We start from the raw sequence: 82,868 nt of genomic DNA, 5'->3' as shown, positions 1-82,868 counted from the left end.
GGCGGCGCGGCGGCTGGCCGGGCGCCTTGCTCAGGCTGCCGGCGGCAATGGCGGCTTTGCCGCTTCTACTCCTCCGCTTGCCGGCGCGCTGCTGCTGCATGCCTTTCCCGATCGGATCGCGCTGCAGCGCGGCGGGCGAGGACGTTTCGTCATGGCCAATGGGCGCGGCGCGGAGCTGCCGGAAACCGAGCGGCTTGCCGGCGCGCAGATGCTTGTCATTGCCGACTTGACCGGACGTGCGGCGCAGGCGCGCATACTGGCGGCGGCGGAGATTTCCCGCGCCGATGTCGAAGAGCATTTGCCGGGCGAGATCCGCACCGAAGATCAAAGCTTTTTCGATAGAGCGAGCCGACAGGTGCGGGCGCGGCGGGCGACAAGGCTCGGCGCCATCATCTTCGAGGAAACGCCCCTGCCCCGCCCCTCCGGTGAACAGGCGGCGAAAGCGCTGACCGAAGGTATTCGCGAACTCGGCATTGACGTCCTGCCTTTCTCCAAGGAAGCGATGCAGCTGCGGGACAGGATCGGCTTCTTATACAGGACGATCGGCGAGCCCTGGCCCGACATGAGCGACGAGGCGCTGCTTGCCCGACTCGACGAATGGTTCACGCCGTTTCAAAGCGATGTGCGCGGCCTCTCCGATATTTCGGCCGGCGGACTCTCCAATGGACTGATGTCGCTGGTGCCGCACGAGCTGCAGCGCGATCTCTCCCGGATGGCGCCGACGCATTTCGAGGCGCCCACCGGTCAGCGCCATCCCATACAATATGACGGCGAAGAGCCGCTGCTCACCATCCGCGTGCAGGAGCTGTTCGGGCTGAAGCAGCATCCGGCCATCGGCGGCGGCAGATTGCCGCTGGTGCTGGAATTGACATCGCCCGCACATCGCCCGATCCAGACGACGCGCGACCTGCCGGGCTTCTGGGCCGGATCCTGGAAGGATGTCCGCGCCGACATGCGCGGCCGCTATCCCAGGCATCCCTGGCCGGAGGATCCGGCCGAGGCCTTGCCGACAACACGCGCCAAGCCACGGGGGACCTGACGATGGCACGCTTCTTCCGGGGACTGGAAAAACTCTCCGAAGCCGAAATGAAGGCACAGGAGGGCCATCATACCAGCCGGCGGCTGAGATTGCAGACGCTGGTGCGGCTGCGCTGGCTGGCAGTCGGCGGCCAGACGGTGACGGTCATGATCGTTGCTTTCTGGCTGAAATTTCCGATGCCGCTTCTCCCATGCTGCGTGCTGATCGCCTGCCTTGCCTGGATCAATTTCTTCCTGACGCTACGCTACCCGCCGACGCACCGGCTGGAACCGCCGGCGGCCTTCGCGCTGCTCAGCCTCGATCTGCTGCAGCTCTGCGGGCTGCTCTTAATCACCGGTGGGCTTTCCAACCCTTTCTCAGCCTTGGTCTGCGTGCCCGTCATCATTTCCTTTGCCTCGCAGCCGATCCGCTACAGCATGCCGCTCATCGGACTTGCGATGATCTGCATTACCGCTCTGGCATTCTCTCCCTTTCCCTTGCCTTGGTATGAAGGCGTTTCGGTCAGCGTGCATAGCGTCATGCAGCTGGGCGTGTGGTGCTCAATTGCCTCCACCATGGCGTTTGCCGCCTTCTATGCCTACCGTGTCTCTATGGAGGCCTCGCAGCTTGCGGATGCTCTTTCAGCGACGGAGCTGGTGCTGCAGCGGGAAAAGCACCTGTCGCAGCTGGATGGGCTGGCGGCAGCGGCCGCACACGAACTCGGCACGCCGCTTGCGACGATCAGCGTCGTCGCCAAAGAGATGGAGCGGGAACTCCGGGAAGACGATCGGTTCCGGGAGGATGTGGCACTGCTGCGCAGCCAGAGCGAGCGTTGCCGCGACATCCTGCGGCGGCTAACGACACTCTCTTCGGAGGATGAGGCGCATATGCGGCGGCTGACCCTGTCTTCGATGATGGAAGAGGTTATCGCGCCGCACCGCGAATTCGGAATCACCCTGGAATTCATCGAGAAGAGCCCGCGGGCGGGCGAACCTGTTCTGTCACGCAATGCCGGCATCATGTACGGCCTCGGCAACCTCATCGAAAATGCGGTCGACTATGCCCGCAAAACTGTGACCGTCACGGTGGAATACACCGCCGAAACTCTGACTATTATCATCGAGGACGATGGCGGCGGGTACTCGCCGGAAATACTGGCGCGGATCGGCGAACCCTATGTCACCTCCCGCCAGCGCGACGACACGGCAGGCGGGCTCGGGCTCGGGCTCTTCATCGCCAAGACCTTGCTGGAACGCTCTGGCGCTACACTTTCCTTTAGCAATCGCGATGCGGAGACGCCGGGAGCGCGCGTCCGCGTCGAATGGCCGCGCGTGTTAATCGACAGTAATTCGACAAAATGATTTTCGCGGCCTAAAACTGCCATCGTCAAAATTGGTTGAATATGCAGGCGGATGGTCGCCGGGATAGAAGATAAAATGACGGATAAGGAAAGCGTGGCCCCGCAAGCAGGGGCCAAGGATGCCGAGGCCCATATCGGCCCGGATGCTACATTGCTGATCGTCGACGACGACGGCCCCTTTCTGCGCCGGCTGGCGCGGGCAATGGAGACACGCGGCTTTGCAGTCGAGACGGCGGAATCCGTCGCGGAAGGCGTTGCCAAATCCAAGGCGACCCCGCCGAAATATGCCGTGGTCGACCTTCGCCTCGGCGACGGCAACGGACTCGACGTGATCGAAGCCATCCGCCAGCGTCGGGACGACACACATATTGTGGTGCTGACGGGCTATGGCAACATCGCGACGGCAGTGACCGCCGTCAAGCTCGGCGCTCTCGACTATCTCGCCAAGCCCGCCGATGCAGACGACGTCTATGCCGCGCTGACGCAGCGCCCCGGTGAAAAGGCCGAAGTGCCCGAAAACCCGATGTCTGCGGACCGCGTGCGCTGGGAGCATATCCAGCGCGTCTATGAAATGTGTGAGCGCAATGTCTCCGAGACGGCCCGACGCCTCAACATGCATCGCCGCACCTTGCAGCGCATCCTTGCCAAGCGGGCGCCGAAATAGAGCATACTTTGCCTCGGGAGAAGGACGCTGTAAGTGCGAGTTGCAAAAATCACTCGAAGCTAGAGCTCCTCGCCCCTCTCATCGGCGTCCCGAGCTATCGAAGGGCGGGCACTAACCAGGGTCGAGCCACCGGTCTCGACCCGTCCTTCGGACCCCTGAGGGGAGAAGGCAAAATCTTTACCCGTTGCCCACTCGGCCAGCATTAGGCGCTGGGCGGCAGCGCGGGAGAAGTTGAGCGTTACCGACTTGCGCGTCGCCGGCGGCAGGCGATGCTCCGGCGCCTCGCGGATCATATGGGCACCATAACCATCTGACAGAAACAGCCCGCAATCTTCCGGGAAGATATCCAGGGGCACGTCCTTGTGCGTCGCGAAGAACATCCGGTCGCAATGCTGCCGGTATTCGGGCCATTTGCGGTCGACGCGGAAATCCTCGATCGAGGTCTTGATCTCGATGATCCAGATCTCGCCCTTTTCCGAAAGGCTGATGAGATCGGCGCGGCGACCGCTGGCGAGCGGCAGCTCGGGTAGCACGGCGTGACGCATGTCGTGCAGTAATAGTTGCACGCCCTTGCGTACAAGCATGGCCCGTTCCGACTGCCGGCCATCTATTAACGGATTGTTATTGTAAACGTTCAAAATCGTCATGAATTGTCTCGGGGACAGGCCTGGCGTTGTTGCAAAAAAACCATGTCCTTCTAATTTGCGCGCCGGCGCTATTTTTGTAGGGCCAGAGCAGCTTGCAAAGCTAAGTTTAATGGAAAATAAACTTTAGACAAAGATGGTTGATAGCCATCCGTTTCCCGCCACGAAAATTCAAGAGACTTCCATGCGCATCCGTAATGCTATGACCGCACTCGGCCTTGTCGCAATGCTCGCATCGGCTGGCTATGCCACCACCGCCGCAGCAGCGCCGGCCGCTACCGCCAATTCGGCTACCGAGACCATCAAGACGTTCGATGGCGATTACGGTGTGACGACCGACAATGGCTTTCAGCTGCCGGCGATCCCGATCCAGAAGGTGAAGCCGCAGTTCCGCCGTCAGATCGTCGAATACAAGACGGATGAGGCCGAAGGCACGATCATCGTCAACACGCGCGAGCGTCACCTCTACTACATCCTCGGCAATGGCGAAGCGATGCGCTACGGCATCGGCGTCGGCAAGCAGGGCTTCTCCTGGTCCGGCACCGCCTATGTTGCCTGGAAGCAGGAATGGCCGAATTGGCATCCGCCGAAGGAAATGGCTGTTCGCCGTCCGGAAATCGCCAAGTACGTCGATGGCGGCATGAACCCGGGCCTGTCGAACCCGCTCGGCGCGCGCGCCATGTATCTCTACAATGAAAAGGGCCAGGACACGCTGTTCCGCCTGCACGGCACGCCGGAATGGGCTTCCATCGGCACCGCCGCCTCCTCCGGCTGCATCCGCCTGATCAATCAGGACGTGATCGATCTCTACAGCCGCGTTCTTCCGGGCCGCAGCACCAAGGTTGTCGTGATCCAGTAATCACTGGGAATTCGCATTGAAAAAGCCGCCGGATATCGTCCGGCGGCTTTTTTGTTTGCGTTTTTCAGCTGCCCTCCGGCAGGCCTATCCGGCCTGCTTTGCCTTCAGCTCGATGCGGCGGCGATGCAGGACCGGTTCGGTATAGCCGTTTGGCTGCTGGCGTCCCTTGAGGACGAGATCGAGCGCTGCCTGGAAGGCGACGGAGTCGTCGAAATTGCCGGCCATGGGAATATAATTGGGATCGTCGGCATTCTGCTGATCGACGACGGCGGCCATACGCTTCATCGTTTCGACAATCTGCGCTTCGCTGATGACCTTGTGGTGCAGCCAATTGGCCATATGCTGCGCCGAGATGCGCAGGGTAGCTCTGTCTTCCATCAAGCCGATATTGTTGATGTCAGGCACCTTGGAGCAGCCGACGCCCTGATCGACCCAGCGCACGACATAGCCGAGAATGCCCTGGCTGTTGTTGTCGATCTCGCGCTGGATTTCCTCCGGCGTCCAGTTCGGCCGCGAGGCGACCGGCACGGAGAGGATGTCTGACAGCTTGGCGCGGGCGCGGCTCTTCAGGCTCTTCTGGACATCGGCGACATTGACGCGGTGGTAATGGGTGGCGTGCAGCGTGGCGGCGGTCGGCGACGGCACCCAGGCGGTGTTGGCGCCGGCCTTGGGATGGGCGATCTTCTGCTCGAGCATGGCGGCCATCAGGTCCGGCATGGCCCACATGCCCTTGCCGATCTGGGCATGGCCGGAAAGGCCGCATTCAAGGCCGATATCGACGTTCCAGTTCTCGTAGGCGCCGATCCAGGCCGCCTGCTTCATATCGCCCTTGCGGATCATCGGGCCGGCTTCCATCGAGCTATGGATCTCGTCGCCGGTGCGATCGAGGAAGCCGGTATTGATGAAGACGACGCGTTCGCGGGCGGCGCGGATGGCTTCCTTGAGGTTGACCGTCGTGCGGCGCTCCTCGTCCATGATGCCCATCTTCATGGTGTTCCTGGGCATGCCGAGCAGGTCTTCGACGCGCGTAAAGATATCGACAGCGAAGGCGACCTCTTCGGGCCCGTGCATCTTCGGCTTGACGACATACATCGAGCCGGTGCGGGAATTCTTGCGGCGGCCGTTCGCGCCGATGTCGTAGAGCGCGATCAGACCGGTGATGGCGGCGTCCATGATGCCCTCCGGCACCTCGTTGCCATCGCGGTCGAGAATGGCTGGATTGGTCATCAGGTGGCCGACATTGCGGACCAGCATCAGAGAGCGGCAATGCAGGTCGAAGGTGCTGCCATCCGGCGCGGTATAAACGACATCGGGGTTCAGCCGGCGCGTGAAGGTCTTGCCGCCCTTGGCGACTTCCTCTGTCAGATCGCCCTTCATCAGGCCGAGCCAGTTGCGATAAACCTCCGCCTTGTCCTCTGCATCGACGGCTGCGATCGAATCCTCGCAGTCCATGATCGTCGTGATTGCCGATTCCAGGCGGACATCGGAAATGCCGGCCGGATCGGACTTGCCGATGGCCGTACCCGTGTCGATGACGATTTCGATATGGATGCCGTTCTGCTTCAGTAGGATATGGGTGGGGGCAGCGGCATCACCGAGATAGCCGGCGAAATGGCTGCCATCGGCCAGCTTCACGGCGCCGCCGTTGGTCGCGATCGCCAAAGCGCCATCTTTGACCGCAAGACCGGTGACATCCTTCCAGCTGGTACCGTCAAGCGGCACGGTGGAATCCAGGAAATCGCGAACCCAGGCGATGACCTTCTCGCCGCGCTTGGGATTGTAACCCCTGCCCTTTTCCGCGCCATCGGTCTCGGGAATGGCATCGGTGCCGTAGAGCGCGTCGTAAAGCGATCCCCAGCGGGCATTGGCCGCGTTCAGGGCATAGCGGGCATTCATGACGGGAACGACGAGTTGCGGGCCGGCGATCTCTGAGATTTCCGGGTCGACATTGGCGGTCGAGATCGTGAAGGCCGGGCCTTCGGGCACGATGTAGCCAATCTCGCGCAGGAAGGCTTCGTAGGCGGCGAGATCGACCGGGGCGCCGTTCTTGCGGTACCAATCGTCAAGTGCTGCCTGCATGCGGTCACGCTTGGCGAGAAGCTCACGGTTCCTTGGCGCGAGATCGTGGACGATCTTGGAAAAGCCGGCGAAGAAGGCCTCCGCATCCACGCCGGAACCGGGCAGCGCCTCCTTGACGAGGAAATCGTAGAGGACCTGTTCGATCTGAAGCCCGTGTTTTTCAATGCGGCTCATGCCATATACTCCTCAAGGCCGTGTTACGGCTCAATTTTTACATGTTGCCACTTTGCTCACGGTTTCACTTCTGTCAATTTGGCAATAGTTCGAAAGATTTATGCCACTCGGGAAATAATTAGTCCGTGGCAATGCGGGGACGGCCGCTGGCGGTGGCAATAAAGCGCGCTTCGATCAGCTTGCGGCTGCCTTCGACCTCCGGCGCATCTACCTGCTCGGCCACCGCAACCACCAGATCCACGGCACCATTCAGCCTTGCCTGCGCCATTGCCGCCTCGATGGCGCGCGAGCGGGCATCGGCGAAGCTCCGATCCTCATTGGTGAAGCGTAGACTTTCGCCGGCGCCGTTCAGCACATAGATGCCATCCTCCGGCATGGTGACGAAAACGGTGACGCTGGTGCGGACCTGGCCGACGACTGCACCGACGGCGTTGGCCACATCCGAATCGCCGGGAATGGCGCTCTCGGTCGCCAGCATCTTCGCGATCGCAGGATAATAGACCGGAGCGGAAGCCCCGAGGCCGACGAGCGGCCGATCGAGCGAAATGGCAAAGCGGGCGATCCCCGGCGCGCGGCGAAGGGCGCGGTCGATGGAGATGGATTTCGCGGGATCCAGATCGGCCACGCCATCTTCAGCAAGGCAGGCGGCGAGAATGACATCGGCCGACTGGCGGGTGAGGCGATCGACGATCTTCTGCGCCAATTCCTCGACAGATTCGGCGATGAGACGTCCCGAACCATCCTTCAGCCGCATCGCCAGAGCGAGCCCAAGGCGGGCAGCCTCTGCATTCCACTGGTTTTGCCCGCCGAGCACGTGCATGGCGTCGGAAGGCGTCAGGCCGCTCAGATGCACGAGGCCTCGCGCGACAAGCCGATCCAAAGTCGCCTTCTGCGACGTCATCGTCAGGAGCTTGTCGAGCGCCACGGGAACGGCGCCGATGCGATCAAACAGCGCCTGCTCTGGTCCGGTAAGGCCGCTTGCCAGATGATCCGGCACGCCGGTGCGCAGCGCAAAGCGGCCGGCGTTGCGGGCGAGATGCGTCGCCCGCAGCTGCTGCTCCAGGACATTCAAGACGGCATCGCCATGCATGTGAGCGGCGAGGCTCAGCGGCAACAAGCGGCGCGGACCGAGTTCGAAGGCGGCGACGAGGCCGCGGTCGTTGATCTTCACTTCGGAATCGCCGCCAAGGCCATAAGTGCGCATGGCAACGGCCTCCACCATGGTGCGATAGCCTCCGACCACGGCACCATCGGCATCCAGACGCGGCCTGCCATCCTCCATGACGGCGACATCGGTGGTGGTGCCGCCGATGTCGGAAACGACGGCATTGTCGAGGCCGGTGAGATAGCGCGCGCCGACGAGGCTTGCCGCCGGACCCGAGAGGATCGTCTCGATCGGGCGGAGCTTGGCTTCATCGGCCGAAATCAAGGCGCCATCGCCGCGCACCACCATCATCGGCGCGGCAATGCCGCGCGTCGCCAGAAACCCTTCGCAGGCGCCGACGAGGCGGTCGATCATCGAGACGAGGCGAGCATTGAGCAGCGTCGTCAGGGCGCGGCGCGGGCCACCCAATTTGGAAGAGAGTTCATGGCTGCAGGTGACCGGCAGATGCGAGATCTCGCGGATGCAATCGCGCACCCTGATTTCATGAGCCGGATTCCGCACGGCGAAATAGCCGGCGACGGCAAAGGACGACACCGACTTCGCCAAATCGGGTAACGCATCGCGCAGCGCCGTCAGATCGAGCGGGTTTTCGCTGCCGTGAACATTGTGGCCGCCGGGGAGGAACAGCACAGGATCGGAGCCCAACGCTTCCGCAAGGCCATTACGCTTGAGATCCTCGGGGCCGAAACCGATCATGACCAGGCCGGCGCGACCGCCCTGCCCTTCCACCAATGCGTTGGTGGCGAGTGTCGTCGACAGCGATACGAGGCCGATGGCCGAAACGGGAATATCGGCCTTGGCGATGACGGCATCGACGGCGCCGGCAATGCCGACGGCCAGATCATGCCGCGTCGTCAGCGATTTCGCCTTGGCGACCACGCCCTCGGTTTCATGGAAGAGAACGGCATCGGTGTAGGTTCCACCCGTATCAATGCCGAGCAGGAAGTGAGATGTCACGACAATATCCAGCCTTGAATGCACTGCGATATCGTTATTGCACCCTTCCGGGCCGGGCCGCTAGCTGGCAAGCGGCAAAAACAGTCCTATCGTCTCGTCACCCGCATCGGCAATCCGCCGCGCGGCTGCGTCGTGAGCTTCTGCACCGGCCAGGGATCGGTCTCATCAGTCAGGTCGAAGCGGAAGCGACGCATCATGACGGCAAGGGCGATGACGGCCTCCTGAAGCGCGAAAGTGGCGCCGATGCAGACGCGCGGACCGGCGCCGAAGGGCAGGTACTGGAAGCGGTTGATCTTCGCGCGGTTCTCCGGAAGAAAGCGCTCCGGCATGAAGGCGCGCGGCTTTTCCCAGTAGAGCTCGTGGCGATGCAGCGTCCAGGGCATGATGAGGACGGTGATTCCCTTCTCCATCGTCACGCGCTCGCCCTTGTCGCTCACCCATTCGTCATCCGCGATGGCGGCGCGATTGATCGACGGAGCCGGCGGATAGAGGCGCATCGCCTCCTCGAAGGCGGCGCGGACGTTCGGCATCAGGTCGAGCCAGGCGACCGGCTCGGCATCGGTTGCCAGCACACGATCGATTTCCTCTTCCATGGCCTCGCGAATATGCGGGCTATTGGCGACGCAATAGAGCGTCCAGGCAAGGGCACGGGCTGTTGTCTCGTGGCCTGCGCCGATGAAAGTGAGGATATTGTCCTCGATCTCCTCCATGGTCAGTCCATCCGGACCGGCCTTTTCGAGCAGCAGCGTCAGAAAATCGTCCGGCGCGCTGGCGCGATCCCGGCGCATCTTGTCCAGCCGCTGATCCATGGTGGTGCGGACGATTCCGCGGAACTTGTCGAGCACGCGCTGGCCGCCGATGCGGGTGATGCGCGGCACCCAGGCAGGGGCGCGCAAAAGATCCATCGGATCGACCCGGCCCATGCGATGCAGGAGCTCATTGACCTCATCGGCGAAATGCTCGCCTTCGGTGACGATCTCGCCGGAAAACAAGGTCTCTGCCAGGATGGCGAAGGTCAATTCGGTCATGTCGGTGGCAATATCGAACACGGCGCCCTCCGCGCCGATGTCCTCGTATTTCTGCAGATATTCCAGGCTCTGGCTCAGCATCTGGCCGGCGAAGCCCTGCGCGTGACGTGGCGTGAACACCGGTGCCACAGCCTTGCGCGAGCGCTTCCAGACCGGCCCTTCCGCCGTCAGCAGGCCATCGCGCAGGATCGGCCGGAGCACGAGCTGGCGGATATCGGCCATGCGATAATTGGCTGCATTATCGACCAGAACATGCTTGATCAGGCCGGGATCGTTGACGATGAGCGTCCGCTCGTTGAAGAACTTCGTCTTGATCCAGGGCAGCGTATAGGACGGCTCGCCCCAGAGTTCGAGCGGTTGCGCAGGATGGTTTTGATGATCGTCCATCGCGATGGCGGAATGGTACGCGGGATCGGCGCCGGCGGAGAGAAGGCTTCCGGAATCATATCCATGGATCAACTCTCCTCGAAATCCGGCGATTGCCGTAACAAACACAGCGGGAGCTGCGTACCCGTTCGATATGGGGAACGCCGCCTGCCAAATCCAGACGATAAAACGTCGCGCTGAGTGCTTACAAAAGCGACTTCAGATCGCTCAGCTTATCATTGATGAGCCAGCCATAGTAATTTTCTTCGGGCCAGACCGGCTGCGAGGAGCCGCGGTTCTTGGCAGCAAGGGCGGCGGCGCGCTTGCGGGAATTGCCGAGATTGTAGAGCGTCGCGGTGACGCCGGGATTGCCTGATATATCCATGCCGGCGATCGAGCGGTAGTCATCGATCGACTTGCGGATCGAGGCCGCGACGAAGGCAAGCGACAGGTCCGGGTCCATGATCGCCTTGTAGACGCCGCCGGCATCCTTCTCGCTGAGCTTCGGGATGCCCGAGGTGCGGCTGACGAGATCCGATAGCTCAAGGGCCGTCAGCGGATTGACCTGGCCGAGGCCGAAAGTCTGACCGGCATAGAAGGGCTGGAAGAAGACCGCGCTGAAACGATTGTCGGGATAGGATGTGCCGCCGACGGTCTTGCCGCGGAAGTCATCTTCCCAGACATCCTCACGGCAGGTCCAGAGGCTGTAGGAATCGCTCTTGCCCTTGCAGGCATCGAATTGCGGCCGCGCAACGAAATCGTCGACGTTTTCGCCATTATAGGCAAAGCGGAAGCTCTGGCCGGCATAGGAGGCAGCCTTGACGTAATAGGACTGCAGGCCATCATAAGCATCGACATTGTAGGTATGCTCGCCGACGAGCGCGCCGATGATGTGGATGGGCTCGATACCATAGGCCCGCGCTGTCGACTTGATCTTTGCCATTAGCTTCGTATCGGTCGCCAGTAATTCGCGGACTTTCTGATACTTGCGCTCAAAGCTCGAATTCGTGCCGCGGGTCCGCCGGACCGAAGCGCCGGGAACCGGCGGCTGCTCGGCATTGCGGTTGCCCGGGGGCACCGCGGTCGCCGCCTCCGCATAGGCTGGTATCCAGGAAAGGCTGACAATTGCCAGAAGAAGAGTGATCAGTATCCGTCGCAAGATGGCTGTCCTGTCGAAGTTTAAACCGATGTTTCCGTGCGGTTGCCTGACGGATAATCTTGGCCGAATAAAGCCACGCGACACAAAGAAACGGGCCCCTAACTAAAAAGTTAACGGCCCGCTGTCGAGTGTTTACTGTCTTAAATCGCTTCTGCCGGCCCGCTTACAGAATGAAGCGGGACAGATCGGTGTTGGTGGCGAGGTCACCGACATGCTCGCGGACATAGGCGGCATCGATGGTTATCGATACCCCGGCGCGATCCGAGGCGTTGTAGGAGATCTCGTCGAGCACCCGCTCCATGACCGTCTGCAGGCGGCGGGCGCCGATATTCTCGACGGTCGAATTCAGATGCACGGCGACATCGGCGAGAGCGTCGATCGCGTCATCCGTGAAGTCGAGCTTCAGGTCTTCCGTTTCCATCAGTGCCTTGTACTGGCGGATGAGGCTTGCCTGCGGCTCCGTCAGGATGCGGCGGAAGTCTTCCTTGGTTAGCGGGCGGAGCTCGACGCGGATCGGCAGGCGGCCCTGCAACTCCGGCAGAAGATCCGAAGGCTTCGAGACATGGAAGGCACCGGAGGCGATGAAGAGGATATGGTCGGTCTTGACCGGGCCATACTTCGTCGACACCGTCGTGCCTTCGACCAGCGGCAGCAGGTCGCGCTGCACGCCTTCGCGGGAGACGCCGGCACCCATGCCACCATCGCGGGCGGCGATCTTGTCGATCTCGTCGAGGAAGACGATGCCGTCATTTTCGGCGGATTGCACGGCTTCGCGCTGGATCGCCTCATTGTCGATCAGCTTGTCGGACTCGTCACGGATCAGCTCCTTGTAGGAATCCTTGACCGTCGTGCGCACCTTCTTCGTGCGGCCGCCCATGGCCTTGCCGAACATTTCGGAGAGGTTGAGTACGCCGATATTGGCGCCGGGCATGCCGGGGATCTCGAAGCCGCCGGGCATGCCGGAGCCGGTATCGGCCACCTCGATATCAATTTCCTTGTCGTCAAGCTGGCCGTCGCGCAGCTTCTTGCGGAAGCTGTCGCGCGTTGCCGGCGAGGCGGTGGCGCCAACCAGCGCATCGAGCACGCGCTCTTCGGCGCTCATATGCGCCTTGGCTTGCACCTCGGCGCGCTTCTTTTCGCGCACCAAACCGATGCCGACTTCGACGAGATCGCGGACGATCTGCTCGACATCGCGGCCGACATAGCCGACCTCGGTGAACTTGGTGGCTTCGACCTTGATGAAGGGGGCGCCCGCGAGCTTCGCAAGGCGGCGGGAGATTTCCGTCTTGCCGACGCCGGTGGGACCGATCATCAAAATGTTCTTGGGCATGACTTCGTCGCGCAGCTCAGGCTCAAGCTGTTGGCGACGCCAGCGGTTGCGCAGCGCAATCGCCACGGCGCGCTTGGCCTCATGTTGGCCGACAATATAGCGATCGAGCTCGGAAACGATCTCGCGGGGGGAAAAAGTGGTCATTTCGTATGTTCCCTATCAGGGCTAGAAACTATCAAGAGAGGAACTTATTGGGCTTCGGCATCGAGCGTTTCGACGACCACATTGTGGTTCGTGTAGACGCAAATGTCGGCGGCGATATCGAGGGCGCGGCGGGCGACGTCTTCAGCCGATTTGTCGCTATCCATCAGCGCACGGGCAGCAGCGAGGGCGAAATTGCCGCCGGAGCCGATTGCCATGGCGCCGTGTTCGGGCTCAAGCACATCGCCGTTGCCGGTGATGGCGAGCGTTATGTTCTTGTCGGCAACCAGCATCATGGCTTCGAGATTGCGCAGATATTTGTCGGTGCGCCAGTCCTTGGCGAGCTCGACGGCGGCGCGCATCAGTTGGCCGGGATATTGTTCGAGCTTCTTTTCAAGCCGTTCGAGCAGCGTGAAGGCATCGGCAGTCGCGCCGGCGAAACCGGCGATTACATCGCCCTTGCCGATGCGGCGAACCTTGCGCGCATTGCCCTTCATCACGGTCTGGCCAAGGCTGACCTGGCCATCGCCAGCCATCACGACCTTGCCGTCCTTGCGAATAGTCACGATTGTCGTCATTTAACACCTGTTTGCCCCCGTTTCGGCGGGCTTTCTGCCGGGCCGCGTATCGGCCCCGTCAGCACCTATGTAAGAGGGGTTTTGGCGATTGCAAATGGCAACCGCGCCCGAATAATGGCGGCAAGCCGGCTAAACGCGTAAGGCCCTTGCGTAACTTCTGGATATTTCCCGATACGCCTGATAAGGAACGGCCGTATTCCGATGGAGCAGCCCATGGCAGAGACCGCAGCGAGCCGCACGGCAAGCGTTTCCCGCAAGACCAACGAGACCTCGGTCTCCGTTTCCGTCAACATCGACGGCAGCGGCAAATCGACGATTTCGACGGGTGTCGGCTTCTTCGACCATATGCTGGAACAGCTGTCGCGACATTCGCTGATCGACATGGAGATCGACACCAAGGGCGACCTGCATGTCGACGATCATCATGCCGTCGAGGATACCGGCATCGCGATCGGCCAGGCGATTGCCAAGGCGCTGGGCGACCGGCGCGGCATCACGCGCTACGCTTCGATCGACCTCACCATGGACGAGACCATGACGAAGGCGGCCGTCGATCTCTCGGGCCGGCCCTTCCTCGTCTGGAACGTCTCGTTCAGCGCGCCGAAGATCGGCACCTTCGATACCGAACTGGTGCGCGAATTCTTCCAGGCGCTGGCGCAGAATGCCGGCATCACCTTGCATATCCTCAACCATTATGGCGCCAACAATCACCATATAGCCGAGACATGCTTCAAGGCCGTTGCGCGCGCATTGCGTACCGCAACCGAGATCGATCCGCGGCAGGCAGGCCGGGTGCCCTCGACGAAAGGCACGCTCGCCTGAGCCCCGAACTGGGGAATTGAGGAAATGGCAAGCTATCTGATTTTGACTCCGCCTGGAGCGACGAACCGATCCGAAGCATCGGATCGGTATCGCGACGAAACACGATTCATCCGCGACGGCTTTTCATGGACGGCTTTCCTGTTTCCGACGCTCTGGATGCTCTTCCACCGGCTTTGGCTGTACGCGATCGCCGTCGTTCTGCTGCAGGGTATTGCGCTGGAACTGATGCGTCAGCCGGGCTTTTTCGCCGCGGGGGCAACACTTTTGCTTGGCGTGCATGTTCTTGTCGCTCTGGAAGGCCCGCATGCGATCAGCGAGCGTCTCATCGGCCGCGGCTGGAAGGTTGAAAACCTCGTCTCTGCACCCGATCTGGCAACTGCAGAGCAAATCCACTTTTCCGAACTTGAGCAGCAGCCAAACCGGAATATCCGTTCCGAAAATTGGGATATCCCGGCCAAAAACACCAATACCAGCCGCCCAGGCCCGAGCTTCGGCCTTCCCGGCTATGACGGAGGACGCTGACCATGCGGGTCGCGATTATCGACTATGGTTCCGGCAATCTGCGCTCGGCCACCAAGGCTTTCGAGCGAGCTGCCCGCGAGGCAGGTATCGACGCCGAGATCGACCTGACCGATGATGCCGAGCGCGTTGCCACCGCGGATCGCATCGTGCTTCCCGGCGTCGGCGCCTATGCCGATTGCCGGCATGGCCTCGATGCCGTGCCCGGCATGGCAGAAGCCGTCGCCGACGTCGTGGAACACAAGGCCCGCCCCTTCCTTGGCATCTGCGTCGGCATGCAGCTGATGTCGTCGCGCGGGCTGGAAAAGACGATCACGAAAGGCTTCGGCTGGATCAAGGGTGACGTCAAGGAAATGACGCCGAGCGATCCCAACCTGAAAATCCCGCAGATCGGCTGGAATACGCTGGATCTCCGCCACCCGCATGCGCTGTTCGACGGCATACCCACAGGCCCCGACGGGCTGCACGCCTATTTCGTCCATTCCTATCATCTGGCAGCCGACCACGGCGACGACGTCATCGCGACCACAAGCTATGGCGGCGCGATGACCGCCTTCGTCGGTCGCGACAATATGGCCGGCTCGCAGTTCCATCCGGAAAAGAGCCAGAAGCTCGGCCTTGCCCTGATCGCCAATTTCCTGCGCTGGAAGCCGTAAGGCTCGCGCTTCAAGGACAGACATCATGATTCTTTTTCCTGCTATCGACCTAAAAGACGGCCAATGCGTGCGCCTCAAGCTCGGCGACATGGAGCAGGCGACCGTCTACAACCCCGATCCCGGTGCCCAGGCGAAAGCCTTTGAAGACCAGGGCTTCGAATGGCTACATGTCGTCGATCTCAACGGCGCCTTCGCTGGCGAGACCGTCAACGGCGCCGCCGTCGATGCCATTCTTAAGGCGACGAAGAACCCGGTGCAGCTCGGCGGCGGTATCCGCACGCTCGACCACATCGAAAACTGGCTGTCGCGCGGGCTTGCCCGCGTTATCCTCGGCACCGTGGCAGTGCGCGATCCAGCGCTTGTCGTCGAAGCCTGCCGGCGTTATCCGGGCCATATTGCTGTCGGCATCGATGCCAAGGGCGGCAAGGTGGCGGTTGAGGGCTGGGCCGAAGCCTCCGAACTCGGCGTCATCGAACTCGCCAGGAAATTCGAAGGTGTCGGCGTTGCCGCGATCATCTACACCGACATCGACCGCGACGGCATCTTGACCGGCATCAACTGGGCCTCGACGCTGGAACTGGCCGATGCCGTTTCCATCCCCGTCATCGCTTCCGGTGGGCTTGCCTCGCTCGACGATATCAAGCGCATGATCCAGCCGGACGCCCGCAAACTGGAAGGTGCGATTTCCGGCCGCGCGCTTTATGATGGCCGGATCGATCCGAAAGAAGCACTGGCGCTGATCAAGCAGGCCAAGGAGGCAGCGCAATGACCCTGAAAGCCCGCGTCATCCCCTGCCTCGACGTCAAGGACGGCCGCGTCGTCAAGGGCGTCAACTTCGTCAATCTTATCGATGCCGGCGATCCGGTCGAGGCTGCCAAGGCCTATGACGCCGCCGGTGCTGACGAGCTATGCTTCCTCGACATCACGGCCTCTTCCGACAATCGCGACACCATTTTCGATGTTGTCGCCCGCACCGCCGAGCAGTGCTTTATGCCCGTTACGGTCGGCGGCGGCGTGCGCACCATTGCCGATATCCGCAAGCTGCTGCTCTGCGGCGCCGACAAGGTTTCGATCAACTCGGCGGCGGTCAACAATCCCGATTTCGTGGCTGAAGCGGCCGACAAGTTCGGCAACCAGTGCATCGTGGTATCCATCGATGCCAAGCGGCGGCGGACCGAGGCGCTCGGCGGCGACAATCTGAGCGCCTGGGAAATCTACACCCACGGCGGCCGCATTGCGACCGGCATCGATGCCGTCGATTTTGCCCGCAAGATGGTCGAGCGCGGTGCCGGCGAGCTGCTTGTCACCTCCATGGACCGCGACGGCACCAAGGTCGGCTACGATCTGGAGCTGACACGGGCGATTGCCGATGCGGTGCGCGTGCCGGTTATCGCCTCAGGCGGCGTCGGCGATCTCGACGACCTCGTTGCCGGCGTCAAGGAAGGCCATGCGACGGCGGTGCTTGCCGCTTCGATCTTCCACTTCGGCACCTATTCGGTGGGCGAGGCAAAGCGCTATATGGCCGAGCGCGGCATTCCGATGCGGCTGGATTAGGAGACAGCGGACCAATGAGCGGATTTACCCTTTCCGACCTCGAACGAATCATCGAGGAACGCTCCAAGGCTTCGCCGGACGAATCCTGGACGGCGAAGCTTTTCGCCGCCGGCCAGCCGAAGGCAGCGAAGAAACTGGGCGAAGAAGCGATCGAAGCCGTGATGGCCGCGGTCACCAACGATCGCGACAACCTCGCCTACGAGGCGGCCGATCTGCTATATCATCTTTTAGTCGTATTGAAGATTGCCGGCATTCCGTTAGAGAATGTCATGGGTGAGCTCGAAAGGCGCACCGCCCAATCCGGCCTTCAGGAAAAGGCCAGCCGGTAAGAACGCGATGACAATAGCGACCAAGAGCGAGCCCGCGCCCGAGACACTCGATATTTTCGAGGCGAAGGCCTATTCGCCGTACTACTTCTTTTCCTCGGAAGAATGGGCGAAATTCCGGGCCGACACGCCGCTGACGCTGACATCAGACGAAGTGAAGCGACTGCGCTCCATGGGCGACCCGATCGATCTTGACGAAGTCAGGCGCATCTATCTGTCGCTGTCGCGGCTTTTGTCCTCGCATGTGGAATCCTCGCAGATCCTGTTCGAGCAGCGCAACCGCTTCCTCAGCCTCTCCGATATTGCTAAGACGCCCTTCGTCATCGGCATCGCCGGTTCGGTCGCCGTCGGCAAGTCCACGACAGCTCGTATCCTGAAAGAATTGCTGGGCCGCTGGCCGTCGAGCCCGAAGGTCGATCTGGTCACCACGGACGGCTTTCTCTATCCGAACGCCGAATTGCAGCGCCGCAACCTGATGCAGCGCAAGGGCTTTCCGGAAAGCTACGATACCGCAGCACTGCTGCGTTTCCTCTCGGCGATCAAGGCCGGCCAGCCGAATGTGCAGGCACCTTCTTATTCGCACCTCGTCTACGACGTGCTGCCGAATGAATTCAAGACGGTCGACCGCCCGGATATCCTGATCTTCGAGGGCATCAACGTGCTGCAATCGCGGCATCTGCCGGCCGATGGCAAGATCGTGCCGATGGTCTCCGATTTCTTCGATTTCTCGATCTATATCGATGCCGACGAGGAGCTCATCCACAACTGGTATGTCGCCCGCTTCATGCGACTGCGGGAGACCGCCTTCCGCGATCCCAACTCCTTCTTCCATCGCTATGCCTCGATCAGCGAGGAAGAGGCGCTGGCGATCGCCGAGGGGCTCTGGAAGAACATCAACCTGAAGAACCTGCGCCAGAATATCCTGCCGACGCGCCCGCGTGCCGATCTTATCCTGCAGAAGGGCAAGAATCATCTGATCGAGCAGGTGGCGCTCAGAAAGCTCTGAGGCTCAGGGCTGAACACGCCGTAACGTCAGATTGATACGTCCGCCATTCTTCAGCAATGTCGACGTTGCCGGATAGATGCGATCGACGCCGTGGAAGCACAGCCTGCCCTCGCCGCCGAGTACGACGATATCGCCGCTCGCGAGCTTGAAGGATAGCGTGCGATCGTTGCGGTTGAGACCTCCGACCCGAAAGAGGCAGGTATTGCCGAGCGAGACCGATAGCACGGGCGCCTTGAGATCCTGTTCGTCGCGATCCTGATGCAGGCCCATGCGGGCATCGTCGCCATAGAAATTGACGAGGCAGGCTTCCGGCGGCTTTTCATAGCCAGCTATATCGCGCCAGAGATCGAGCAATTGCGGCGGCATAGCTGGCCATGGGCGACCGGTGACCGGATGGGTCGGCTGATAGCGATAGCCGCGCTGCTTGTCCGTCACCCAGCCGAGCGAACCGCAATTGGTCATGCGCACGGACATCTCCTTGCCGGTACCCGGCATGACCGGTATGTAGAGCGGCGCCTCTGCCACAACGGCGCGGATCGTCTGGACGAGCGCTTCCTGGGTAGGGCGGTCGAGATATCCGGGGAGATGGCGAGTTCCGTTGGGGAGCAGCATTTTGGTTTCCTGCAATCGTGCTGATCAGGTGAGCATATCATTGCCGCGCTATTGTGCCTGGCCCTCACCCCCGCCCTCTCCCGCAAGCGGGACGAGGGGGTTTACCCTGCCCCAAGCCAGCCGCCGCAACTGAGAGTCTTGTTGTTTCGCTGTGTCGTCCCTTCTCCCCGCATGCGGGGAGAAGGCTAGGATGAGGGGCCAGGCAGACAGCGTCCACAAAACTGAACTCGCCCGACAAGCTACAATTTTACCCAGCCAAGCCAAAACTGCAGCCCGAAAACCAAATCTAGTCGCCGCCGACCTTGCCGCGCATCTTCTTGACCTCGGAGCGTCCGGATTTCTCCTTCAGCCGGCGCTCGATCGATCCCTTTGTCGGCTTGGTCTTTCGCCGCGGCGGCGGCGGCGGGGCGGCGGCTTCGAGGATCAGTTCCTTCAGCCGCTCGCGGGCGTCCTCGCGATTGCGGTCCTGGCTGCGGAAGCGGCTGGCCTCGATCATCAGAACGCCTTCCTTGGACACACGACGGCCGGCGAGCCGGATCGCATTCGCCTTGACGCGCTCGGTCAACGCGGGAGAATTCTGGAGATTGAAGAAAAGCTGGACCGCGGTCGCGACCTTGTTGACGTTTTGACCGCCAGGACCGCCCGCCAGAACGAATTGTTCCGTCAGTTCCCAGCCGGCAATGGTGATCCGGTCGTTAATGTAAAGCGCGTCGCTGGCCATGATTTTCTCCGCGCCTGTCTATCCCACATTGCATTGCGGTTGAAAACCACTGCCAGACAAAATGAAACCCGGCGAACTAGTCGCCGGGTTTCACGTGAGTCATTCCCGTTCTGGATGTTTATTCGGCTGCGACGCGGATTCCCGGTGCCGCATCGCGGACGTTGCCGTCCACATGATCCTCGAACTTGGCGAAGTTGGTGACGAACATCTGCACCAGCTTCTTAGCCTGCGCATCATAGGCTTCGCCATCGGCCCAGGTGGAGCGCGGGTCTAGAATGGCCGTATCGACACCTTCGACGGCCACCGGAACCGCAAAGCCGAAATTCGCATCGATGCGGAATTCGACATTATCGAGATCGCCCTTGAGAGCGGCGGCCAACAGCGCGCGCGTCGCCTTGATCGGCATACGGCGTCCCGTGCCGTAAGCGCCGCCGGTCCAGCCGGTGTTAACCAGCCAGCAACGAGCGCCGTGGCGGGCGATCAGCTCCTTGAGGAGATTGCCGTATTCGGCCGGATGGCGCGGCATGAAGGGAGCGCCGAAGCAGGTCGAGAAGGTCGCTTCCGGCTCGACGACGCCCTTTTCCGTGCCGGCGACCTTGGCGGTGTAGCCGGACAGGAAGTGGTACATCGCCTGATCCGGTGTCAGCTTGGCAATCGGCGGCATGACGCCGAAAGCGTCCGCCGTCAGCATGATGATCGTCTCAGGATGACCGGTGATACCGGATTCCGAGGCATTCGGGATGAAATGCAGCGGGTAGGCGCTGCGGGTGTTTTCCGTCAGCGAGCCATCGTCGAGATCCGGGCGGCCATGCTCGTCGAGCACGACGTTTTCCAAGACGGTGCCGAAACGGCGCGTCGTGGCATAGATTTCCGGCTCGGCTTCTGCCGAAAGGCGGATGGTCTTGGCATAGCAGCCGCCTTCGAAGTTGAAGATGCCGTTTTCACCCCAGCCGTGCTCGTCGTCCCCAATCAGCGTACGGGTGGGATCAGCCGACAGCGTTGTCTTGCCAGTGCCCGACAGGCCGAAGAAGATCGCGGCATCGCCTTCAGGGCCGACATTGGCCGAGCAATGCATAGGCATGACGCCGCGCTCGGGCAGCATGTAGTTCAGCGCCGTGAATACCGATTTCTTCATCTCGCCGGCATAGGAGGTGCCGCCGATCAGGACGATGCCATTGACGAAATCGCAGGCGATCACCGTTTCGGTGCGGCAACCATGGCGCTCCGGATCTGCACGGAAGCTTGGCAGGTCGATGATCGTCAGCTGCGGTACGAAGCTTTCGAGCTTAGAGCGATCGGGGCGGATCAGCAGGTTGCGGATGAACAGCGAATGCCAGGCGAATTCGGTGATGACGCGCGTCGGCAGAGCATATTCGACATCGGCGCCGCCGATCAGATCCTGCACGAAAAGGTCCTTGCCGCGGGCATGCGCCAGCATGTCCTCGTGCAGCAGCGCGAAATGCTCCGGCGACATCGGCTTGTTGTTGTCCCACCAGATCTGGTCTTCGGTGGTGGCGTTGCGCACCACGAACTTGTCCTTCGGCGAACGGCCGGTGTGCTGTCCGGTCAAGGCCCTGAGCGCGCCGTGGGCGGTCAGATCGGCTTCGCAACGGCGAATCGCCTCTTCGTAAAGATGAGCCTCCATGAGGTTGTAACGCACACTGGCGGCGGCTCCCAGGCCGATCGATCCCAGTTCAGTCGCGGGATTGCGGACGCCGAATTGCTCCATCACTTTTTCCTCTACAAGGGGCTTGGCCGTTAGAATTATCTAAAGCGTAGAGGGGTCTTTTTAAAAGCACAAGAGCCTGCCGTGAGAAATATTTAATGATATCAGTTATTTAATCGATTTAAATAAATTTCCATAATTTTAAATCGTTTGAATAACAGGCAAAGAGACGTTACGTCACACAACCCTTGCGCAAGGGTTTTTCTCCGCAACAATCCTCCCCTTTATCTTTGCCACAATTTGTTCCACCTTTATCCCCATAAGCGCGCTAGGTTACCGCCGACCGAGCTGGCAGACCGCCTGGGCTGGATTCCAAATCCGGGAGACGCGCACTGATGACGGAGACGAACACCATGTTGACAATCGCGCTCGTTGACGACGACCGCAATATCCTGACTTCCGTTTCGATTGCCTTGGAAGCAGAGGGATATAAGGTAGAGACCTACACGGACGGAGCCTCGGCGCTGGACGGCCTGCTTGCCCGGCCGCCGCAACTGGCGATCTTCGATATCAAGATGCCCCGCATGGATGGCATGGAACTTCTGCGCCGCCTGCGGCAGAAATCCGATATACCAGTGATTTTCCTGACCTCGAAGGACGAGGAAATCGACGAACTCTTCGGCCTGAAGATGGGCGCCGACGATTTCATCACCAAGCCGTTCTCGCAGCGTCTGCTGGTCGAACGCGTCAAGGCCGTTCTCCGCCGTGCCTCCGCTCGCGAAGCCGCAAATGCTGCCGGCGGCGCAGCCGCCGCCAAGCCGGGTGCTGCACAGCAGGCCCGCTCGCTGGAACGCGGACAGCTCGTCATGGACCAGGAACGCCATACCTGCACCTGGAAGGGCGAGCCGGTGACGCTCACCGTCACCGAATTCCTCATCCTGCATTCGCTTGCCCAGCGCCCCGGCGTGGTCAAGAGCCGCGATGCCCTGATGGATGCGGCCTATGACGAGCAGGTCTATGTCGACGACCGCACGATCGACAGCCACATCAAGCGGCTGCGCAAGAAATTCAAGATGGTCGACCTCGATTTTGATATGATCGAGACGCTGTATGGCGTCGGCTATCGCTTCCGTGAAGCTGCATAAGAGTTAACTGGACCATACGGCGGACGATGGAATAAGAGCAGGCGGACGGGGTCGCGAATCCCGTTCTTCGAAAGGGCCGTAGGCTTGGCACAGCTGGTGCAGGACAGGGATATAGACGACTCGGAAAGCCCGAGCGGCGCTCGGATCGCGCGCCGGCGCTGGACTCATCCCTTCGTGCTGATCCGCCGCATCTTCGGCAATGCAGTCTTTTCGAGCCTGACGCGGCGCATCCTGTTCTTCAATCTGGCCGCCCTCGTCGTTCTGGTCGGCGGTATCCTGTACCTCAACCAGTTCCGCGAAGGCCTGATCGATGCCCGCGTCGAGAGCCTCTTGACACAGGGCGAGATCATCGCCGGTGCCGTCTCGGCCTCGGCATCGGTCGATACCAACTCCATCACCATCGATCCGCAGAAACTGCTGGAGCTGCAGGCCGGCCAGAGCATCACGCCCGTTCCGAACGATGAGGATCTCGAATTCCCGATCGATCCGGAAAAGGTGGCGCCGGTGCTGACGCGGCTGATCTCGCCGACACGCACCCGCGCCCGCATCTTCGATGCCGATGCCAACTTGCTGCTCGACAGCCGCCATCTTTATTCGCGCGGTCAAGTGCTGCGCTACGACCTGCCCCCCGTCGACGACGAGAAGCAGAGCTGGTCCGACTGGTTCAGCGGCCTGCTCAACAAGATGCTGCAGCCGGGTAACCTGCCTGTCTACAAGGAAGCGCCCGGCGGCGACGGTTCGATCTATCCGGAAGTCATGAATGCGCTGACCGGCGTGCGCGGCGCTGTGGTTCGCACCACGGAGAAGGGCGAGCTGATCGTTTCGGTCGCCGTGCCGATCCAGCGCTTCCGCGCCGTTCTCGGTGTCTTGCTGCTTTCGACCCAGGCCGGCGACATCGACAAGATCGTTCATGCCGAGCGTCTCGCGATCATGCGCGTCTTTGGCGTCGCGACGCTGGTCAACGTCGTGCTCTCGCTGCTTTTATCCTCCACCATCGCCAATCCGCTGCGCCGGCTTTCGGCTGCGGCCATCCGCGTGCGCCGCGGTGGGGCGAAGGAACGCGAGGAAATCCCTGACTTTTCCGCCCGCCAGGACGAGATCGGCAACCTGTCGATCGCATTGCGCGACATGACATCGGCACTCTATGATCGCATCGATGCCATCGAGAGTTTTGCAGCCGACGTCAGCCACGAGCTGAAAAACCCGTTGACGTCGCTGCGCAGCGCTGTCGAAACGCTGCCGCTTGCCAAGAGCGATGATTCGAAGAAGCGGCTGATGGACGTGATCCAGCACGACGTTCGCCGCCTCGACCGCCTGATCAGCGATATCTCCGATGCATCGCGCCTTGACGCCGAACTTGCGCGCCCGGATGCGAAGTCGCTCGATCTGGAAGTACTGCTGCGCGACATGATCGATATTTCCAGACAAGTCGGACACAGCAAGAAGGCCGTCGAAATCGAATATGTCGTCGACCGCAAGCCGGGCAACAAGACGAATTTCTCCGTCGAGGGTCACGACCTGCGCATCGGTCAGATCGTCACCAATCTCATCGAAAACGCACGATCCTTCGTCCCGGCGGAAACCGGCAAGATCACCGTGCGGCTGACGCGGACGCGGACGCGTTGCGTCATCTATATCGAAGATAATGGTCCCGGCATTCAGGCCGAAAATATCGACCGCATCTTCGAACGCTTCTATACCGACCGGCCCGAATCCGAAGGTTTCGGGCAGAATTCCGGCCTCGGCCTTTCGATCAGCCGGCAGATCGCCGAAGCGCATGGCGGCTCGCTGCGCGCCGAGAATATCGTCGACAGCGATGGCTCGACGCTGCTCGGGGCACGGTTCATCCTGTCGCTTCCCGCCCAGACGCAGGCGTGAGCGCTCGCATGACCGGCGAAGCGACCAATATCCACGCCACGGCGATCGTCATCGGCAGGACCGGGCTCCTGTTTCTCGGTCCTTCGGGCAGCGGCAAATCCGCCCTCGCCTTTTCGTGCCTTGCCGCTGCCAAACCGCTCGGACTGACGGCGAGCCTTGTTGCCGACGACCGGGTGCTGATCAGCGAGCAAAGTGGCTCCGTGATTGCGAAATGCCCGCCCTCGATCGAAGGGCTCATGGAAATCCGCTATACCGGCATCGTCCGGATGCCTTACATTTCCGAAGGCGAAATGCACTTCGCCGTCCGCCCCGTCGATCCGGCCACGGCGGAAAGGATGCCGCCGGAAGACGAGCAGGTCGATATAACCCGCTCCATCCGGTTGCCCGTGATCCGCCTGGCCGCAACCTCCGCGAATCCGCTGGCCGTAATAATAGCGAAAATCGGCGCGAGTTTCCGCTAATCGGCCATTTAGGCCCGAACAGGCATGCAAATCCTATATTTTAAGCTTGCACTTCGCCTTTTCATCGCCAAGATGTCCCCCCACCGGTGGACGACATTGCTGCATTGCGATATTGGCCACCTGTTTGCGTATGCCATGGGAGCAGTAATATCATGATTGGACTTGTGCTTGTCACTCATGGCAAGCTGGCTGAAGAGTTTCGGCATGCCGTCGAGCATGTCGTTGGTCCGCAGAAGTTCATAGAGACGGTATGCATCGGTCCCGAAGACGACATGGACAAGCGGCGGCAGGACATTCTGCAGGCCGTTGCCGGCGCCGATGACGGGCACGGCGTCATCATCCTCACCGACATGTTCGGCGGCACTCCTTCCAATCTCGCAATCTCCGTCATGAATAGCGGTCATACCGAGGTCATCGCCGGCGTCAATTTGCCGATGCTGATCAAGCTCGCGGGCGTACGCGGCGACAACAACATGGAAAGAGCTCTGGTGGAGGCCTCAGAGGCCGGGCGCAAATATATCAACGTGGCCAGCCGTGTGCTCAGTGGCAAATAACGAGGCAAACACCGCTCCCATGACCGAGCTTTCCCGGGAACTCCTGATCATCAACAAGCGGGGCCTGCACGCCCGTGCCTCCGCAAAATTCGTCCAGACTGTCGAAGCCTACGACGCCGTGATCACCGTTTCAAAAGACGGCACTACGGTCGGCGGAACTTCGATCATGGGCCTGATGATGCTGGCAGCCAGCCCGGGCTGCAGCGTGCTTGTCGCGGCAAGCGGCAACCAGGCAGCCGAAGCGCTCGAGGCACTCGACCAACTGGTCGCCAACAAGTTCGGCGAGGAAATGTAGGCTTTTCCGCCTGCTATCGCGGATATAAAGACATAAAGACTTCTTTATATCATTATTGATTTCCACCCTGAAGCCTGCTACACGGCATCATCCACACGCTGTCAGCGTGCAATTCTTGTTGCATTCGGCCGAGGCGTCTGCCCGCGGCGCGACTGCATCGTTCAGGCTGGAGACCTTCATGAGCACTGAAAAGGACTACATCGTCGCGGATATCGGCCTTGCCGACTTCGGCCGCAAGGAAATCACGATCGCCGAAACCGAGATGCCGGGCCTGATGGCCTGCCGCGCCGAATTCGGCGAAGCGCAGCCGCTGAAGGGCGCCCGCATCACCGGCTCCCTGCACATGACGATTCAAACAGCCGTTCTCATCGAGACGCTGGTGGCGCTCGGCGCTCAGGTGCGCTGGGCTTCCTGCAACATCTTCTCGACGCAGGACCATGCCGCCGCCGCAATCGCCGCATCCGGCGTTCCGGTCTTCGCCGTCAAGGGCGAGAGCCTCGAAGATTATTGGATCTATACCGACAAGATCTTCCAGTGGGCCGATGGCGGTCTTTCCAACATGATCCTCGACGATGGCGGCGATGCCACCATGTACATCCTGCTCGGCGCCCGCGCCGAAGCCGGTGAGGACGTGCTCTCCAACCCGCATTCGGAAGAAGAAGAAATCCTCTTCGCGCAGATCAAGAAGCGCCTTCAGGCAACGCCTGGCTGGTTCACCAAGCAGCGCGATGCCATCAAGGGTGTGACCGAAGAAACCACGACGGGCGTCAACCGCCTCTACCAGCTCAGCCAAAAGGGCCTTCTGCCCTTCCCGGCCATCAACGTCAACGACAGCGTGACCAAGTCGAAGTTCGACAACAAGTACGGCTGCAAGGAATCGCTGGTCGACGGTATCCGCCGTGCCACCGACGTCATGATGGCCGGCAAGGTCGCCGTCGTCTGCGGCTATGGCGATGTCGGCAAGGGTTCTGCCGCTTCGCTCTCCGGGGCCGGTGCTCGCGTCAAGGTCACGGAAGTCGACCCGATCTGCGCACTGCAGGCTGCCATGGACGGCTATGAAGTCGTTCAGCTCGAGGACGTCGTTTCCTCGGCCGACATCTTCATCACCACGACCGGCAACAAGGACGTCATCCGCATCGACCACATGCGTGCGATGAAGGACATGGCGATCGTCGGCAACATCGGCCACTTCGACAACGAAATCCAGGTTGCCGCCCTGCGGAACCAGAAATGGACGAACATCAAGCCGCAGGTCGACATGATCGAATTCTCCAAGGGCAACCGCATCATCCTGCTCTCGGAAGGCCGTCTCCTGAATCTCGGCAACGCCACCGGTCACCCGTCCTTCGTGATGTCGGCTTCCTTCACCAACCAGACGCTGGCGCAGATCGAGCTCTTCACCAAGCCCGGCCAGTACAAGAACGAAGTCTACGTCCTGCCGAAGCACCTCGACGAGAAGGTTGCCCGCCTGCATCTTGCCAAGCTCGGCGTGAAGCTGACGGAGCTTTCGGAAGAGCAGGCATCGTATATCGGCGTCACGCCGAAGGGCCCGTTCAAGTCCGACCACTACAGATACTGATTATTAAAACAGTATCCACAACATCTTGTGGCCCTGGCATTGACAAATGCCGGGGCTTATTTTTTAGCCAGCTCCCTTCCCCCAGATTCTCCTAGGCAGTATTGTTTTTACACTTGATTCGTGACGAACCGGGCGTGCCCGGAGCCATGAAAATGGGATGTCTTGTCAGGATGCGGCACAGTAGAGCCGGATGATTTTAGGTCTGCTCGACCTAAAATCTGAATCCGCTCCACAATCAGATGAGTAGAGCATGATGTCATCCGAAAACCGCTTACACTTTTCGGCATCATGCTCTGAAGGACGGAGACAGACCTCTTATGTTTGAAGGGGAAGACAACCTGCATCAGCCAGCGTTACGCCGAGCGGCGACGCTGTTGCTGCAGGGCGGTGCACATCGGCTCCCGGCGGGGGCGAAGCAGGTCAAGGGCCGGCTCGCTCGCCTGAGCCGATTGTTGAAGCTCAGCGTTTTCGGCGGCCTGTTGACCGGTTTGACCGGACCCGTTCTTGCGCAGGGCAATGACGCTGCTCAGACGAGCATGCGCCTCTTCACCTCGTCGGAAATGGCCGTCTTCTCCGTTATCATCGGCGTGATTTCCGCCGCACTTCTCTCGACCATGTGGATGGTTCGGCAGCGCGGCAATATGGAAAGCGAAAGCCGCGAGATTCGCACGGCCCTTTCAGATGCCAATCAGCGTATTTCCCAGTATCAGGCTTTGATTGCCGACAAGAACCGCCGGATCGTCATCTGGGATGGCCAGAATGCCCGGCCGGAACTGCTCGGCCAGCTGCCGGTCGAGACGGGCGCGCCGCAGGACAATGAATTCCTCGCCTTCGGGCGCTGGCTGAAATCATGGTCGGCTGGTGAGCTCGACAAGGCAATCGACAAGCTGCGCGGCAGCGGTCAGAGCTTCGATATGGTGGTCGAAACCAATCGCGACGAAATCCTGGAAGCGCAGGGCCGCATTTCCGGCGGGCGAGCTTTCGTCCGCTTCATCGCTCTCAACAATCTGCGTGCCGAACTCGCCGAGCTGAAGATCGAGCGCGATCGGCTGATGACCTCGATCTCCGCATTTCAGAATCTGCTCGATGCCATCGACCTGCCGGTCTGGCAGCGTGATGCGGAAGGCAAGCTCACCTGGGTCAATCAGGCTTATGGCGAGGCCGTGGAAGCGGTTTCGACCGATGAAGCGGTGCGCGAGGGGCGGGAATTCCTGACGACCGTGGCTCGCGAACGCATTCGCGCGGCCGCCACGCCGGAGTCGCCATTCCACGACAAGATTTCGACCGTCGTACACGGCAATCGAACCTTCTTCGACGTTATCGACGTCAAATCGCCAAACGGCTCGGCCGGCATTGCGATCGATGTTTCCGAAGCAGAAGCGGTTCGCGCCGAGCTGGCCCGTACGCTGAAGAGCCACGCCGAGACCCTCGACCATCTGGCGACACCGGTTGCTATTTTCGATGGCGACAGGCGGCTGCAATTCTACAATCAGGCTTTCGTCCAGCTGTGGGAACTCGATATTGCTTTCCTCGAGAAACGACCCGACAATGGCGAGCTCCTGGACAGGCTGCGCGGCGCCAAGAAGCTGCCGGAACAGCTGAACTGGAAGACCTGGAAGGACGACGTCCTTTCGGTCTATCGTGCGCTCGATACGCAAACGGATCTCTGGCATCTGCCAAACGGCCAGATTCTCAAGGTTTTCGCGACCGCGCATCCGCAGGGTGGCGCCACATGGGTCTTCGAGAACCTGACCGAGCAGGTCGATCTCGAGACACGCTACAACACGCTGGTCAAGGTCCAGGGCGAAACCATCGATCACCTCTCGGAAGGCGTCGCCGTTTTCGGCCCCGATGGTCGCATTCGGCTCTCGAACCCCGCCTTTCGCATTCTCTGGAACATTACCGAGGCACAGGCCAAGCCCGGCACGCATATCCAGGCTCTGGCGGAGGCATGCTCGCCTTCCTACGACCGGCCGGATGGCTGGAAACGGTTTGCCGAACAGATCACCAGTTTCGACGACGAGCGGCCCTCATCGCAGGGCACATTGGAACTTTACTCCAATCTCGTGCTCGACTATGCCGTCATTCCGCTGCCGAATGCGCAGACCATGCTGACCTTCGTCAACAAGACCGACAGCGTTCGCGCCGAGCGCGCCCTAACCGAAAAGAATGAAGCGCTGCTCAAGGCCGACGAGCTAAAGAACGATTTCGTCCAGCACGTCTCCTACGAGCTGCGTTCGCCGCTGACCAACATCATCGGCTTCACCGACCTCCTGAAGACGCCGGGCATCGGCTCGCTGAACGATCGGCAAGCGGAATATATCGACCATATCTCGACCTCCTCTTCGGTGCTGCTGACACTGGTCAACGACATTCTCGACCTTGCGACGGTCGATGCCGGCATCATGCGCCTGAATTATTCCGAAATCGTGCTCAACGATCTGCTCGACGAAGTGTCGATGCAGATCGCAGATCGGCTTCAGGAAAGCGGCGTGATGCTTGAGATCACCGTGCCGGCGCATCTCGGCTCTATTGTCGCCGACCAGCAGCGACTGAAGCAGATCCTACTCAAACTTCTGACCAATGCCGCCAATTTCGCGCCAGAGGGATCGACGATCTCGCTGAAATGCGGCCGCGAAGGCACCGATTTCGTCTTCTCTGTCTCGGACAAAGGTCCAGGCATCCCGGAGGATTTGATCAACACGGTTTTCAACCGCTTCGCCTCCGGCGCCAAGGGTGGCAAGCGCAGCGGCGCCGGCCTCGGCCTTTCCATCGTCGAAAGCTTCGTCAGTCTGCATGAGGGCGAGGTTTCGATCGAAAGCCAGGCAGGCAAGGGAACGACGGTCACCTGCCGAATTCCTTCGGCCGAACTGCCCCACTCCGTCGCAGCAGAATGACAGCCTCAGAGAGCAGCATTTCCCTCTTCCTCGCAGATGACGCAGCCACGGCTCAGCTCGGCGAGGATCTGGCACTGGCCCTGAAGGTCGGCGATTGTCTGGCGCTGTCAGGCGATCTCGGCGCGGGGAAATCATCGCTCGCCCGCGCGCTGCTGCGCGCCATGGCCGACGATGCCGAACTGGACGTTCCGAGCCCGACCTTTACTCTCGTGCAATCCTACGAGCTGCGCGTCCCGGTCTCGCATTTCGATCTCTATCGTCTCGGCGACCCCAGCGAATTGATGGAGCTCGGCTTCGACGAAGCCTTGCAGACCGGCATCTGCCTTGTCGAGTGGCCCGAAATGGCCGAGGGCGAGCTGCCGAAGGAACGCATCGATCTCAAACTGACGCATGAGGGCGAAGGACGGCGCGCCGTCCTCACGGCACCGGACAAGCAGATGGCACGCATCGAGCGCGTGCTTGCTATCCGCGCGTTTCTCGATTCGCACGGCTATCGCGGCGCCGCCAGACGTTTCCTCACGGGCGATGCCTCGCTGCGGGCTTACGAGTCTCTTTTTCCTGCCGACGGCAGCGGCCGCGTGATCCTGATGGATTGGCCACGGCTGCCGGAAGGGCCCCCGGTGCTGGACGGCAAGCCCTATCCCAAGGTCGCGCACCTCGCCTGGGATACCTACCCCTTTGTGGCGATCGCCAATATTCTCAGCGAAAACGGCTTTGCCGTCCCCCAAATTTTCGCCGCCGACTACGATCTCGGCATTCTTCTGATCGAGGATCTCGGCACCGACGGCGTGCTCGATGCGGAGGGCAAGCCGATCGCCGAGCGTTATCGGGCTAGCGTCGCCTGCCTTGCGCATCTGCACAGCCTTTCCATTCCTCGCGACATTCCGGTCACGCCGGATCACATCCATCACATTCCGGATTTCGACCGGACTGCGATGAAGATGGAAGCGCGGCTGCTGCTCGACTGGCATCTGCCCTGGAAGCGCGGCACGCCGGCAAGCGACGAGGAACGGGCCGACTATCTGGCGATCTGGGACAGACTGATCGATCAGCTCGACGACGCGGAAAAGAACCTGCTGCTGCGCGACATGCATTCGCCGAACATCATCTGGCGGGCGCATGAACAGGGTATCAAGCGCGTCGGCATCATCGATTTCCAGGATGCGATGATCGGGCCGACCTCGTACGATGTCGCCTCGCTCGTGCAGGATGCGCGGGTGACGATCGAGCGCGATCTGCATGATCAGCTGATGGCTGACTATCTCGCACTTCGTCACGCCCAGGGCGGCTTCGACGAGGCGAAATTCCTGAAGAGCTGGGCGATCATGTCGGCACAGCGCAATTGCAAGCTTGCCGGCCTTTGGGTGCGGCTCTTACAGCGTGACGGCAAGCCAGGATATTTGAAGCATATGCCGCGCACGCTCGCCTATCTCGCCATCGCCTTCGAGCACGAAGCGCTCGCGCCTCTCAAGGAATGGTGCGAGAAGGCCGGGATTGGCCGGGCATAACGGCCAGAGACCGGCGACGGCTTTCCGGCCTTGTGCTAAGGAAAACTGATAGCGAATCGAAAGTTCGAGACCAGATGACCATCAAGCAAGCCATGGTATTGGCGGCGGGGCTCGGAACCCGCATGCGGCCGATCACCGACACTATCCCGAAGCCGCTGGTGAAGATCGCCGGCAAGGCGATGATCGACTATACACTGGATGCGTTGGTGCAGGCAGGTGTGGAGCGGGCCGTCGTCAACGTCCATCATCATGCCGACCAGATGGAAGCGCATCTGAGCGCCTATCGCGGCCTTGAAATCCTGATCTCCGACGAGCGGGACGCGCTGATGAACAATGGCGGCGGCCTCGTTAAGGGCTTGAAACTTCTGAGCCGCGCTCCGGTGTTCGTCATGAATGCCGATCTGTTCTGGATCGGCGAGAAGCCCGACCATCCGAGCAATCTCGATCATTTAGCCGGATTCTTCGACGAACGGCGTATGGACATGGCCATGCTCTGCGTCGAGCTAGAGCGGACCACGGGCCACAACGGCAAGAATGACTTCAGCATGGCTGACGATGGTCGGCTCACACGCTATCGCGACAACCCATATAACGGTGTCGTCTATGCCGGTGCCTTCGCCATGAAGCCATCCTTCCTCGATGATGCGCCTGATGATGCCTTCAACATCAATATCTACTTCGACAAGGCCATCGAGCGCGGCCGGCTCTATGGCACGATGCTCGACGGCCACTGGCTGACTGTCGGCACGCCGGAGGCGGTCGGGGAAGCGGAGGAAACGATCCGGAATTTCCGGGCGTTTGCGTGAGCCTATGGCAGGCGGACACCGGCAGCGCATTCTGACTATTCCGGCAGGCCTGCCCTTCCTGAAAACGCTTGCGACAGCGCTCCGCGATGGCCGGCTGACCGAGCATTTCCGTCACGATCCGGCGGACCCGCTGTCACTCGCCAAGGTCAGCATCTTTCTGCCGACGCGGCGCGCGGCGCGCGTGCTGCGCTCGGAATTCGTCGATCTGCTCGGCGGCCGCTCCGCCATTCTGCCCGTCATCCGCCCGCTCGGCGAAACCGACGATGATAGCGGCTATTTCGAAGAAACCCTGCCGGAAACGGCCGATCTGGCGCAGCCGCTTGCCAATACGGCGCGGCTCTTGGAACTGGCACGGCTGATCCTTGCCTGGCGCAACAAGCTGCCGCAGATCGTGCGCGATATTCACTCCGATTCGCCGCTGGTGGCGCCGGCAAGTCCGGCTGATGCCATTTGGCTCGCACGTAATCTCGCCGAACTCATCGATTCGCTGGAGACCGAGGACAGGGAATGGAGCGAGCTTGCCACTCTCAGCGCGGAGGATCATGCGCTCTGGTGGCAGCTGACGGCCGAATTCCTGGCGATCGCCAGCGACTTCTGGCCGGCGCGTCTTGAAGAACTCGGAAAGTCCTCGCCCGCCCGCAACCGCAATGCCATCCTGCGCGCCGAGGCGCAGCGCATCTCCAACATGCGGCATCCCGGGCCGGTTATCATAGCAGGCTCGACGGGCTCAGTGCCGGCAACAGCGGAATTGATTGCAGCGGTCGCTGCCTTGCCGCAAGGCGTGATCGTGCTGCCCGGACTCGATCTTGCGATGCCGGAAGAGGATTGGCAGCTTGTGGCGCCAGAGACATCCATCGGCGAAAGAGCTGATCCGACCACGCGCAGCCATCCGCAATATGGTCTCTCGCTGCTGCTGAAACGGTTGCAGGTCACGCGGCGCGATGTCGAACCCATCGCGGATGCAGCTGAAACCATGCAGATGCGGGCGCAGATCCTATCGCGCGCGCTGGCGCCGGCCAAGGCGACGAGCGGCTGGGGAAGCTGGCGCAACACACTCGCTCCCGATGCGATCTTGGGCGCATTTGCCGACGTCGCCCTCATCGAAGCCGCCAACGAACGCGAGGAGGCGACCGCGATCGCCATCGCCTTACGGCTGGCGCTGGAGAAACCGGGGCGCAACGGTGGTGAAAGCCAGGCGGCTTTGATTACCCCCGACCGCAATCTCGCCCGACGGGTAACAGCCGAGCTTGCCCGCTTCGGCATCACCGCGGACGATTCCGCCGGTACGCCGCTGAACGCCACGCCTCAGGGCACGTTGCTGCAATTGCTGCTGGAAGCATCGCTTCGCCCTGGCGATCCCGTCGCCGTCGTCGCGCTGCTGAAACATCCTCTTGCCTTGTTCGGCCTGCCTGCGGAGACGCACCAGCCAGGCGTCGATGCGCTGGAGATCCTGGCGCTCAGGGGCGGCGTCGACACCATCGACATCGGCAGTCTGGAGGCCCTGCTGGACGACCGCATGGCGGAACAAGCCAATGACCGTTACGCCCCGCAATGGCGCAAAGCGCTGCCGCGTGAGGCGATCGAGCATGCACGCGCGCTTGCCCAGCGAGTGGCTGCGGCATGCGAACCGCTGGTATCGGCGCTTTCCCTACCCGCATCAGAGGGTCTCCTCACACTTTCGGATTGGGCGGAGCGTACCGGCCGCGCCCTGGAAGCCGCGGCCGTCGACGAGCGCGGCAGCCTCGCAGGCCTCTGGTCCGGCGAGGCGGGGGACACCCTTGCCGGCCTCCTTCGCGATGTCATCGAAACCGATGGCCAGCTGGAGGCCGACGGTGTGCAGTGGATCGATATCATGGCCGCGCTCTGCGTGGGGCAGGCGGTAAAGCCCCGCGCACTCAGCCATCCCCGCCTCTTCATCTTCGGTACGCTGGAAGCGCGCCTGCAGAGCGTCGACACGCTGATCCTCGGCGGGTTGAACGAAGGGTCCTGGCCGGGGCAGACGGCCAACAACCCCTTCATTTCCCGCAGCATGAAGACCGAGATCGGCCTGGAACCACCGGAGCGCCGTATCGGCCAGCTCGCGCATGACTTCGAAATGGCGAACGGCACGCGCGACCTCATCTATTCCCGCGCCCTGCGTCAGGGATCAACGCCGACGGTCGCGTCGCGCTGGCTGCAGCGGCTGATCGCGCTCGTCGGCAAGGAGCTGGAAGACGCGATGAAGGCCCGTGGCGACCAGTATCGCCATTGGGCCGCGATGATCGACGAGGGCGAAAATCAGGCCCCGGCGCTGCGCCCGGCACCAAAGCCGCCTGCAGAGCTGCAGCCGAAGAGCTATTCCTTCAGCGAGGTGGGGCGGCTGCGCCGCGATCCGTACTCGATCTATGCCCGGCGCGTGCTGCGACTCGATCCGGTCGATCCGTTCAACCGCGATCCCGGCCCGGCCGAACGCGGCACGCTCTACCACAAGATCATCGACCGCTTCGTCCGAGAAGGGCATGTGGCCGGCACGCCCGATGCGGCGCTGGCCATGGATCGGATCATCGCGGAGCTTTTCGATGCCGAAAGGCTGCCTGTTCATATCGACAGCGTCTGGCGGCCGCGGTTCCGCGAAGTGGCGCGCGCCTTCCTTGCCTGGGAAGCTGAACGGCGGCCGACGGTTCGCAAAACGGCGACGGAAGTGCCCGCCGGCGTCGAGATCGAGCCGATCGGCATTCGGCTCACGGGCGTTGCCGACCGCATCGACATCAAGAGTGACAAGGGTGCCGACCTCATCGACTACAAGACCGGCTACAATCCCTCTCCGCCACAGGCGCGCGCGCTGCTCGATCCACAGCTGGCATTGGAAGCCTATGCGCTGAAGGCCGGCGCGTTCCGCAACATCGGCGCACTAACCCCCGAAAACCTGCTTTATGTCCGGCTGCGGCCCGGCGATCGCTTCAAGGTCGACCAGGTCAACAACGAGCATTCCAGCCGCGGCGGCAAGACGGAAACGAAGTCGGCTATGGATCTGGCGCAAGAGTCGATGGACCAGCTCGTCAAATTCGTCTCGCTGCTGCAATCCGGCGAGAAGGGCTTTTCCTCACGGCTGATTCCGGCCCAGCAGTTCGAATATGGCGGCGACTACGATCACCTCGCCCGTGTCTCGGAATGGTCGACGGCCGAGACCGAGCAGGAAGGCGGCGGCGATGAGTGATTTTTCCGCCGACGATATCGCCATCCTGCCCGAAAGCGACGATCCCGGCGTCTGGATCAGCTGGACGACCATTCAGCAGTCGATCGCGTCGGATCCCGAACGCTCGGCCTGGGTTTCGGCCAATGCCGGCTCCGGCAAGACGCACGTACTGACGCAACGCGTCATCCGCCTGCTTCTCGCAGGCGCACGCCCTTCGGCCATCCTCTGCCTCACCTATACCAAGGCGGCAGCGTCCGAAATGTCGAACCGTGTCTTCGATCGGCTTGCCGCCTGGGCGACGATGCCGGACGAGGAGCTGAAGAAACGCATCGCCGATATCGAAGGCAAGGAGCCCGATCTCTTCAAGCTCGCCGAGGCACGCCGTCTCTTTGCCAAGGCGCTGGAAACGCCCGGCGGATTGAAGATCCAGACCATCCATGCCTTCTGCGAAGCCTTGCTGCACCAATTCCCGCTCGAGGCCAATGTTGCCGGCCATTTCTCCGTTCTCGATGATCGAGCCGCCGAAGTTCTGCTCGACGATGCACGCCGCGCGTTGCTGACGGCAACGACGCCGCATGGTGATGCCGAACTGGCGCGAGCTTTCGACTATGTGCTCGATCTCGGCGATGAATCCGGCCTTGAGACCCTACTGGGTGATATCGTCGCCAATCGCAATGCTATCCGCCGCTTCACCGAAGCGGCCGAGCGCAAAGGCGGCATCGAGGCCGCATTGCTCGCCCGGCTTGGCCTTTCGCCCGGCGAGACGGAAAGGAGCATTGCCGAACAATATTGGCCGCTGCCGGGCCTCTCAGGCGCGACGCTGGAGCTTTATCTGACGCTTGCCGACGAGAAGGGCGGCGCCAAGGCGCAGGAAATGGCCTACGCACTGCGCCTTGCCAAGCGCGAGGCAGATCCGATCGCGCGCGCCGAAATCCTCGAAAAGGCCATGCTAACCGCGAAGGGCGAACCGAAGTCGGACAGCCAATTCTTCGTCAAGGCGATGCTTGCGGATGCGCCGGCACTCGCGGATGCCGTCGCTGAAGCACGCGCCCATGTCGTTGCCTGCCGTGACCGGCTGAAGCTCATGCGGATGTATCGCGCCACCCATGCGGCCCTCATTCTCGCCGATCGCTTGAACCGCGACTACGAGGAGCTGAAGAAGCGCCGCAGCCAGCTCGATTTCGAAGACCTCATCACCCGCACGGCCGATCTCTTGACCAAGAAGGATGTCGGCCCCTGGATTCACTACAAGCTGGATCAGGGCATCGACCACATTCTCGTGGACGAGGCGCAGGATACGAGCCCGATCCAATGGAGCGTCATCCAATCGCTGGCCGAGGATTTCTTCTCCGGGAACAGCGCCCGGCCGACGCAGCGCACGATCTTTGCCGTCGGCGACGAGAAGCAATCGATCTATTCGTTCCAGGGCGCGCGTCCCGAACGCTTTTCCGAGGAAAGCGATCGCACGCGGCGGCGCGTGGCGGCGAGCGGCCTGCAATTCTCGTCGATTCGCCTGCCGCTGTCCTTCCGCTCGACTGCTGATGTGCTCGGCGCCGTCGACCATGTCTTCACCAGCCCGGAGAATGCCCGAGGACTCAGCGCCCTCAACGAGCCGGTGGTGCATCGCTCCAGCCGCATCGGCCATCCCGGCGCCGTCGATCTTTGGGAGATGATTGCACCGGAGCCGGCCGCCAAGGAAGAAGACTGGACGGCACCTTTCGATTCGACACCGGAAAGCGCGCCGGCCGCCATCCTGGCGCGACGGATGGCGCATACGATCGGCAATCTTGTCGGTCGGGAAACGATCATCGAGAAGGGTAAAGCCCGTTTCATCGAGGCTGGCGACATTCTCGTGCTGGTGCGCAAGCGCGACAGCTTCGTCAATGCTCTGACCCGCGCCCTGAAGCGGCGCGGCAATATTCCTGTTGCCGGCGCCGATCGTCTGGTGTTGACGAGCCATATCGCCATTCAGGATCTTCTCGCGCTCGGCCGCTTCCTGTTGCTGCCGGAAGACGATCTTTCGCTCTGTGCGCTACTGAAGAGCCCATTGTTTGATTTAAGCGAAGAGGATGTCTTTGCCGTTGCCGCCTATCGCGACGACGAGGAAAGCGTCTGGAGCCACCTGCAGAGATTTGCCGCGGACGGCCATGACCGCTTCAGCCAGGCGGTCGAGCGGCTGCGAACCTTCCTTGCTCTGTCGAAGAACCTTCCCGTTCATGATTTCTATGCGCGCGTGCTCGGCAGCTTTGGCGGCCGGCGGAAATTTCTGGCGCGGCTTGGCACAGAGGTCAGCGATATCCTCGACGAATTCCTGACCTTTACGCTCGATCACGAGACAAGCGGCCTGCCCGGCCTGCAATCCTTCATCTCGACGCTGGAACTGGAAGCGCCGACGGTCAAGCGCGAGCAGGACAAGGGCCGCAACGAAGTCCGGATCATGACGGTGCACGCCTCGAAGGGGTTGGAAGCGCCGATCGTCTTTCTCGTCGATGGCGGCGGTAAGGCCTTCACCCATACACATCTGCCGAAGATGCGGCTGATCGAAACCGGCAGCGACGAAATCCCGCTGCCGGTCTGGGTGCCGGTCTCGGCACTTGCCAATTCGCTCACGCAGGCCGACACCGCGCGGCTGCAGGCGCTGGCGGAGGAGGAATATCGCCGGCTGCTCTATGTCGGTATGACGCGCGCCGCCGACCGCCTGATCATCTGCGGTTATCGCGGCATCCGCGAGAATGCCGATACCTGGCATGCGATGATTTCAGCTGCCCTGCGCGGCGATGACCTGCACTGCACACAAAAGACCTTCACCGGCCCGGATGGCGACTGGGAGGGGTTAAGCTGGCGCGTCGCCCAGGTTCAGCTCGAATTCGAGGCCGCGAGAGAGCATGAAAGGCGTTCGGAACGGGCGGATTTGCCTGCAGGTCTGAGCCGACCATTGCCGCCGCAGAAAAGCTTGCCGCGGCCGCTGAGCCCCTCCGGCGTCGGCACCGTCATCGATGAGGAGGCCGACGATCTGCTGGTGACTTCGGCGCTTTTCGGCGAGAAAGCCAAATCCGACCGCGCCTTGCAGAAGGGTCGCTTCATCCACCGTATGCTGCAGACCTTGCCTGAAATCGCGCCCGAAGAGCGGGCCGATGCCGCCCGGCGCTACGCCGAGCGGGCCGCGCGGTTCTGGCCGCAGGCCGAGCAAGAGGCGCTGGTGAAGTCCGTCATGGCGCTGCTGTCGCATCCGGATCTGCAAGGCACCTTCAGCACCCATGCACAGGCCGAAGTGTCGATCATGGGCACGCTGAAGCTCGCCAACCAGTCCTATGCCGTCTCCGGCCGCATCGACCGGCTGGCTGACCTAGACGATCGTGTCGTCATTCTCGACTATAAGACGAATCGCGTGCCGCCCGGCGAGGAAAGCAGCATTCCCTTCGCGCACAAAGCCCAGCTTGCCATCTATCGGGAAATTCTTTCGTCGCTCTATCCGGGGAAACGCATCGACTGCATGCTGGTCTATACCGAAAATGCCTCGATCTACACGCTGTCAGACAGGGCGCTTGCATTGGCGCTTGCGGAGCTCGAGACAAAGTGAAATACCAGATATTGAAATATGGGCACCGCACCATCACATATCTAGCAACCCGCAAATCCTGGTAAGGAGCAGCCTATGGCTACCGTTAAAGTCGATACCTCCAACTTCGCCACCGAAGTGCTGCAGTCTGCAGAGCCTGTCGTCGTTGATTTCTGGGCCGAATGGTGCGGTCCGTGCAAGATGATCGCCCCGGCTCTGGAAGAGCTTGCCGTGCAGTTCGAAGGCAAGGTCAAGGTTGCCAAGCTCAACATCGACGAAAATCCGGAACTGGCCGCCCAGTTCGGCGTTCGCTCGATCCCGACGCTCGCCATGTTCAAGGCCGGCGAAGTCGCTGACATCAAGGTCGGCGCCGCTCCCAAGACGGCCCTGCAGAACTGGATCTCCAGCGCAGCCTGATCGGTATCGACTGTAAAACAAGAGCCCCGCTTCGGCGGGGTTTTTTGTTGGTTCGGAGAGAGCGGGTCATCCTTGCCCTTCGAGGCTTCGCACCTCAGGGTGAGGATGGAGCAGGCTCGTCTCCATGGCAACGCAGAGGCAACGAAGAAATGAGCCCGTAGCGGCTGGGCGCGAAGGTCAGCCCTCATGCTGAGGAGGCCCAGGCCGTCTCGAAGCACGAGAGCGGGTGGTTGACCACCCGACCAGAATCACCGCGGCGGCGTGCCGTTGTCGGCAAGGACATCGCCGACCAGGTAGAGCGAACCGCCGATCAGGATGCGTGGGGGAGGCGAATTTGGCACGGCCGCACCCTTGATCGCATCCAGCGCCTCAACGACGCTGGACATGGGTTCGGCGATAAGGCCGGCATCATAGGCTGCATTCGCCAGGATAACTGGATCGATCATGGCTTCGCTGCCTCGGATCGGCACGCAATAAACCTTTTCGGCCAGGCCGACAAAGGCTTTGAAATAGCCGATCGGATCCTTGGTATTGATCATGCCGATGATCAGAAACAGAGGCCGCGGCTGGCGCTCCTCGAAATTCGCCATGGCCTCGGCGATGACTTCGCCGGCGCCGGGATTGTGGCCGCCATCGACCCAGATCTCGGAGCGCTCCGGGACATGCGCAACCAGCTCACCTTCCGTCAGTCGCTGCAGGCGGCCCGGCCATTCGACCGAGGTCATCGCCTTTTCCATCATCGCTTCGGTCACGACGAAGCCAGCGGCCTTGACGGCGCGGATGGCGGCGGCGGCATTGCCGTGTTGGTGACGGCCCGGCAGGCGCGGCAGCGGCAGGTCGGCAAGGCCGAACTCGTCCTGGTAGACCAGCTTGCCGTATTCCTCATGGGCGGAAAAATCCTGACCGAAAACGGCGGTCGGACAACGAAGCCGCTCGGCCGTTGAGATCAGCACGTCGAGTGCTGCATCATAGTCCTGATGGCCGATGACGACAGGGTGGCCCGGCTTCATGATGCCGGCCTTTTCGGCAGCGATCAGTTCGACGCGGTCGCCGAGGTAGGGCTGGTGATCGAGCGAAATCGGCATGATGACCGACACGGCAGGATCGGAAATAACATTCGTGGCGTCGAAACGGCCGCCAAGACCAACCTCGATGACGGCAACATCTGCCGGATGTTCGGCAAAGAGGAGAAAGGTCGCTGCCGTCAGGATTTCGAAGACGGTGATTTTTTGCCCACCATTGGCCTTGGCGATGCGTTTCAGCGCATCGGCAAACACGGCATCGTCGACGAGCTTGCCGCGGCCGCCCTTGACGCCGATGCGATAGCGTTCATGCCAATTGACGAGATGCGGCGAGGTGTGGACGTGCACGCTATAGCCGCCGGCTTCGAGCAGCGCGCGGCAGAAGGCCGTGACGGAGCCCTTGCCGTTGGTGCCGGCGACATGGATCACCGGCGGCAATTTCTGATGAGGGTTGCCGAGGGCGTCGAGCAGCCGGGTTATTCTCTCGAGAGAAAGATCGAAGCCCTTGGGGTGCAACCCCATGAGCTTCTCGATCTCGCGTGCTGCCTCGCTCATTGCGGACTGATCCATAGACGTCATCCCGCACCTCCGCCCGTCGGCAATCGATGATGTCAGGCGCTCGCTGCTATCGCTAGTGCTGCGCCATTCTTGTTCTTGACCGATACGTCGTTTGCCGGCGCCTTGGTCAGGATCTTCAGAAGCGTCGCCAGGGTGTCAGGAATGTCGTGACGCTTGACCACCATATCCACCATGCCGTGCTCCAGCAGGTATTCCGAAGTCTGGAAGCCTTCGGGAAGCTTTTCGCGCAGCGTCTGCTCGATCACGCGTTTGCCGGCAAAGCCGATTTCGGCGCCGGGTTCGGCGAGATGAATGTCGCCCAGCATCGCGTAGGAGGCCGTGACGCCGCCGGTCGTCGGATTGGTCAGAACCACGACGTAGGGCTGGCCTGCTTCCTTCAGCATGTCAACGGCAACCGTCGTGCGCGGCAGCTGCATCAGCGACAGAATGCCTTCCTGCATGCGGGCGCCGCCCGAAGCCGGGAACATCACGACAGGGCATTTTTCGGCGATCGCACGCTCGAAAGCCTTCACGATAGCTTCGCCGGCCGCCATGCCGAGCGAGCCGCCGATGAAGTTGAACTCATGAACGATGGCGACGAGCTTCAGGCCGCGAACTTTGCCGACGCCGGAGAGGATCGTATCCTCCTGCTCGGTCTTCAAGCGGCTGTCCTTCAGGCGGTCGGTATATTTCTTCGAATCCCGGAACTTCAGCGGATCCTGCGCGACCTTCGGCTGCGGCAGGGCTTCGTATTCGCCGTTGTCGAAGAGATCAGCAAGGCGAGCCTTGGCCGGCATCTTCATATGGAAGCCGGATGCGGGGATGACCCACTTGTTGTCTTCCAGATCCTTGTGGAAGACCATCTCTCCCGTTTCCGGGCACTTGATCCAGAGATTCTCCGGAACCTCGCGACGGCCCAGCATGGAATTGATCCGCGGGCGGACGTAGTTCGTGATCCAGTTCAATTCGAAACTCCTAATCGACCGAATTAATCGATATCCTAGTCGTCACCAAATGCCCATAGGGCTTTTTCCATCAATCCGTAGGGGATTGATGGGAGGCCTATATGGGAACACTATTCGGCGGCAACAAGGCGGGCGGAACGCGTTCCTGTCGACAGGCCGCGCACCAGGGTGGCAACAGCCTGGATGGTGTCTGCTGTTGCCTTGCCGTCCTTGGTCAGGCTGGTGGCGATCTGGTTGACGATCGCGGTGCCTACAACGACGCCATCGGCGGAGGCGCCGATCAGCTTGGCATGTTCGGCCGTCTTGACGCCAAAGCCGACGCAGACCGGCAGCTCGGTGTGCTGCTTGATGCGCTCGACGGCACCCGAGACCAGCGACGGATCGGGCAATGCCGAACCGGTGATGCCGTTCATCGAGACGTAGTAGACGAAGCCGGTCGTGTTCTTCAGAACCGTCGGCAGGCGCTTGTCATCGGTGGTCGGCGTTGCCAGGCGAATGAAGTTGATGCCCTTGCGGATCGCCGGGATGCAAAGCTCGTCGTCCATTTCCGGCGGCAGATCGACGACGATCAGGCCGTCGATGCCGGCGGCCAGAGCATCGTCGAGGAACTTTTCGACGCCGTAGATATAAATCGGATTGTAATAGCCCATCATGACGATCGGCGTATCGGCATCGACTTTACGGAAGTCCGCAGCGAGCTGCAGCGTCTTCTTCAGCGTCTGGCCGGCCTTCAGGGCGCGCTGGCCGGCAAGCTGTATCGCCGGGCCGTCGGCCATGGGATCGGAAAAGGGCATGCCGAGCTCGATGACGTCGGCGCCGGCTTCCGGCAGCGCCTTCATGAGCCGAGCGAGGTCTCGTAATCGGGATCGCCGCCCATGAAATAGGTGACGAGTGCCGGGCGGCCTTCAGCCTTCAAAGCGGCGAAGCGTTTGTCCATACGTGCGGTCATGGCGTCTAACTCACATTCCCAGAATCTTGCCGACGGTAAAGATATCCTTGTCACCGCGGCCGGAGAGGTTCATCAGGATGATCTCGTCCTTGCCCATCTTCGGGGCACGCTTGATGACTTCGGCGAGCGCATGGCTCGGCTCCAGCGCCGGGATGATGCCCTCAAGGCGCGTCAGCGTCTGGAAGGCTTCGAGCGCCTCGTGGTCCATGATCGGCACATATTCGGCGCGGCCGATATCGTTCAGCCAGGAATGCTCCGGGCCGATGCCGGGATAGTCGAGGCCGGCCGAGATGGAATGACCTTCCTTGATCTGGCCATCGCCGTCCTGCAGCAGGTAGGTGCGATTGCCGTGCAGCACGCCGGGCGAACCCGCGGTGATCGAGGCACAATGCTCGTCACCCTGCAGACCCTTGCCGCCGGCTTCGACGCCGACGATCTTGACACCCTCGTCATCGAGGAAGGGATGGAAGATGCCGATGGCATTCGAGCCGCCACCGACGGCCGCAATGACGAGATCCGGCAAGCGGCCTTCGGCCTCCAGAATCTGCGCGCGGGCTTCGGTGCCGATCACGGCCTGGAAATCGCGGACCATTTCCGGATAGGGATGCGGGCCGGCGGCCGTGCCGATCAGGTAATAGGTGTCTTCGACATTGGTGACCCAATCACGAAGAGCTTCGTTCATGGCGTCCTTGAGCGTGCCGCTGCCGGCTGTCACTGGGATGACCTCGGCGCCTAGTAGCTTCATGCGGAAGACGTTCGGCGCCTGGCGTTCGACATCGGTCGCGCCCATGTAGACGACGCAAGGCAGGCCGAAACGGGCGGCTACGGTCGCGGATGCGACACCGTGCTGGCCGGCGCCGGTTTCGGCGATGATGCGGGTCTTGCCCATGCGCTTGGCGAGCAGGATCTGGCCGATGCAGTTGTTGATCTTGTGCGAGCCGGTATGGTTCAGCTCTTCGCGCTTGAAGTAGATCTTCGCGCCACCAAGCTCAGCCGTCAGGCGCTCGGCAAAGTAAAGCGGGCTCGGACGGCCGATATAATGCGTGCCGAGAGATTTCAGCTCCGCCTGAAAGGCCGGATCATCCTTCGCCTTCGCCCATTCCTCCTGCAGGTCCAGGATCAGCGGCATGAGCGTTTCGGCAACGAAACGACCGCCGTAAATGCCGAAACGACCGTCCTCATCGGGGCCGGAGCGGAAGGAATTGGGTTTAGGCGTCTGGTTCACTTTCTACTCCCTGCTGCCGGTTCCGGCAGGCATGCTTCTGCAAAAGCGTCGAAAAACTGGTCGATCTTGCCGAGATCCTTCACGCCGGGCGCACTTTCTAGCGCGGAGGAAAGATCGATGCCACTGGCCTTGGTGGAGGCCAGCGCCTCTGCGACATTGTCCTTGTTGACACCGCCGGACAGCATGTAATCCACCCGATCGTCGAGCCAGCTCATCAGGCTCCAATCGAAGGATACGCCGTTTCCGCCCGGCAGCACAGAGCCGGCCGGCGGCTTGGCATCGAAGAGGAAGCGGTCGGCAATGCCGATATAGGATTCCACCCGCCTCAGATCGTCGGCATCGCGCACCGACATGGCCTTCATGACCGGCACGTTATGGACCGCCTTGATGGTCAGTACGCGTTCCGGGCTCTCATTGCCATGGAGCTGCAGCATATCGGGCTTCACAAGCGCCATGATCTCATCGAGATCGTCATTGGTGGGATCGACCGTGACGGCAACGACCTTCGCCTTGCCGCGCGCGCGCTCCGCCAGCTGGCCGGCGAGATCGGGCTCGATATAGCGCGGGCTTTTTTCAAAGAAGATGAAGCCGATATGGGTGACGCCGCGCTCGAGAGCACGATCCACCGCTTCCGGCGTCTTCAGACCGCAAATTTTGACATCGGGGTTCATGGCAGCGGAGTGACACGAAATTTCGAAAGAGTCGAGCCTAAAGGCGAGGGTCAAGGGTGGTTTTTCGGCCCGTGACCCACGCGATGACCTCTTGAAACAACAGTTTGCGGTTACTTTACGGCGATTACGACCTTGCCTTTGGCGCGACCGGTGTCGACATATGCCAGCGCCTCATTCGTGCTCTGGAACGGGAAGACCCGATCGACGACCGTTCTTATGGCTCCTGCCTCTATCAAAGAGGTGATCTTGCGGAGCTGTCCGCCGTTCGCGGTCATGAAGAGGAACGAATAGCTGACGCCACGACGTTTTGATTTTCTCCGAATGCCGAAGCTCAACAGCCCCATGAGCAGCTGAAACAACCATCCGGAACCATTCTGCCTGGCAAACGCCGCGTCCGGCGGACCGGAAATCGAGATGAGCTTCCCACCCGGCTTCAGGACACGAAGCGATTTCTCCAGCGTATCCTTGCCAAGGCTGTTCAGCACGATGTCATAGCCCTGCAATACCTTTTCGAAATCATCTTTTTTGTAGTCGACGACGACGTCGGCTCCGAGGCTTTTGACGAGATCGACATTGGCTGTGCTCGTCGTCGTCGCAACATGCGCTCCAAGGTATTTGGCGAGCTGGATGGCGACCGTTCCCACGCCACCCGAGCCCGCGTGAATGAGTACATTTTGCCCCTTCCTCAGTTTTGCCTGCTCGACGAGCGCCTGCCAGGCGGTCAACGCAACGAGCGGCATCGACGCCGCCTCTTCCATCGTCAGGTTCTGCGGCTTGAGCGCCACGTCAGCCTCGTTCATCGCGATGAACTCCGCGAACGTGCCGATGCGATCGTGGCCCGGACGCGCATAAACTTCGTCACCCGGCTTGAAGCCACGGACACTGGGGCCGACCCGGACGACGACGCCCGCGACATCGTTGCCGAGGATGAGCGGAAGGCGATAAGGCAGGATGAGCTTGAACTCACCATCTCTGATTTTGGCATCGAGAGGATTCACGCTGGCGGCATGTATCTCCACCATCACATCGTTCTCTCGCAACTCCGGCACCGGGCTTTCACCGGACCGAAGAGCGCCGCCTTTCGCATAGCGATCGATCAGAAATGCTTTCATGGGACTGACTTCCGTTTCCAGGGTAGCAAATAGCCGGGCATCGAAGATGCAGCATCGGCAATGGAGGTTATCAGGCGGGAAGCCCGTTGAACTTGCGCAGGTTTTTGTCGACGAACGCTTCCGGGAAAAAGCGGCGTATGAAGCGAACCTGCTTTGCCATCCTGCCTGCGGTATAGCGTCTCCTGGGTGATGCGGCGTTGGCGGCCTTGACCACCATGTCGGCGACCACCTCCGGCGCATCGCCTCTCTCGACGATCTCACGCATCAGCTTTTCCGCATCGGCGCGAGCTTTATCGTACGCAGAGAGCGGTCGATCCGGCCGCGTGATGTTCTCTTCGAAGGCAGTGCGGGTAACGCCGGGTTCGACGAGGACGACGCGTATGCCTTGGGTACGGACTTCATGGTCGAGGGATTCGGAATATCCCTCTAGGGCATGTTTGGTCGATGCATAGAGTGCATTGTAGGGCGCAGGAATCAGCCCGAGGATGGAGCTGATATTGATGATCCTGCCTTTTCTCTGCCGTCTCATTACAGGCAGGATCGCGTTCGTCACGCGCAGTACGCCGAAAACATTGACATCGAAAAGCGCCCTCGCCTGTGCCACGGAGGATTCCTCGGCGCCGCCAAGCAATCCAATTCCCGCATTATTGACGAGCAGATCGATCCTTCCGGCGCGGACCATTATATCATCGACTGCCGCCTGCACGGATTTATCGTCCGTGACATCACAGACCAGCATCGAAACGCCGTCGGGAGCATCGGCCAACGGTTTCCGGCTGGTTCCAAATACTTTGTATCCCTCGCGCCGTAGCGCCTGCGCGGTCACTCGCCCTATACCGGAAGAGGCGCCCGTGACCAGCGCGACGCCGCGTTCTGTCTTACTCATCGGTCTTCGCTTTCATTTTCACGTGGAACATCGATGAACATTCTGTTACTATCAAATCAGTAGTAAGTCACTATCAAAAAGATATCGACATGAAGAATCTTTCGAACCAGCCATGTCTGATCGCCCGCAGCCTCGCATTGGTGGGCGATGCGTGGAGCATGTTAATCTTGCGGGATGCCCATGCAGGGCTCACCCGCTTTGACGAGTTTCGCAAGAGTCTCGGCATTGCGCCGACGATGCTGACCGCTCGGCTATCCGCCCTCACAGAAGATGGCCTGCTGGAGAAACGCCGCTACTCCGAGCGGCCTCCGCGTGATGAATATGTGCTGACGGCGGCTGGTCAGGATTTTCTGCCGGTCCTATTTGCGATCGGGGCATGGGGGCGCAAGCATCGCCCAAGCGACGGCGTGACCCGTTTCTTTGACGCTGAAACTGGAACAGAGATCGATGCCGTCACGATCGACCGTGCGACGGGGGCTCCCATCGGAACGCGCCGGATCCGCATTGCCGTGCCGGAATGAAATGTCCCGGGCGCGAGGAGCAGAGGTCTTGCTCGTGTAACATGCCGCTATCGGCTCACAGCGGAGTTTGAGCGCCTTCGATCGACCCAAACAGCATGTTCAATCAAAATCGATCGCGTGCAGCTGGCTGCCATGGCGCTTCAACCAGGCCTTGGCCTCGTCCATGTCGGGGCAAAGCTTACGGCAGAGCGCCCAGAAGCGCGGGCCGTGGTTCATTTCCTTGAGATGCGCGACTTCATGGGCGGCGAGGTAATCGATAACGAGCGGCGGCGCCATGACGATGCGCCATGAGAAGCTCAGGTTCCCTTGCGAGGAACAGGAACCCCAGCGGCTGCGAGTATCCTTCATAGCGATTGACGTGACGGTGGCGCGGATGGATTTGGCGTGGACAGCGACAAGCTTTTCCAGATCGGCGCGCGCCTCCTTCTTGAGGAAAGTGGCGATGCGGCGGCCGGCATGTTCCGGCAGGCCGCTGACGCGCAGCACTGGAACGCCTTCAATCACGATCGCTTCGGTGAGGCCGCGCAGAGTTCCGGTATGCTCGATTCGATGGCGGACACCGCGCAGCAGGATTTCGCTGCCACTGCGCAGGCTGCCATCGGCCGCGAATTTCGCGAGCTTCGTCAGTAGCCAACCCTGATGCCGGTCGAGGAAGGCATTGACCTCGCGTGCCGCCAACCCACGTGGAATGGTCATCTTCAGCGACCGCCCGCCGGGCTCGATCCTGAGCGTGATGCGGGTCGCGCGCTCGTGCTGGCGGATCGTCAGCGGCATCAGCCGGCCGGCGACCTCGAGGGTGCGCGTTTCCGGCGCGGGCGGCTTGGCCGGCTGTTTGCGGGATCTGGAGAGCAGCGGAAACATGAGGCAGTTTTATATGATTCGCCAAAGCGCGTCGCAATCTTTCAGATTTGCTCCTTGCGCTTTGGTCCTCGATTTTCGCATATCGTTATCGCAAAACCGCTGCGCACTTTTGCGCGACTTGCTTTGCGGATTCTGGCAAAGAAAAACCGGCATCGGATGATGCCGGTTTTGACCTCGTGACGGAACTTCCGTCACGGCGTCTGGAATTCGGTCGGCGAGCCGCCATTGTCATTGCGCTTGACGCTGTTGCGCTCGCGCATGAAACGGTCGAACTCTTCCTGGTCCTTGGCACGGCGCAGTTCGCGGGCATAGGAGTCGAATTCGGCGCGCATCTCATCCAGCTTGCGGCGTTCCTGCTCGAGGCGCTCAAGCTCTGCCCGGCGCCAGTCGTCGAAGGCGACGTTGCCGGTCGAGGAGAAAGAGTGGCGATGACGATTGCGATGACGTCCGCAGCCAGCAAACATGCCGTCAGTCCTTTCGTTCACATCCCGTTTGAATTCCCGCAAACGTTCTCCGAAGAGAATATAGGCGAGCATGGCGAAGCCCAGCGGCCAGAAGACCACGAAGCCAAGCACCATCAGGGCAATAGTAGCCGGAGTCCAATCCGGGCGAAGCAATGCAGATTGATTCATTGTCAGGTATCCTCGCACGGCGCATCGCCCCTCGACCGATACCGGTCAACGGTCAGGCTTCTGCGCGGTTTTTAAAGCTCTACCTGCATCTCAGCGCGTTCCAAGGACGCGCGGCGCGGTAAACGGCCCGATCATCTCTGCGGTACCGCTGCAATCGAGATGGTAACCTCTTCGTGAGGCTTCAATGGGATCGCCAGGCGGAATCGGACAAGTACTTGAATCAACCCGGATAATTCAACAAAAGCTAATAGTTTGCACGGCAGGAACCACTCAGCCGTTTAACAATGCTCCGAACTGCTCCATCTATCTGATTTTATTTACTTTCAGGCGGACTTTCCGCCCTTGATGACGCGCTTGACGACCGACCGACCGGTACGGGCGTGCTCGCGGGTGAAGGCGAGGATGCGCGGCGCGATCTCGCGGCGGAAGCGCGAGCCGTTGAAGACGCCGTAATGGCCGACATCCGGCTGCAGATAGTGCATGCGCATATGGTCGGGGATATTGGTACAGATGGTCTGTGCCGCATGCGTCTGGCCGACGCCGGAAATATCGTCGTTTTCACCTTCGACGGTCAGAAGCGCGACGTTGCTGATGGCGGAGGGATCGACGCGCTCGCCGCGATGCATGAGCTCGCCCTTGGGTAGCGCGTGTTTGATGAAGACCTGATCGACCGTCTGCAGATAGAACTCCGCCGTCAGATCCATGACGGCCAGATATTCGTCATAGAAATCGCGGTGCTTCTCGGCCGGCTCGCCGTCATTCTTGACGAGGTGCACGAAGAAGTCCTTGTGAGCGATCATGTGCCGATCGAGGTTCATCGACATGAAACCGGAAAGCTGCAGGAAGCCGGGATAAACGGGCCGCATGAAACCCGGCTGCGGCCAGGGCACGTTCATGACGACATTGTCGGCAAACCATTCCAGCGGCTTCTCCTTGGCGAGCTGGTTGACGGCAGTCGGATTGATGCGGGTATCGATCGGGCCACCCATCAGCGTCATGGATGAGGGCGCCAAGCGATCGCCCGCCGCTTCCATAACGGCTGCTGCGGCCAGAACCGGCACCGAGGGCTGGCAGACAGCGACGACATGCGTATCCGGGCCGAGGTGGTGCAACATCTCGATGACGTAATCGATATAATCCTCCAGATCGAAGGTGCCCTCTGTCATCGGCACCATACGCGCATCGATCCAGTCGGTGATGTAGACGTCAGCACCCGGCAGCAGGGCTTCCACGGTGCCGCGCAGCAGCGTCGCATAGTGGCCGGACATCGGCGCGACGATCAGAATGCGGGGATCGGCGCCATGGCCGGCGGGCAGGCTGCGCTCGAAATGGATGAGATTGCAGAAGGGCTTCTTCCAGACGATTTTTTCGTGCACGGAGACGCGTTTGCCCTCAATCTCGGTTTCAGGCAGGCCGAATTCCGGCTTGCCATAGCGCCGGGTCGTGCGCTCGAAAACCTCGAGGCTCGCCGTCAAGGTGCGGCCGAATACGGTATGAGAGAGGGGATTAAGGGGATTGGCGTAGGCTAGGCGCATCATGTCCGCCGCGGCGCGAAAAGGGGCGAGAGCGGCATGATTGAGTTCATAAAACTGATAAAACATGGGGGCTTTACCTTTCGTGATGCGAGGCATCCGGCCGCGCAAATCACCTAAATCATTGAAGCGCACGCGTCTTGCGTGTCGCTGCCTTCACTGCGGCGCTCCTCCGGTCGCGCGGTGCAGCCGGATAATGACGGCTCCTCGGGCGCGATCCTCATCCTTCCTATGATCCAACCTAGCAGTTTTTGCTGCAGGGCAACATAACTACAATTGGTTCTTATCTATAAAAAACGCCGGAGAATCGCTTCCCCGGCATCAAGAATGATCTCGAAAGGTTAAAGTTCCTGAGCCTTGCACGCCTTACGCGTCGGCCAGGAAGGTCTGGCGCTGCGTGCCCAAGCCTTCCATGCCGAGCTCGACGACATCGCCCGGCTTCAAATACTGCGGCGGCTTCATGCCCATGCCGACGCCGGGAGGCGTGCCGGTGGAGATGACATCGCCCGGGTGCAGCGACATGAACTGGCTGAGATAGGAGACGAGGTAGGCAACACCATAGACCATGGTCCTGGTCGAGCCATTCTGCATCATCTTGCCGTTGACCTTGAGCCACATGCCGAGATTCTGCGGATCGGCAATCTCGTCCTTGGTGACGAGCCAGGGGCCGATCGGGCCGAAGGTGTCGCAGGACTTGCCCTTGGTCCACTGTCCCGAACGCTCGGTCTGGAAGGCGCGCTCGGAGACATCGTGGGAAACGCAGTAACCGGCGACATAATCAAGCGCATCGGCTTCGCTGACATATTTCGCCTTCTTGCCGATGACGACGCCGAGCTCGACTTCCCAGTCGGTCTTTTCAGAACCGCGCGGGATCAGCACAGTGTCGTTCGGGCCGACGATAGCAGAGCTTGCCTTCATGAAGATGATCGGCTCCGGCGGTACGGTGGCGCCGGTTTCGGCAGCATGGTCGGAGAAGTTCAGGCCGATGCAGATGAACTTGCCGGTGCCCGCGACGCAGGCGCCGAGGCGGCCTTCCGGCAACTCGGGCAGGCTCTTCGGATCGAGGGCCGCAATCTTTGCCAGACCTGCCGGCGAAATCGCCTCGCCGCCGATATCGGCGACATGGGCGGAGAGATCGCGGATCTTGCCGTCGCTATCCAGAAGCGCCGGCTTTTCCTTGCCGACTTCGCCAACACGCAACAGTTTCATGGATTTTCCTTCCCTGCATTTTCAAAGACGAGATCGATGACGTCATATATGAACGAGTTATTCACCAGTGTCATCAATCGATTTCCGAAAGCCTAGCATGGCTCGGCCCTCCGCGCTGGAAAAACAGCTTTTCTAGTTCGGGGATAATGACCTGGCGATTTCGACGATGACGTCAAAGGCCGTATTGATGTCTTCGGCCGTCGCCTCGAACTGACCGGCCTGGAAGCGGATGACCAGCCGGCCGCCGACGCGGGTCTGCGTCAGATAGATGCGGCCGTCATTGTTGATGGCATTGAGCAGTCGCTGCGTATGCTGTTCCTGATCGACCCCCGCAGGCGCCTTATGATCGAAGGAGAACAGCGACAGGAACGGCTCGGTGACAACTTCGAAATCCGGCTCTGCGGCTAGGCGCATCGCCAGATTCTGCGACCAGGATACATGGTTGCGGATCATCGTCCGCAATCCTTCCAGGCCGTGATAGCGCAACAAAAACCAGAGTTTCAGCGCACGGAAGCGGCGGCCGAGCGGCACGGACCATTCCGAGTAATTAATGATGCCATCGTGGCCGTGCGTGCGCAGATATTCGGGCTGGATCGCCAGCGTGCGGACCAGCGTCTCCGGCTCACGAACGAACTGGACGGAGCAATCAAATTGCGCGCCGAGCCATTTATGCGGGTTGAAGACGACGGAATCGGCCTGTTCGACGCCTTGCCACAGAGTGCGGAATTCCGGGCAGATCATCGCCGAGCCCGCCCAGGCGGCATCGACATGGACATAGAGCCCATGCGCATGGGCGACCTCAACGACGGCGGCGATATCGTCGCAGGCACCGACGCTGGTGCCGCCGACGCAGGCAATGACCCCGGCCGGCAGTAGCCCGGCCGCGCGATCACGCTCGATCGCCTCGGCAAGCGCCTTCGGATCCATGGCCTTGTTGGGACCGCCGGTGGGAATCCGCACCAGATTATCCTCGCCGACACCTGATATCCAGATGGCCCGGTCGATGGAGGTATGGACCTGATCTGTCGAATAGATGCGCACTGCCTTATTGGCCGCAAGCCCGCTTTTGTTGCCCTGCCAGTCCAGCGCGCTTTCGCGCATGACCAGCACAGCCGCAAGGGTCGCGGTCGAGGCGGAATCCTGAATGACGCCAGTGAAGCTTTCCGGCAGGCCGAGGGCCTGGCGCAGCCAGTCAACGACCTTCGTTTCAAGTTCGGTCGCGGAAGGCGATGTCTGCCAGAGCATACATTGCGCGGCGATGGCGCTGACCAGATATTCGGCAACCACCGAGACGGGGGCCGCATTGGCAGGAAAATAGGCGAAAAAGCGCGGATGCTGCCAATGCGTCATGCCGGGCACCAGGATATCCTCAAAATCCTTGAAGATATCCTCCATGGCTTCGCCCGTTTCCGGTGGAGAATCGGCGATATGAGCCGCAATCTCCCCCGGCGCCATCTTCGCCCGGACCGGCCTGTCGCGAAGCGACGCACGATAATCCGCGCCCCAATTGGCTGCTTTCTCCGACCACTGTCGGAACTCCTCCCAATCCATGACGCTCCTCCTGCTCCATCGGACGGGCGGACCTTAGACCGGTTTGACCACTCGGTCGAGTATCAGAACAGCTCGTCCAGCGCGGGCCCTAGCGGTACGATGCCGGTGGGATTGAGCGTCGAAATCGAGTAGTAGCCGCGCTTGATATGATCGAAGTCAACGGTTTCGGCAACACCTGGCCAATCGAACATCCGGCGGCAGAAAGACTGGAGGTTGGCATAGTCCGACAACCGGCGGAGATTGCATTTGAACAGGCCGTGATAGGCGACGTCGAAACGGACGAGGGTGACGAAGAGCCTGATATCGCTTTCCGTCGGATTGGCGGCAAAGAGGAAATCCCTGCCCTCCAGCTCGGTTTCGATCTGATCGAGGCAATCGAAGACCTCGTTGAAGGCTTCTTCATAGGCGATCTGCGTCGTGGCGAAGCCCGCGCGATAGACGCCATTGTTGAGAGCGGGATAGATCCGGGCATTGAAACTGTCGATTTCATCCCGCTTACCGGCCGGATAGAGATCGATGTCATTGCGGGCAAGATCGCCAAAGCCGTCATTCAGCATGCGCAGAATATCGGAGGATTCGTTGTTGACGATCGTGCCCTTCTGCTTGTCCCATAGGACCGGTACGGTGGCGCGGCCAGTAAACGTCGGATCAGCCTTGGTATAGATCTCATGCATGTAGCTGGCGCCGTTTATCGGATCGTTCGTCGCACCGGGATAATCGCCAAACTGCCAGCCCTGCTTGGACAACACGGGTTCGACGATGGAAACGGAAATGACCTCTTCCAGACCCTTCAGCTTGCGGCCAATCAGGGTACGTGAAGCCCAGGGGCAGATCAGAGCGACGTAAAGATGATAGCGGCCGGCCTCTGCTTTGAAACCGCCGTCACCCGTCGGTCCTGCACGACCATCGGGCGTGACCCAGTTGCGGAAGCTCGAAATCTGGCGAACGAAACCGCCCTTCTCATCCTTGGCCTGGACCGGCTGCCAATCCTCAGTCCATTTTCCATTTACCAGCAAGGCTCTGTCTCCGCTCGCACGCGTTCCTATAGGGGCGGAGCATAGCGGAACAAAATTTCAACGGAATAACGCAAACTTGAAACAGACTGTCTACCTGGCGAATGTAGATACCTCTATGTATCAAATGACGCGTTTGCGATCAGGTTTATCGGAGAAATCCCATGGCGACATCCGTTTCCAACGTCAGGACCGACCATGCCAGCCGCTATCTCCAGCAGCTCTGCAAGCATTGGAGCCATCGCTTCAGCGTGGAATTTGATGCGGCTGCCGGCAGGGTGCCGTTCGGCGCGGAAAACTTCCTCGATCTGGCGGCCGAACCCGGCAACCTCGTCATGACGCTGACGGTCGAGAAGCCCGAAGACCTCGAGCGCATGCAGAACGTCGTTGCCGACCACCTCAAGCGCTTCGCCTTCCGCGAGGAGCTCGACGTGAACTGGACTGCCCGAGTTTAAGTTCTCATCCTCTATTTATGACCAGCCAACGGCCAGTTTCGATCGCCTGCGGCAAATGCTCTCTAAGGAAGAAGCCCTCATGACATCAAGCAACAGCCGCGAATCCCAATATCCGATCGACAAGCTCTTTCTCGACCGCTGGTCGCCGCGCGCCTTTTCCAACGAGACCCTGCCGGAAGCCGACCTGCTGACCATTCTGGAAGCGGCGCATTGGGCACCCTCCGCCTCGAACCTGCAGCCCTGGCGTTTCCTCTATGCGCTGCGCGGCTCGGAACATTGGGACCGGTTTTTGAGCGTCCTGATCGACTTCAATCAGGGCTGGGTGAAATCCGCTGGTGCGCTGCTTTTCGTCATTTCCCGCACTCACAGCGGCGAGCTTGGCTCCGCCGACCAGAAGCCCAGCTACAGCCACTCTTTCGATGCGGGCGCGGCTTGGGGCTTCCTGGCCATCCAGGCACATTTAGCCGGCTATGAAGCTCATGGCATGACGGGCTTCCACGTCGAAAAGGCGTATGAGGTTCTCGGCATTCCGGATGGCTTCCGCGTCGAGGCTGCCGTTGCGATCGGCAAGATCGGCGACAAGAATCAACTTCCGGAAAAGCTGCGCGAGCGCGAAGTGCCGAGCCAGCGCAATCCGCTTTCAGGACTGGCCTTCAACGGCACCTTCATCGCCAAGTAATCGATAAAAAAGAAAGGCCCGCCGAAACTATCCGGCGGGCCTTTTGTCTTTTCGTCAAACAATCAGATGTCGAGATTGGCGACGTTCAGCGCATTGTCCTGAATAAACTCGCGCCGCGGCTCGACCTCATCGCCCATGAGCCGGGCAAAGAGGCCATCTGCATCGGTCGCATCCGTGACCCTCACCTGCAGCAGCGAGCGGACGTTCGGGTCGAGCGTCGTTTCCCAGAGCTGCTCGGCATTCATCTCGCCGAGACCTTTATAACGCTGCAGCGTCAGCCCCTTGCGGCCGCCGGCAAAGATCGTGTCCAGCAGCTGGCGAGGGCCGGAAATCTCCGTCTCTCCATCGCGGCGAACGAGCTTTGGCGGTGTGATATAGACTTCCTTCAACCGCGCGCCGAGCTGATCGATAAGGCGGGCATCCTGCGAACCGATCAGCGCCATGTCGAGGAAGACGACTTCCTTGACGCCGCGTACGGTGCGCTCAAAGCGCAGGCCGCCCTCGCTCGTCACGGCGCCAGTCCAGCCGCGCTCGGTTTCCTCGGCGATGACATCTAGCCGCTTGGCAACGTCATTGGCGAGCGCCTCCGCACGCGCGGGATCGCTGACCATTTCGGCATTGAGAGCGCCTGCAATTGCCGCCTGCTCGACGACGGAGCGATTATAGCGGGAATGCAGATTGTCGATCAGCGTGCGCAGACGAAGCGCGTCATAGATCGCCTCGCGCAGATCCTGACCGGTACGGACTTCGCCGTTGCCGAGGCGCAGGCTCGCATCGTCCGTGCCCTGGCCGATCAGATATTCTTCCAGCGCCTTCTCGTCCTTGACATATTGCACCGACTTGCCGCGCGTCACCTTATAGAGCGGCGGCTGGGCGATATAGAGATGGCCGCGCTCGATGAGATCGGGCATCTGCCGGAAGAAGAACGTCAGCAGCAGGGTACGGATATGCGCGCCATCGACGTCTGCGTCCGTCATGATGATGATCTTGTGATAGCGGAGCTTTTCGGCGTTGAATTCGTCCTTGCCGATGCCGGTGCCGAGTGCAGTGATCAGCGTGCCGATTTCCTGGCTCGACAGCATCTTGTCGAAGCGAGCGCGCTCGACGTTCAGGATCTTGCCACGCAGCGGCAGGATGGCCTGGTTTTCGCGCGAACGGCCCTGCTTGGCCGAACCGCCCGCCGAGTCGCCCTCGACGAGGAAGACTTCAGACTTGGCGGGATCACGCTCCGAGCAGTCGGCAAGCTTGCCGGGGAGCGAGGCGATATCAAGCGCGCCCTTGCGGCGGGTCAGCTCGCGCGCCTTGCGGGCCGCTTCACGGGCGGCAGCGGCTTCGACGACCTTGCCAACCAGAACCTTGGCTTCGGACGGATGTTCCTCGAGCCAGGTGCTGAGAGCTTCGTTGACCAGGCTCTCGACGACGGGGCGAACTTCGGAGGAAACCAGCTTGTCCTTGGTCTGCGAGGAGAATTTCGGATCGGGAACCTTGACCGACAGCACGGCGGTCAGGCCTTCGCGGCAGTCGTCGCCGGTCAGCGTCACCTTTTCCTTTTTGGTAATGCCCGAGCTGTCCGCATAGGAGGTGATCTGGCGCGTCAGGGCAGCGCGGAAGCCGGCCATGTGCGTGCCGCCGTCGCGCTGCGGAATGTTGTTGGTGAAGCAGAGTACGTTTTCGTGGTAGCTATCGTTCCACCACATCGCAACTTCGACGGTGATTCCGTCCTTCTCGCTGCGGATCGAAACCGGCTTTTGGACCAGCGGCTTCTTGGCGCGATCGAGATAGGAGACGAAGGCTTCCAGGCCGCCGTCGTAAAGCAACTCTTCCTGCCTGACGTCGGAATGACGCTTGTCGGTCAGAAGGATGCGGACGCCGGAATTCAGAAAGGCGAGTTCGCGCAGACGATGCTCGAGCGTGCCGTAGTCGAACTCAATCATGGTGAAGGTTTCGGAGCTCGGCATGAAGCTGACTTCGGTGCCGGTCTCGTCGCCCGCATCACCCGTTTCCTTCAGCGGTGCATCCGCCACGCCATGGGTGAAGCTCATTTCATGGATCTTGCCCTGGCGGCGGATCTTCAGCTTCAACCAGACAGACAGCGCGTTGACGACCGAAACGCCGACGCCATGTAGACCGCCGGAAACCTTATAGGAATTCTGGTCGAACTTACCGCCGGCATGAAGCTGGGTCATGATGACCTCAGCCGCCGAAACACCTTCGCCGCTGTGAATATCCGTCGGGATACCGCGGCCGTTATCGGTGACCGTGACCGAACCGTCGGGATTGAGCGTCACCGTTACGATATCGGCATGGCCGGCCAAGGCCTCGTCGATCGCGTTATCGACGACCTCATAGACCATATGATGCAGGCCCGAGCCGTCATCCGTGTCGCCGATATACATGCCGGGACGCTTGCGCACCGCATCGAGGCCCTTCAGGACCTTGATGGAATCTGCGCCATACTCGGCGTTGCCACCATTATCGGTTACGGACGTGTCGGTCATATATTGAAGTCTTTCCAGTGTTTAGAGAACGCTGCCGATCCGTAGAGTATGATGCCGAAAAGTGTGAGCGGTTTTCGGACGACATCATGCTCTACTTCTTTGAGTTTAGAGCGGATTCAGATTTCAGGTCGTTTCGACCTGAAATCTTCCGACTCTAACGAATCAGCGGTTTTTCCTAGCCTGTATATAGGATGTTTCACCCTGAAGTTCCAAACGGAAGGCCCCGAAATCAGGTATAAAACAGGGGATTAAGGCGGTTTTCAGCCGGTTTTTCCGGCATTTTCCAGAACCTTCGAGAGTTCGCGGATCGTTGCCGCGTCAAGGCTGCGGATCTTGCCTGCCAAGTGATTGACAAAGGCCGTATATTCCGGCGAAAGCCCGGAGGTATCGACGACAACGCGGGGGTCGGAAAACCGCGCCAGTAGGAACAATTCCTCGGCCTCGTCCCAGATGATGTTGAAATAACCGGCGATGCGCTGCAGGAGATCGAAGGTCGGCAGGCCGCGCTTTCCGTGTTCTAAGGCGGATAAATAAGCCGGAGTCACGTTCAGCGCAGCCGCCATCTGCTTCTGCGAGACGCCTTTGCGCAGCCGCAGCTTGCGTACCGCTTCGCCGAACGGGGTCAAAGCTTCTCCCCCTTCAGGCGCGACAGGCGGATATAAAGCGCACCCTCGCCGCCGTGATGCTGCGCCGCCGTCTCGTAAGAGGAAATCAGAAAGCGAAATTCGGGCTTGGAAAACCAGAGCGGTACGGCACGCTTCAGCGCTCCTTCGCTGCCCATGGAGCTGCCCTTGCCTGTTATGACGAGCACATGGCGAAGGCCGCGGCTATGGGCGCGCAGCAGGAAATCCAGAAGCATGCAATGGGCCTCGCTCTGGATAAGGCCGTGAAGATCGATCCTGGCCTCAAGTGCCAGATGTCCCCTGGCGATCTTGCGCTTGACGGGGCGTTCGAGCGGATGATGGCGGCCGGCCGGCTGCTTTACAGGCGCGGGAGCTTCCTGCGTTTCGGCCGAGAGAGGCACTGGCTTCGTCCTTGCGGCGCGGGCGCTTTCTTCGATTTCGGCTTCCGCCTGCAGCGCCGCCTCGAAAGCCTTGATGTCAGCTATCCGGCCTGGCATAGGGCGCGTGCTCTTGGCGACCTTACCCCAGAGGATTCGGTCTTCCGTGCTGAGCTTTCGTTCCTTGTTCTGCCGTTCCGGGGCCATCAACCAAACCTCTGCGCCGCCGCCTTCGGAATGAGTATATAAAAATCGGCGTCGTTGCGCACGGTCCCGGCAAGCTCCCCGGCATCATAGCCGGAGCCGGTAAAGATATCGCCACGCGCCGGCCCGACAATCGCCGAGCCTGTGTCGAGCGCCAGCATGAGGCGCGCGAATGGCTTGCCGGCGTCGAGATGCGTCAAGCTTTCAGACCGGATGAAGAAGGGGAAACCGAAGGTGTGGATGAGCCTGTCGACCGCAAGGGAACGGCCGGGTACCAGCGGCACTTTTGCCGCTGCAATCGGCCCGAGAGCGGGATCGCTGACATCGGCTTCGCGGAAGAAGATATAGGATCGATTGTGCCAGAGGACTTCATCGACCTGCTCGGGGTGTGCGTAAAGCCAGTCACGGATCGTCTGCATGGAGATCGTCGCGCGATCCAGCAGGCCGCGCTCGATGAGCAGGCGACCGACCGCCGAAAAGGGATGACCGGCCTTGGCGGCATAGGTGATGCGGCCGAGACGCCCGTCCGGATAGCGCAGACGTGCCGCACCCTGCACATGCACGAAGAAGATATCGACCTTGGATTTCGCCCAGGCGATCTCCAGGCCCTTGCCTTCGAGATAGCCGCGATCGATTTCGCCGCGGTCGGGATAGCCGGAAATTAACCCGCCTCGCAGCCGTCCAAACATGTAGGATGGATCGAGCTCGGCAGGGCGATTGCTGTCATCCAGATCGATGAGATCGTCCGGGCGGCGATAAAAGGGATAGCGGTAGATCTCGTTCGGCTCGGCGGAGACTTCGATTTCCGGCTCGTAGAAGGCTGTCACAAAGCCGGCCGCGCCGCTATCACGGCGAATGAAAAAGGGCTGACAGTGTTGCTCGAAGAAAGCCCGGGCTTCGGCCGCATTGCGCGGCTCCTGCCCGTCTGTCGCATCGAGGAGCGTCATGAGATCATCGGCCGTCAGTCCCACTACACCCGTGCGATAGGGCTTCACATCGCGGATATGGGTACGACAGTCTTTCATCGCGCGAAAAAGGCTGGAAGGATCGTCCTCCTCCCAGCCCTTCAGATCGGCGAAGGTTGCCGGCTCCAGCCTGAAATCCTGCGATAGGCTCGTCATTGTTCCGATTCGGTCGCCACAAGTTTCCAGTTCGGATCGCGCGAACGCGTGTCGCGGGCGAAGGTCCAGAGATCGCTGACCTCGGCCACGGCTTCTGCATCGCCATCGATCAAAGTGCCGGCCTTGTCGTAGGTGGCCGAGATCATCTGGCTGACGATGCGCATGGTGATGAGGACATCCGTTCCCTTCACCTCGGCGGTGACGATATCGGCCTTGTCGATACCGACAAAGGTGGACTTCACCTTTTCGCCCCTGGCTTCGCGTTCGGCGATGGCGGCATCGAAGCCCTCGTAGACCTCGCGCGACAGCAGGCCTTTCAGCGACTTGCGATCACCCTCGGCAAAGGCCATGACGATCATCTCATAGGCCATGCGGGCACCGTTGACGAATTCCTTGGGATTGAAGGAAGGATCGGCCTTGCTCACGTCGCGCAGCGAATCATTGAGCGGCGTGCCGGCCGGGGTAAAGGCATCGATGGCAGCAAAACGATCTTCCTCTTCGGTCCCATCGCGCCGCGGCAAGGTCACCACCTTGCCGGCATCCGGTGCCGTTGGGCCATTGGCCGGATCTGCGGAACCATAGAGATCGCGCGGCGGCTTCTCATTCCCCGTGCGGCGGCCGAGAACGCTGCGCAGCTGAAAGAAGATCAGCACCGCTGCCACCAGGAAAAAGATCGTCACAAAATCGTTTGCACCCATCTCGTATCGGAACCACCGTTAAAATTAAAAGATCAATCCCCATATAGTCCGCATCGATCTATCATTCAAATAGCGGACCGGTTTCTTTATTATACGCGCGAAACCAACGCTTACGCGAAGAAACCCCGCTCTCAGGACCACCGTAACATGCGCCTATCACTTCTTCCTATCTTCGTCTTTCTGATGCCTCTGGCTGAAATTGCCGGATTCATCGTGGTTGGAAAGATGATCGGCGTCTGGGCGACACTGGGGCTTGTCATCCTCAGCGTGCTGCTCGGTGCTGCTCTTTTGAGAATCCAGGGCATCGGCATTCTCCAGCGCATTTCGGCCGAAAGCCGCAATGGCGGCGATCCCGGCCGCGAGATGGTGCATGGCGCCATGATCGTGGTTGCAGCCTTCTTCCTGATGCTGCCCGGCTTCATCTCCGATATCATCGGCCTGTTGCTCTTCATCCCGGCCGTACGCGATCTCGCCTGGCAGGTTTTGCGCAAGCGCATCGTCGTTCTCGGCAATTCGCGGGCGTTCCACCGCGGGCAAGGCCCGGGCGCCGGACCGCAGAGCCGGCCTAACAAACCCGGAAACGTCGTCGATCTCGATGAAGGCGATTTCCATCGAGAGCCAAACCGCAACTCGCCCTGGTCGGACCAAAAGCGGCTGGAAGACTAGAGAACGGCCTCCGGAGTGCCGGAGCCATAAGGGTTGTAAGCCCCTTTTCTAAATGCTAGATGGCGACACCCATCGAGACGTGAGAGGACACCCCCATGGCCAACGAGACCAACGGCAACGGTGCTGCCAGCCCGAGCCTCAGCATCCTTGCTCAGTACACCAAGGATCTTTCCTTCGAAAATCCGGGTGCCCCGCGCTCGCTTCAGGCCCGGGAAAATGCTCCCGACATCAATATCAATGTGAACGTCAACGCCAACCCGCTGTCGGATTCCGATTTCGACGTCGTGCTGACGCTGAGCGCCGAAGCCAAGGATGGCGAGCGCGTGCTCTTCCACACCGAGCTGGTTTATGGCGGCGTCTTCCGCGTCACCGGTTTCCCGCAGGAACACATGCTGCCGCTGCTCTTCATCGAATGCCCGCGCCTGCTGTTCCCCTTCGCACGCCAGATCATCGCCGACGTCACGCGCAACGGCGGCTTCCCGCCGCTGATGATCGATCCGATCGATTTCGCTCAGATGTTCACGCAGCGCATGGCCGAAGAACAGGCCCGCGCCCAGGTTTCGGCCGTTCCGAACTGAGCCTCGATTTTTCCTGTTCTGGAAACGAAAATGCCCGGATCGCACGTCCGGGCATTTTCTTTTGATTCTTGAAAAAACGCCCTATTCGGAAGCAGGGTATTTCGACCAGATTCCCTTCGTACCGAGCTTGGCGACCAGCGCCGCATGAGCCGCAAGCTCCTCCTCGGTCAGCCGGCCCGGCAGCGGAGCGGGCCGCGCCAAGATATCGACGACGATTTCTCCCGCGACATCGTTCTGGCGCGAGCGTGCCGACGAACCGGTGACACTGCCAAGCCCGAGCGCCGTCTGCCGGCCGCCGATCATCTCGATATAGACTTCAGCCAGCAGTTCGGAGTCGAGCAACGCGCCATGTTTCGTGCGGTGCGAGTTGTCGATGCCGTAGCGACGGCAAAGAGCATCGAGCGAATTCGGACCCATCGGATGTTTGCGCCGGGCCATGGCCAGCGTATCGATCACCATGTCGGGCAGGATCGGCGGTCGGCCTAGCCTTGCGAATTCGGCGTTGACGAAGCCCATGTCGAAGGTGGCGTTGTGTGCGATCCATTTGGCATCGCCGAAGAAGTTGAGGATCTTGTCGGCGACCTCTTCGAAGGGCGGCTTGTCCTTCAGCGATTCATCGGTGATGCCGTGCACCGCGAGCGCATCCGGATGCACCTTGCGATCACCAGGATTGATATAGAGGTGCAGCGTGTTTCCTGTCGGGAAATGGTTGATGAGCTCGATACCGCCAATTTCGATGATCCGGTCGGCCCTGTTGTCGAGGCCCGTGGTTTCCGTATCGAAAATGATCTCGCGCATATCGAAACTCCGCTTTCCTATGTCTTGCTCTGCTGCTTGCGCCGCAGATCAGCAATAATCTCTCTGACCTGCTCGCCGGCCGCCTCGATACTTCCGCCGGTATCGATGACGTAATCGGCGCGCGCCCGCTTTTCCGCGTCCGGCGTCTGGCGGGAGAGAATCATATTGAATTTTTCCTCCGTCATGCCCGGTCGGGCAAGAACCCTCTCCCGCTGAATCTGTGGATCGCAGCTGACGACAACAACCTTATCCACTCGTTTGTCGGCGCCAGTTTCGAAGAGCAGCGGGATATCCAGCACCACCAGATCGGCGCCGGCCTCGCTTTGACGTTCCAAAAACTGACGCTCGCGTTCGCGCACCAGCGGATGAACGATGGCCTCGAGACGCTTGAAACCGGAGGGATCGCCGGCAAGCTTTCGGCTGAGCTCCTGCCGATCGACCTTACCGTCGCTGGTCGTTCCCGGAAAGGAAGCCTCGACTAGCGGCACGGCTTCGCCACTATAGAGATCATGCACGACCGCATCGGAATCGTTCACCGGTATTCCGGCTTCGGCGAAAAGTTTTGCCGAGGTCGATTTTCCCATGCCGATCGATCCGGTGAGCCCGATCTTGATCATATTAGTGCTTTTCCATATCGGCGATGATCAATGCCCTCAAGGTTTCATCGACCGCCGGACGTTTTCCGAACCATTTTTCGAAGCCCGGCACGGCCTGATGCAGCAGCATGCCGAGGCCATCGACGATGGCGAAGCCCTGTTCCTGGGCCTGGGCGAGAAGCGGTGTCTTCAACGGTACATAGACAATGTCGGTGACGACGGCGCCTTCTGCAAGAGAGGAAAAATCGATACGGGGCGATGCTTCGCCGTCCATGCCGAGCGATGTCGTATTGATAAAGAGACCGGCACCCTGCATCACCTCACGGAGTGCGGCCATCGGATGGGCATGAACCCGTTCGCCGAAGCGGTCCGCCAATTCCTGCGCCCGCTCGACCGTGCGGTTGACCACATGAATTTCCTTGAAGCCGCGGTCGCGCACCGCCTGGATCACGGCGCGGCTGGCACCCCCCGCCCCGAGGATGACGGCACGATCGCTACGATCCCAGCCAGGGTGACGCTCATCCAGATTTGCTGTGAAGCCGCGGCTATCGGTGTTCGTTGCGTGCAGCTCGCCGCCTTCGAGCCATAGGGTGTTGGAGGCGCCCAATTCTTCCGAAAGTTCGTCAGGCCGATCAGCGAGTTTGAACGCCGCTTCCTTATGGGGGATGGTGACGTTGCCGCCCACGAAGCCGGTGGTGCCGTCCTTCAAGGATTTAATGAAGGCTTCGAAAGCTTCTACTCGAACTTCGTGGGCACGATAGCTGCCGGCCAGACCGAGCTGTTTCAGCCAGTATCCATGGATGAGCGGCGAGCGCGAATGCTTGACCGGATAACCCGTTACAAAAGCGTTTATGCTTTGTGTTTCACGTGAATCATCCATCGATCGTCCCCAACTCTCGCAGTTTTTCCAGAAGCGGCAGCATCGGCAATCCAAGGATGGTGAAATAGTCGCCGTCGATTTTGGAGAAGAGCTGGATGCCTTCGCCTTCCAGCTGATAGGCGCCGACGCTCGACAAGGCCTTATCGCCGACGCGGCCCAGGTGGCGGTGAATGAAATCGGCCGATAATTCCCGCATGGTCAGATCGGCGTGAGACACATGCTCCCATATAATGTCGCCGTTGCGTGCCAACGCGATGGCGCTGTTCAGCCGATGCGTCTTTCCGGACAAGGTCCGCAGATGATTTTCCGCATCGGCTATCGACTTTGGCTTGTGGAAGACCTGGGCACCCAACGACATGGTCTGATCGGAACCGATGACAAGCGAGGCGGGAAAGCGATCGCTCACCTCTTTTGCCTTCGCCTTTGCCAGCACGAGCGCGACCGCATCCGGGCTGGCGCCACCTAGCTCCAGCGGTGCTTCGATCGCGCGCTCATCGATATCGGCAGCGATCGCCTGAAAATGTAATCCAGCGTTTTCCATCAGCATCCGCCGGAATGGACTGGAGGATGCAAGGATAAGGGGCGAGGTCATGACGGCTGCCTCCGAGATAGTCATGGGAGCGCTTAGCGCAGCTTGGGGCGCAGGGCAACAATGGCGGCGGCCGTCTCTTCGATGGAACGGCGTGTGACATCGATAATCGGCCAGTTGTGCCTGGCGCAGAGCGAGCGGGCATATTTCAGCTCTTCGGAGATCGCGGCCCGATCGGTGTAGTCGCCTCGATCGAAGCCGGGCGTCGTGCCGAGGATGCGGTTTTCGCGAACCTGCGAGATACGGTCGGTCGTCGCAACAAGCCCGACGATCAACGGCTTCGTCGCCCTGGAAAGGCTTTCCGGCAACGGCACGCCATGGACGATCGGAATGTTTGCTGTCTTGATGCCGCGGTTGGCCAGATAGATGCTCGTCGGCGTTTTCGAGGTGCGGCTGATACCGATGATGACGACGTCGGCGTCGTCATAATCATCGGGCATCTGGCCGTCATCATGATCCATGGTGAAGTTCAGCGCTTCGATGCGGGCGAAATAATCCGCATTCATCACATGCTGCGCGCCGACGCGGCGGCGCGACGCCGTGCCGAGATAAGTCTGAAAAACATTCATGACCGGCTCGAGAACATTGACTGATGGTACGCCCATCTCCCTGCAGCGCTCGGCGATGAAATCGGCAAGTTCTCGATCGACGATCGTATAGAGGACGATACCCGGGCTGTGGTCGATCGCCTCCAAGACAGGCAGAAGCTGCTTGCGGTTTCTGATTAGCGGATAGACGTGCTCGATCGGCTGGCTGGCATGGAATTGCACGGAGGCGGCGCGGCCGGCCGAGATGAGAGTCTCGCCCGTTGAGTCAGAAATCAGGTGCAGATGAAAGAAGCTCGTTCGGTTTTCCACGCTACTTTCCGTCACCTGTTGATATCTCGGGAGAAAAGAGAGGTACGAGAAGGGGGCTATCTAGGGCAAGTGGAAAACGGCCAAGTTTTCCACATTTGGAATTTTCGAGAGATGGCTTTCGCGGCGGCTGTGGGCAATGTGGACAAGATTAGCAACACCTCGCTCATCCCCGACTTGTCCCCAGACCGGGACGAGCCAAATTTCTCTTCAACCCCCTCAAAAGATTGAAAAATCGCCTTTCTTTTCCACATATCAGCTTGTGATCCCGAAATCTCTCCCGATTCCATGCTCGAGGCGCGACAAATTGGACAGGCAAGGGACGAACTTTAATCCTTGCTACTCACCGACTCTAAGAAATAGAAACCTTTTAATATATGTTTGGTTTTATATAGGACGACGTCTGTGACCGATGAACGCCGGAAGATCCTGCGGGTGCTGAGCGGCGAAACGCTCACCCCTCCTCCCCTCTGGCTGATGAGACAGGCAGGTCGCTATCTACCCGAATATCGTGAAACGCGTGCGAAAGCCGGAAGTTTCCTCGATCTCTGTTATACGCCCGACTACGCTGTCGAAGTGACGCTGCAGCCGATCCGGCGTTATGGCTTCGATGCTGCCATTCTCTTCTCCGATATTCTCGTCATCCCCGATGCGCTGAAGCGGAATGTTCGCTTCACCGAGGGACATGGGCCGGAAATGGATCCAATCGACGAGACGGGTATCCTGGCTTTGAAACCAGAGGGCATTCTGGCGTATCTAGAGCCGGTCATGGAGACGGTGCGACGGCTGCGGCGGGACTTGCCCCAGGAAACCACGCTTCTTGGCTTCTGTGGAGCTCCCTGGACCGTTGCGACCTATATGATCGCCGGACACGGCACCCCGGATCAGGCTCCTGCCCGGCTGTTTGCCTATCGCTATCCTAAGGCCTTCGAACATCTGCTGATGCTGCTTGCCGAGATCTCGGCCGATTACCTCGTGGCGCAGATCGATGCCGGTGCGGATGCCGTGCAGATTTTCGATTCCTGGGCGGGCGTGCTTGGTGAGAAGGAATTCGAGGCTTTCGCCATCAAGCCCGTTGCGAAGATGATCGCGTCGATCAAGACGCGGCGGCCGCGGGCTCGGGTAATCGCCTTCGCCAAGGGAGCGGGCTATCTGCTGAAAACCTATCGGCAGAAGACCGGCGCTGATGCGATCGGGCTTGATTGGTCGGTACCGCTTGCTTTCGCGCGGGAGCTTCAGAAGGACGGCCCGGTGCAGGGCAATCTCGATCCCATGCGTGTCGTTGCCGGCGGCAAGGCGCTGGACGACGGGATCGACGATATCCTGCAGCAGCTCGGGAATGGCCCACTGATCTTCAATCTCGGGCACGGCATCACGCCCCAGGCCGATCCGGCGAACGTGGCGACGCTGGTCGAACGCGTGCGGGGATGGAGGAGCTGATGACGGTGGAAAAGCAGACGGATTCCGCGGCGGGCCAGAAGGCCGGACGGCGGGCCTATTTCATGATCCTGATCTTTGCGGCGCTGGCGATCGGGCTTTTCGCCTGGCATCCGGCCGATCTTTATCTCTGGATCAAGGCGCTGCACATCATCGCCGTGATCTCGTGGATGGCCGGCATGTTCTATCTGCCGCGGCTTTTCGTCTATCACACCGATGCCGAACCCGGCTCCCAGCAATCCGAGACGTTCAAGGTGATGGAACAGCGGCTGCTCCGCTACATCATCAACCCGGCGATGATCCTGACCTGGATTTTCGGGCTTTATCTTGCCTGGTCGGTGTATGATTTTCAGGGCGGCTGGCTGCATGCCAAGATCGGGCTTGTCTTGGTTCTCTCGGGCGTTCACGGCCATTTCAGCAGTGCGGTGCGCGCCTTCGCCCGCGACGAGAACAAGCATTCGGCGCGCTACTGGCGTGTCATGAACGAGGCGCCGACGCTTTTGATGATCGCAATCGTCATTCTCGTGGTCGTCAAGCCGTTTGCGTGAAGCGGGGCTGTATTAGGGGCGGCGTTAAATTTCTTTCATTTTGCCTGCCCCCCTTGCGGTTCAGAAAGTGAGTCGCTATTTTCCCGCCATCTTCTCTTCGTGGCATGTATCCATTCTGTCGCCCGCGAGCGCCCCTATCGCGGTTCTGAATACGAGCAACATTGCCTTTCCCCTCCTAAAAAAATGAGTAATTCCCTTCATGGCTGAAATGAAGCTTCAGGAACTGAAAAATAAATCCCCGACCGATCTCCTGGCCTTTGCCGAATCGCTCGAGGTCGAAAACGCCAGCACGATGCGCAAACAGGAACTGATGTTTGCAATTCTGAAGGAATTGGCGAGCCAAGACGTAGAAATCATCGGCGAGGGCGTCGTCGAAGTTCTGCAGGACGGCTTCGGTTTCTTGCGTTCCGCGAATGCAAACTATCTTCCCGGTCCGGACGATATCTATATCTCCCCCTCCCAGATCCGCCGCTTCTCCTTGAAGACCGGCGACACGGTCGAGGGACCGATCCGCGGACCGAAGGAAGGCGAACGTTATTTCGCGCTCCTTAAAGTCAACACCATCAATTTCGACGATCCGGAAAAGATCCGTCACAAGGTTCACTTCGATAATCTGACGCCGCTCTATCCCAATGAGCGCTTCCGCATGGAACTCGACGTACCCACGTCGAAGGATCTTTCGCCCCGCGTGATCGATCTTGTTGCACCGCTCGGCAAGGGCCAGCGCGGCCTGATCGTCGCTCCGCCGCGCACGGGTAAGACCGTCTTGCTGCAGAACATCGCCCATTCGATCACCGCCAATCATCCGGATTGCTACCTGATCGTTCTGCTGATCGACGAGCGTCCGGAAGAAGTGACTGATATGCAGCGCTCCGTCCGCGGCGAAGTCATCTCGTCGACCTTCGACGAGCCGGCCGTGCGCCACGTTCAGGTCGCCGAAATGGTCATCGAAAAGGCCAAGCGCCTCGTCGAGCACGGCCGCGACGTCGTCATCCTGCTCGATTCCATCACCCGCCTCGGCCGCGCCTACAACACCGTCGTTCCCTCCTCCGGCAAGGTCTTGACGGGTGGTGTTGACGCCAACGCCCTGCAGCGCCCGAAGCGCTTCTTCGGTGCCGCGCGTAATATCGAAGAAGGTGGTTCGCTGACGATCATCGCGACGGCCCTGATCGATACCGGCAGCCGCATGGATGAAGTGATCTTTGAAGAGTTCAAGGGTACCGGTAACTCGGAAATTGTTCTTGACCGTAAGGTCGCCGACAAGCGCATCTTCCCGGCGATGGATATCCTCAAGTCCGGTACGCGCAAGGAAGACCTTCTCGTTCCGCGTCAGGATCTGCAAAAGATCTTCGTTCTTCGCCGTATCCTCGCGCCCATGGGAACGACCGATGCGATCGAATTCCTTATCGACAAGCTCAAGCAGACGAAGAACAACCCGGATTTCTTCGATTCGATGAACACCTAACCTGCTACGGGATTGCTCCTGTCGAAGGATTATCGGCGTTGAATAGTGCTATGATCGGGCTGCGTTATGCGGCCCGATTTTGTTTTTGATGTATCGAATGTCGAAGTCAGAAATTCTTCGGCAATCGATTCGGATGCGGTTCGATCTGATGTTGGCGACAAGTGAGACAATCTATGCACTATCCAGCGGCGGCTTGCCCGCTGGAGTTGCTGTGGTGCGTATCAGCGGAAATGGAGCCTTTCGCGCGGCCAGGTCGCTTGGTGGCGCGTTGCCGATGCCACGACAAGCGGCTCTTAAAACGATTCGGACTCGTAACGGTCTAATTATCGACCGAGCTCTTGTCCTGACTTTTCCCGGTCCTGCCTCCTTCACGGGTGAGGATTGCGTGGAAATTCACGTTCATGGCGGCAAGGCGGTGGTGAACGCGCTCCTCGACGAGCTCTCGCGCTTCGAAAACTTTCGCCTAGCGGAACATGGGGAGTTCTCCCGACGAGCGCTGGAAAATGGAAAGATGGATTTGGTCGAGGTAGAAGGCCTTGCCGATCTTATCAGCGCCGAAACCGAGATGCAGCGGCGGCTCGCAATGGAGCATGCCGCCGGCGGGCTATCGGACCTCTATAACAGCTGGGCGGATCGTTTAACGCGCGCGCGTGCTCTGATCGAAGCGGAGCTGGACTTTGCCGATGAGGATGATGTCCCCGGCTCCGTATCGGATATGGTCTGGGCGGATATGAAGCAATTGCACCGCGAACTGTCTGATCATCTTGCAGGCGCCGATCTGGGCGAGATCATTCGCGACGGGCTAAAGGTGGTGATCGCGGGCCCACCCAATGCCGGCAAATCCAGCCTGATGAACGCGCTAGCGAAGCGCGAAGTGGCGATTGTCACAGACATTGCCGGGACCACCCGTGACGTGCTGCACGTCGATCTGAACATCGAGGGATATGCAGTCAAGCTCTACGATACGGCGGGGCTTCGGGAGACTAACGAGATCGTCGAGCGTGAAGGCATTCGCCGTGCGTTACGCACAGTGGCAGACGCAGATCTGGTTTTATCTCTGGCCGAAATCGGCGAGGAACCGCAACGCACCTTTCCAGGCTTTGCCGGCAAGGTGCTGACTGTCGGAACAAAATCTGATATTCACCCCGGCATTCACAATGGCTATGATATACTGATTTCGGCTGTGGACGTCGCCGGATTGAATGAGTTGCATGACCTTCTTCGGCGGGATTTGCAGGCGCGTTCGGGAATGCTGTCCCTAGCTCTTCCTAGCCGTTTGCGTCATCGCACATTGCTGACCGATAGCCTTGGTGCAGTCGCGGCAGCGCTCGCGTCCGAAGATCGAGGTCTGGATATCAGAGCGGAATACTTGCGGCAGGCGGCCACGAGCTTGGGACGAATAACCGGACGCGTCGATGTTGAAGATCTACTGGATGTGATCTTCTCAGAATTCTGCATCGGCAAATGATTCACGTGAAACAGAGAGCGGCATACCCTCGCTGAACGTTTCACGTGAAACCTTCTTGACTCCTGAAATTGGTGTGCCAAACAAACGGCACGACCGAGGGCTTGATGATGTTCGATAAAGCGTATGATGTGATTGTTGTGGGCGGTGGCCATGCCGGGAGCGAAGCTGCCGCTGCATCGGCGCGCTTGGGCGCGCGCACGGCGCTCGTGACGCATAGGCGCGAGACGATCGGTGTCATGTCCTGCAATCCCGCGATTGGCGGACTTGGCAAGGGTCACCTGGTTCGCGAAATTGACGCTCTTGACGGCTTGATGGGCCGCGTCGCGGATGCGGCGGGCATTCAATTTCGCATGCTCAATCGCAAGAAAGGCCCGGCGGTGCGCGGCCCCCGCACCCAGGCGGATCGGAAGCTGTATCGTCTGGCCATGCAGGCAGAGATCGCCGCCATCGACAATCTCGATGTTATAGAGGGTGACGCTTTCGATCTTGCCTTCGAGCACGGCCATGTGTCCGGCGTGATCTTGAAGGACGGGCGTCATATTCCCTGTGGTGCCGTCGTCCTGACAACAGGGACTTTTCTTCGCGGCCTTATTCACATCGGCGTTAAAAAAATACCGGCGGGCCGCGTCGGAGAAGAACCCTCTATGGGACTCTCGAATACGTTGCTCCGGCACGGACTGGCATTGGGTCGGTTGAAGACCGGGACACCTGCCCGGCTTGATGGTGCAACGATCGATTGGGACTCGGTCGGGCGTCAGGGTGCGGATGAAGATCCGACGCCCTTTTCCTTCATGACGGATGCTATCGTGAATCCGCAGATCGAATGCGGTGTTACCCGCACGACGCCGGAAACGCATAGAATTATTGCTGAAAACCTGAAGCGGTCGGCGATGTATTCAGGGCAGATTGAAGGTGTCGGGCCACGCTATTGTCCTTCCATAGAGGACAAGATCGTCAAGTTCGGTGAGCGCGACGGCCACCAGATCTTTCTGGAGCCAGAAGGTTTGGACGACAGCACAGTCTACCCAAACGGCATATCGACGTCCCTGCCGGAGGAGGTTCAAGAGAAGTTCATCAGGACCATTCCGGGTCTGGAACGAGTTCGCATTCTTCAACATGCTTACGCAATCGAATACGACCATGTCGATCCGCGCGAATTAAAACTGTCCCTGGAAGTGGAAAAGATTCCCGGTCTTTTTCTGGCGGGCCAGATCAATGGCACAACGGGATATGAAGAAGCTGGTGCTCAAGGGCTCGTTGCGGGACTGAATGCTGCGTGTCTAGCGGCGGGCGGCAAATCAATCGAGTTCAGTCGGACGGAATCCTATATTGGGGTGATGATTGACGATTTGACCTCACGCGGCGTCGCGGAACCTTATCGCATGTTTACATCGCGGGCGGAGTATCGTCTATCGCTGCGGGCAGACAACGCAGACGTTCGTCTGACGCCGACGGGTATTGCTGCAGGTTGCGTCGGTTCTGATCGGGCCATGCGCTTCGAGCAGTATATAAAGACTCTTGACCAGGCCCGCGATCGCTTGAAGAGCTTGACGGTGACGCCGAATGAGGCGGAACGCGTCGGAATGCATCTTAACAAGGATGGCCAACGTCGCTCGGCTTATGAGCTTCTTTCGCATCCCGGCCAGTCTATTGAAAGTCTCTCGCGCATTTGGCCGGAACTGCATTCAATGCAGCGAAAGATTGGCGAGGCGATAGAAATCGAGGCGGCCTACGCCGTTTATATGGATCGCCAGACCGCCGATATCGTTCAGGCTCGGAGAGAGGAAGAGCGTGCAATACCAACGGAATTCGACTTCTCCGTTATTTCGGGATTATCCAACGAGCTGAAGCAGAAGCTCACGGTCGCCCGCCCCAAGAATATCGCACAAGCATCACGCCTTGACGGAATGACGCCGGCTGCAATCTCTTTGCTGTTGGCTTATCTAAGGAAGTTGAGTACAGCCGAAGAGCAGAAACTCGTTTCCTGACAATACAAGGTTAGAGAGTCCATAGTATGGAATTGAACGGCGTACGTGTTTCACGTGAAACACAGGAGCGGCTGCAGCATTTTGCGCAACTCTTTCAAAAATGGGCAAAGACCATCAATCTTGTCGCACCGTCCACGATCGATGATCTCTGGCGTCGCCATATTTCCGATAGTGCGCAGATTTTCCAATTGCATCCCGTAACCGATCATTGGGTTGATTTGGGAAGCGGTGGCGGATTTCCGGGCGTGATAACTGCGATCCTGCTTGCAGAAAAAGGCGCAGGTCATGTCGATCTGGTCGAGAGCAATCAGAAGAAGGCTGCTTTTCTGCGCGTCTGCCTGCGTGAATGTGAAGCCCGCGGCGCGGTTCATGCCATTCGTATCGAAGAGGCACCCGCAGCCATCCAGAACTGCGATATGATCTCCGCTCGCGCCCTTGCGGAGCTTGAGACGTTGCTGGACTACGCAGAGCCTTGGCTCAGGCGCAATGAAAATCTCCGCCTTCTGCTGCACAAAGGCCGGGATTACGAGCGGGAGCTTCAGAAAGCCCGTGGTCGTTGGCAATTCGATCTGGTAAAACATCAGAGTGTCGTTGAGCGAGATTCGGTTATTTTGGAATTCAGCCACCTTCGACGCCTGATTTAACCATAATTGGATATGCGGCAGATGATCGGCGAGCGAAACCGGATTATTACCATCGCAAATCAAAAGGGCGGCGTCGGTAAGACGACGACTGCAATCAACCTCGCGACGGCCCTTGCCGCCATTGGCGAGCGTGTCCTGATCGTCGATCTTGATCCGCAGGGCAATGCCAGCACGGGTTTGGGTATTGAACGGCGCGATCGCAAATTGTCTTCCTATGATCTGCTCGTCGGTAGCCACGGTATCATGGACACGGTGCAGGAAACGGCCGTACCGAATCTCTTTATTGTGCCGTCGACGATGGATCTGCTCGGGATTGAGATGGAGATTGCGCAGCAATCTGATCGCGTCTTCAAGCTGCGCCGTGCGTTGAATACGCCGGATGCCCTCTCCTTTTCCTATATTCTCGTTGATTGCCCGCCCTCGTTCAATCTCCTGACGATGAACGCGATGGCTGCGGCACATTCCGTTCTGGTGCCGTTACAATGCGAATTTTTCGCCCTGGAAGGCCTTAGTCAATTGCTGGAGACGGTCGATCAGGTTCGGCGGACGGTCAATCCATCCCTGGACATCCAGGGGATCGTGCTAACCATGTTCGATTCCCGCAATAATCTAGCGCAGCAAGTGGTGAGCGACGTACGGACCCATCTGGGCGAGAAGGTCTACCACACGTTGATTCCACGCAACGTGCGCGTGTCCGAGGCGCCTTCCTATGGCAAGCCAGCCATTCTTTATGATCTTAAGTGCGCAGGCAGTCAGGCCTATCTCCAGCTGGCTTCCGAAGTCATTCAAAGAGAGCGGCAGCGGAAAGCTGCCGCCTGATATCTAGTATTTGTTTCAGGGTGAGTATCGGCAATGAATGATGATCTTTCGAAGCGGCGCCTTGGGCGCGGACTGGCGGCTCTCATCGGGGAGATGGATCAGCCGACGCCCGTAGATGCAAGCCGCCCGGCAGTTAATCCCGATCGCTTGGTCCCGATCGAATTCATCAGCCGCAACCCGCGCAATCCTCGCCGCTATTTCGACGAGACCGAGTTGCATGATCTTGCCAGCTCCATTCGCCAACATGGCATCGTACAGCCGGTCGTAGTTCGCACCACCTCGGTTGATCGCTATGAGATCATTGCCGGTGAACGGCGCTGGCGGGCGGCGCAGCTTGCCGGTCTGATCGAAATTCCAGTGATCGTTCGCGATGTCGATGACAAGACAGCGCTTGAGATCGCCATTGTCGAGAATGTGCAGCGAGCTGATCTCAATCCCCTGGAAGAGGCGCTGGGTTACGAGCAGCTGATTGCCGAACACGGCTATACGCAAAACGATCTCGGCGAAATCATCGGCAAGAGCCGCAGCCATGTCGCCAACTCTCTGCGTTTGTTGAAGCTCCCCGACCCGGTGCGTGATATGCTTGCCGCGGGTTCGCTTTCCGCCGGCCACGCCCGCGCCCTGGTTTCAACCTCCGATCCGACAGGGCTTGCGAGAACAGTTGTTTCAAAGGGCATGTCGGTTCGCGACGCCGAGCGTCTCGCGCAGAACGACATTAAGGCTCAGAATGACCCCCGCCCCGCCGGCGCGCGCAGGGATGAAAAGGATTCCGATACGCTGGCGCTCGAGCGCACACTGTCGGACACGCTCGGGCTGGATGTCTCGATCAATCACCGCGGCAATGGCGGGCAGGTGAAGATCAGCTATAAGACGCTAGAGCAGCTCGAGGAAATCTGCCGGCTGCTGGAGCGCCGGTAACATAAAGAAAATGCAATAAGAACAATATATTAGCGGAGATCTCTGGCTTTTTCCGAGCTTTTCGCGCGTTTGATTCCCGTGAAACATCAGCCCTTGCGGGCTGATTGGAGAGTGGTCGCAAGCAGCGTTTGCGTTGCGATCGTATCTTCGAGGCTGGCGCGCTGACGTGTCTGCAGAATGGCCATTTGCAGCCTGTTCATCTCGCGGGCAATGGCGGGAGCGTTCCAGCTTTTCAGCGCCTGCTCGATCACGGGCTTTCGTCTGAAATGGAGATGGCGCCCATGCGTCTGCATGACCTGAGCGGGTGCGAGGCGCTTTTCATCCATCTCGGCCCGCATCGTGTCAAGCATCTGAAACTGCCTCAGACAGCCTTGCAGTACGAGAAACATCGGCGTTTTGGACGAGGCGATTTTCTGCATGGCATGCAGAAAGGCGCCGGAATCCCCTTTTAGAATAGCATCAACGGCATCGTCGGTGGAAATGGCGCTGGCATCGCCAATAATTTCAATCACGTGCTCTTCTTCGATCGTCCCCTCCCGCGGCAGTAAAGCGCGAGCTTGCGCACTTCGTTGCGCGAGGCGATGCGGTCGCCACCGAGAAGTTCGAGCAGCGCCTGGCGGGCAGCAGATGAGATGCGCAGGCCTTCATTTGCCAATTCGGTGTCGATCAGATTGTTGAGGGCTCTTGCGTCATCGGCATAGCAGGGAATGGTCGCGACAGCTCGAGCCGGCTCTGCCACCTTGCGCAATCCCGATCCCTTCTTGAGATCGCCAGCCTCGACGATGACAAAACTGGCATCGGGCGGATTGTCCGCGATGATCTGCAGCGCATCGACCAGCGCCTTCTCATTGGCGGCGCCGCGAATCCAGACGAGCTTTTCGCCGCCGAACAGGCCGATCGCGTTGACTTCGTCAAGCAGGCGGCCAGCGTCATTCTGCAGGTCGCCGACGTCAAGCTTTATGAGGGAAAATGCGTCTTTGAGATCGACGCCCGTCTTGCCGGCAATCTGCGCGGCGCGTTCGGAAACGAGACCGCGATCCGGACCATAGATCACGAAGATCCGGTAATTGCGCGCGGCATTTTGCAGGAATCCGTCAAATTCATGAGACTTGATTTCTGCCATGCCGCGCTCTCTATCAGCGGCTGAGCGCAGCGCCGATGTCGGCTGCTACCATCTCGGCGACTTCGCGGGCGGCACGGTCTTCCGAATCACGGATTGCGCGCTGCTTGGCAAATTCCTGCGTCGGGAAGTCGACCAGCGAAGTTACCGCACGGCTACCGGACTTGATGACCTTGCCGGTGCTGATCTCCTTCAATGTGAAGGAGGCGGTCACAGTCGTGCGGCCTGCGGCCGACGTACTCGAAGACGGCAGATAAAGCACGCCGCCGGTGCCGGAGCTGACGCTCAGGTCGACACTGTATTTCGGCGTCTTGGTCTCCCCTGCACCGCGCCCGGCGATGAAGATCAGCTGGTTGCGCACCTGGAGGCCCACGCGCGTGTTGACATCAGAGAAGGAAACTTCCGACAGCTTCTGCGTAACGCCCGTGCTGACGGCATAGAGCGGCCGAACCTGACATGCAGACAAGAGGCCGGCAACGGCCACCAGAGAGGCAACGCCGGCCATGCGGGCGAATTTGAAAAGTCTATCAGACGACAATGTTTACGATCCTCTGTGGAACGACGATGATCTTCTTTGGCGCCTGACCATTCAATGCGCTTGTAACGGCGTCCAGGGCGAGCACGGCCTGTTGCACGGCATTCTGATCTGCATCGCGCGCGATTGTCAATTCGGCGCGCTTCTTGCCGTTGATCTGAACGGGATAAACGATCTCGTTCTCGATCACGAGCGCCTCGTCATAAACGGGCCATGGGCTGGTTGCGACCATGTTGACGTTGCCAAGCGCAGCGGAGCATTCCTCGGCCAGATGCGGCGTGATTGGCGCGACCAGCGCAATCAGAATTTCCACGGCTTCGCGAACGGCAGAGCGATAGGCGCTATCGGCCTGACCGGCTGCGACCTTGCCGAGCGGTGCCGCCAGCGCATTGACGAATTCATAAATGCGCGCCACGGCCTTGTTGAAGGCGAGCTTGTCGTAATCGCCCTGAACCGCCTTCAACGTGCGGTGGGCGATCTGCGAAATCGCCAGGGCTTCGCCTTCCTTAGCCGGCGCAGGTTCGACCGCCTTCAGGACATCGGCGGCTTCGGAGACCAGGCGCCACATGCGCTGGGTGAAACGATGTGCGCCTTCGACGCCGGCTTCCGACCAGATGACATCGCGATCGGGCGGCGAATCGGAGAGCACGAAGAAGCGTGCCGTATCAGCGCCATAGGAGGCGATGATATCGTCGGGGTCGACGACGTTCTTCTTCGATTTCGACATCTTCTCGATCGAACCGATGGCGATGTCTTCACCTGATGACAGCAGTGTGGCGCGGCGCTGGCCGTCGACTTCCTCGATCCTGATATCGGCCGGCGACACCCATTCGCGCGTCAGGCCGCTGCCGCGGCTATAGGTTTCGTGCACGACCATGCCTTGCGTGAACAAGCCCTTGAAAGGCTCCTTCACGTCAAGATGGCCGGTTTCGCGCATGGCGCGGGTAAAGAAGCGCGAATAGAGCAGGTGCAGGATCGCGTGTTCGATACCGCCGATATACTGGTCGACAGGCAGCCAGTGATTGGCGGCCTTCGGATCCGTCGGCTGATTTTCCCAGGGAGCGGTGAAGCGGGCGTAATACCAGCTCGAATCGACGAAAGTATCCATCGTATCGGTTTCACGGCGGGCATCCTTGCCGCATTGCGGGCAGGCGACATGCCGCCAGCTGGCGTGCCGGTCGAGCGGATTGCCCGGCTGGTCGAAAGTCACGTCGTCGGGCAGCTTGACCGGCAGATCCTTCTTCGGCACCGGCAGCACGCCGCAGTCATCGCAATGGATGACCGGGATCGGGCAGCCCCAGTAACGCTGACGGGAGATGCCCCAATCGCGCAGGCGGAAATTCACCTTGCGCTCAGCCTGTGGCGTGTTGCCGAGGCTCGTCTCAGAGAGCTTCGTCGCCACCGTCTGGAAGGCTTCCTCGGTGCTCATGCCGTCAAGGAAGCGCGAATTGATCATCACGCCATCGCCGTCATAGGCGACGTCGCCGACGGCAAAGCTCGCTGCATCGCCATCAACGGGCATGACGACGGGAACGACCGGCAGGCCGTACTTGCGGGCGAAATCCAGGTCGCGCTGGTCGCCGGATGGGCAGCCGAAGATTGCGCCCGTGCCATAATCCATCAGCACGAAATTGGCGATGTAGACCGGCAGCTCCCAGGATGCGTCAAAGGGATGGTGGACGCGGATGCCCGTGTCCATGCCCTTCTTCTCGGCGGTTTCGAGTGCTGCCAGCGAGGTGCCGGCGCGGCGGCATTCCTCACAGAAAGCCTCGATGGCCGGATCCTTGGCAGCCGCTTCCTTGGCGAGCGGATGGTCGGCCGAGATCGCCAGGAAGGAGGCGCCGAACAGCGTATCGGGACGGGTGGTGTAAACGGTGATCTCGCGATCGCTGTTGGGAGCTGTTTCGGCCACGATTTCCCAGCGAACCGTCAGGCCCTCGGAGCGGCCGATCCAGTTCTTCTGCATCAGCCGCACTTTTTCCGGCCAATGGTCGAGCGTATCCAGAGCATCCAGCAGTTCCTGGCTGAACTCTGTGATCTTGAAAAACCACTGCGTCAGCTCGCGCTGCTCGACCAGAGCGCCCGAGCGCCAGCCGCGGCCGTCGATGACCTGCTCATTGGCGAGAACGGTATTGTCAACCGGGTCCCAGTTGACCTTGGACTTCTTGCGGTAGACCAGGCCCTTCTCCATCATGTCGATGAAGAGCATCTGCTGACGGTGATAATAATCGACGTCGCAGGTCGCGAACTCGCGGCTCCAGTCGAGCGACAGCCCCATGGCCTTCAGCTGGGTGCGCATGGAGGCGATGTTCTGGTAGGTCCATTCCTTCGGATGCACTTTATTGTCGCGTGCGGCGTTTTCCGCCGGCATGCCGAAGGCGTCCCAGCCCATCGGATGCAGCACGTTATAGCCGCGGGCGCGCTTGTAGCGGGCAACGACATCGCCCATGGCGTAGTTACGCACATGGCCCATATGGATGCGGCCCGACGGATAGGGAAACATCTCTAGGACGTAATATTTCTCACGCGGATCGGCATTGTCTGTCACGAAGACCTTCTCTTCGTTCCATTTTTCCTGCCAGCGGGGCTCGGCATCGCGCGGATTATAACGTTCGCTAGTCATCTGTTCTTGTATTCCGGAAAATCATGGGGAGTAAGGCGTGACCTTCACCACGAAACCACCCAAGCGTCAAGTTTAGCAGCCGCAGCAAGTGCCTTATCTTGCAATGCAAAGCCGGATTCGGTCGCATTCGCCCTTGGCAAAGCCTGCGAGCCTCATTACTGCAAAGTTTGAGAAGCAAGCCAAATATCGAGGCGAGAAGATGGAACTTCAAGAGCGCTTGGACGAAGTCCGTTCCCATATCGCGGCTGCCGAGCGTCAGGCCGGCCGAGCTGCCGGCTCTGTGCAGCTCGTTGCCGTTTCCAAGACCTTCGATGCCGATCAGATCCGCCCGGCGATTTCGGCCGGCCAGCGGGTGTTTGGCGAAAACCGCGTGCAGGAGAGCCAGGGGAAGTGGCCGGAGCTGAAGACCGAAACGCCCGGGATTGAACTGCATCTAATCGGGCCGCTGCAATCGAACAAGGCCGCAGACGCCGTGGCGCTGTTCGACGTGATCGAAACCATTGACCGGGAAAAGATCGCGCGGGCCATTGCCGATGAAATCAAGCGACAGGGCAAGGCCATTCGGCTCTACGTGCAGGTCAATACCGGGTTAGAGCCGCAAAAGGCGGGTATCGCGCCCGACGATACGGCCAGTTTCGTCGATCTCTGCCGTAAGGAGCTCGGGCTTTCCATAGACGGCCTGATGTGCATCCCGCCCGCCGACGAAAATCCGGGGCCGCATTTTGCCCTGCTTGCAAAGCTCGCCAAGCAGGCCGGCGTCGAAAAGCTCTCGATGGGCATGTCGAGCGATTATGAAATCGCGGTTGCCTTCGGCGCGACCAGTGTTCGCGTCGGCTCGGCGATTTTCGGCGCGCGATAGGTTAAAAAAGCTCTGGCCGTTACTTTTTCCTGCGTTGTGCAGGATGGACGAGGTGGCGTAGCTGCACCATCGCCATCGGTGTCGATAGGCTTGCGGAATCGACAGCCAGCGTCAGCTCGTTGCTGCCGCGCTTGACGGCTCGTGCCAGCACCTCGAAGACGCTGGCCGTCGTCAGCTGCAATGCCCGCTCCTCATCCATCCCCGAAAGCAGGCGCGACAGGAAGACGGCAGACAGGAGATCGCCGAGCCCATTCGGTGCGCCTTCGACGCTGCGATGCTCGGCAAGCAGTGCGTTTCGGCCGCTGAGATAGAGGTTCCCGATACCACCGGCCATCATCGGAACGGCGGACGTCACCAGCATGCGCGACGGTCCAAGCGCGAGCGCCGCCTCCATGATGGCGTTGTTATCCTCGAGCGGCGCTCCCGCCAGCCAGGCAAGCTCATAGCGGTTCGGCGTTGCGAGTGACGCCAGCGGGATCAGGTGGTCGCGGATCGCTTCCGCCGTCGCCTGCGGCACATAGAGCCCGCCGGCATCGCCGATGACGGGATCACAGGCATAGAGAATATCCGGGTTTTTCTCCCGCAGAGCCGTCACCAGCCGGGCGACGGCATACGCCTGGGCGGCGTTGCCGAAGTAGCCCGATAGGACGGCCTTGACCTCGGAAAGCCAGGGTGCGGCGATAAGATCGTCAATCGCATGGTCGAAATCGGCTTCGTTGAAGGTTAGCCGCGTCGAGCGGCCATGGCCAGGGTGCCATGGCAGAACGATGGTCGGCAGCGCCCAGACCGGATGGCCGAGTGTTTCCAGAGCAAAGACTGCAGCGCGATTGCCAACGGACCCTCGAACGACATGACTGGAAATGACGATAACGGCGCCGGCCGACACTTGCGACATGATTGTGCTTTCAGTTCAGGGCTTCAAACTGCAACGGCGCAAGTTGATGATCCCTTTCGCGGCACTCTGTCAACCGCCCTTCACAGAGTCATGAAAACCTCTGTTGACGGGTCGATTCCGCCAATTTCTCGCCGATGAAGCCTGTTTTTCATCAACATCGCCGTTTTCGGCAAGTTTTTTGAAAAAACCGACCAAAATCAGTCCGAAACGAATCAAATTCGCATTCTTTTTGCCAGTTTTTTCGCTAGACCTTCTGCTACTGTCGTCCAAATTCGAAAATCGGGAGGAATTTCATGGCGCCCAAGACCAATCCGAAACGGGAAAAACAGATCGAGGCGGCACGCAAGATTGCGGCGGCGACAGGCGAGGCACATCTCGATCCCGAAATCCTGTTTGGCCGGGCGAGCAATGACGACATCGAGCTTTACAGCCCGGAGATGCTGGCACTTGCCGCGGCGCATGCGGCCAAGGAACTCGAAGCCTGGAGCGCCACGTCCCCCCGCGTCAGCATCGAGCAGGTCGGCGGTATCGAACCCGATGGCGTTGCCGTCTCGATCCTTTCGATCACCGACCACAATATGCCCTTCCTTTATGAATCGATCATGGGCGAAGTGACCAGCAGCTATCGCGATCTCTATATGGCGGTTCATCCGATCCTGGTCATCGAGAAGGGTAAGGAGCCGAGCCTTTATTCCGCCGATCGCCCGAGCGATCCGGCCCATCGGGTCAGCCATATCCAGCTTCATCTCTCGCCCCTGACGACAGCGCAGTCGACCGATCTGACCAAGCGGATCCAGACCGTGCTCGATCAGACGCATCTTGCCGTTTCCGACTGGAAGCCGATGCTGTCGCGCCTCGATACCGTGATATCGGAACTATCAACCTATGAGGCTGCCGGCCGCCGCAAGAATGACCGCGATGAAGCGCTTGCCTTCCTTGCCTGGCTACGCGACGGCAATTTCACCTTTCTCGGCATGCGCGAATATGTCTATTCCGGCAAGGGCGCCAACGCCAAGGTCGAGCGGGATCGCGGTACCGGCCTTGGCATTCTCTCCAATCCGGATGTTCGCGTTCTCCGGCAGGGCAAGGACGCCGTCACCACGACGCCGGAAATCCTCGCCTTCCTCGACGGCCCGGATTTCCTGATCGTCACCAAGGCCAACGTCAAGTCGATCGTCCACCGCCGTGCCTATATGGATTATGTCGGCGTCAAGCGTTTCGATGCTGATGGCAATGTCACTGGCGAGCTGCGCATCGTCGGCCTCTTCACATCGACGGCGTATACGAGCGCTGCCACCGAAGTGCCGTTGCTGCGCTCGAAGGTGCAGAAGGTCAAGGATCACTTCGGCTTCGATCCCACAAGCCACTCGGGTCGCACGCTCGAAAACACGCTGGAATCCTATCCCCGCGACGATCTCTTCCAGATCGACACCTTGTTGCTGGCAAGCTTCGCCGAGCAGATCAACGACCTGACCGATCGGCCGCGCGTACGCGTTTTGCCGCGCATCGATCATTTCGACCGCTTCGTCTCCGTCATCGTCTATGTCC

At 60.2% G+C, this 82,868-nt stretch carries 72 protein-coding genes and 3 pseudogenes (2 of these 75 running past the window's edge); 38 read left to right on the top strand and 37 right to left on the bottom strand.

Going from position 1 to position 82,868, the window contains the following annotated elements:
- The 3 genes from hrpB to ACK83U_RS16750 all read left to right on the top strand — a co-directional run.
- On the top strand, positions 1-1,039 hold the 3' end of the coding sequence (gene hrpB, locus ACK83U_RS16760; RefSeq protein WP_112607026.1) for an ATP-dependent helicase HrpB. Its footprint begins 1,427 nt before the window's first position; the window shows 1,039 of its 2,466 coding nt (coding positions 1,428-2,466); the start codon falls outside the window, past its left edge; the stop codon is at positions 1,037-1,039.
- Between the two features lie 47 nt (positions 1,040-1,086).
- Positions 1,087-2,379: an ActS/PrrB/RegB family redox-sensitive histidine kinase gene (locus ACK83U_RS16755; RefSeq protein ID WP_412474862.1), complete on the top strand. Its 1,293-nt coding sequence runs from the start codon at positions 1,087-1,089 to the stop codon at positions 2,377-2,379.
- A 75-nt stretch (positions 2,380-2,454) separates the two neighbouring features.
- Positions 2,455-3,042, top strand: coding sequence for an ActR/PrrA/RegA family redox response regulator transcription factor (locus ACK83U_RS16750; RefSeq protein ID WP_015338224.1), 588 nt, complete (start codon positions 2,455-2,457; stop codon positions 3,040-3,042).
- Between the two features lie 59 nt (positions 3,043-3,101).
- Here ACK83U_RS16750 and ACK83U_RS16745 read toward each other — a convergent pair whose 3' ends face one another.
- Complete coding sequence (locus ACK83U_RS16745) at positions 3,102-3,689, bottom strand: MmcB family DNA repair protein (RefSeq protein ID WP_412474681.1); 588 nt, start codon at positions 3,687-3,689, stop codon at positions 3,102-3,104.
- A gap of 181 nt (positions 3,690-3,870) precedes the next feature.
- Between ACK83U_RS16745 and ACK83U_RS16740 the strand changes: the two genes are divergently transcribed.
- Positions 3,871-4,545 carry a L,D-transpeptidase gene (locus tag ACK83U_RS16740; protein ID WP_112338657.1) on the top strand — a complete coding sequence of 225 codons (675 nt, stop codon included), beginning with the start codon at positions 3,871-3,873 and terminating at the stop codon, positions 4,543-4,545.
- A gap of 84 nt (positions 4,546-4,629) precedes the next feature.
- Here the strand turns inward: ACK83U_RS16740 and ACK83U_RS16735 are convergent, their stop codons facing one another.
- The 6 genes and pseudogenes from ACK83U_RS16735 to hslV all read right to left on the bottom strand — a co-directional run bounded on the left by ACK83U_RS16735 (position 4,630) and on the right by hslV (position 13,522).
- Positions 4,630-6,798: a malate synthase G gene (locus tag ACK83U_RS16735; protein ID WP_112607022.1), complete on the bottom strand. Its 2,169-nt coding sequence runs from the start codon at positions 6,796-6,798 to the stop codon at positions 4,630-4,632.
- Between the two features lie 118 nt (positions 6,799-6,916).
- Entirely contained in the window at positions 6,917-8,920 is a 2,004-nt protein-coding gene (locus tag ACK83U_RS16730) for a hydantoinase/oxoprolinase family protein (RefSeq protein WP_112607068.1), read from the bottom strand.
- A gap of 86 nt (positions 8,921-9,006) precedes the next feature.
- Positions 9,007-10,400, bottom strand: a pseudogene (locus tag ACK83U_RS16725) (cytochrome P450).
- Positions 10,401-10,519: 119 nt separating this feature from the next.
- Positions 10,520-11,473 (bottom strand): DUF1402 family protein, encoded by a 954-nt coding sequence (locus ACK83U_RS16720; protein ID WP_112607018.1) that lies wholly within the window; start codon positions 11,471-11,473, stop codon positions 10,520-10,522.
- A gap of 163 nt (positions 11,474-11,636) precedes the next feature.
- Positions 11,637-12,947: an ATP-dependent protease ATPase subunit HslU gene (gene hslU, locus ACK83U_RS16715; protein WP_075853300.1), complete on the bottom strand. Its 1,311-nt coding sequence runs from the start codon at positions 12,945-12,947 to the stop codon at positions 11,637-11,639.
- Between the two features lie 44 nt (positions 12,948-12,991).
- On the bottom strand, positions 12,992-13,522 hold the full coding sequence (gene hslV / locus ACK83U_RS16710) for an ATP-dependent protease subunit HslV (RefSeq protein ID WP_112338568.1): 531 nt from the start codon (positions 13,520-13,522) through the stop codon (positions 12,992-12,994).
- Positions 13,523-13,735: 213 nt separating this feature from the next.
- Here hslV and hisB point away from each other — a divergent pair, with 213 nt between their 5' ends.
- Genes hisB through coaA form a run of 7 tightly spaced genes read left to right on the top strand, consistent with a single transcriptional unit; the run spans position 13,736 to position 18,405 of the window.
- Positions 13,736-14,344, top strand: coding sequence for an imidazoleglycerol-phosphate dehydratase HisB (hisB, locus tag ACK83U_RS16705; RefSeq protein WP_112607016.1), 609 nt, complete (start codon positions 13,736-13,738; stop codon positions 14,342-14,344).
- Between the two features lie 24 nt (positions 14,345-14,368).
- The gene (locus tag ACK83U_RS16700; RefSeq protein ID WP_112607014.1) at positions 14,369-14,866 is read left to right on the top strand and encodes a DUF2628 domain-containing protein; all 498 of its coding nucleotides are present in this window, start codon (positions 14,369-14,371) and stop codon (positions 14,864-14,866) included.
- 2 nt (positions 14,867-14,868) lie between these two features.
- On the top strand, positions 14,869-15,519 hold the full coding sequence (hisH, locus tag ACK83U_RS16695; protein ID WP_112414765.1) for an imidazole glycerol phosphate synthase subunit HisH: 651 nt from the start codon (positions 14,869-14,871) through the stop codon (positions 15,517-15,519).
- A 25-nt stretch (positions 15,520-15,544) separates the two neighbouring features.
- Complete coding sequence (gene hisA / locus ACK83U_RS16690) at positions 15,545-16,288, top strand: 1-(5-phosphoribosyl)-5-[(5-phosphoribosylamino)methylideneamino]imidazole-4-carboxamide isomerase (protein ID WP_112607010.1); 744 nt, start codon at positions 15,545-15,547, stop codon at positions 16,286-16,288.
- Positions 16,285-17,073, top strand: a complete 789-nt coding sequence (gene hisF, locus ACK83U_RS16685) for an imidazole glycerol phosphate synthase subunit HisF (RefSeq protein ID WP_112607008.1) — start codon at positions 16,285-16,287, stop codon at positions 17,071-17,073. Before hisA ends, hisF begins: the two co-directional genes overlap by 4 nt.
- A gap of 14 nt (positions 17,074-17,087) precedes the next feature.
- Positions 17,088-17,402: a phosphoribosyl-ATP diphosphatase gene (locus ACK83U_RS16680; RefSeq protein WP_112607006.1), complete on the top strand. Its 315-nt coding sequence runs from the start codon at positions 17,088-17,090 to the stop codon at positions 17,400-17,402.
- A 7-nt stretch (positions 17,403-17,409) separates the two neighbouring features.
- Positions 17,410-18,405 (top strand): type I pantothenate kinase, encoded by a 996-nt coding sequence (gene coaA, locus ACK83U_RS16675; protein ID WP_112400225.1) that lies wholly within the window; start codon positions 17,410-17,412, stop codon positions 18,403-18,405.
- Positions 18,406-18,408: 3 nt separating this feature from the next.
- On the opposite strand, the gene ACK83U_RS16670 is transcribed toward coaA, so the two are convergent.
- The 3 genes from ACK83U_RS16670 to ACK83U_RS16660 form a co-directional block, all read right to left on the bottom strand.
- Entirely contained in the window at positions 18,409-19,017 is a 609-nt protein-coding gene (locus ACK83U_RS16670; protein WP_112607004.1) for an alpha-ketoglutarate-dependent dioxygenase AlkB, read from the bottom strand.
- Positions 19,018-19,303: 286 nt separating this feature from the next.
- The gene (arfB, locus tag ACK83U_RS16665; RefSeq protein ID WP_112607002.1) at positions 19,304-19,738 is read right to left on the bottom strand and encodes an alternative ribosome rescue aminoacyl-tRNA hydrolase ArfB; all 435 of its coding nucleotides are present in this window, start codon (positions 19,736-19,738) and stop codon (positions 19,304-19,306) included.
- Between the two features lie 118 nt (positions 19,739-19,856).
- Entirely contained in the window at positions 19,857-21,467 is a 1,611-nt protein-coding gene (locus tag ACK83U_RS16660; RefSeq protein ID WP_112607000.1) for a phosphoenolpyruvate carboxykinase, read from the bottom strand.
- Between the two features lie 350 nt (positions 21,468-21,817).
- On the opposite strand from ACK83U_RS16660, the gene ACK83U_RS16655 reads away from it, so the two are divergent.
- The 12 genes from ACK83U_RS16655 (at position 21,818) to trxA (ending at position 39,678) form a co-directional block, all read left to right on the top strand.
- Positions 21,818-22,549 carry a response regulator transcription factor gene (locus ACK83U_RS16655; protein ID WP_197923095.1) on the top strand — a complete coding sequence of 244 codons (732 nt, stop codon included), beginning with the start codon at positions 21,818-21,820 and terminating at the stop codon, positions 22,547-22,549.
- Positions 22,550-22,633: 84 nt separating this feature from the next.
- Complete coding sequence (locus ACK83U_RS16650; protein ID WP_015338204.1) at positions 22,634-24,427, top strand: sensor histidine kinase; 1,794 nt, start codon at positions 22,634-22,636, stop codon at positions 24,425-24,427.
- Between the two features lie 8 nt (positions 24,428-24,435).
- On the top strand, positions 24,436-24,888 hold the full coding sequence (locus tag ACK83U_RS16645; RefSeq protein WP_112606998.1) for an HPr kinase/phosphorylase: 453 nt from the start codon (positions 24,436-24,438) through the stop codon (positions 24,886-24,888).
- Positions 24,889-25,040: 152 nt separating this feature from the next.
- The gene (locus tag ACK83U_RS16640) at positions 25,041-25,442 is read left to right on the top strand and encodes a PTS sugar transporter subunit IIA (protein ID WP_015338202.1); all 402 of its coding nucleotides are present in this window, start codon (positions 25,041-25,043) and stop codon (positions 25,440-25,442) included.
- 19 nt (positions 25,443-25,461) lie between these two features.
- The gene (locus tag ACK83U_RS16635) at positions 25,462-25,737 is read left to right on the top strand and encodes an HPr family phosphocarrier protein (protein WP_015338201.1); all 276 of its coding nucleotides are present in this window, start codon (positions 25,462-25,464) and stop codon (positions 25,735-25,737) included.
- Positions 25,738-25,915: 178 nt separating this feature from the next.
- A complete protein-coding gene (gene ahcY / locus ACK83U_RS16630; protein ID WP_112606996.1) occupies positions 25,916-27,316 on the top strand; it encodes an adenosylhomocysteinase in 1,401 nt (466 codons plus the stop codon).
- A gap of 317 nt (positions 27,317-27,633) precedes the next feature.
- A complete protein-coding gene (locus ACK83U_RS16625) occupies positions 27,634-30,213 on the top strand; it encodes a PAS domain-containing sensor histidine kinase (RefSeq protein ID WP_112606994.1) in 2,580 nt (859 codons plus the stop codon).
- The gene (tsaE, locus tag ACK83U_RS16620; protein ID WP_112606992.1) at positions 30,210-31,721 is read left to right on the top strand and encodes a tRNA (adenosine(37)-N6)-threonylcarbamoyltransferase complex ATPase subunit type 1 TsaE; all 1,512 of its coding nucleotides are present in this window, start codon (positions 30,210-30,212) and stop codon (positions 31,719-31,721) included. The genes ACK83U_RS16625 and tsaE overlap by 4 nt, the downstream gene beginning before the upstream one ends.
- A 74-nt stretch (positions 31,722-31,795) precedes the next feature.
- A complete protein-coding gene (locus ACK83U_RS16615; RefSeq protein WP_112606990.1) occupies positions 31,796-32,527 on the top strand; it encodes a nucleotidyltransferase family protein in 732 nt (243 codons plus the stop codon).
- 4 nt (positions 32,528-32,531) lie between these two features.
- Positions 32,532-35,723 (top strand): double-strand break repair protein AddB, encoded by a 3,192-nt coding sequence (addB, locus tag ACK83U_RS16610; protein WP_112606988.1) that lies wholly within the window; start codon positions 32,532-32,534, stop codon positions 35,721-35,723.
- Positions 35,716-39,282: a double-strand break repair helicase AddA gene (addA, locus tag ACK83U_RS16605; protein WP_112606986.1), complete on the top strand. Its 3,567-nt coding sequence runs from the start codon at positions 35,716-35,718 to the stop codon at positions 39,280-39,282. Before addB ends, addA begins: the two co-directional genes overlap by 8 nt.
- 75 nt (positions 39,283-39,357) lie before the next feature.
- Complete coding sequence (gene trxA, locus ACK83U_RS16600; RefSeq protein WP_015338194.1) at positions 39,358-39,678, top strand: thioredoxin; 321 nt, start codon at positions 39,358-39,360, stop codon at positions 39,676-39,678.
- Positions 39,679-39,926: 248 nt separating this feature from the next.
- On the opposite strand, the gene ACK83U_RS16595 is transcribed toward trxA, so the two are convergent.
- The 7 genes and pseudogenes from ACK83U_RS16595 to ACK83U_RS16565 all read right to left on the bottom strand — a co-directional run bounded on the left by ACK83U_RS16595 (position 39,927) and on the right by ACK83U_RS16565 (position 47,066).
- Complete coding sequence (locus ACK83U_RS16595; RefSeq protein WP_412474680.1) at positions 39,927-41,279, bottom strand: bifunctional folylpolyglutamate synthase/dihydrofolate synthase; 1,353 nt, start codon at positions 41,277-41,279, stop codon at positions 39,927-39,929.
- A gap of 32 nt (positions 41,280-41,311) precedes the next feature.
- A complete protein-coding gene (gene accD / locus ACK83U_RS16590; protein ID WP_015338192.1) occupies positions 41,312-42,223 on the bottom strand; it encodes an acetyl-CoA carboxylase, carboxyltransferase subunit beta in 912 nt (303 codons plus the stop codon).
- 110 nt (positions 42,224-42,333) lie between these two features.
- Positions 42,334-43,172: pseudogene (gene trpA, locus ACK83U_RS16585) on the bottom strand (tryptophan synthase subunit alpha).
- 10 nt (positions 43,173-43,182) lie between these two features.
- Complete coding sequence (gene trpB / locus ACK83U_RS16580; protein ID WP_112606984.1) at positions 43,183-44,397, bottom strand: tryptophan synthase subunit beta; 1,215 nt, start codon at positions 44,395-44,397, stop codon at positions 43,183-43,185.
- Positions 44,394-45,068, bottom strand: a complete 675-nt coding sequence (locus tag ACK83U_RS16575; protein ID WP_112606982.1) for a phosphoribosylanthranilate isomerase — start codon at positions 45,066-45,068, stop codon at positions 44,394-44,396. The genes trpB and ACK83U_RS16575 overlap by 4 nt, the downstream gene beginning before the upstream one ends.
- Before the next feature lie 110 nt (positions 45,069-45,178).
- Entirely contained in the window at positions 45,179-46,180 is a 1,002-nt protein-coding gene (locus ACK83U_RS16570; RefSeq protein ID WP_112606980.1) for an NADP-dependent oxidoreductase, read from the bottom strand.
- A 70-nt stretch (positions 46,181-46,250) separates the two neighbouring features.
- Positions 46,251-47,066 (bottom strand): oxidoreductase, encoded by an 816-nt coding sequence (locus ACK83U_RS16565; protein ID WP_112606978.1) that lies wholly within the window; start codon positions 47,064-47,066, stop codon positions 46,251-46,253.
- Positions 47,067-47,155: 89 nt separating this feature from the next.
- Here ACK83U_RS16565 and ACK83U_RS16560 point away from each other — a divergent pair, with 89 nt between their 5' ends.
- Positions 47,156-47,587 (top strand): winged helix-turn-helix transcriptional regulator, encoded by a 432-nt coding sequence (locus ACK83U_RS16560; RefSeq protein ID WP_112606976.1) that lies wholly within the window; start codon positions 47,156-47,158, stop codon positions 47,585-47,587.
- A 99-nt stretch (positions 47,588-47,686) separates the two neighbouring features.
- Here the strand turns inward: ACK83U_RS16560 and ACK83U_RS16555 are convergent, their stop codons facing one another.
- From ACK83U_RS16555 to ACK83U_RS16530, 6 genes are all read right to left on the bottom strand, one after another.
- A complete protein-coding gene (locus tag ACK83U_RS16555) occupies positions 47,687-48,448 on the bottom strand; it encodes a SprT family zinc-dependent metalloprotease (RefSeq protein ID WP_112606974.1) in 762 nt (253 codons plus the stop codon).
- 191 nt (positions 48,449-48,639) lie between these two features.
- Positions 48,640-49,080 carry a DUF2852 domain-containing protein gene (locus ACK83U_RS16550; RefSeq protein ID WP_112410470.1) on the bottom strand — a complete coding sequence of 147 codons (441 nt, stop codon included), beginning with the start codon at positions 49,078-49,080 and terminating at the stop codon, positions 48,640-48,642.
- 323 nt (positions 49,081-49,403) lie between these two features.
- Positions 49,404-50,681, bottom strand: coding sequence for a polyhydroxyalkanoate depolymerase (locus ACK83U_RS16545; RefSeq protein ID WP_112606972.1), 1,278 nt, complete (start codon positions 50,679-50,681; stop codon positions 49,404-49,406).
- Positions 50,682-50,978: 297 nt separating this feature from the next.
- Positions 50,979-51,821 (bottom strand): fumarylacetoacetate hydrolase family protein, encoded by an 843-nt coding sequence (locus ACK83U_RS16540; protein ID WP_112606970.1) that lies wholly within the window; start codon positions 51,819-51,821, stop codon positions 50,979-50,981.
- A gap of 132 nt (positions 51,822-51,953) precedes the next feature.
- Positions 51,954-53,372, bottom strand: a complete 1,419-nt coding sequence (locus ACK83U_RS16535) for a pyridoxal-dependent decarboxylase (RefSeq protein ID WP_112606968.1) — start codon at positions 53,370-53,372, stop codon at positions 51,954-51,956.
- Positions 53,373-53,434: 62 nt separating this feature from the next.
- Positions 53,435-54,388 carry a glutathione S-transferase family protein gene (locus ACK83U_RS16530; RefSeq protein ID WP_112606966.1) on the bottom strand — a complete coding sequence of 318 codons (954 nt, stop codon included), beginning with the start codon at positions 54,386-54,388 and terminating at the stop codon, positions 53,435-53,437.
- 161 nt (positions 54,389-54,549) lie between these two features.
- On the opposite strand from ACK83U_RS16530, the gene ACK83U_RS16525 reads away from it, so the two are divergent.
- Together ACK83U_RS16525 and ACK83U_RS16520 are read left to right on the top strand one after the other, a co-directional pair.
- A complete protein-coding gene (locus ACK83U_RS16525) occupies positions 54,550-54,840 on the top strand; it encodes a DUF2218 domain-containing protein (protein WP_112606964.1) in 291 nt (96 codons plus the stop codon).
- 79 nt (positions 54,841-54,919) lie between these two features.
- Positions 54,920-55,519, top strand: a complete 600-nt coding sequence (locus tag ACK83U_RS16520; protein WP_112606962.1) for a nitroreductase family protein — start codon at positions 54,920-54,922, stop codon at positions 55,517-55,519.
- Between the two features lie 62 nt (positions 55,520-55,581).
- Here the strand turns inward: ACK83U_RS16520 and gyrB are convergent, their stop codons facing one another.
- The 5 genes from gyrB to ACK83U_RS16495 form a co-directional block, all read right to left on the bottom strand.
- Complete coding sequence (gyrB, locus tag ACK83U_RS16515) at positions 55,582-58,017, bottom strand: DNA topoisomerase (ATP-hydrolyzing) subunit B (protein ID WP_112338600.1); 2,436 nt, start codon at positions 58,015-58,017, stop codon at positions 55,582-55,584.
- A 260-nt stretch (positions 58,018-58,277) separates the two neighbouring features.
- Positions 58,278-58,643, bottom strand: coding sequence for a helix-turn-helix domain-containing protein (locus ACK83U_RS16510; protein WP_069613918.1), 366 nt, complete (start codon positions 58,641-58,643; stop codon positions 58,278-58,280).
- The gene (locus ACK83U_RS16505) at positions 58,640-59,224 is read right to left on the bottom strand and encodes a Smr/MutS family protein (protein WP_112606960.1); all 585 of its coding nucleotides are present in this window, start codon (positions 59,222-59,224) and stop codon (positions 58,640-58,642) included. The genes ACK83U_RS16510 and ACK83U_RS16505 overlap by 4 nt, the downstream gene beginning before the upstream one ends.
- Complete coding sequence (locus ACK83U_RS16500; RefSeq protein ID WP_112606958.1) at positions 59,224-60,342, bottom strand: murein transglycosylase A; 1,119 nt, start codon at positions 60,340-60,342, stop codon at positions 59,224-59,226. Before ACK83U_RS16500 ends, ACK83U_RS16505 begins: the two co-directional genes overlap by 1 nt.
- Positions 60,339-61,040 carry a Tim44/TimA family putative adaptor protein gene (locus tag ACK83U_RS16495; protein WP_015338173.1) on the bottom strand — a complete coding sequence of 234 codons (702 nt, stop codon included), beginning with the start codon at positions 61,038-61,040 and terminating at the stop codon, positions 60,339-60,341. The genes ACK83U_RS16500 and ACK83U_RS16495 overlap by 4 nt, the downstream gene beginning before the upstream one ends.
- Positions 61,041-61,187: 147 nt before the next feature.
- Here ACK83U_RS16495 and ACK83U_RS16490 point away from each other — a divergent pair, with 147 nt between their 5' ends.
- Positions 61,188-61,706 (top strand): FxsA family protein, encoded by a 519-nt coding sequence (locus ACK83U_RS16490; RefSeq protein WP_112606956.1) that lies wholly within the window; start codon positions 61,188-61,190, stop codon positions 61,704-61,706.
- Between the two features lie 95 nt (positions 61,707-61,801).
- Positions 61,802-62,284 (top strand): protein-export chaperone SecB, encoded by a 483-nt coding sequence (gene secB / locus ACK83U_RS16485; RefSeq protein ID WP_069613913.1) that lies wholly within the window; start codon positions 61,802-61,804, stop codon positions 62,282-62,284.
- Between the two features lie 81 nt (positions 62,285-62,365).
- Here the strand turns inward: secB and dnaQ are convergent, their stop codons facing one another.
- Genes dnaQ through ACK83U_RS16460 form a run of 5 tightly spaced genes read right to left on the bottom strand, consistent with a single transcriptional unit; the run spans position 62,366 to position 66,004 of the window.
- The gene (gene dnaQ, locus ACK83U_RS16480; RefSeq protein WP_112606954.1) at positions 62,366-63,082 is read right to left on the bottom strand and encodes a DNA polymerase III subunit epsilon; all 717 of its coding nucleotides are present in this window, start codon (positions 63,080-63,082) and stop codon (positions 62,366-62,368) included.
- A gap of 17 nt (positions 63,083-63,099) precedes the next feature.
- Positions 63,100-63,699, bottom strand: coding sequence for a dephospho-CoA kinase (gene coaE / locus ACK83U_RS16475; protein WP_112606952.1), 600 nt, complete (start codon positions 63,697-63,699; stop codon positions 63,100-63,102).
- A gap of 1 nt (position 63,700) precedes the next feature.
- The gene (locus ACK83U_RS16470) at positions 63,701-64,558 is read right to left on the bottom strand and encodes a shikimate dehydrogenase (protein WP_112606950.1); all 858 of its coding nucleotides are present in this window, start codon (positions 64,556-64,558) and stop codon (positions 63,701-63,703) included.
- A complete protein-coding gene (locus tag ACK83U_RS16465) occupies positions 64,551-65,150 on the bottom strand; it encodes a Maf-like protein (protein ID WP_112606948.1) in 600 nt (199 codons plus the stop codon). Before ACK83U_RS16465 ends, ACK83U_RS16470 begins: the two co-directional genes overlap by 8 nt.
- A gap of 32 nt (positions 65,151-65,182) precedes the next feature.
- On the bottom strand, positions 65,183-66,004 hold the full coding sequence (locus tag ACK83U_RS16460; RefSeq protein ID WP_112606946.1) for a pyruvate, water dikinase regulatory protein: 822 nt from the start codon (positions 66,002-66,004) through the stop codon (positions 65,183-65,185).
- Between the two features lie 402 nt (positions 66,005-66,406).
- Here ACK83U_RS16460 and hemE point away from each other — a divergent pair, with 402 nt between their 5' ends.
- The 8 genes from hemE to ACK83U_RS16420 all read left to right on the top strand — a co-directional run bounded on the left by hemE (position 66,407) and on the right by ACK83U_RS16420 (position 75,288).
- Positions 66,407-67,441, top strand: a complete 1,035-nt coding sequence (hemE, locus tag ACK83U_RS16455; RefSeq protein ID WP_112606944.1) for a uroporphyrinogen decarboxylase — start codon at positions 66,407-66,409, stop codon at positions 67,439-67,441.
- Positions 67,441-67,986 carry a protoporphyrinogen oxidase HemJ gene (gene hemJ, locus ACK83U_RS16450; RefSeq protein ID WP_181476394.1) on the top strand — a complete coding sequence of 182 codons (546 nt, stop codon included), beginning with the start codon at positions 67,441-67,443 and terminating at the stop codon, positions 67,984-67,986. Before hemE ends, hemJ begins: the two co-directional genes overlap by 1 nt.
- 199 nt (positions 67,987-68,185) lie before the next feature.
- Positions 68,186-69,451 carry a transcription termination factor Rho gene (gene rho, locus ACK83U_RS16445; RefSeq protein WP_015341775.1) on the top strand — a complete coding sequence of 422 codons (1,266 nt, stop codon included), beginning with the start codon at positions 68,186-68,188 and terminating at the stop codon, positions 69,449-69,451.
- Positions 69,452-69,548: 97 nt separating this feature from the next.
- Positions 69,549-70,919 carry a tRNA uridine-5-carboxymethylaminomethyl(34) synthesis GTPase MnmE gene (mnmE, locus tag ACK83U_RS16440; protein WP_412474679.1) on the top strand — a complete coding sequence of 457 codons (1,371 nt, stop codon included), beginning with the start codon at positions 69,549-69,551 and terminating at the stop codon, positions 70,917-70,919.
- A 107-nt stretch (positions 70,920-71,026) separates the two neighbouring features.
- Positions 71,027-72,907, top strand: coding sequence for a tRNA uridine-5-carboxymethylaminomethyl(34) synthesis enzyme MnmG (gene mnmG / locus ACK83U_RS16435; RefSeq protein WP_112607062.1), 1,881 nt, complete (start codon positions 71,027-71,029; stop codon positions 72,905-72,907).
- 26 nt (positions 72,908-72,933) lie between these two features.
- Positions 72,934-73,551, top strand: coding sequence for a 16S rRNA (guanine(527)-N(7))-methyltransferase RsmG (rsmG, locus tag ACK83U_RS16430; RefSeq protein WP_112606942.1), 618 nt, complete (start codon positions 72,934-72,936; stop codon positions 73,549-73,551).
- A 21-nt stretch (positions 73,552-73,572) separates the two neighbouring features.
- Complete coding sequence (locus tag ACK83U_RS16425; RefSeq protein ID WP_015341771.1) at positions 73,573-74,370, top strand: ParA family protein; 798 nt, start codon at positions 73,573-73,575, stop codon at positions 74,368-74,370.
- Between the two features lie 33 nt (positions 74,371-74,403).
- Positions 74,404-75,288 carry a ParB/RepB/Spo0J family partition protein gene (locus ACK83U_RS16420; RefSeq protein ID WP_112338614.1) on the top strand — a complete coding sequence of 295 codons (885 nt, stop codon included), beginning with the start codon at positions 74,404-74,406 and terminating at the stop codon, positions 75,286-75,288.
- An 86-nt stretch (positions 75,289-75,374) separates the two neighbouring features.
- On the opposite strand, the pseudogene holA reads toward ACK83U_RS16420, so the two are convergent.
- The 3 genes and pseudogenes from holA to leuS all read right to left on the bottom strand — a co-directional run bounded on the left by holA (position 75,375) and on the right by leuS (position 79,566).
- Positions 75,375-76,411: pseudogene (gene holA, locus ACK83U_RS16415) on the bottom strand (DNA polymerase III subunit delta).
- Positions 76,412-76,424: 13 nt separating this feature from the next.
- Positions 76,425-76,946, bottom strand: a complete 522-nt coding sequence (lptE, locus tag ACK83U_RS16410; protein ID WP_112606938.1) for an LPS assembly lipoprotein LptE — start codon at positions 76,944-76,946, stop codon at positions 76,425-76,427.
- Positions 76,936-79,566 (bottom strand): leucine--tRNA ligase, encoded by a 2,631-nt coding sequence (gene leuS, locus ACK83U_RS16405; protein WP_112606936.1) that lies wholly within the window; start codon positions 79,564-79,566, stop codon positions 76,936-76,938. The genes lptE and leuS overlap by 11 nt, the downstream gene beginning before the upstream one ends.
- A 199-nt stretch (positions 79,567-79,765) precedes the next feature.
- Between leuS and ACK83U_RS16400 the strand changes: the two genes are divergently transcribed.
- Complete coding sequence (locus tag ACK83U_RS16400; protein ID WP_112606934.1) at positions 79,766-80,425, top strand: YggS family pyridoxal phosphate-dependent enzyme; 660 nt, start codon at positions 79,766-79,768, stop codon at positions 80,423-80,425.
- Positions 80,426-80,444: 19 nt separating this feature from the next.
- Here ACK83U_RS16400 and pdxY read toward each other — a convergent pair whose 3' ends face one another.
- A complete protein-coding gene (gene pdxY, locus ACK83U_RS16395) occupies positions 80,445-81,320 on the bottom strand; it encodes a pyridoxal kinase PdxY (RefSeq protein ID WP_112606932.1) in 876 nt (291 codons plus the stop codon).
- A 293-nt stretch (positions 81,321-81,613) separates the two neighbouring features.
- Here pdxY and ACK83U_RS16390 point away from each other — a divergent pair, with 293 nt between their 5' ends.
- Positions 81,614-82,868: the 5' portion of an NAD-glutamate dehydrogenase gene (locus ACK83U_RS16390; protein WP_112606930.1), read on the top strand. Its footprint extends 3,536 nt past the window's final position; only the first 1,255 of its 4,791 coding nucleotides appear in the window; it begins with the start codon at positions 81,614-81,616; the stop codon falls past the right edge of the window.

It is taken from the genome of Rhizobium sp. WW22 (genome assembly GCF_047041135.1).
GTDB lineage: Bacteria > Pseudomonadota > Alphaproteobacteria > Rhizobiales > Rhizobiaceae > Rhizobium.
The sequence above is the reverse complement of the archived record's forward strand: the minus strand, read 5'-3'. Positions and strand labels throughout refer to the sequence as shown.

What these genes read in the sequence shown, in the direction of transcription:
- ACK83U_RS16755 (WP_412474862.1), top strand. Translation starts at nt 1,087, where the DNA reads ATGAAGGCACAGGAGGGCCATCATACCAGCCGGCGGCTGAGATTGCAG.
- ACK83U_RS16750 (WP_015338224.1), top strand. Translation starts at nt 2,455, where the DNA reads ATGACGGATAAGGAAAGCGTGGCCCCGCAAGCAGGGGCCAAGGATGCC.
- ACK83U_RS16745 (WP_412474681.1), bottom strand. Translation starts at nt 3,689, where the DNA reads ATGACGATTTTGAACGTTTACAATAACAATCCGTTAATAGATGGCCGG.
- ACK83U_RS16740 (WP_112338657.1), top strand. Translation starts at nt 3,871, where the DNA reads ATGCGCATCCGTAATGCTATGACCGCACTCGGCCTTGTCGCAATGCTC.
- ACK83U_RS16735 (WP_112607022.1), bottom strand. Translation starts at nt 6,798, where the DNA reads ATGAGCCGCATTGAAAAACACGGGCTTCAGATCGAACAGGTCCTCTAC.
- hslU (WP_075853300.1), bottom strand. Translation starts at nt 12,947, where the DNA reads ATGACCACTTTTTCCCCCCGCGAGATCGTTTCCGAGCTCGATCGCTAT.
- hslV (WP_112338568.1), bottom strand. Translation starts at nt 13,522, where the DNA reads ATGACGACAATCGTGACTATTCGCAAGGACGGCAAGGTCGTGATGGCT.
- hisB (WP_112607016.1), top strand. Translation starts at nt 13,736, where the DNA reads ATGGCAGAGACCGCAGCGAGCCGCACGGCAAGCGTTTCCCGCAAGACC.
- ACK83U_RS16700 (WP_112607014.1), top strand. Translation starts at nt 14,369, where the DNA reads ATGGCAAGCTATCTGATTTTGACTCCGCCTGGAGCGACGAACCGATCC.
- hisH (WP_112414765.1), top strand. Translation starts at nt 14,869, where the DNA reads ATGCGGGTCGCGATTATCGACTATGGTTCCGGCAATCTGCGCTCGGCC.
- hisA (WP_112607010.1), top strand. Translation starts at nt 15,545, where the DNA reads ATGATTCTTTTTCCTGCTATCGACCTAAAAGACGGCCAATGCGTGCGC.
- hisF (WP_112607008.1), top strand. Translation starts at nt 16,285, where the DNA reads ATGACCCTGAAAGCCCGCGTCATCCCCTGCCTCGACGTCAAGGACGGC.
- ACK83U_RS16680 (WP_112607006.1), top strand. Translation starts at nt 17,088, where the DNA reads ATGAGCGGATTTACCCTTTCCGACCTCGAACGAATCATCGAGGAACGC.
- coaA (WP_112400225.1), top strand. Translation starts at nt 17,410, where the DNA reads ATGACAATAGCGACCAAGAGCGAGCCCGCGCCCGAGACACTCGATATT.
- ACK83U_RS16670 (WP_112607004.1), bottom strand. Translation starts at nt 19,017, where the DNA reads ATGCTGCTCCCCAACGGAACTCGCCATCTCCCCGGATATCTCGACCGC.
- arfB (WP_112607002.1), bottom strand. Translation starts at nt 19,738, where the DNA reads ATGGCCAGCGACGCGCTTTACATTAACGACCGGATCACCATTGCCGGC.
- ACK83U_RS16660 (WP_112607000.1), bottom strand. Translation starts at nt 21,467, where the DNA reads ATGGAGCAATTCGGCGTCCGCAATCCCGCGACTGAACTGGGATCGATC.
- ACK83U_RS16655 (WP_197923095.1), top strand. Translation starts at nt 21,818, where the DNA reads ATGTTGACAATCGCGCTCGTTGACGACGACCGCAATATCCTGACTTCC.
- ACK83U_RS16645 (WP_112606998.1), top strand. Translation starts at nt 24,436, where the DNA reads ATGACCGGCGAAGCGACCAATATCCACGCCACGGCGATCGTCATCGGC.
- ACK83U_RS16640 (WP_015338202.1), top strand. Translation starts at nt 25,041, where the DNA reads ATGATTGGACTTGTGCTTGTCACTCATGGCAAGCTGGCTGAAGAGTTT.
- ACK83U_RS16635 (WP_015338201.1), top strand. Translation starts at nt 25,462, where the DNA reads ATGACCGAGCTTTCCCGGGAACTCCTGATCATCAACAAGCGGGGCCTG.
- ahcY (WP_112606996.1), top strand. Translation starts at nt 25,916, where the DNA reads ATGAGCACTGAAAAGGACTACATCGTCGCGGATATCGGCCTTGCCGAC.
- ACK83U_RS16625 (WP_112606994.1), top strand. Translation starts at nt 27,634, where the DNA reads ATGTTTGAAGGGGAAGACAACCTGCATCAGCCAGCGTTACGCCGAGCG.
- tsaE (WP_112606992.1), top strand. Translation starts at nt 30,210, where the DNA reads ATGACAGCCTCAGAGAGCAGCATTTCCCTCTTCCTCGCAGATGACGCA.
- ACK83U_RS16615 (WP_112606990.1), top strand. Translation starts at nt 31,796, where the DNA reads ATGACCATCAAGCAAGCCATGGTATTGGCGGCGGGGCTCGGAACCCGC.
- addB (WP_112606988.1), top strand. Translation starts at nt 32,532, where the DNA reads ATGGCAGGCGGACACCGGCAGCGCATTCTGACTATTCCGGCAGGCCTG.
- addA (WP_112606986.1), top strand. Translation starts at nt 35,716, where the DNA reads ATGAGTGATTTTTCCGCCGACGATATCGCCATCCTGCCCGAAAGCGAC.
- trxA (WP_015338194.1), top strand. Translation starts at nt 39,358, where the DNA reads ATGGCTACCGTTAAAGTCGATACCTCCAACTTCGCCACCGAAGTGCTG.
- ACK83U_RS16595 (WP_412474680.1), bottom strand. Translation starts at nt 41,279, where the DNA reads ATGACGTCTATGGATCAGTCCGCAATGAGCGAGGCAGCACGCGAGATC.
- ACK83U_RS16575 (WP_112606982.1), bottom strand. Translation starts at nt 45,068, where the DNA reads ATGAACCCCGATGTCAAAATTTGCGGTCTGAAGACGCCGGAAGCGGTG.
- ACK83U_RS16570 (WP_112606980.1), bottom strand. Translation starts at nt 46,180, where the DNA reads ATGAAAGCATTTCTGATCGATCGCTATGCGAAAGGCGGCGCTCTTCGG.
- ACK83U_RS16565 (WP_112606978.1), bottom strand. Translation starts at nt 47,066, where the DNA reads ATGAGTAAGACAGAACGCGGCGTCGCGCTGGTCACGGGCGCCTCTTCC.
- ACK83U_RS16560 (WP_112606976.1), top strand. Translation starts at nt 47,156, where the DNA reads ATGAAGAATCTTTCGAACCAGCCATGTCTGATCGCCCGCAGCCTCGCA.
- ACK83U_RS16555 (WP_112606974.1), bottom strand. Translation starts at nt 48,448, where the DNA reads ATGTTTCCGCTGCTCTCCAGATCCCGCAAACAGCCGGCCAAGCCGCCC.
- ACK83U_RS16550 (WP_112410470.1), bottom strand. Translation starts at nt 49,080, where the DNA reads ATGAATCAATCTGCATTGCTTCGCCCGGATTGGACTCCGGCTACTATT.
- ACK83U_RS16545 (WP_112606972.1), bottom strand. Translation starts at nt 50,681, where the DNA reads ATGTTTTATCAGTTTTATGAACTCAATCATGCCGCTCTCGCCCCTTTT.
- ACK83U_RS16540 (WP_112606970.1), bottom strand. Translation starts at nt 51,821, where the DNA reads ATGAAACTGTTGCGTGTTGGCGAAGTCGGCAAGGAAAAGCCGGCGCTT.
- ACK83U_RS16535 (WP_112606968.1), bottom strand. Translation starts at nt 53,372, where the DNA reads ATGGATTGGGAGGAGTTCCGACAGTGGTCGGAGAAAGCAGCCAATTGG.
- ACK83U_RS16525 (WP_112606964.1), top strand. Translation starts at nt 54,550, where the DNA reads ATGGCGACATCCGTTTCCAACGTCAGGACCGACCATGCCAGCCGCTAT.
- ACK83U_RS16520 (WP_112606962.1), top strand. Translation starts at nt 54,920, where the DNA reads ATGACATCAAGCAACAGCCGCGAATCCCAATATCCGATCGACAAGCTC.
- gyrB (WP_112338600.1), bottom strand. Translation starts at nt 58,017, where the DNA reads ATGACCGACACGTCCGTAACCGATAATGGTGGCAACGCCGAGTATGGC.
- ACK83U_RS16505 (WP_112606960.1), bottom strand. Translation starts at nt 59,224, where the DNA reads ATGGCCCCGGAACGGCAGAACAAGGAACGAAAGCTCAGCACGGAAGAC.
- ACK83U_RS16500 (WP_112606958.1), bottom strand. Translation starts at nt 60,342, where the DNA reads ATGACGAGCCTATCGCAGGATTTCAGGCTGGAGCCGGCAACCTTCGCC.
- ACK83U_RS16495 (WP_015338173.1), bottom strand. Translation starts at nt 61,040, where the DNA reads ATGGGTGCAAACGATTTTGTGACGATCTTTTTCCTGGTGGCAGCGGTG.
- ACK83U_RS16490 (WP_112606956.1), top strand. Translation starts at nt 61,188, where the DNA reads ATGCGCCTATCACTTCTTCCTATCTTCGTCTTTCTGATGCCTCTGGCT.
- secB (WP_069613913.1), top strand. Translation starts at nt 61,802, where the DNA reads ATGGCCAACGAGACCAACGGCAACGGTGCTGCCAGCCCGAGCCTCAGC.
- dnaQ (WP_112606954.1), bottom strand. Translation starts at nt 63,082, where the DNA reads ATGCGCGAGATCATTTTCGATACGGAAACCACGGGCCTCGACAACAGG.
- coaE (WP_112606952.1), bottom strand. Translation starts at nt 63,699, where the DNA reads ATGATCAAGATCGGGCTCACCGGATCGATCGGCATGGGAAAATCGACC.
- ACK83U_RS16470 (WP_112606950.1), bottom strand. Translation starts at nt 64,558, where the DNA reads ATGGATGATTCACGTGAAACACAAAGCATAAACGCTTTTGTAACGGGT.
- ACK83U_RS16465 (WP_112606948.1), bottom strand. Translation starts at nt 65,150, where the DNA reads ATGACCTCGCCCCTTATCCTTGCATCCTCCAGTCCATTCCGGCGGATG.
- hemJ (WP_181476394.1), top strand. Translation starts at nt 67,441, where the DNA reads ATGACGGTGGAAAAGCAGACGGATTCCGCGGCGGGCCAGAAGGCCGGA.
- rho (WP_015341775.1), top strand. Translation starts at nt 68,186, where the DNA reads ATGGCTGAAATGAAGCTTCAGGAACTGAAAAATAAATCCCCGACCGAT.
- mnmE (WP_412474679.1), top strand. Translation starts at nt 69,549, where the DNA reads ATGTCGAAGTCAGAAATTCTTCGGCAATCGATTCGGATGCGGTTCGAT.
- mnmG (WP_112607062.1), top strand. Translation starts at nt 71,027, where the DNA reads ATGTTCGATAAAGCGTATGATGTGATTGTTGTGGGCGGTGGCCATGCC.
- rsmG (WP_112606942.1), top strand. Translation starts at nt 72,934, where the DNA reads ATGGAATTGAACGGCGTACGTGTTTCACGTGAAACACAGGAGCGGCTG.
- ACK83U_RS16425 (WP_015341771.1), top strand. Translation starts at nt 73,573, where the DNA reads ATGATCGGCGAGCGAAACCGGATTATTACCATCGCAAATCAAAAGGGC.
- ACK83U_RS16420 (WP_112338614.1), top strand. Translation starts at nt 74,404, where the DNA reads ATGAATGATGATCTTTCGAAGCGGCGCCTTGGGCGCGGACTGGCGGCT.
- leuS (WP_112606936.1), bottom strand. Translation starts at nt 79,566, where the DNA reads ATGACTAGCGAACGTTATAATCCGCGCGATGCCGAGCCCCGCTGGCAG.
- ACK83U_RS16400 (WP_112606934.1), top strand. Translation starts at nt 79,766, where the DNA reads ATGGAACTTCAAGAGCGCTTGGACGAAGTCCGTTCCCATATCGCGGCT.
- pdxY (WP_112606932.1), bottom strand. Translation starts at nt 81,320, where the DNA reads ATGTCGCAAGTGTCGGCCGGCGCCGTTATCGTCATTTCCAGTCATGTC.